The organism is Serratia sp. CoH_134_PS_4 (assembly GCF_058190535.1).
In genome coordinates, this window is record NZ_JBXWKI010000012.1 from 56,146 (window position 1) to 171,488 (window position 115,343).

Annotated in this window: 92 protein-coding genes (2 of these 92 only partly in view); 50 read left to right on the forward strand and 42 right to left on the reverse strand. The window is 53.3% G+C overall.

Annotated elements, in window-relative coordinates; translation table 11 throughout:
• Both AC2FCQ_RS18280 and AC2FCQ_RS18285 read right to left on the reverse strand, forming a co-directional pair.
• A protein-coding gene (locus AC2FCQ_RS18280; protein WP_209632530.1) for a 3-beta-hydroxysteroid dehydrogenase crosses the window boundary here: on the reverse strand, positions 1-27 show its start. It extends 984 nt beyond the left edge of the window; 27 of the gene's 1,011 nt are visible here — the first part of the coding sequence; its start codon is at positions 25-27; its stop codon lies off the left edge, out of view.
• A 153-nt stretch (positions 28-180) separates the two neighbouring features.
• A complete protein-coding gene (locus AC2FCQ_RS18285) occupies positions 181-1,611 on the reverse strand; it encodes a DUF2867 domain-containing protein (protein WP_490308749.1) in 1,431 nt (476 codons plus the stop codon).
• A gap of 145 nt (positions 1,612-1,756) precedes the next feature.
• On the opposite strand from AC2FCQ_RS18285, the gene AC2FCQ_RS18290 reads away from it, so the two are divergent.
• Positions 1,757-2,104, forward strand: a complete 348-nt coding sequence (locus tag AC2FCQ_RS18290; RefSeq protein WP_490308765.1) for a DUF1294 domain-containing protein — start codon at positions 1,757-1,759, stop codon at positions 2,102-2,104.
• Positions 2,105-2,138: 34 nt separating this feature from the next.
• On the opposite strand, the gene ltaE is transcribed toward AC2FCQ_RS18290, so the two are convergent.
• The 5 genes from ltaE to AC2FCQ_RS18315 all read right to left on the reverse strand — a co-directional run bounded on the left by ltaE (position 2,139) and on the right by AC2FCQ_RS18315 (position 8,945).
• Positions 2,139-3,155: a low-specificity L-threonine aldolase gene (ltaE, locus tag AC2FCQ_RS18295; protein WP_209632532.1), complete on the reverse strand. Its 1,017-nt coding sequence runs from the start codon at positions 3,153-3,155 to the stop codon at positions 2,139-2,141.
• 116 nt (positions 3,156-3,271) lie between these two features.
• Complete coding sequence (poxB, locus tag AC2FCQ_RS18300; protein WP_404759959.1) at positions 3,272-4,993, reverse strand: ubiquinone-dependent pyruvate dehydrogenase; 1,722 nt, start codon at positions 4,991-4,993, stop codon at positions 3,272-3,274.
• Positions 4,994-5,171: 178 nt separating this feature from the next.
• Complete coding sequence (gene hcr, locus AC2FCQ_RS18305; RefSeq protein ID WP_490308748.1) at positions 5,172-6,176, reverse strand: NADH oxidoreductase; 1,005 nt, start codon at positions 6,174-6,176, stop codon at positions 5,172-5,174.
• A 50-nt stretch (positions 6,177-6,226) separates the two neighbouring features.
• Complete coding sequence (hcp, locus tag AC2FCQ_RS18310; protein ID WP_209632535.1) at positions 6,227-7,876, reverse strand: hydroxylamine reductase; 1,650 nt, start codon at positions 7,874-7,876, stop codon at positions 6,227-6,229.
• Positions 7,877-8,048: 172 nt separating this feature from the next.
• Positions 8,049-8,945 (reverse strand): LysO family transporter, encoded by an 897-nt coding sequence (locus AC2FCQ_RS18315; protein WP_209632536.1) that lies wholly within the window; start codon positions 8,943-8,945, stop codon positions 8,049-8,051.
• 191 nt (positions 8,946-9,136) lie between these two features.
• On the opposite strand from AC2FCQ_RS18315, the gene AC2FCQ_RS18320 reads away from it, so the two are divergent.
• Positions 9,137-10,801, forward strand: a complete 1,665-nt coding sequence (locus AC2FCQ_RS18320) for an ATP-dependent endonuclease (RefSeq protein WP_209632537.1) — start codon at positions 9,137-9,139, stop codon at positions 10,799-10,801.
• On the opposite strand, the gene AC2FCQ_RS18325 is transcribed toward AC2FCQ_RS18320, so the two are convergent.
• Positions 10,798-11,766: a VirK/YbjX family protein gene (locus tag AC2FCQ_RS18325; protein WP_404759957.1), complete on the reverse strand. Its 969-nt coding sequence runs from the start codon at positions 11,764-11,766 to the stop codon at positions 10,798-10,800. The genes AC2FCQ_RS18320 and AC2FCQ_RS18325 overlap by 4 nt on opposite strands.
• A 191-nt stretch (positions 11,767-11,957) precedes the next feature.
• Between AC2FCQ_RS18325 and macA the strand changes: the two genes are divergently transcribed.
• Together macA and macB are read left to right on the forward strand one after the other, a co-directional pair.
• Positions 11,958-13,073, forward strand: coding sequence for a macrolide transporter subunit MacA (macA, locus tag AC2FCQ_RS18330; protein WP_404759956.1), 1,116 nt, complete (start codon positions 11,958-11,960; stop codon positions 13,071-13,073).
• Complete coding sequence (gene macB, locus AC2FCQ_RS18335; RefSeq protein WP_490308747.1) at positions 13,073-15,019, forward strand: macrolide ABC transporter ATP-binding protein/permease MacB; 1,947 nt, start codon at positions 13,073-13,075, stop codon at positions 15,017-15,019. The genes macA and macB overlap by 1 nt, the downstream gene beginning before the upstream one ends.
• A 77-nt stretch (positions 15,020-15,096) precedes the next feature.
• Here macB and cspD read toward each other — a convergent pair whose 3' ends face one another.
• A complete protein-coding gene (gene cspD / locus AC2FCQ_RS18340) occupies positions 15,097-15,318 on the reverse strand; it encodes a cold shock-like protein CspD (RefSeq protein WP_004942590.1) in 222 nt (73 codons plus the stop codon).
• A 359-nt stretch (positions 15,319-15,677) separates the two neighbouring features.
• Here cspD and clpS point away from each other — a divergent pair, with 359 nt between their 5' ends.
• Together clpS and clpA are read left to right on the forward strand one after the other, a co-directional pair.
• Positions 15,678-15,998 carry an ATP-dependent Clp protease adapter ClpS gene (gene clpS / locus AC2FCQ_RS18345; protein WP_004928347.1) on the forward strand — a complete coding sequence of 107 codons (321 nt, stop codon included), beginning with the start codon at positions 15,678-15,680 and terminating at the stop codon, positions 15,996-15,998.
• 27 nt (positions 15,999-16,025) lie between these two features.
• Positions 16,026-18,305, forward strand: a complete 2,280-nt coding sequence (gene clpA / locus AC2FCQ_RS18350) for an ATP-dependent Clp protease ATP-binding subunit ClpA (protein ID WP_209632541.1) — start codon at positions 16,026-16,028, stop codon at positions 18,303-18,305.
• Positions 18,306-18,509: 204 nt separating this feature from the next.
• On the opposite strand, the gene infA is transcribed toward clpA, so the two are convergent.
• The 7 genes from infA to trxB all read right to left on the reverse strand — a co-directional run bounded on the left by infA (position 18,510) and on the right by trxB (position 25,926).
• Entirely contained in the window at positions 18,510-18,728 is a 219-nt protein-coding gene (infA, locus tag AC2FCQ_RS18355) for a translation initiation factor IF-1 (RefSeq protein WP_002211347.1), read from the reverse strand.
• Between the two features lie 106 nt (positions 18,729-18,834).
• Positions 18,835-19,560 (reverse strand): leucyl/phenylalanyl-tRNA--protein transferase, encoded by a 726-nt coding sequence (gene aat, locus AC2FCQ_RS18360; protein ID WP_209632542.1) that lies wholly within the window; start codon positions 19,558-19,560, stop codon positions 18,835-18,837.
• Between the two features lie 30 nt (positions 19,561-19,590).
• A complete protein-coding gene (cydC, locus tag AC2FCQ_RS18365) occupies positions 19,591-21,327 on the reverse strand; it encodes a heme ABC transporter ATP-binding protein/permease CydC (RefSeq protein WP_490308746.1) in 1,737 nt (578 codons plus the stop codon).
• Positions 21,328-21,329: 2 nt separating this feature from the next.
• The gene (cydD, locus tag AC2FCQ_RS18370) at positions 21,330-23,096 is read right to left on the reverse strand and encodes a heme ABC transporter permease/ATP-binding protein CydD (RefSeq protein ID WP_490308745.1); all 1,767 of its coding nucleotides are present in this window, start codon (positions 23,094-23,096) and stop codon (positions 21,330-21,332) included.
• Between the two features lie 176 nt (positions 23,097-23,272).
• Entirely contained in the window at positions 23,273-23,890 is a 618-nt protein-coding gene (gene gstA / locus AC2FCQ_RS18375) for a glutathione transferase GstA (protein WP_490308744.1), read from the reverse strand.
• A 98-nt stretch (positions 23,891-23,988) separates the two neighbouring features.
• Positions 23,989-24,876 (reverse strand): LysR family transcriptional regulator, encoded by an 888-nt coding sequence (locus AC2FCQ_RS18380; RefSeq protein ID WP_490308743.1) that lies wholly within the window; start codon positions 24,874-24,876, stop codon positions 23,989-23,991.
• Between the two features lie 78 nt (positions 24,877-24,954).
• Positions 24,955-25,926, reverse strand: a complete 972-nt coding sequence (trxB, locus tag AC2FCQ_RS18385; RefSeq protein ID WP_209632547.1) for a thioredoxin-disulfide reductase — start codon at positions 25,924-25,926, stop codon at positions 24,955-24,957.
• Positions 25,927-26,598: 672 nt separating this feature from the next.
• Between trxB and lrp the strand changes: the two genes are divergently transcribed.
• From lrp to dmsD, 9 genes are all read left to right on the forward strand, one after another.
• The gene (gene lrp / locus AC2FCQ_RS18390) at positions 26,599-27,093 is read left to right on the forward strand and encodes a leucine-responsive transcriptional regulator Lrp (RefSeq protein ID WP_004928318.1); all 495 of its coding nucleotides are present in this window, start codon (positions 26,599-26,601) and stop codon (positions 27,091-27,093) included.
• Positions 27,094-27,213: 120 nt separating this feature from the next.
• Positions 27,214-30,801: a DNA translocase FtsK 4TM domain-containing protein gene (locus AC2FCQ_RS18395; protein WP_490308742.1), complete on the forward strand. Its 3,588-nt coding sequence runs from the start codon at positions 27,214-27,216 to the stop codon at positions 30,799-30,801.
• Positions 30,802-30,998: 197 nt separating this feature from the next.
• Positions 30,999-31,610: an outer membrane lipoprotein periplasmic chaperone LolA gene (gene lolA / locus AC2FCQ_RS18400; RefSeq protein ID WP_209632549.1), complete on the forward strand. Its 612-nt coding sequence runs from the start codon at positions 30,999-31,001 to the stop codon at positions 31,608-31,610.
• A 7-nt stretch (positions 31,611-31,617) separates the two neighbouring features.
• A complete protein-coding gene (locus tag AC2FCQ_RS18405; RefSeq protein ID WP_209632550.1) occupies positions 31,618-32,961 on the forward strand; it encodes a replication-associated recombination protein A in 1,344 nt (447 codons plus the stop codon).
• A gap of 109 nt (positions 32,962-33,070) precedes the next feature.
• Positions 33,071-34,363: a serine--tRNA ligase gene (serS, locus tag AC2FCQ_RS18410; protein ID WP_209632551.1), complete on the forward strand. Its 1,293-nt coding sequence runs from the start codon at positions 33,071-33,073 to the stop codon at positions 34,361-34,363.
• Between the two features lie 269 nt (positions 34,364-34,632).
• Entirely contained in the window at positions 34,633-37,086 is a 2,454-nt protein-coding gene (gene ynfE / locus AC2FCQ_RS18415; protein WP_490308741.1) for a selenate/tellurate reductase subunit YnfE, read from the forward strand.
• Between the two features lie 10 nt (positions 37,087-37,096).
• Positions 37,097-37,714, forward strand: coding sequence for a DMSO/selenate family reductase complex B subunit (locus tag AC2FCQ_RS18420; RefSeq protein WP_404759947.1), 618 nt, complete (start codon positions 37,097-37,099; stop codon positions 37,712-37,714).
• 1 nt (position 37,715) lies between these two features.
• A complete protein-coding gene (locus AC2FCQ_RS18425) occupies positions 37,716-38,576 on the forward strand; it encodes a DmsC/YnfH family molybdoenzyme membrane anchor subunit (RefSeq protein WP_490308740.1) in 861 nt (286 codons plus the stop codon).
• A gap of 49 nt (positions 38,577-38,625) precedes the next feature.
• Positions 38,626-39,243 carry a Tat proofreading chaperone DmsD gene (gene dmsD, locus AC2FCQ_RS18430; RefSeq protein WP_209632556.1) on the forward strand — a complete coding sequence of 206 codons (618 nt, stop codon included), beginning with the start codon at positions 38,626-38,628 and terminating at the stop codon, positions 39,241-39,243.
• Positions 39,244-39,315: 72 nt separating this feature from the next.
• Here dmsD and AC2FCQ_RS18435 read toward each other — a convergent pair whose 3' ends face one another.
• On the reverse strand, positions 39,316-39,684 hold the full coding sequence (locus AC2FCQ_RS18435) for a DUF1801 domain-containing protein (protein ID WP_265555350.1): 369 nt from the start codon (positions 39,682-39,684) through the stop codon (positions 39,316-39,318).
• A gap of 179 nt (positions 39,685-39,863) precedes the next feature.
• Here AC2FCQ_RS18435 and AC2FCQ_RS18440 point away from each other — a divergent pair, with 179 nt between their 5' ends.
• Positions 39,864-41,015 carry an MFS transporter gene (locus tag AC2FCQ_RS18440; RefSeq protein ID WP_209632557.1) on the forward strand — a complete coding sequence of 384 codons (1,152 nt, stop codon included), beginning with the start codon at positions 39,864-39,866 and terminating at the stop codon, positions 41,013-41,015.
• A 48-nt stretch (positions 41,016-41,063) separates the two neighbouring features.
• Here the strand turns inward: AC2FCQ_RS18440 and pflA are convergent, their stop codons facing one another.
• From pflA to ycaO, 4 genes are all read right to left on the reverse strand, one after another.
• Positions 41,064-41,804: a pyruvate formate lyase 1-activating protein gene (pflA, locus tag AC2FCQ_RS18445; RefSeq protein WP_209632558.1), complete on the reverse strand. Its 741-nt coding sequence runs from the start codon at positions 41,802-41,804 to the stop codon at positions 41,064-41,066.
• Positions 41,805-42,099: 295 nt separating this feature from the next.
• Positions 42,100-44,382 carry a formate C-acetyltransferase gene (gene pflB, locus AC2FCQ_RS18450; RefSeq protein ID WP_209632559.1) on the reverse strand — a complete coding sequence of 761 codons (2,283 nt, stop codon included), beginning with the start codon at positions 44,380-44,382 and terminating at the stop codon, positions 42,100-42,102.
• A 54-nt stretch (positions 44,383-44,436) separates the two neighbouring features.
• Complete coding sequence (gene focA, locus AC2FCQ_RS18455) at positions 44,437-45,297, reverse strand: formate transporter FocA (RefSeq protein WP_209632560.1); 861 nt, start codon at positions 45,295-45,297, stop codon at positions 44,437-44,439.
• A 483-nt stretch (positions 45,298-45,780) separates the two neighbouring features.
• Positions 45,781-47,544 (reverse strand): 30S ribosomal protein S12 methylthiotransferase accessory factor YcaO, encoded by a 1,764-nt coding sequence (ycaO, locus tag AC2FCQ_RS18460; protein ID WP_490308739.1) that lies wholly within the window; start codon positions 47,542-47,544, stop codon positions 45,781-45,783.
• Between the two features lie 148 nt (positions 47,545-47,692).
• On the opposite strand from ycaO, the gene ansB reads away from it, so the two are divergent.
• The 9 genes from ansB to lpxK all read left to right on the forward strand — a co-directional run bounded on the left by ansB (position 47,693) and on the right by lpxK (position 60,001).
• Positions 47,693-48,739 (forward strand): L-asparaginase 2, encoded by a 1,047-nt coding sequence (gene ansB / locus AC2FCQ_RS18465; protein ID WP_490308738.1) that lies wholly within the window; start codon positions 47,693-47,695, stop codon positions 48,737-48,739.
• Positions 48,740-49,026: 287 nt separating this feature from the next.
• A complete protein-coding gene (gene serC, locus AC2FCQ_RS18470) occupies positions 49,027-50,115 on the forward strand; it encodes a 3-phosphoserine/phosphohydroxythreonine transaminase (RefSeq protein ID WP_209632563.1) in 1,089 nt (362 codons plus the stop codon).
• A gap of 115 nt (positions 50,116-50,230) precedes the next feature.
• On the forward strand, positions 50,231-51,517 hold the full coding sequence (aroA, locus tag AC2FCQ_RS18475) for a 3-phosphoshikimate 1-carboxyvinyltransferase (protein ID WP_209632564.1): 1,287 nt from the start codon (positions 50,231-50,233) through the stop codon (positions 51,515-51,517).
• Positions 51,518-51,795: 278 nt separating this feature from the next.
• Complete coding sequence (cmk, locus tag AC2FCQ_RS18480; protein WP_209632565.1) at positions 51,796-52,485, forward strand: (d)CMP kinase; 690 nt, start codon at positions 51,796-51,798, stop codon at positions 52,483-52,485.
• Between the two features lie 181 nt (positions 52,486-52,666).
• Complete coding sequence (rpsA, locus tag AC2FCQ_RS18485) at positions 52,667-54,340, forward strand: 30S ribosomal protein S1 (RefSeq protein WP_020826130.1); 1,674 nt, start codon at positions 52,667-52,669, stop codon at positions 54,338-54,340.
• A 63-nt stretch (positions 54,341-54,403) separates the two neighbouring features.
• Positions 54,404-54,688: an integration host factor subunit beta gene (ihfB, locus tag AC2FCQ_RS18490; RefSeq protein ID WP_004942652.1), complete on the forward strand. Its 285-nt coding sequence runs from the start codon at positions 54,404-54,406 to the stop codon at positions 54,686-54,688.
• Positions 54,689-54,942: 254 nt separating this feature from the next.
• Positions 54,943-57,237: a ComEC family protein gene (locus tag AC2FCQ_RS18495; RefSeq protein WP_490308764.1), complete on the forward strand. Its 2,295-nt coding sequence runs from the start codon at positions 54,943-54,945 to the stop codon at positions 57,235-57,237.
• Positions 57,238-57,272: 35 nt separating this feature from the next.
• Positions 57,273-59,021, forward strand: a complete 1,749-nt coding sequence (gene msbA, locus AC2FCQ_RS18500) for a lipid A ABC transporter ATP-binding protein/permease MsbA (protein ID WP_209632566.1) — start codon at positions 57,273-57,275, stop codon at positions 59,019-59,021.
• On the forward strand, positions 59,021-60,001 hold the full coding sequence (lpxK, locus tag AC2FCQ_RS18505; RefSeq protein ID WP_265555166.1) for a tetraacyldisaccharide 4'-kinase: 981 nt from the start codon (positions 59,021-59,023) through the stop codon (positions 59,999-60,001). Before msbA ends, lpxK begins: the two co-directional genes overlap by 1 nt.
• Position 60,002: 1 nt before the next feature.
• Here lpxK and hglS read toward each other — a convergent pair whose 3' ends face one another.
• Positions 60,003-61,409 (reverse strand): 2-oxoadipate dioxygenase/decarboxylase HglS, encoded by a 1,407-nt coding sequence (hglS, locus tag AC2FCQ_RS18510; RefSeq protein ID WP_490308737.1) that lies wholly within the window; start codon positions 61,407-61,409, stop codon positions 60,003-60,005.
• Between the two features lie 528 nt (positions 61,410-61,937).
• Between hglS and cspE the strand changes: the two genes are divergently transcribed.
• The 6 genes from cspE (at position 61,938) to AC2FCQ_RS18540 (ending at position 66,188) form a co-directional block, all read left to right on the forward strand.
• The gene (cspE, locus tag AC2FCQ_RS18515; protein ID WP_020826136.1) at positions 61,938-62,147 is read left to right on the forward strand and encodes a transcription antiterminator/RNA stability regulator CspE; all 210 of its coding nucleotides are present in this window, start codon (positions 61,938-61,940) and stop codon (positions 62,145-62,147) included.
• 220 nt (positions 62,148-62,367) lie between these two features.
• Entirely contained in the window at positions 62,368-62,589 is a 222-nt protein-coding gene (locus AC2FCQ_RS18520) for a cold-shock protein (protein WP_006320799.1), read from the forward strand.
• Between the two features lie 110 nt (positions 62,590-62,699).
• Positions 62,700-63,926 (forward strand): winged helix-turn-helix domain-containing protein, encoded by a 1,227-nt coding sequence (locus tag AC2FCQ_RS18525; RefSeq protein WP_490308736.1) that lies wholly within the window; start codon positions 62,700-62,702, stop codon positions 63,924-63,926.
• 289 nt (positions 63,927-64,215) lie between these two features.
• Positions 64,216-64,398, forward strand: a complete 183-nt coding sequence (locus tag AC2FCQ_RS18530; protein ID WP_490308735.1) for a Trm112 family protein — start codon at positions 64,216-64,218, stop codon at positions 64,396-64,398.
• Complete coding sequence (gene kdsB, locus AC2FCQ_RS18535; protein WP_209632572.1) at positions 64,395-65,144, forward strand: 3-deoxy-manno-octulosonate cytidylyltransferase; 750 nt, start codon at positions 64,395-64,397, stop codon at positions 65,142-65,144. Before AC2FCQ_RS18530 ends, kdsB begins: the two co-directional genes overlap by 4 nt.
• A gap of 147 nt (positions 65,145-65,291) precedes the next feature.
• Positions 65,292-66,188 carry a YcbJ family phosphotransferase gene (locus AC2FCQ_RS18540; RefSeq protein ID WP_265555154.1) on the forward strand — a complete coding sequence of 299 codons (897 nt, stop codon included), beginning with the start codon at positions 65,292-65,294 and terminating at the stop codon, positions 66,186-66,188.
• A 6-nt stretch (positions 66,189-66,194) separates the two neighbouring features.
• Here AC2FCQ_RS18540 and elyC read toward each other — a convergent pair whose 3' ends face one another.
• Entirely contained in the window at positions 66,195-66,968 is a 774-nt protein-coding gene (gene elyC, locus AC2FCQ_RS18545; protein WP_490308734.1) for an envelope biogenesis factor ElyC, read from the reverse strand.
• Between the two features lie 151 nt (positions 66,969-67,119).
• Between elyC and cmoM the strand changes: the two genes are divergently transcribed.
• The 7 genes from cmoM to AC2FCQ_RS18580 all read left to right on the forward strand — a co-directional run bounded on the left by cmoM (position 67,120) and on the right by AC2FCQ_RS18580 (position 77,895).
• Positions 67,120-67,905 (forward strand): tRNA uridine 5-oxyacetic acid(34) methyltransferase CmoM, encoded by a 786-nt coding sequence (gene cmoM / locus AC2FCQ_RS18550; RefSeq protein WP_037421971.1) that lies wholly within the window; start codon positions 67,120-67,122, stop codon positions 67,903-67,905.
• Positions 67,902-69,224, forward strand: a complete 1,323-nt coding sequence (mukF, locus tag AC2FCQ_RS18555) for a chromosome partition protein MukF (RefSeq protein WP_209632574.1) — start codon at positions 67,902-67,904, stop codon at positions 69,222-69,224. Before cmoM ends, mukF begins: the two co-directional genes overlap by 4 nt.
• Positions 69,205-69,933 carry a chromosome partition protein MukE gene (gene mukE / locus AC2FCQ_RS18560; RefSeq protein ID WP_209632575.1) on the forward strand — a complete coding sequence of 243 codons (729 nt, stop codon included), beginning with the start codon at positions 69,205-69,207 and terminating at the stop codon, positions 69,931-69,933. Before mukF ends, mukE begins: the two co-directional genes overlap by 20 nt.
• Positions 69,930-74,378, forward strand: a complete 4,449-nt coding sequence (gene mukB / locus AC2FCQ_RS18565) for a chromosome partition protein MukB (protein WP_490308733.1) — start codon at positions 69,930-69,932, stop codon at positions 74,376-74,378. Before mukE ends, mukB begins: the two co-directional genes overlap by 4 nt.
• Before the next feature lie 223 nt (positions 74,379-74,601).
• On the forward strand, positions 74,602-76,449 hold the full coding sequence (ldtD, locus tag AC2FCQ_RS18570; RefSeq protein ID WP_209632577.1) for a L,D-transpeptidase: 1,848 nt from the start codon (positions 74,602-74,604) through the stop codon (positions 76,447-76,449).
• 181 nt (positions 76,450-76,630) lie between these two features.
• Positions 76,631-77,179 (forward strand): peptidoglycan L,D-endopeptidase MepK, encoded by a 549-nt coding sequence (gene mepK / locus AC2FCQ_RS18575; protein ID WP_020826147.1) that lies wholly within the window; start codon positions 76,631-76,633, stop codon positions 77,177-77,179.
• 68 nt (positions 77,180-77,247) lie between these two features.
• Complete coding sequence (locus tag AC2FCQ_RS18580; RefSeq protein WP_490308732.1) at positions 77,248-77,895, forward strand: MBL fold metallo-hydrolase; 648 nt, start codon at positions 77,248-77,250, stop codon at positions 77,893-77,895.
• Positions 77,896-77,965: 70 nt separating this feature from the next.
• Here the strand turns inward: AC2FCQ_RS18580 and AC2FCQ_RS18585 are convergent, their stop codons facing one another.
• From AC2FCQ_RS18585 to AC2FCQ_RS18605, 5 genes are all read right to left on the reverse strand, one after another.
• The gene (locus tag AC2FCQ_RS18585) at positions 77,966-79,156 is read right to left on the reverse strand and encodes an amino acid aminotransferase (RefSeq protein WP_209632580.1); all 1,191 of its coding nucleotides are present in this window, start codon (positions 79,154-79,156) and stop codon (positions 77,966-77,968) included.
• A gap of 247 nt (positions 79,157-79,403) precedes the next feature.
• Positions 79,404-80,528 carry a porin OmpC gene (gene ompC / locus AC2FCQ_RS18590; RefSeq protein WP_404759935.1) on the reverse strand — a complete coding sequence of 375 codons (1,125 nt, stop codon included), beginning with the start codon at positions 80,526-80,528 and terminating at the stop codon, positions 79,404-79,406.
• Positions 80,529-80,830: 302 nt separating this feature from the next.
• Entirely contained in the window at positions 80,831-82,231 is a 1,401-nt protein-coding gene (gene asnS, locus AC2FCQ_RS18595) for an asparagine--tRNA ligase (protein WP_209632581.1), read from the reverse strand.
• 224 nt (positions 82,232-82,455) lie between these two features.
• The gene (gene pncB / locus AC2FCQ_RS18600) at positions 82,456-83,661 is read right to left on the reverse strand and encodes a nicotinate phosphoribosyltransferase (RefSeq protein WP_490308730.1); all 1,206 of its coding nucleotides are present in this window, start codon (positions 83,659-83,661) and stop codon (positions 82,456-82,458) included.
• Between the two features lie 255 nt (positions 83,662-83,916).
• Entirely contained in the window at positions 83,917-85,617 is a 1,701-nt protein-coding gene (locus AC2FCQ_RS18605) for a diguanylate cyclase domain-containing protein (protein WP_404759934.1), read from the reverse strand.
• 445 nt (positions 85,618-86,062) lie between these two features.
• Here AC2FCQ_RS18605 and pepN point away from each other — a divergent pair, with 445 nt between their 5' ends.
• On the forward strand, positions 86,063-88,678 hold the full coding sequence (gene pepN / locus AC2FCQ_RS18610) for an aminopeptidase N (protein WP_209632584.1): 2,616 nt from the start codon (positions 86,063-86,065) through the stop codon (positions 88,676-88,678).
• 45 nt (positions 88,679-88,723) lie between these two features.
• Here pepN and ssuB read toward each other — a convergent pair whose 3' ends face one another.
• From ssuB to ssuE, 5 genes are read right to left on the reverse strand one after another with little or no spacing between them, the layout of a single operon-like run.
• On the reverse strand, positions 88,724-89,500 hold the full coding sequence (gene ssuB / locus AC2FCQ_RS18615) for an aliphatic sulfonates ABC transporter ATP-binding protein (RefSeq protein WP_209632585.1): 777 nt from the start codon (positions 89,498-89,500) through the stop codon (positions 88,724-88,726).
• Positions 89,497-90,291: an aliphatic sulfonate ABC transporter permease SsuC gene (gene ssuC / locus AC2FCQ_RS18620; RefSeq protein WP_209632586.1), complete on the reverse strand. Its 795-nt coding sequence runs from the start codon at positions 90,289-90,291 to the stop codon at positions 89,497-89,499. The genes ssuB and ssuC overlap by 4 nt, the downstream gene beginning before the upstream one ends.
• 11 nt (positions 90,292-90,302) lie before the next feature.
• Entirely contained in the window at positions 90,303-91,451 is a 1,149-nt protein-coding gene (ssuD, locus tag AC2FCQ_RS18625) for an FMNH2-dependent alkanesulfonate monooxygenase (protein WP_404759931.1), read from the reverse strand.
• 16 nt (positions 91,452-91,467) lie between these two features.
• Positions 91,468-92,433 (reverse strand): sulfonate ABC transporter substrate-binding protein, encoded by a 966-nt coding sequence (locus tag AC2FCQ_RS18630; RefSeq protein WP_490308729.1) that lies wholly within the window; start codon positions 92,431-92,433, stop codon positions 91,468-91,470.
• 25 nt (positions 92,434-92,458) lie between these two features.
• Complete coding sequence (gene ssuE / locus AC2FCQ_RS18635) at positions 92,459-93,037, reverse strand: NADPH-dependent FMN reductase (protein WP_490308727.1); 579 nt, start codon at positions 93,035-93,037, stop codon at positions 92,459-92,461.
• 259 nt (positions 93,038-93,296) lie between these two features.
• Here ssuE and pyrD point away from each other — a divergent pair, with 259 nt between their 5' ends.
• Together pyrD and AC2FCQ_RS18645 are read left to right on the forward strand one after the other, a co-directional pair.
• A complete protein-coding gene (gene pyrD / locus AC2FCQ_RS18640; RefSeq protein ID WP_209632590.1) occupies positions 93,297-94,307 on the forward strand; it encodes a quinone-dependent dihydroorotate dehydrogenase in 1,011 nt (336 codons plus the stop codon).
• A 173-nt stretch (positions 94,308-94,480) separates the two neighbouring features.
• Positions 94,481-95,029, forward strand: a complete 549-nt coding sequence (locus tag AC2FCQ_RS18645) for a cell division protein ZapC (protein WP_044549587.1) — start codon at positions 94,481-94,483, stop codon at positions 95,027-95,029.
• Between the two features lie 6 nt (positions 95,030-95,035).
• Here the strand turns inward: AC2FCQ_RS18645 and AC2FCQ_RS18650 are convergent, their stop codons facing one another.
• Positions 95,036-96,139 carry a YcbX family protein gene (locus AC2FCQ_RS18650; protein ID WP_209632591.1) on the reverse strand — a complete coding sequence of 368 codons (1,104 nt, stop codon included), beginning with the start codon at positions 96,137-96,139 and terminating at the stop codon, positions 95,036-95,038.
• A gap of 103 nt (positions 96,140-96,242) precedes the next feature.
• On the opposite strand from AC2FCQ_RS18650, the gene rlmKL reads away from it, so the two are divergent.
• The 6 genes from rlmKL to rmf all read left to right on the forward strand — a co-directional run bounded on the left by rlmKL (position 96,243) and on the right by rmf (position 104,293).
• On the forward strand, positions 96,243-98,363 hold the full coding sequence (gene rlmKL / locus AC2FCQ_RS18655; protein ID WP_404760285.1) for a bifunctional 23S rRNA (guanine(2069)-N(7))-methyltransferase RlmK/23S rRNA (guanine(2445)-N(2))-methyltransferase RlmL: 2,121 nt from the start codon (positions 96,243-96,245) through the stop codon (positions 98,361-98,363).
• A gap of 5 nt (positions 98,364-98,368) precedes the next feature.
• Positions 98,369-100,273 (forward strand): ABC transporter ATP-binding protein, encoded by a 1,905-nt coding sequence (locus AC2FCQ_RS18660; RefSeq protein ID WP_209632592.1) that lies wholly within the window; start codon positions 98,369-98,371, stop codon positions 100,271-100,273.
• A 74-nt stretch (positions 100,274-100,347) separates the two neighbouring features.
• The gene (pqiA, locus tag AC2FCQ_RS18665) at positions 100,348-101,664 is read left to right on the forward strand and encodes a membrane integrity-associated transporter subunit PqiA (RefSeq protein WP_209632593.1); all 1,317 of its coding nucleotides are present in this window, start codon (positions 100,348-100,350) and stop codon (positions 101,662-101,664) included.
• Positions 101,651-103,297, forward strand: coding sequence for an intermembrane transport protein PqiB (gene pqiB, locus AC2FCQ_RS18670; protein WP_490308726.1), 1,647 nt, complete (start codon positions 101,651-101,653; stop codon positions 103,295-103,297). The genes pqiA and pqiB overlap by 14 nt, the downstream gene beginning before the upstream one ends.
• Positions 103,294-103,851, forward strand: coding sequence for a membrane integrity-associated transporter subunit PqiC (pqiC, locus tag AC2FCQ_RS18675; protein WP_265555132.1), 558 nt, complete (start codon positions 103,294-103,296; stop codon positions 103,849-103,851). The genes pqiB and pqiC overlap by 4 nt, the downstream gene beginning before the upstream one ends.
• Before the next feature lie 271 nt (positions 103,852-104,122).
• Positions 104,123-104,293 (forward strand): ribosome modulation factor, encoded by a 171-nt coding sequence (rmf, locus tag AC2FCQ_RS18680; RefSeq protein WP_071827009.1) that lies wholly within the window; start codon positions 104,123-104,125, stop codon positions 104,291-104,293.
• 65 nt (positions 104,294-104,358) lie between these two features.
• Here the strand turns inward: rmf and fabF are convergent, their stop codons facing one another.
• The 4 genes from fabF to AC2FCQ_RS18700 form a co-directional block, all read right to left on the reverse strand.
• Positions 104,359-105,633 carry a beta-ketoacyl-ACP synthase II gene (gene fabF / locus AC2FCQ_RS18685; RefSeq protein WP_490308725.1) on the reverse strand — a complete coding sequence of 425 codons (1,275 nt, stop codon included), beginning with the start codon at positions 105,631-105,633 and terminating at the stop codon, positions 104,359-104,361.
• Complete coding sequence (locus AC2FCQ_RS18690) at positions 105,630-106,157, reverse strand: winged helix-turn-helix transcriptional regulator (protein ID WP_209632597.1); 528 nt, start codon at positions 106,155-106,157, stop codon at positions 105,630-105,632. The genes fabF and AC2FCQ_RS18690 overlap by 4 nt, the downstream gene beginning before the upstream one ends.
• Before the next feature lie 128 nt (positions 106,158-106,285).
• The gene (gene fabA / locus AC2FCQ_RS18695) at positions 106,286-106,804 is read right to left on the reverse strand and encodes a bifunctional 3-hydroxydecanoyl-ACP dehydratase/trans-2-decenoyl-ACP isomerase (protein ID WP_012006178.1); all 519 of its coding nucleotides are present in this window, start codon (positions 106,802-106,804) and stop codon (positions 106,286-106,288) included.
• Positions 106,805-106,872: 68 nt separating this feature from the next.
• Complete coding sequence (locus AC2FCQ_RS18700; protein WP_265555128.1) at positions 106,873-108,624, reverse strand: Lon protease family protein; 1,752 nt, start codon at positions 108,622-108,624, stop codon at positions 106,873-106,875.
• Between the two features lie 209 nt (positions 108,625-108,833).
• On the opposite strand from AC2FCQ_RS18700, the gene matP reads away from it, so the two are divergent.
• A complete protein-coding gene (matP, locus tag AC2FCQ_RS18705) occupies positions 108,834-109,292 on the forward strand; it encodes a macrodomain Ter protein MatP (RefSeq protein ID WP_209632599.1) in 459 nt (152 codons plus the stop codon).
• 95 nt (positions 109,293-109,387) lie between these two features.
• Here matP and ompA read toward each other — a convergent pair whose 3' ends face one another.
• Both ompA and sulA read right to left on the reverse strand, forming a co-directional pair.
• A complete protein-coding gene (ompA, locus tag AC2FCQ_RS18710; RefSeq protein WP_490308724.1) occupies positions 109,388-110,470 on the reverse strand; it encodes a porin OmpA in 1,083 nt (360 codons plus the stop codon).
• 358 nt (positions 110,471-110,828) lie between these two features.
• Complete coding sequence (sulA, locus tag AC2FCQ_RS18715) at positions 110,829-111,335, reverse strand: SOS-induced cell division inhibitor SulA (RefSeq protein ID WP_490308723.1); 507 nt, start codon at positions 111,333-111,335, stop codon at positions 110,829-110,831.
• A gap of 232 nt (positions 111,336-111,567) precedes the next feature.
• On the opposite strand from sulA, the gene AC2FCQ_RS18720 reads away from it, so the two are divergent.
• Complete coding sequence (locus AC2FCQ_RS18720) at positions 111,568-112,227, forward strand: TfoX/Sxy family DNA transformation protein (RefSeq protein ID WP_209632602.1); 660 nt, start codon at positions 111,568-111,570, stop codon at positions 112,225-112,227.
• Here the strand turns inward: AC2FCQ_RS18720 and yccS are convergent, their stop codons facing one another.
• Together yccS and AC2FCQ_RS18730 are read right to left on the reverse strand one after the other, a co-directional pair.
• On the reverse strand, positions 112,228-114,363 hold the full coding sequence (yccS, locus tag AC2FCQ_RS18725) for a YccS family putative transporter (RefSeq protein ID WP_209632603.1): 2,136 nt from the start codon (positions 114,361-114,363) through the stop codon (positions 112,228-112,230). It abuts the gene before it with no gap.
• Positions 114,364-114,389: 26 nt separating this feature from the next.
• Complete coding sequence (locus AC2FCQ_RS18730) at positions 114,390-114,842, reverse strand: YccF domain-containing protein (RefSeq protein ID WP_490308722.1); 453 nt, start codon at positions 114,840-114,842, stop codon at positions 114,390-114,392.
• Positions 114,843-115,008: 166 nt separating this feature from the next.
• Here AC2FCQ_RS18730 and helD point away from each other — a divergent pair, with 166 nt between their 5' ends.
• Positions 115,009-115,343 carry the 5' portion of a DNA helicase IV gene (helD, locus tag AC2FCQ_RS18735; protein ID WP_490308721.1) on the forward strand. It continues 1,720 nt past the right edge of the window, so the window shows 335 of its 2,055 coding nt (coding positions 1-335); its start codon is at positions 115,009-115,011; the stop codon falls past the right edge of the window.

Sequence of the window (115,343 nt, forward strand, 5' to 3'; positions counted from 1 at the left end):
GGTTGCACCGGTGACCAATACCTTCATAACGAACTCTATTCTCACCAAAAATCAGAATGCTGACGGCCTTCAGCGGCGCTACAGCAAATAAGATGCCATTCTTCCGTTATTTCGTGCTCTATGCAATCGGAAAGGGCCTAACCGCAGCAGCAAACTGTGCGGTTGATCGACAATTAAGCATTAACGCTTATCCTCTTCGGCCAGTCTGGCAATTCGGCGCGCCATGCCGCGAAAAATAAACAGATGAGCAGGCATCATGGCGAACCAATACAGCAATCCACTGAACCCTGCCGGGTGCCACCAGGCGCGCACATCCAGAGTACGATGGTCACCGTGGTCTTTGATCGTGAAGGCCAGGCGGCCCAACCCTGGGGCTTTCATGCCGAACAATAACGCCAGTAATCGCTGTGGCTTGATGGTGATGACTTTCCAGCCGTCGACCAGATCGCCAACGGCCAGCGTGTCACGCTCCGGTCGGCCATAAACCACGCGGTTGCCGATCATATCGTCCATGCGGGCGCGGATCTGCCAAAGGATGTTGGCATAGAAATAGCCTTCTTTACCGCCCAGCTGTTGCACCGTATGCCACAGTGCCTGGCTAGATGCCGAGGTTTTCAGCGAATAACCCGCTTGCTTCGGGTAGAAACCATAGCCCGGTCGCCAACGTGCTCGCGCTTCGGGATCGTAGCCCCAATCGGCGGAATCAACCACCTCTTCCTCTCGCTTCAGCGTCGCGGTCACAGCCTGATCAAAGGTTTGCAGCGTTTGCGGTATCAGCGCCTGCAAGGGTTTACCGTCGGCGGGCAGATCGTGGTTCAATCCCTGAATGAGTGCGCGTGCAATAGAGGTCGGCACCGAGGTAATCATGCTGATGAACCACACCGAGATAAAGCGCGTCGGCAGCGGGATAGGGATCAGCCAGCGTTTTTTGCCGCTGATGGTGATGAAGCGCTCAAACAGGGTTTGATAGCTGATGTACTCCGGGCCGGCGACGTCAAAAATACGGTTTTCTTCTGCCGGATGCTCCAGCAGATCGGCCAGATATACCAGCAGGTTTTCTAACGCGACCGGCGACGATTTGGACCGCACCCAGCGCGGTGGCGTCAGTATTGGCAGGTTGTAGACCATGTCACGCATGATTTCGAAGGCGGCGGAGCCGGGGCCGACGATGATACTGGCGCGCAGTTCGGTAATAGGGATGCCACTTTGGCGCAAGATCTCGCCGGTCAGCTTGCGCGCGACCAAGTGCGGTGAGCTGTCACCGTCCGGTTGCAGCGCGCCAAGAAAAATAACCTGTTTAACGCTGGAGCTGCGCAACGCATCACGCAGGTTTTCCGCTGCCTGACGCTCTTTTTCAATAAAGTCATCGCCATCACCCATACCGTGGATCAGGTAATAAACGGCATCGATGTCCCACAGTGCGGCGGCCAGCGTTTCTGGCTGGTAGACGTCGACATACTGGCAGTTAACCTGCGGCCAGTTTTGTTCTTGCAGCCATTCGATACGGCGCGCGGCGGCGGTAATGTCATGCCCCTGTTCAATCAGGTGGGGAATCAGGTTTTGGCCGATGTAGCCGCTGGCTCCAAGAACCAGAATGCGTTGAGGTGTCATTAGCGCCGCCTTATGCGGTGAAGTTCATTGTCACAGGATGCCAAATCCACCGTTTAAATGCACTTTTTGTGTGGTTATGAGGGCGTTGCATCCGTCGTCGAGCGGCGTCACACTACGCACCGTTTGTCTGAGCTAAGCCGGAATGATGAAACTTAATGCCGTTTGTTATGCCTTGTTGGGACTGGTGCTGATCGCCAGTGTGTTTTTCCTGCATCCTGTCTGGATGTGGTGGTTGTTGGTTAACCTGCTGACGTTAGTGGTATACGGTGCGGATAAGCTTGCTGCGCGCAAAGGATGGCAACGGATGCCGGAAAGCACGCTGCTGGTATTCGGTTTGGTGGGGGGCTGGATTGGGGCAATCGTGGCCCAGCAGTGGTTTCGCCACAAAACCCAGAAGCAGCCTTTCAAGAGCGGGTTTATCGTCAGTGTGATTCTGAATGTGGTAGCGACCCTGGCGATTTGGTATTGGGTTTATGGCCGCTGGATATTATGAAGACGGGGCGTTGTCGCCCCGTCCAGGTAAAGGCTTAGGCATGCTGTTTGAGGAATTGTTGCCACAAGTCGACTACGCGCTGCAAATCCTGACGGTTGACGTCGAGGTGCGTCAGAATACGCGTTAGCGGCCCGCTGCTGATCAATACGCCATGCTCGCGCATCCAGGGGCCCAGCTTGGCGGCCAGCTCTGGCGATTGACGTAGGTACAGCACGTTGGTTTGTGCCCCCGGCTCTGCTATCTCCACGCCAATCTCTTGCAGCTGTTGTTCCAGCCATTTGGCGTTGTCATGATCTTCACGCAGCCGTTCAACATTGTGCTCCAGTGCATATAACCCGGCCGCGGCCAAAATACCGGCCTGGCGCAGGCCACCGCCGGTCATTTTACGCCAGCGCAAGGCGTGTTGGATAAACGCCTTGCTGCCACACAGCAGCGAACCCACCGGAGCACCCAGCCCTTTCGACAGGCAAATGGTAAAGGTATCGCAGTACTGCACAATGTCTTTCAATGGCACATTCAGTGCGACGGCGGCGTTAAAGATACGTGCGCCGTCAATGTGCAATGCCAGTTGATGTTCACGGCTGAACTGCCAGGCTTGTTGCAGGTATGCTAGCGGTAATACACGGCCGCTGATGGTGTTTTCCAGGCTCAGCAAACGCGTCTTGGCGAAATGAATGTCATCGGGTTTGATCGCTGCGGCGACCTTATCGAGCGGCAAAGTACCGTCTGGGTTTGCTTCGATAGGCTGTGGCTGGATGCTACCGAGGACTGCCGCGCCGCCGGCTTCATATTTATAGTTATGCGCCTGCTGGCCGACAATGTACTCGTCACCGCGCTGGCAATGGCTGAGTAGCGCCACCAGATTGGCCTGAGTGCCGCTTGGCAAGAATAGCGCCGCTTCTTTACCGGACAGGCGGACCGCTTCCGCCTCAAGTGCGTTAACCGTGGGGTCATCGCCGTAAACGTCATCACCAACTTCGGCACGGGCCATGGCCTCGCGCATGGCGGCACTTGGACGGGTCACGGTGTCACTGCGTAAATCAATAAGCATAGTTAACCTTGGGGATGGCTGATGGGAAAGGGAATATGACCTCCATCATAGCGGGATTCTTTTATGACAAAAGAGAAAAATACCGGGAACAGCAACCGCTGAACCCGGAAGGTGTTTTAACGTAACCAGTTGGTTTTTGCCAGCTCGACCACTTCGTCACCGCGGCCGTTGATAATGGCGCGCAGCATGTACAGGCTAAAGCCCTTGGCCTGTTCGAATTTGATCTGCGGCGGCATCGCCAACTCTTGTTTTGCGGTGACAACGTCCAACAACGCCGGGCCGGGATGCGCCAACATTTCCTGCAGCGCGGCGTCCAGTTCCGACGCTTTTTCCACGCGAATGCCTTTCACACCCGCGGCGTTGGCAATCGCTGCGAAATCGGGGTTGTGCAGATCGGTCCCATCGGTCAGATAGCCGCCGGCTTTCATTTCCATCGCCACAAATCCCAGTACGCTGTTGTTGAATATCACAATCTTGACCGGCAGTTTCAACTGGGCCAATGAAAGGAAATCCCCCATCAGCATGGTGAAGCCGCCGTCGCCGCACATGGCGATCACCTGTTTGTTCGGTTCGGTGGCCTGTGCGCCAATCGCCTGTGGCATGGCGTTAGCCATCGAGCCATGGTTGAACGAACCGAGCAGGCGACGTTTGCCGTTCATCTTCACATAGCGTGCAGCCCACACTGTGGGTGTACCAACGTCACAGGTGAAAATGGCATCGTCGCTGGCGTATTGGCTGAGCTGTTGCGCCAGATACTGCGGGTGAATCGGCTGATCGTCGTTGGCCGTCGCCAGCCCGTCGAGATCCTTGCGTGCAGTGCGATAGTGCTCCAGCGCCTTGTCGAGAAATGCGTGGTCACTCTTGGGCTCCAACTGCGGCAGCAGGGCAGTGAGGGTGGTATGAATATCACCCACCAGTGCCATATTGACCGGGCAGTGTGCGCCGATACTGCCGGGGTTGATATCGATCTGAATGATATTGGCATTGGTTGGGTAGAAGGCGCGGTACGGGAACTGGGTGCCAAGCAACACCAGCGTATCGGCGTTCATCATCGCGTGGTAGCCGGAGGAGAAACCGATCAAACCGGTCATGCCGACGCTGTAAGGGTTATCCCACTCGATATGTTCTTTGCCACGCAGTGCATGTACAACCGGGGCTTGCAGCAATTCTGCCAGTTTAACCACTTCGTCATGCGAACCGGCGCAGCCGCTGCCGCACATTAACGTAATGTTTTTCGCCTTGTTCAGGGTCTCCGCCAGCTTGTTCAATTCGCTCATTGGCGGTTGTACCAGTGGCAGTGCCGGGGTATGCCACACCATGCTGGCATCTTCGGGGGCCATACGCAGCGCCACGTCGCCCGGGAGTACGATCACTGACACACCGCGATTGAGGATCGCCTTGCGCATGGCGATTTCCAGTACCCGCGGTAGCTGTTCCGGGTTGGAAACGAGTTCGCAATAATGGCTGCATTCGCGGAACAGTTCTTGTGGATGAGTTTCTTGAAAATAACCACTGCCGATTTCGCTGGAGGGAATGTGCGCGGCAATCGCCAATACGGGGACGTGGTTACGGTGGCAATCGAACAGACCATTAATCAGATGCAGGTTACCGGGGCCGCAGGAGCCGGCGCAGACCGCCAATTCACCGGTAAGTTGGGCTTCCGCACCGGCAGCGAAGGCGGCGACCTCTTCGTGGCGCGTGCCAAGCCAGTCGATGGTACCCATGCGATGCAGGCTGTCGCTCAGACCGTTGAGCGAATCGCCGGTAACGCCCCAAATACGTTTCACACCTGCCTGTTCCAGTGTTTTGGCGATCAGTGTGGCTACGGTTTGCTTCATAGTTCCCCCAAATATGATAAAAACACCCAAATTTCAATGTATTGAAATTTCCAAGTGTGACTTATTGGATATTGAGCAGATGAACCTGATAAAAGCGCAGAACGGAGAAAGTGTAGAAGGGGAAGGTAAAGCATGCTTGCCGATAAATGCCCCATCGTGGTCGACGGGGCAGCAAGCGTCATGCCAGGACAACGTCACCTTGTAGTTGGCAACTGCAGGCCAGCACGTAACCCTGGGCGATTTCCTCAGGAGTCAGCGTCATATTACTGCTGGTGGTGTAGTTGCCTTCGAGGATACGGGTTTTGCACGAACCGCACACGCCGGCCCGGCAGGCGGCATTGACCGGTAATGCGTTGGCTTCCATCGCGGCCAGCAGCGTACTGCCGACCGGGACGCGGAATTCACGCAGCGGTCTGGCGGCGCGCAGCGTTAATCCTTCACCTTGCCCAGTATCGGCTTCTGTCGGCGTATGGAACTGCTCTTTATGGAAACGGGCCGCTGAAACGCCAAGTTGCAGACACAGTTGTTCCACTTGGGCCATATAAGGGGCGGGACCGCAGGTCATCACCGTGCGATCGATGAGGTCAGGCACGGTTTGGCGCAGTACTTCAGCACTAATTCGCCCGCTGAGATAACCGGGTTGAACATCCTGTTCAGCTATCAGCGTTAACCGCAACTGCGGATGCTTGGCGCACAACGCGTGCCATTGTTTGGCGAAAAGGGTGTCGGCCGGAGTACGCACGTTAAAGATCACTGCGATATCACAGGTTGGGCGGTTTGCCACCAGCCAACGGCACATGGAGATGATTGGCGTAACGCCGCAGCCAGCCGCCAACATCAGATAACGATCGGACGGGTGTTGTTCACAACTGAATTCACCCTGGGCATCGGACAGCCACAGCGTATTGCCGGGTTTGACCTCGCGCGTTAACCAGCGGGAACCGATGCCGTCCGGCAGACAGCGCACGCTGATGCTGAGAAAACGGCTCTGACCGGGCGAAGAAGATAACGTATAGGCACGCAGCGTATCTTCACTATTGCGTATGCTGACCAGCGCAAACTGGCCGGGTTGATAAGGGTAAAAAACGTCGCAGATCAGGTTTAACGTCCAGACGTCGGCGGTTTCTTGCTGGATCGAATGTACCTGCATACGGTTGGGGCAAAGCGGGCTGGGTTGGGTCATAGGGCACCTCAAAAGCAACGGGGCCAGCATGTGTGGCCCCAAAAAGGGTATTAACCAAGCAAGGCGTTCAGATCCTGCTCAACGGTGGTGATCGGGCGCATGCCGAACTTATCGTTGAGGATCGCCATCAAGTTGTCAGTCAAGAAGCCGGGTGCGGTTGGCCCAGTGACAATGTTTTTGACACCCAGTGACAGCAGCGTCAGCAGGATAACGATCGCCTTTTGCTCAAACCACGACAGTACCAGGCTGAGTGGCAACGCGTTGACCGAGCAGCCGAGGGTATCAGCCAGTTTGACTGCCAGCATAATGGCCGAATAGGCATCGTTACATTGACCGACATCCAGCAGACGTGGCAGCCCTTCAAGGGTGCCGAAATCCAGCTTGTTGAAGCGATATTTGCCACAGGCTAACGTCATAATCAGGCAGTCTTGCGGAACGCTGCGCGCAAAGTCGGTGAAGTAGCTGCGTTCGTCGCGGCTACCGTCACAGCCGCCAACCAGAAATACGTGGCGCAGTTTCTTTTGTGCGACTAAATCAATCACCGTATCAGCGGCGTTGAGCAGCGTCTGACGGCCAAAACCGACGGTGATCATATGTTCGATTTCGGTATACGGGAAACCATTCATCCCCTGCGCCTGCGCGATCACTTGGGTGAAGTCGTCCCCTTCCAAATGATTAACGCCCGGCCAGCCGACGATGCTACGCGTCCAAATACGATCGCCGTAGTGACCAACGTTGGGATCGATAATACAGTTAGAGGTCATCACTATCGGACCTGGGAATTTCGCGAACTCGATCTGTTGGTTCTGCCAACCGCTGCCGTAATTGCCCACCAGATGTTTGAATTTTTTCAGTTCCGGGTAACCGTGTGCCGGCAGCATTTCGCCGTGGGTATAGACGTTCACGCCCTGGCCTTCGGTTTGTTCGAGCAGCATGCGCAGATCTTTCAGATCGTGGCCGGAGATCAGAATGGCTTTCCCGGCCACCGGCCGAACGTTTACCGCGCTAGGCAGGGGATCGCCGTAGGCTTGTGTTTCGCCGTGATCGAGGATTGCCATCACATTGAAATTCATTTTGCCAATGCCCATGGCGTTGTTCAGCAGGGTATCGACGTCGCGTGGCTGGGTGCCGAGCCAGGCCATAAAAGCGTGGTAATCGGCGTAGATCTGCTCGTCGAACTGACCCAGTACGTGAGCGTGTTCCATATAGGCTGCTGCACCTTTCAGGCCATACAGGCACAGCATTCGCAGGCCGTGCACGTCGTCACCGACCTCAGCCTTGTCGGTATTCAAGGCAAACTGAGCGGCTTGTTGCAACAGTGTCGCGATGTCGTCACCGGCCAATTGCAGCGTAGCCAGCGGATGGTCGACACGGACGTCAGCGTCCAGTAACCGGCAACGAGTGGCCAGCGATTCGCGCAGGGCGATGGTTTCCCGTGCGTAACCGATGATGCGCTCTGAATCGAAGTTGACATTGGTCAGGGTAGAGAAGAAGGCGCGTGGGGCAAAACTGTCGATATCGTGATCGACGATACCAAGTGCTCTGGCCTGCAACGCCCAGGCGGATAGGCCTTGTAACGCCGCGACCAACAGGTCTTGCAGATCGGAGGTTTCTGCCGTTTTGCCGCACATACCTTGGGCATAGGAGCAGCCGTTGCCCGCAGGGGTACGGATGGTTTGTTCACATTGCACACAGAACATAATCGCTTCCTTTTTAAAGTTGCATTTTTAATGCTTGTTTAAAAGCATAGATCGGCAATCGGGGCTTAAAAAGGCTTTTGTGATGCAACCACGGACAACTTTGATTTAGCGCAATTTTGCTGTGAGGATGGGAATTATTCCGATTTCCGGGGGCGGTGCCCCCGGAGAGATCTCAAGAGAACAGGGCGATAAGTACCGGTGCCAGCAGGCTCAACAGGAAGCCATGCACGATGGCCGGCGGCACTATCTCCAGTCCGCCGCTGCGTTGCAGCACCGGTAGGGTGAAGTCCATCGAGGTTGCGCCACACAGGCCCAGGGCGGAGGAGCGGCTGCGGCGTACCAGCGTTGGGATCAGCATGATGGCTATCAGCTCGCGAGCCAGATCGTTAAAGAAGGCCGCGCTGCCCAGTACTGGACCGTAAGCGTCAGTGATCAAGATACCGGAGAGCGAATACCAGCCAAAACCGGATGCCATGGCTAACCCCGCTTTGATCGGCAGCCCCAGCAGTTGTGCGGCCAATGCGCCGCCCGCCAGTGCGCTAACCACGACAACGACTGCGACTATCATGCCGCGTCGGTTAAGCACGATTTGGCGTAACGTCATGCCGCTGTTACGCAGTTGGATGCCGACCAGCAGCAGCAAGAAAATCAATGCGTACTCGCTGCCTTTATTGGCGAACTGCAACCACTGCCACTGCGTCAGACCAAGCAGGAAACCGCCGAGCACTACGCCACACAGCTTGAGTGATTCCAGCGCCATGTGCAGACGTGAGGGCAGTTTTTCCTGTTTATGGGTGTTGCGCCACGGCATTTTGCGTTCCAACAACGCCAGCATCAGCAAGCTGATGGCGAGAATGCACAGGAAAAAGACGGCAGCATACTGGAATATCAGCACCAAATTGCTGCTCAGATCCTCCAGGAAGGCCAGGCTGATGCCCATGAAAAACAGGATCACGTACACCATCCAGCTCAGCAGACGGTTGATGGTTTGCAGTAGCGTTCGACTGCGCAACGGAACGAGGTAACCGGCAATCAGCGGTAACAGAATAATCAGCAGTCCTGAATACATGGTGAAGCTTGCGTCCTTTGTTCGGAGGGGGCGCCTGGATGAACGGCGAGGCACCACACGCTAACCAAAACAGCGGCTAGAGTAAAGCGGCAGATTTGACGTTGTCCGCTTGACCTGAAAGGGGTTTTTTGACCATGCTCTGAAGAGGTCACCCCATTAAGGACGGTGGCAGTGCGCACGGGAGGCGACAGATGTTCTTAGAGCGTATCGAGATTGTAGGTTTCCGCGGCATTAACCGGCTGTCATTGATGCTGGACGACAACACGCTGCTGATCGGCGAAAATGCCTGGGGCAAATCCAGTCTGCTGGACGCACTGACGCTGCTGCTGGCACCGGAGCCAAAGTTGTACCGTTTTGAAGCGCATGATTTTCACTTTCCGCCTGGAGAAGAAGATGCCAAAGATCGGCATTTACAGGTGGTATTTACCTTCTGTGAAAAAGACATCGGCCATGCGCATTTGCCCCGTTACCGCCATCTGTCACCGCTATGGGTCAAGGGTGACGATAACCTCAACCGCATTTATTACCGTTGCGAAGGCGAACTGGCCGACGACGACACGGTGTGTACCTGGCGCTGTTTTCTGGATGCCGACGGCAACGCGATGCCGTTACATCATATTGAGCAATTGGCTCATGCCATTATTCGTATCCATCCCGTGTTACGCCTACGGGATGCGCGGTTTATCCGTCGCCTGCGGCCCAGCACGCTCAATGATGAGCATCCGGCCGACAACCAGGCGCTGGCTCAGCAATTGGATCAACTGACGCGTGAGCTGGTGCGTAACCCACAAAAATTAACGAATGCCGAACTGCGTCAAGGGCTGGCTGCAATGCAACAGCTGTTGGAACACTACTTTGCCGAACAGGGTTCGCAGGTGACGCGACCGCGCAGACAGCGACCGGGGCAAGATCAGGATCAACAGGCATGGCGCTCGCTGGACAGCATCAACCGCATGGTCGCTGAGCCAAACAGCCGCAGTATGCGGCTTATTCTTCTGGGGATGTTTTCTACGTTGCTGCAGGCCAAAGGCAGCATCAAGCTGGATCCGCACGCTCGACCGCTATTGCTGGTTGAGGATCCGGAAACCCGCTTACATCCGATCATGTTGTCGGTCGCCTGGGGTTTGCTTAACCAATTGCCGCTGCAACGCATCACCACCACCAATTCCAGCGAATTGGTGTCGTTGGTCCCGGTAGAGCACGTTTGCCGGTTGGTGCGTGAATCTGGGAGAGTCGCCACTTACCGCCTTGGGCCGCGCGGGCTGGGCCCGGAGGACGGGCGACGTATTTCTTTCCATATTCGTTTTAACCGGCCCTCATCACTGTTTGCCCGCTGCTGGTTGTTGGTGGAGGGGGAAACGGAAGTGTGGTTGCTGAACGAATTGGCGCGTCAGTGCGGTTACCATTTCGAGGCGGAAGGGGTGCGCGTGATTGAGTTCGCCCAGTGCGGTCTGAAGCCACTGTTGAGGTTTGCCCGACGTATGGGCATTGAGTGGCATGCATTGGTGGACGGTGATGAAGCGGGGCGAAAATACGCCGCCACCGTACGCGGCATGCTGGATAACCATGAAGACAACGAGCGTGATCGGCTCACCGCGTTGCCTGCGCCGGATATGGAACATTTCATGTTCCGCGAGGGCTTCAGTGCAGTTTATTATCGAGTGGCGTCGGTGCCGAGCAATGCCCAAATGCCAATACGCAAGGTGATTCTGAAGGCAGTACATCATTCATCAAAACCGGATTTGGCGATCGAGGTTGCGATGCAAGCCGGTGAGCGCGGCACCGATTCGGTGCCGCCATTGCTCAAGAAAATGTTCTCACGCGTGATTTGGCTGGCGCGCGGCCGGGCCGATTAGACCCCGGCAAAGCGGGATGGGGGGCTGAAGTGTTCCGCCATTCCCTGTTCCAGTTCGTCTAACAGTTGATAGCGTCGGCGGTATTCGGCGCGCTTTTTGCTGACCACTTCATCGATCGGTTTACGGGCGATGTGTTCCGGCAGCAGGAAATAGCCGCTTTCAAGCATTTTACCGCCCATTGATGTCCAGAATTGATCGTAATCGGCATGGAGCTTATCTTTCTTTTTACTGCGATAGCGCCAGTTTTGGTAGATATGCGTAGCATTGCCAACCGCGACAATTTGCTGAATACCCAGATGGCGTGCCAAAGTACAAAGGCCTTCCAGTACCAGCCGTTTTGGGAACAATCCGTGACACTCTTTGGTGGTCAACTGGATTTCAGCGTGCGGTACCTGATGATTGGCCCCCTGCAACCCACCGATAAAGAGCGTGGGCTGTTGCTGGTAGTGCATCAGTGCAAAGGTGATCTCCGCCAGCATAATGCCGCTGGCATTACGCAGCAGCAGGGTCGTTTCCCCTTCCTTATTCAGATTATCGATGGCAGCCAACTCCAATGAAACGGCTGTACCGCTCTTGCCGGTGGCACTGGCCAGTACAAAAGGCTTGTTCAGATGACCGAGCAGCATTTTCCGTGGCATGCGTTGCAGACTGAGATCGTAGTGATCGCGCAGGGCGAACAGGCATTCGATTTTGCTCATGTTCGCCGCCAGATACGGTCGATGCAATTTGCACGGTAGATTGGGCTGCGCGTTCAGAATCTCATTGAGCAGCGGGTTTGATGCCAGCGTGCTGAGCAAACCGCTGGTGGTTCGCCAGCAAAATAAAGAACGGGCGATAAACTTCAGGCGGAATGATGTTTTTTTCCACGCTTTGCTCGGCGCCTTGTCGCCATTGGCCAGCGCCGTCATCAATTGCAAGCCATTAAGCGGGCGTGCAGATGCGAGTGGATAGCTGAGCTGAGACATGATGAAATCCTTGGCTGTATTGAATAACGCTATTTCACCAAGCCTTCACTAAACGGGAGTTCAATGCTGAATGTAACAAAGGATGTCTCCACATTGTGTTGAGCTAAGGTTTAGTTATTCATTACTGTGCGTGATAATTTAGCCTCGCTGCCGCTATTGGCAGTCTGAATTTCAACAGGCAGGAACCTATTTTGACGTGGTTTAAAGGACATAAGCGACGGTTGGTCATGGTGCTGATTGTGGTGGTAGCGATCGCCGCAATGCTGGCCTGGCACTTTGGTCATCCGGCGCCAACGCCGTTTAAAACGGTTAAGGTCGTCAAGGGCGACCTGCAACAAAACGTGCTCGCGACCGGGCAACTTGATGCGGTACGCAAGGTTGACGTTGGTGCGCAGGTTAGCGGGCAATTAGAAAGCCTCTTTGTCGAAATTGGCGACCGGGTGAAAAAAGGCCAGTTACTGGGCGTGATTGATCCGCAACAAGCGCAGAACAGCATCCGCGAGGGTGAGGCGACCCTGCGAGATTTGCATGCCCAGTTACAGCAGGCACAGGCGGAGCAAAAGTTGGCTGCGGTCACGCTGCAGCGCAATCAGGCATTGGCGAAGTTGCAAGCGGTTTCACGCCAGGACTTGGATCAGGCCGCCACGCAGTTGGCGGTGAAGAAAGCGCAGGTAGGTACTATCCATGCGCAAATCGCCAAGAATCAGGCAAGCCTGGACACCGCAAAAATTAATCTGGCATTTACCCGTATTGAAGCACCGATGGACGGTGATGTGGTACAGATCACCACGCTACAGGGCCAGACGGTGATTGCCGCTCAGCAGGCACCGAACATTCTGACCCTGGCGGATCTCAGCACTATGCTGGTAAAGGCGCAGGTGTCGGAGGCGGATATAATCAGCCTCAAGCCAGGCCAAAAAGCCTGGTTTACCGTACTGGGCGATCCTAACCGGCGCTTTGACGGCGTGCTGAAAGACATTCAGCCCACTCCAGAGAAGGTCAATAACGCCATTTTCTATTATGCGCGTTTTGAAGTGCCGAACCCTGAGGGGCTGTTGCGGCTGCAAATGACTGCACAGGTACATATTCAACTGGCGGGCGTTAGCCAGGCTCTGGTGATCCCGTTGGCAGCGTTGGGCGATCAAATCGCCGATAATCGCTACCACGTTTCGATCATGAAGCAGGGCAAGGAAGAAAAGCGCGAGGTTGCCATTGGCCTGCGTAATAACATTGACGTACAAATTCTTAGTGGACTGGATATCGGCGATGAAGTGATTGTCAGCCGTGGCGGCGTGGAGGCCATCTGATGGCGGCGCTGTTGGAGCTGAGCGGCATTTGCCGCAGCTATCAGTCGGGCGATCAGACGGTAGCCGTACTGAAGAACGTGAGCCTTAGCATTGACGCCGGTGAAATGGTGGCCATCATGGGCGCTTCCGGCTCCGGTAAATCAACCCTGATGAATATTCTCGGTTGCCTGGATAAACCCAGTGCTGGCGTGTATCGCGTGGCTGGACAAGATGTGGCGACGCTCAATGGTGATGCGCTGGCTCGGCTGAGGCGTGAGCATTTTGGCTTTATCTTCCAGCGTTATCATCTATTACCCCATTTGAGCGCAGCGCACAACGTCGAGGTGCCGGCGGTGTACGCAGGGTTGGGTAAGGCCGCGCGGCGTGAGAGAGCCGTGGCATTACTGCAACGTCTTGGGCTGAGTGAACGTGTGGGTTATCGACCCAGCCAGCTTTCAGGCGGTCAGCAACAGCGTGTCAGTATCGCTCGAGCGTTGATGAACGGTGGTCAGGTGATCTTGGCGGATGAACCGACCGGTGCCCTTGATAGCCATTCCGGTGAAGAGGTGATGACGATCCTCAAGCAACTGCGCGAGCAGGGGCACACGGTGATTATCGTCACCCACGATCCGGCGGTGGCTCAGCAGGCAGAACGGGTCATTGAAATCCGGGACGGGGAGATCATTGCTGATTCACGTCCGGATCAGCGAGGCAATCCGAACGCCAAGGCATTGGAGATGGTGGCGCCTGAGCCATCCTGGCGGCAAACGGCGGGTCGTTTCCGTGAGGCATTGGTGATGGCCTGGCGAGCGATGGCGGCGAGTAAAATGCGTACGGCGTTGACCATGCTGGGCATTATCATCGGTATTGCTTCTGTGGTGTCGATTCTGGTGATCGGCGACGCCGCCAAACAGATGGTACTGGCGGATATCAAATCGATCGGCACCAATACGATCGATATCTATCCCGGCAAGGATTTTGGGGATGACGACCCTACCTTCCGCCAGGCCCTTAAGTACGACGACCTTGCTGCACTACGTGAACAACCCTACATCAGTGCGCTATCGCCCACCATTGCCAGCAGTATGCGGCTGCGGTTAGGCAACGTCGACGTGGCAGCCAATGTCACCGGGGTCAGTGAACAGTTTTTCCACGTGTATGGCATGACCTTTACCCAAGGTTCCGGTATTGATCAACTGCAGGTGCAATCGCAGTCTCAGACGGTAGTGATTGATGCCAATACCCAGCGCCGGTTGTTCCCGCACCAGAAGGATGTCGTAGGGAAGGTGATTTTGGTCGGTAATATGCCGGCGACGGTAGTCGGGGTGGCGAAAGAAAAGCAGTCAATGTTTGGCAGCAGCAAGACGCTCAATGTCTGGGTACCTTATAGCACCATGGCAAACCGGTTAATGGGCAATGCCTATTTTGATTCGATCACGGTGCGTATCCGCGAAGGCTACAACAGTCAGGAGGCGGAGCAGCAGCTTACCCGTTTGTTAACGCTGCGCCACGGCAAGAAAGACATCTTCACCTATAACATGGACAGTTTGGTGCAGACGGCAGAGAAAACCACGCGTACGTTACAGTTGTTCCTGACGTTAGTGGCGGTAATTTCACTGGTGGTCGGTGGGATCGGCGTGATGAATATCATGCTGGTGTCAGTGACGGAGCGCACGCGTGAAATCGGGATTCGTATGGCCGTGGGGGCGCGTTCCGGCGATGTGTTACAGCAATTCTTGATCGAGGCTGTGCTGGTGTGTTTGGTTGGCGGTGCGCTGGGGATCACGTTGTCCTTCGCCATCGGTTTGCTGGTTCAGGTGGTACTGCCGGGGTGGCAAATCAGTTTCCCACCGGCGGCGTTGCTCAGTGCGTTTGTGTGTTCCACCGCAATTGGCGTGGTATTCGGTTATCTGCCTGCACGCAGCGCTGCGCGGCTTAACCCGATTGACGCGCTGGCCCGCGAATAGCATGATAATAAAAAATGCCAGTCATACGGCGGCTGGCATTTTTAGCGGAGTATTTCGGTATGACTCTGGGGGCGCGTTTAGGCCAGCGCCTCGCTTTCCAACGGCACAATGAGACTCGCATGGTTCCCTTTTGGCCCTTGGTGCACGTCAAAGCTGACCTGCTGGCCAGCCTTCAGCGTCCGGTACCCATCCATTTTAATCGTAGAATAATGGGCGAAAATGTCTTCGCCGCCGCCTTCAGGACAGATAAACCCAAACCCTTTGGCGTTGTTGAACCATTTAACAGTACCCGTCTCCATGCTTTTACATCCCTCGCAACGCTATTTTTAGGTGAGATGAATAACTGAATTCGTACCCGCCAGCAGCAGGTAGCAGATGAGCCTGAAAGTGGTTAAAACACCACCAGGTCACGAATTTACACTCTAGAGCAAATGATCATCACGTCAAGGGATCGGCTTTTGTCGGCAAGGGGCAGTTCATCAAAGTTTGAAGCAGGTAACGATATTGACATTGTTTGGTAACAATTTGTCAGAGATTTTTGCGCACGTTCCAGTGCGGCGGGATGATGGTGAAGATGGTAAAATAGTCATGATACCCCACTTTGAATAACCGGAACCTGTCCCCATATTAAAGGACAGAGCAGAGAAGATGAGCAGCGATGGGCAATAACAACGATTGGCTAAATTTTGAACACTTGGCCGAAGAAAAACAAATCGATGCGGTAAAACCGCCGTCTATGTATAAAGTTATACTTAACAACGACGATTACACACCGATGGAATTTGTGATTGACGTTCTGCAAAAGTTCTTTTCTTATGATATTGAACGCGCAACGCAACTGATGCTCACGGTCCACTATCAAGGCAAGGCGATTTGTGGTGTTTTTACCGCCGAGGTGGCGGAAACCAAAGTCGTACATGTGAACCGTTATGCAAGGGAGAACGAGCATCCGTTGCTTTGTACGCTGGAAAAAGCCTGATTAAGGCAATCTATTGGGGAGGTGCTTATGCTCAATCAAGAACTGGAACTCAGTCTCAACATGGCTTTCGCCAGAGCGCGTGAGCACAGACACGAGTTTATGACCGTGGAGCACCTGTTGCTGGCGTTACTCAGCAACCCTGCCGCGCGGGAAGCGCTTGAGGCATGCACAGTGGACCTGGCTGCACTACGCCAGGAACTGGAAGCCTTTATCGAACAAACTACGCCGACGTTACCTGCCAGTGAAGAAGAGCGCGACACACAGCCGACGCTCAGCTTCCAGCGCGTGTTACAGCGTGCGGTATTCCATGTGCAATCTTCCGGCCGCAGCGAAGTCAGCGGCGCCAACGTGCTGGTGGCAATTTTCAGCGAGCAGGAGTCGCAGGCGGCTTACCTGCTGCGCAAACACGACGTCAGTCGTCTTGACGTAGTGAATTTCATTTCACATGGCACACGTAAAGACGAGCCGGGCCAAGCGCCGAATGCGGAAAACCCGGTGAATGAAGAGCAGTCCGGAGGGGAAGACCGTATGGAAAACTTCACCACCAACCTCAATCAACTGGCCCGTGTGGGCGGCATTGATCCATTGATTGGCCGTGATCCTGAGCTGGAGCGTGCTATTCAGGTGTTGTGCCGTCGTCGCAAGAACAACCCGCTGTTGGTAGGGGAGTCTGGCGTTGGCAAAACCGCGATCGCTGAAGGGCTGGCTTGGCGCATTGTGCAGGGCGACGTCCCGGAAGTGATGGCGGACTGCACGTTGTATTCGCTGGACATCGGTTCGCTGCTGGCGGGTACGAAATACCGCGGTGACTTTGAGAAACGTTTTAAAGCGTTACTGAAGCAACTGGAGCAGGACAAGAACAGCATCCTGTTTATCGATGAGATCCACACCATCATCGGTGCCGGCGCGGCGTCCGGTGGGCAAGTCGATGCCGCCAACCTGATCAAACCGCTGCTGTCCAGCGGCAAGATCCGTGTTATCGGTTCGACCACTTACCAGGAATTCAGCAATATCTTTGAAAAAGATCGTGCCTTGGCCCGTCGCTTCCAGAAAATCGACATTACTGAACCGACGCCGGAAGAAACCATTCAGATCATCAATGGCCTGAAGACCAAGTACGAAGCGCACCACGATGTGCGTTATACCGCGAAAGCGGTGCGTGCTGCGGTTGAGCTGTCGGTAAAATACATCAACGATCGTCATTTGCCGGATAAGGCCATTGACGTGATCGATGAGGCGGGGGCTCGCAGCCGCTTATTGCCGATCAGCAAGCGTAAGAAAACCGTCAACGTTGCTGATATTGAATCGGTGGTAGCGCGTATTGCGCGCATCCCGGAAAAAACCGTATCGGCGAGCGATCGTGATGTATTGAGAAGCCTGGGTGATCGTCTGAAAATGCTGGTGTTCGGGCAGGATCAGGCCATTGAAGCCCTGACCGAAGCGATCAAAATGAGTCGTGCAGGCCTGGGCCACGATCGCAAGCCTGTCGGTTCATTCCTGTTTGCCGGGCCAACCGGCGTCGGGAAAACCGAGGTAACGGTGCAGTTGGCGAAGGCGATGGATATCAAGCTGCTGCGTTTTGATATGTCCGAGTATATGGAACGTCATACGGTGAGCCGCTTGATTGGTGCGCCTCCGGGCTATGTCGGTTACGATCAGGGTGGTTTGCTGACTGATGCGGTGCTCAAGCATCCTCACTCAGTGGTGCTGCTGGATGAAATCGAGAAGGCCCATCCGGATGTCTTCAACCTGCTGTTACAGGTGATGGACAACGGGACGCTGACCGACAATAACGGCCGTAAGGCGGATTTCCGCAACGTGATCCTGGTGATGACCACCAATGCCGGGGTGCGTGAAACAGAGCGTAAATCGATTGGTCTGGTTCAGCAGGACAACAGCACCGACGCGATGGAAGAGATCAAAAAAGTGTTCACGCCGGAATTCCGTAACCGTCTGGACAACATTCTTTGGTTTAACCATCTGTCGACCGAGGTGATTCAGCAGGTTGTCGACAAGTTTATCGTCGAACTGCAAGCGCAACTGGATGCGAAGGGTGTGTCGCTGGAAGTGAGCGACGAAGCGCGTGACTGGTTGTCAGTGAAAGGCTACGACCGTGCGATGGGTGCGCGTCCGATGGCGCGTGTCATGCAGGAAAACCTGAAGAAACCGCTGGCTAACGAACTGCTGTTCGGTTCGCTGGTGGACGGTGGTTCGGTCAAGGTTGAGCTGGACAAGGATAACCAGAAACTGACTTACCACTTCCTCAGCGCATCAATGCGTAAAGCGGATGAAGGTGCAGTGCACTAAGCCTGAGTCAAATAACGAAAAAGCGATGCTTCGGCATCGCTTTTTTTATGGGTGCAATCATCACCACAACAGAAATGATTGAGCCCTCTCAGTTTACCTGCGCTCCTGCAACTCGATGTTGAACGTTGCTACGGGGGTAAACGGAAAGGGCTCCGGAGGCATTACATCCTCGGTGCCGCCATCGGCTGGCGACGAGTGAGCCGATTAACGGCTACGGAAGACAATGCGGCCTTTGCTCAGGTCGTACGGGGTCAGCTCTACAGTGACTTTGTCGCCCGTCAGGATGCGGATGTAGTTCTTACGCATTTTACCGGAGATATGTGCGGTTACCACGTGCCCGTTTTCTAATTCAACGCGGAACATGGTGTTCGGCAGCGTATCAAGAACGGTGCCCTGCATTTCAATATTGTCTTCTTTGGCCATCGAATCCTCTAGGTCTAACTACCTTAGTTTTTAACCGGCAAGATAATGCCGAAAAACCCACATTATGTAAAGAAGTGTCGGTGAACATTGCACCGTTTCCGCAAAATTAGTTTGTTGGGGAGGGTGGTTCAACCTGCTGTGGGGGTAATACTTGCGGTGCCCAGCACTCTGGCGCTAACGGCTTGCGCTGAAGTTGACTGAGCTGCTGCAAAAATTGTCGTCGGGGGATCTCTCTCGCTCCCAGCGTGGCAGTGTGAGCGTTAAGCACCTGACAGTCAATCAATTCTCCGCCATAAGCGGCAAAATGCTGACAAAAAGCCATCAGTGCACATTTGGACGCGTTGGTTGTACGGCTGAACATCGATTCACCGCAAAACAGTGCGCCCTGAGCCACGCCGTACATGCCGCCTACCAGTGCGTCATCCTGCCACACTTCGATCGAATGAGCTAAACCGAGGCGATGCAGGTGCAGATAAGCGCGCTGAACCTCAGGGCCAATCCAGGTGCCTTCCTGCGGACGATCGGCGCAGGCGGCGATGACCGCCGCGAAGTCGTGATTCAGCGTAACGCGGAAAGGATTGCTGCGCAGAAAGCGTTTCAAACTCCGGCTGATATGGCGTTCGGCAGGGAACAACACGGCTCGCGGGTCAGGTGACCACCACAAAATGGCTTCCCCCGGCGAAAACCAGGGGAAGATGCCGCGTTCATAGGCGGCCAGCAAACGCGGTGCGGTCAGATCGCCGCCAATGGCCAGCAGGCCATTAGGATCGCGCAGAGCGCCCTCAGGAGAGGGAAATGCCAGTGACTGCGGTGACAGCTTAACAATGCGCATATAAGGTCTCAGCGTGCTCTACAGGCCATTTTACAGAGGTATATCACTGATACGTTGGCGAAAGCGAGCATAACGCCCCTGCAAGCCCATCAACGTGGCATGATCGCCTTGCTCGACAATTCTGCCGCCGTCCATCACGCAGATGCGGTCAAGGTGTTCTAAGCCGTAGAGACGGTGAGTAACCAGAATCAGCGTTTTACCCTGGCAGTGTTGGCGCAGCAACGCCAGGATCTGCTGTTCGGTCTCTGCGTCCAGGCCTTCGGTGGGTTCATCGAGCAACAGGAGAGGAGCTTGGTGTAACAATGCACGGGCAATGCCCAGGCGGCGCTGTTCACCGCCAGAAAGTTGGCGACCGCCATCCCCAAGCCAGGCATTCAGCCCCTCGTTCTCCAGCAACTTATCCAGGCCCACCTGCTGTAGCACTTCGCGCAACTGTTCATCAGCTGCTGCGGGCGCAGCAATGCGCAGGTTTTCACGCAGCGTATCGCTGAAGATATGAACGCGCTGGCTGACGACGGTTGTCATCTGGCGTAGCGTCGCCTCATCGTAAGAGCCCAATGGGTGTCCGTTGAGCAGCACCTGACCGCTATTGGCATTCCAGGCGCGTGTCAGCAATTGCAGCAAGGTCGATTTACCGCATCCGGTACGCCCAAGTAGCGCAATGTGCTCACCGGCGGCAATCTCCAGCGTGACGTCCTGCAACACCGGTAACGGTTGGTCGGGGTAGGTAAACGTAAGCTGCTGCAAGTTCAAGGTCGCGCCGCTTTCGGCCGCCGGGCCGTGGGCTGGGAATGTGACTTCGGGTTCTCGGTCGATCACTTGCTTTACGCGTGTGGCGGAAGCGATCACCTGCCCCAGATGCTGGAAGGCACCCGCGACCGGCATCAGTGCTTCAAACGAGGCCAGTGCGGCAAAAACAAACAGCGCAATCAAGGCTCCGGGTTGGCTGTCACCACCGACGCCTGCGGCTGTAAGCCACAGCAACAGCGTGACTGTTAAACCGCTGGCCAGGATCATCAACGCCTGTGCCATACCGCCGAGCGAAGCCTGTTGCCATTGGCGACGCTGCCAGTGTTGTTCTGTGGTATTCAGGGCTGTACGGAAGCTATCAACTGCGCCGAACACCACCAGTTCAGCCTGGCCTTGCAGCCACGCGGTCAGATCGGTGCGGTATTGACCACGCAAAGCGGTTAACTGACCGCCAATGGGTTTACCGGCACGGTAAAATACCGGGGGCACCAGTAACAGCAGCAGCAGCAGAATACCGCCCAGCGTCAGCGCCAGGGACGTATCTAACCAGCTCAGGCCGTATGTAACGACGGCAATCACCACGGCGGCACTGACCAGCGGCGAGATGACCCGCAGATATAAATGGTCCAGCGTATCGACATCGGCGACCAACCGGTTAAGCAGATCGGCCTGACGGAAGCGGGCAATGCCGCCCGGTGACAGCGGCAGGATCTTTTCAAAGGTAAACACCCGCAGATGGGACAACACGCGGAAGGTCGCGTCATGGCTGACAACACGTTCGGCATAGCGCCCGGCCGTGCGGAAAATTGCGGCACCACGTACGCCGGCAGCCGGCAGCATGTAGTTGAAGGTGAATAGACCCGCCAACCCAGCCAAGGCTGATGCCGCGAGGAACCAGCCCGATAGCGCCAATAGGCCGATGCTGGCCAATAGGGTGACGATGGCTAAAACAATGCCCAGGCAGATCAATAGGCTGTGACGACGGTACAGTGCCAGGAACGGCAGCAAAACACGCATGATTAGAGATCCCCGCGGCGGTGTGCGATCAGGTTGGCAAACAGGCCCGGCTGTGCGCTCAGCGTGGCGTAATCGCCTTGCTGGACAATTTGCCCGCCTTCCATGACCCAAATCTGATCGTAATCTTCGGTATCTTCCAACTGGTGCGTAACCAGCAGGGTGGTTTGCTGATGCGAAGCGGCATTCAGAGCCTGCATGACTCGACGCTCGCTGTGGGCATCAAGGCTGGCAGCCGGTTCATCCAGCAGCAGCAAACGACGAGGGCTGATGAGCGCCCGGGCCACCGCGACGCGTTGAGCCTGGCCGACGGAAAGACGTGCCGCGTTATCGCCGACTTCGGTATCTAATCCCTGTGGCAGATACGGCAGAATTTCGCCGACGTAGGCTTGCTCTACCGCTTGCTGCAATTGCGCCTCGCTGGCCTGCGGATTCCCTAGCAGGATATTGGCCCGCAGTGTCAGTGCCGGAAGGTGTGGGTTCTGTCCTACCCAGCCAAGCTGCTGGCGCCAGCTTTCGGCGGCCAGGTCGCGCAATTCAATACCGTTGACTGTCAGCGAGCCGCGATAGGGCAGGAAGCCGAGCAGCAGATTCAATAACGAACTTTTACCGGCACCGCTCAACCCTACCAACGCAATGCGCTGGTGTGGAGCAAGCGTAAAGCTCAGTGGGCCAGCCAGCAGGACGCCATTCGGCGACAGGATCTCCAGACTCTGGGCGTGCAGTTCCAGTGGCGCATCGGCGTTTAGCGTTTGCGTACCCTTGCCCATTTGTTCGCCTTCTGCACTGAGGAAGGTTTCAAGGGCTTCAGCAGCGCCCACGGCTTGCGCCTTGGCATGGTAAAAGGCACCGAGGTCACGCAGCGGTTGGAAAAACTCCGGCGCAAGGATCAGCACCAGGAAGCCTGCAAACAAGGTGACACCGGTGCCGTAACTGCCGAAGTTAAGTTCACCAAGGAACGAAAAACCAAAATACACTGCGACCACCGCGATGGAGATGGAGGCAAAGAACTCCAGCACGGCTGAAGACAGGAACGCCAACCGCAGCACTTCCATGGTGCGGCTCCGGAAATCTTCGGACGATTTGGCGATGTGTGCAGTTTCCGCTTCAGCGCGGTTAAATAAACGTAGCGTGTCCAAACCCCGCAGGCGATCAAGGAAATTGCCGCTCAGCCGTGCCAGCGCGACAAAATTGCGGCGATTGGCGTCAGCGGCGCCCATACCGACCAGCGCCATAAACATGGGGATCAGCGGGGCGGTGGTCAGTAGGATCAGGCCCGCGGCCCAGTTAATCGGGAATACGGTAATCAGAATCAGCAATGGGATAAACACCGCCAGATACATCTGCGGCAGATAGCGGGAGTAATAATCCTGCATGTCCTCAATCTGTTCGACGATGATGCTGGCCCAGCTACCCGCGGGCTTGCCCTGGACCCAGGCAGGGCCGAGTTGTTGCAGTTTATCCAGTACCTGACGACGCATCCGCTGGCGGATCACCTGTCCGCAGATAAAACCAACGCGCTCTCGCAGCCAGCTTAATATCGCCCGCAACGCGAAGGTGGCGGCAAGCCAAATAAACGAAGGGATCAACTGTTCACGCGGGGTGTGTTCGATAATCAGGGCGTGGAGCAGGGCGGCCAAGAGCCATGCTTGCGCGACAATCAGCATGCCGCTTATCAGCCCTAATACCATGGAAAGGCGCAGCCAACGCTGCGCCAGGGTGCTCTGCGTTTTGAGCCAACGGGTTAACTGTTGCTGTCTGGTTTTTTTCATCAGATAAGAGTCTGCGTCGCCGGCGCCTGTTGTTACAGACAAGGTTAACGTACTGTTAAAAAAAGTGTTTGCCCCAACCTGAAGCGAACAAGTGAGGGGCAATGTTACCTCTTCACCCGGCAGACTGAAAATAATAAAGCGGTCAAATATCGGTATAACAGACGACAACAGCAGGATTATGGCACCGCTTGACTGGCCGCCTCCGCCGCCAGGGCGGTTTGCACGGATCTGCGCTGGCTAATCAGCGACATATAACGGGTTATCGATGGCCAGTATTTGAGGTCGATGGAAAACTGATCCATCCAGCGCAACACGGTGAACAGATAGGCATCCGCAACGCTGAAAGCTTCTCCCAGTAGAAAAGCCTGTTCGTCCAGCGTCTGAGCAACAAAATCGAGGCGGCGTCGCAGCGTGTCGCGAAACCGTGTTTTAACCTCTTCCGGCAGGGTTGAGTTGAACAGCGGACTTGATCCTGCGTGGATCTCGCTGGTAATGAAGTTCAGCCACTCCTGCAAACGTACCCGTTCGAAGGTCGCGTTTGGCGGGGCCAGCGCGGCCTCAGGGCGCAAATCCGCCAGGTACTGCACGATGGCAGCGCCTTCGGTGATCACCTTTCCGTCGTCCAGCATCAATGCAGCGACGTAACCTTTGGGATTAACCCGATAAAAATCTCCGCCGTCGGCGCTGCGTTTGGTGCGGTTATTAACGCGGATGAGCTCGAACGGCAAATCTAATTCCCGCAGAACGATATGGGGCGAGAGGGAACAGGCATCGGGCGCAAAATAGAGTTTCATGGGGATATTCCTGAGGCAAAAAGCGACATCGCTTGCCCGTCAGAATGCCGTCGGCGCTGTCGACAGAAAAATTAGAATCTCAGAAACCCGATATCAGCTCAGCTACTGACGGGCAGCGGCAGATGATCTTGTAGATAGTGCAACAACGTTTGCACTGGCGCAGAGCTTGTGCCGGTGAATGAGCAAACCAGGCCAAAATGGCGATAAAGTGGCGCGCTGAGCGGCAGGGCGCAAATGCCTGGCGTATCGGCAGGTATTACCGATGCCGGCACCAGCGATACGCCAATTCCTTCACGCACCAGCGTCAGTGCCGTGTTCCAGTCACTGACGGTGACGCGAACATCCGTCAGGGCCAAACCTGCCTGTTGCGCCAGCAACTGGGCATTGAGCTGGCAACCGCCGGTGGCTAATACAAACGGCTGTTTGACCAGTTCGCTGAAATCTACTGGCTGGCGGCTTCTGGCCAGCGGATGAGCCGTGGCCGTCACGGCAAGCCATAGGTCTTTTCCCAGCGGAAAGCTTAGCCGTTCCGTTTTCGGATTCAACACGACGCCAATATCGGCAGCTTCCAACGCCAGCCAATTTTCGACTTCCAGATCGGTGCCTTCCAACTGAATCAGTTCAATGGCGGGAAAGCGGCGGTTAAATTTGCGCAGCAGCGGGGGTAACAACAGAGCAAATGCTGAAGGGAAACTGGCCAGGCGTATTTTGCCGGCGAACGCACTTTGCGCCTGCAGTGCGTAGTGCTGGATAGCAGTGAGTTCGGCCAGCATGGCGCGGGCATGGCTGACGATTTGCTCACCGCTTTGCGTTAGCGTAACGCTATGCGGTAGTCGGACCAACAACGGAGTATTCAATGCCTCTTCCAACTGAGCGATGGCCTGGCTGGCGCCGGACTGAGTCATGCCACATTGATTTGCCGCCAAGGTGATTTTGCCGCTATCGGCCACGGCGACCAACAGACGCCAGTGGAGAAGATTTTGCATCGAACACCCGCCTGATTTTGTTTTAAATACAAAAAAAGCGGCTAAGGTAGCCGCTTTTCAAGCTGACACGCTGTGCCGTTACAGCACTTCTGCGTTGGCGATGCCGTCCAGGTAACGCTCAGCATCCAATGCCGCCATACAACCGGTACCGGCGGAAGTGATCGCCTGGCGGTAGATGTGGTCCATCACGTCGCCAGCGGCGAATACGCCAGGAATGGTTGTCTGGGTAGCATTGCCGTGAATACCGGACTGCACTTTGATATACCCGTTCTCCAACTCCAGCTGACCACCGAAAATGCTGGTGTTCGGGCTGTGACCGATGGCGATAAACACGCCGGCCAACGCCAGTTCCCGTGTTTCGTTCTCTTCTTTGGTGCTGCGGATACGTACACCGGTAACGCCCATTTCATCGCCCAGCACTTCGTCCAGAGTATGGTCGGTATGCAGTACGATATTGCCGCTTTTCACTTTTTCCATCAGTCGGTTGATCAGGATCTTCTCTGAACGGAAGCTGTCACGACGGTGAATCAGGTGAACTTCGGCTGCAATGTTGGACAGATACAGCGCTTCTTCAACGGCGGTGTTACCGCCGCCGACGACCGCGACTTTCTGATTGCGGTAGAAGAAACCGTCGCAGGTTGCGCAGGCGGAAACGCCTTTGCCTTTAAAGGCCTCTTCAGTCGGCAGGCCAAGGTAACGGGCCGATGCGCCAGTGGCGATGATCAGTGCATCACAGGTGTATTCAGCACTGTCACCAAACAGACGGAACGGACGGTTTTGCAGATCAACGCTGTTGATGTGGTCAAACACAATCTCGGTCTGGAATTTTTCTGCATGCTCGCGCATACGCTCCATGAGCGCAGGGCCAGTCAGACCTTCGGCATCACCTGGCCAGTTTTCCACTTCAGTAGTGGTGGTCAGTTGACCGCCTTGTTCCATACCGGTAATCAGTACCGGACTCAGGTTGGCGCGCGCTGCGTAAACTGCGGCGGTGTAGCCAGCCGGGCCGGAGCCCAGAATCAATAATTTGCTGTGTTTAGCCGTGCCCATGAATAACCTCTTTTCCCACAATGGCGGACAATGGATCCGATTGTAGGGAAAATGCCGCATTAAAAAAAGCGTCAGGGGATGTTGTTAACGATTTGTTTGATAGTCATTGCCTATTAATTATTGTTTTGCTGCTAAATCGAGCGTAAAACGCAGCAATTTAACTTATGGAAAGGGCTTACTGCGATATTGGGTGCACATAACGGGAAACAGCACGTTAAGCGGGTTTAGGTGCCTTCTCTGCGGGGTTTTTAAGCCAGCGATTCATAACTAAAAACGGGGTGCTAACTTTTCATGACGGTACGTTCTTCTGATTTTGCTTCTTTTACTTTGACAATCCGCTGCGCATTTGCGAAAACATCATAGGAAGAAGAAATTATCCCCAAACCTGCAGTAAATCGTACGTATTTACGGCGTTGGCGCAGAGTTTTGCGCCGTAGCTGAAACCTTGTACAGCAGGTGAGAGGATATCGCGCAGGCGAATTGCAAATTTCTTCTTGCGATTAACGTCATTTAAACACCCTGTGCAGGGTTTGACAGACAGACTGCACAACGGTGGATGATGGTAGTGAAGCATATGACAGGCATCGGGTCTTCGCTTGGAACGAACCCTTACACATTGACGTTGGCTAGGGTGTGGCAAGTGCAGGGAAGAAAATAAGAGAGACAATAATAATGGCAGACAATAAGAAACGCCCGGGTAAAGATCTCGACCGTATCGACCGCAATATCCTGAACGAGCTGCAGAAGGATGGGCGTATTTCGAACGTTGAGCTTTCGAAGCGCGTGGGGTTATCTCCAACACCATGTTTAGAACGCGTGCGCCGCCTCGAGCGCCAGGGTTTTATTCATGGCTATACCGCTTTGCTCAACCCGCATTATCTGGATGCGTCACTGTTGGTCTTCGTGGAAATCACGTTGAACCGCGGCGCGCCAGATGTGTTTGAGCAATTCAACTCAGCAGTGCAGAAGCTTGAAGAAATTCAGGAGTGTCATCTGGTGTCTGGTGATTTCGACTATCTGTTGAAAACCCGTGTACCTGATATGTCTGCTTACCGTAAATTGCTCGGTGAAACCTTGCTGCGTTTGCCGGGGGTTAACGACACCCGTACCTACGTAGTCATGGAAGAAGTGAAACAGAGTAACCGTCTGGTTATCAAAACACGGTAGGGTGCAGGTGCAAAACCTGATTAAATTGGTTACACTCCTGTTTATTCATACAGTTTCGGCGCCGGGGAAGCTTCTCGGCGCTGTTGCTATGTCAGCTAACAGGAACCTGGAGAGCCTTTCTTGAGCCAGGAATATACAGAAGATAAAGAAGTTACCTTGAGAAAACTCAGCAGCGGTCGCCGTTTGCTCGAAGCTGTGTTGATCGTGGTGGCCATTTTTGCCATTTACCTCATGGCTGCCTTGGTCAGTTTTAATCCATCTGACCCAAGCTGGTCGCAGACCGCGTGGCATGAGCCGATTCATAACCTGGGCGGTGGCGTCGGGGCCTGGATGGCCGACACGCTGTTCTTCACCTTCGGGGTACTCGCCTATGCGATACCACCGATCATGCTCATGTTGTGCTGGGCGGCTTACCGTCAGCGCGGCAACGGCGAATACATCGACTATTTTGCGCTTTCATTGCGCCTGATCGGCACGTTGGCGCTGGTGCTCACCTCGTGTGGCCTGGCGGCATTGAATGTCGACGATCTCTATTACTTCGCTTCCGGCGGCGTTATCGGCAGTTTGCTGAGCAATGCCATGTTGCCGTGGTTCAACGGCATCGGTGCAACCTTAGGGCTGCTGTGCGTCTGGGCTGCGGGGCTTACGTTGTTTACCGGTTGGTCTTGGCTGGTGATCGCCGAAAGAATCGGCGGCGCGGTGCTGGGTACGGCGACCTTTATGACTAACCGATCACGCCGTGAAGACCGTTATCACGACGACGATGATCGTTATGTCGAAGAACATGCCGAACCTGCACAGAAAGAAGCCGCGCTTGCTGTGGGCGCGACTGCGGCGGCGGCCAATGCGGCGGAAGACGACGTGTTGTTCTCTGCGCCTTCCGTAGCGGAAACCGCCAAGTTGGCGGCAGAAGCAGAAGATGCACAGGATCCCTTACTCAGCGGCTTGCGGGCTAATGATGACGATCCTGCTGATGCCGTACCCGTTGCACCAGCGGTAGCCAGTACGCCGGTTACTGCGGCTCCTGTCGTAGCACAGGCACCGTCGGTTACCGTGGCACCGGCTGCACCCGCATCGGTGAATCAACACCCAATGAGCAGGGTAGAGGAAAACGCGCCACCGCCATTGTATTCGTTCGAGATCCCTGAAGAGACACCGGCGCCGACGTTGACGCGTTCGGCGGATCCTTACCAGGACGAGGATAATGAACCGCGCTTGGGCAACTGGGATGTTCCGGCTGCATCACCGGCGCACGAACGTTCCCCGTTCGATTTTTCTGCCGCCCAGCGTGATAGCGCAGACATCAGTGCTCCGGCTGGTTTCAGTGCCGTTGAACCTGCCGTTACGCCGTTTGGTAGCGTGAAACCTCAGGCTCCTGTCGCTGCAACTGCGGTAGCGGGTGCTGTCGCCGCCAATACGTTTATGCCGGCATTTACCGCTACCAGTGAGGCTAACTCGCAGGTGAAACAAGGCCTTGGCCCTGAATTGCCACGCCCGAACCCTGTACGCATTCCTACCCGGCGTGAACTGGCCTCTTACGGTATCAAGCTGCCTTCACAGCGCATTGCCGAACAGGAACAGCGTAGCCGAGGGGATGACGAGCCATTGCAGAACGCCGAGAGTCTTGCGCCAGAGCAGGATGATGAAGCCTTGCAGGAAGCCGCGTTGCGCCAGGCGTTTGCCGAACAGCAAAATCAGCGTTATGGCGAGGAATACGCGCAAGATAACCAGGACGATGAGGCGGCTCTGCAGGAGGCCGCACTGCGTCAGGCCTTTGCTGAACAGCAAAGCCAGCGCTATGGGCAACAAGAAGCTACACCGTCAGCACAGGCAACCACGCCGGTAGACACGCGCAATGCGTTTGGTTTCTCGCCGATGGATGATTTGGTTGATGATGGCCCCGTTGAACCCTTGTTCACCTTGTCGCCACAGCTTGAAGACCGTATTGAGCAGCAAAGCGAACGTGAAGATGATGTGCCGTTCGGCCAGTTTGAGCCTGCAGCGCCGGTTTATCAGCCGCAAGCTCAGCCGCAGACACCGCCGGTACAACCCTACCAACAGGCTTACCAACAACCGCAGCAGCAATCGGCCACTCAGCAACAGCAACCGGCTTATCAGCAACCTGTCGCGCAACCGGCACCAGCCGCACCGCAGCAGCCAGCGATGGATAGCCTGATCCACCCGTTCCTGATGCGTAATGATATGCCGCTGCAAAAACCAACCACGCCGTTGCCGACGTTGGATCTGCTGACGGAAGCCCCGAAAGAGGTTGAGCCGGTAGATACCTTTGCGTTGGAACAAAAAGCGCGCTTGGTCGAAGCCAGCCTCGCCGATTACCGTGTGAAGGCCGACGTGGTTGATATCCTGCCAGGGCCGGTCATTACACGCTTTGAGTTGGATCTGGCTCCGGGTGTCAAGGCTGCACGTATTTCAAATCTGTCTCGCGATTTGGCGCGTTCATTGTCGACCTCAGCGGTGCGTGTGGTTGAGGTGATCCCCGGTAAACCTTACGTTGGGTTGGAACTGCCTAACGTCAAACGCCAAACCGTCTATCTGCGTGAAGTGCTGGATTGCCCCGCGTTCCGTGATAATCCATCGCCGTTGGCCATCGTATTGGGTAAAGACATTTCCGGTGAACCTGTGGTGGCAGATCTTGCGAAAATGCCACACTTACTGGTCGCAGGGACGACGGGTTCCGGTAAATCGGTAGGGGTCAATGCCATGATCCTGAGCATCTTGTATAAAGCCACGCCGAAAGAAGTGCGCTTTATCATGATCGACCCGAAAATGCTGGAACTGTCAGTCTATGAAGGTATTCCACACCTGCTGACAGACGTGGTAACCGACATGAAAGACGCTGCCAACGCATTGCGTTGGTGCGTCGCCGAGATGGAACGCCGTTACAAGCTGATGTCTGCGCTCGGCGTGCGTAATTTGGCCGGTTATAACGAACGTGTCGACCAGGCAGAGGCGATGGGACGCCCAATCCCAGATCCGTTCTGGAAACCAACAGACAGCATGGACATCACCCCACCGGTATTGGAAAAAGAGCCTTATATCGTAGTGATGGTGGACGAGTTTGCTGACTTGATCATGACGGTCGGTAAAAAGGTTGAGGAGTTGATTGCTCGTCTGGCGCAAAAAGCGCGAGCTGCGGGGATCCACCTGGTGCTGGCAACTCAGCGTCCGTCGGTGGATGTGATCACCGGTCTGATCAAGGCCAACATCCCAACCCGTATCGCCTTTACCGTGTCCAGCAAGATTGACTCGCGTACCATCCTCGATCAGGGCGGTGCTGAATCATTGCTGGGTATGGGTGACATGCTCTATCTGGCGCCTAACTCGTCTATTCCTGTCCGTGTACACGGTGCATTTGTGCGCGATCAGGAAGTTCATGCCGTGGTTAAGGATTGGAAAGCGCGTGAGCGACCTCAATATAAAGAGGGTATTCTTAGCAGCAGTGACGACGGTGAGGGCGGTGCTGGTGGCGGTCTGGACGGTGATGAGGAGTTGGATCCGTTGTTTGATCAGGCGGTAGAGTTTGTGGTGGATAAACGCCGCGCCTCTATTTCCGGTGTACAGCGCCAGTTCCGTATCGGCTATAACCGCGCCGCGCGCATTATCGAACAGATGGAAGCGCAGGGCATCGTCAGTGAGCAAGGGCACAATGGCAACCGCGAGGTGCTGGCACCGCCACGGCATGACTGATGACGCTTTAATCGTTGTTATTAAATAATAAAGGGCCGCTTAGCGGCCCTTGTGCAAAGAAGCGTAAACCCCTGGCTTCTCGGAACATTGGCCTATCTGCCTGCCGATAGCTTCGGGTAGAGTAAAGGGGTTAAGGGTTAATTTGACCCGCACGGCAACGCCTTGCGGTTAACGCATTTCATAAGGTATCTGGAATAATGAAAAAACTGTTAGTTGCCTGTTGTCTGCTTTCGGGATTCGCTTCCACCTCTGTGTTGGCCGACGCCGCGCAGGATCTGCAAAGTCGCCTGGCGAAAGTGAACAGTTTCCACGCTAGCTTCTCCCAAACTGTGACCAGCAGCGATGGCGCTGCCGTACAGCAGGGAGAAGGTGAACTTTGGGTGAAGCGCCCAAATCTGTTTAATTGGCACATGACCTCGCCAGACGAGAGCGTGTTGGTATCAGACGGGCAAACCCTGTGGTTCTACAACCCCTTTGTTGAACAAGTGACGGCAACCTGGTTGAAAAACGCCACGGGTAATACGCCGTTTATGCTGATCACCCGCAACAACGCCAATGACTGGAAACAGTACAACGTTAAGCAGAAAGGTGATGATTTTGAACTTACGCCAAAAACCAGCAATGGCAACCTGAAACAGTTCGCTATTACCGTCACGAACAGCGGTACTATTCGCAGTTTTGCTGCGGTTGAGCAGGACGGCCAGCGTAGTTCTTATGCACTGAAAAGCCAGCAGAATGTTGCTGCTGATGCCAGCAAATTTAAATTTACCCCGCCGAAGGGGGTGACGCTGGACGACCAGCGCCAGTGAGGTCAGCGTGAGTAATATGTCGCTCGATTTTTCCCAGAACGAGTTCCAGCCGTTGGCCGCCCGCATGCGGCCGACCACGCTGGCACAGTATATCGGCCAACAGCACCTGTTGGCTGCCGGCAAGCCTTTGCCACGCGCTATCGAGGCAGGGCAACTGCATTCGATGATTCTGTGGGGGCCGCCGGGCACCGGGAAAACGACGCTGGCGGAATTGATTGGTCGTTACGGCCAAGCGGACGTCGAGCGGATTTCGGCCGTGACGTCCGGCATTAAAGAGATCCGTGAGGCGATCGAGCGTGCGCGCCAGAACCGTGACGCCGGTCGTCGCACTATCTTGTTTGTAGATGAAGTGCATCGTTTCAATAAAAGCCAGCAGGATGCCTTCCTGCCGCATATTGAAGACGGCACCATAACCTTTATCGGCGCAACCACCGAAAACCCGTCCTTTGAGCTGAACTCGGCGCTGTTGTCACGTGCTCGTGTGTATCTGTTGAAAGCACTAACTGCCGACGATATCAGCCAGGTGCTGGATCAGGCGATGCAAGACAACGGCCGGGGTTTTGGCGGCCAGAATATCGAACTGCCTGAAGAGACCCGCCGTATGCTGTCCGAGCTGGTGGGGGGGGACGCACGCCGGGCGTTGAACAGCCTGGAAATGATGGCTGATATGGCGGAAATTAACGCCAAAGGTATACGCGTGCTGACGCCGGAATTACTGAAAGAAGTCTCCGGCGAACGCAGTGCGCGTTTCGATAATAAAGGTGACCGTTATTACGATTTGATCTCGGCGCTGCATAAATCGGTACGCGGCTCGGCACCAGATGCTGCGCTGTATTGGTATGCGCGTATTATTACAGCCGGGGGCGATCCGCTGTATGTGGCGCGCCGGCTGCTGGCGATTGCCTCAGAAGATGTCGGCAATGCCGATCCGCGGGGTATGCAGGTGGCGATCGCCGCCTGGGACTGTTTCACCCGCGTCGGGCCGGCAGAAGGCGAGCGCGCTATTGCTCAGGCTATCGTCTATCTGGCTTGTGCACCAAAAAGCAATGCAGTTTATACCGCTTTTAAAGCGGCCATGCGTGACGCCAAAGAGATGGCCGACTACGACGTGCCGGAACATCTGCGCAATGCACCAACCAAATTGATGAAAGAAATGGGGTTGGGCGCGGAGTACCGCTACGCTCACGATGAGCCCAATGCTTATGCGGCGGGTGAAGACTATTTCCCACCCGAAATGGCCAAGACGCGTTACTATCATCCAACCTCACGGGGCCTGGAAGGTAAAATCGGCGAAAAGCTGGCATGGCTGGCTGAGCAGGATCAAAATAGCCAGACAAAACGCTACCGCTAGCGTTGCCGTTGCGGTAAGGTTAGCGGGTATCACTCTCCTTTATACGGCTTCAAATTCAGCCGAATAAAACAACAAATTTTCTTTCAATAACAATAAGCACAGGATTAGCATGCTCGATCCCAATCTGCTGCGTAATGAGCTAGACGCAGTCGCCGTCAAACTGGCTCGCCGAGGCTTTAAACTCGATCTGGATCTGCTGCGTTCTCAAGAAGAGCGCCGCAAAGTTCTGCAGGTAGAAACTGAAACACTGCAGGCCGAACGTAACTCCCGATCGAAATCCATCGGCGCGGCTAAAGCGCGCGGGGAAGACATTGAGCCGCTGCGTCGCGAAGTGAACGAACTGGGTGACAAGCTGGATTCTGCCAAGGCCGCACTGGATCAGCTGCAGGCTGAAATCCGTGACTATGCGTTGGCGATCCCGAACTTGCCGGACGATGCTGTGCCAGTGGGTAAAGACGACAGCGATAACCAGGAAGTCAGCCGCTGGGGCGAACCGCGTCAGTACGATTTCCCGGTGCGCGATCATGTCGATCTTGGCGAAATGGCCGGTGGCCTGGACTTTGCCGCCGCAGTTAAATTGACGGGTTCCCGTTTTGTGGTGATGAAAGGGCAAATCGCCCGCATGCACCGTGCGTTATCCCAATTCATGCTGGATCTGCACACTGAACAGCACGGCTACCTGGAAACTTATGTACCTTACTTGGTGAACCACGCAACCTTGTACGGTACCGGCCAGTTGCCGAAGTTTGGTGAAGACCTGTTCCACACCAAACCCCTGGAAGAAGAATCGGACAGCAGCAACTATGCGTTGATCCCAACAGCAGAAGTGCCGTTGACCAACCTGGTACGTGACGAGATCCTGGAAGAGGAATCTCTGCCGCTGAAGATGACCGCGCATACGCCATGTTTCCGTGCTGAAGCCGGTTCTTATGGCCGTGACACGCGTGGTTTGATCCGTATGCACCAGTTCGATAAGGTCGAGATGGTGCAGATCGTACGTCCAGAAGATTCAATGGCTACGCTGGAAGAACTGACCGGCCATGCAGAGAAAGTGCTGCAGTTGTTGAACCTGCCTTACCGTAAAATGTTGCTGTGTACCGGTGACATGGGCGCAGGTTCATGCAAAACCTACGATCTGGAAGTATGGCTGCCGGCGCAAAATACGTACCGTGAGATCTCCTCCTGCTCCAACATGTGGGATTATCAGGCGCGCCGTATGCAAGCGCGCTGCCGCAGCAAAACCGAGAAAAAGCCGCGTCTGGTGCACACGCTGAACGGTTCTGGTTTGGCTGTGGGTCGCACGCTGGTGGCGGTGCTGGAGAACTACCAGCAAGCTGATGGCCGCATTCAGGTGCCAGAAGTATTACGCCCATACATGGGTGGCCTGGAATATATCGGTTAATTAATTAGCCGCTGCATAAAAAGCGCCTACGGGCGCTTTTTTTATAAGAAAATTATTATCCCTTTGTTCGAAAGTCCTTTTTCTTTCATCTACTTCCCCCGCTTTATTGATAGCAGACAAAGTTCACTAACCACTTCTGAGTAATATCCACTCCTGGAGAAGGGTTTTTATACAAGCCTATTAACAGACATCGGATCTGTCTCCCTGCCCGTTGCCTTGAGTCAAAGGCATGACGTTTATCAATACCTGGGTAAAACGTGGAGTGAGTTATGTTGGAAAACAAAGTAAACGACTCAATGTCCGAAGGTGTCAGCCGTCGTACCTTGGTGAAGTCTGGCGGTATCCTTGGCTTGGCAATGGCAGTCGGGGGCATAGTATTACCTTTTAGCCGCCGTGCAGTCGCCGACTCAATCAGTGAAAGCGTGCAAGAAGCCGCGCGCGACAAAGTGGTATGGGGGGCTTGTTCCGTTAACTGTGGCAGCCGCTGTGCCTTACGTTTGCATGTCCGCGATGATGAGGTGTACTGGGTCGAGACGGATAATACCGGCCTGGATGACTATGGAGACCATCAGGTTCGAGCCTGCTTGCGCGGACGATCTATTCGCCGTCGCATGAACCACCCGGATCGTTTGAATTATCCGATGAAACGCGTCGGAAAGCGTGGTGAAGGCAAGTTCAAACGCATCAGCTGGGACGAGGCGTATGATGCCATCGCTAACAACCTGAAGCGGATCGTCGAGCAATACGGTAACGAAGCGGTATACATCAATTACACCTCAGGCATTGTCGGCGGCAATATTACCCGTTCGTCACCCAATGCTTCGCTGGTTGCCCGCCTGATGAATTGTTATGGCGGTTACCTTGAGCAGTATGGGACTTACAGCACTGCGCAAATCGCCTGTGCGATGCCTTATACCTACGGCAGTAATGAAGGTAACAGCACTTCTGATATCGAAAACAGCAAGCTGGTGGTGATGTTCGGTAATAATCCGGCTGAAACGCGGATGAGCGGCGGCGGCATTACCTATTATCTGGAGCAGGCGCGTGAACGTTCTAATGCGCGAATGATCGTTATCGATCCACGTTATACCGATACGGCCGCCGGGCGTGAGGATGAGTGGATCCCCATCCGGCCAGGTACGGATGCGGCATTGGTGGCTGGGCTGGCGCATGTCTTGATCGGCGAAGACTTGGTCGATCAACCCTTTCTTGATCGGTATTGCATTGGTTACGATGAGAAAACCTTACCCGCTGGCGCGCCAGTGAATGGGCACTATAAAGCCTATATTCTTGGTCAAGGCGAGGATGGCGTTGAAAAAACGCCGCAGTGGGCGGCAAAAATCACCGGTATTCCGGCAGATCGCATTATCAAACTGGCGCGGGAAATAGGCACCGCGAAACCGGCCTATATCTGTCAGGGATGGGGGCCGCAACGTCAGGCCAACGGTGAACTGAGTGCGCGGGCTATCGCGATGCTGCCAATATTGACCGGCAATGTCGGTATTAATGGCGGTAACAGTGGTGCACGTGAGTCGACCTATACCATCACCATTGAACGTATGCCGGTGTTGGCAAACCCGGTCAAAGCAAAAATTTCCTGCTTTAGCTGGACCGATGCCATAGTGCGTGGCCCTGAGATGACAGCCAAACGCGATGGGGTGCGTGGCCAGGACAAGTTGAACGTGCCGATCAAGTTCATCTGGAACTATGCCGGTAATACCATCACCAACCAGCATTCTGACATTAATAAAACCCACGATATTTTGCAGGACGACACCCAATGCGAAATGATTGTGGTGCTGGAAAACTTTATGACCTCGTCGGCCAAATATGCCGACATTCTGCTGCCCGATCTGATGACCGTCGAACAGGAAGACATTATTCCCAACGACTATGCCGGTAACATGGGGTATCTGATCTTTATTCAGCCTGCAACCACCGCCAAATTTGAACGAAAGGGTATTTATGAGGTGCTGAGTGAGGTGGCACGCCGCTTGGGGCCAGAGGTACATCAGGGGTTCACTGAAGGGCGAACTCAGGCGCAATGGCTCCAACATTTGTACGCTAAAATGCAGGACCGGGATCCGCTGCTGCCGGGCTATGAAGCGTTGCGTGGTATGGGGATCTATAAGCGCAAAGATCCTAACGGCCATTTCGTGGCGTATAAAGAGTTCCGCCAGGACCCCGAAGCTAACCCATTAAAAACGCCGTCCGGCAAAATTGAAATCTACTCCGCCAGGCTAGCTGATATCGCCAGTAGCTGGCAGTTGGAAGAAGACGAAACCATCAGCCCATTGCCAATTTACGCTTCTACCTTTGAAGGTTGGGATGACCCTTTGCGTAAAACCTACCCCTTGCAAATGTTTGGCTTCCATTACAAGGCCCGCACCCACTCTTCCTACGGCAATATCGATGTTTTGCAGGCGGCCTGTCGTCAGGAGGTGTGGATCAATCCCCTAGATGCCCGATCGCGCGGGATAGTCGGCGGCGATAAGGTCCGGGTGTTCAACGGGCGTGGCGAAGTGCGTGTTGAAGCCAAAGTCACGCCACGGATCATGCCTGGTTTGGTGGCTATGGGGCAGGGAGCTTGGCATCAGGCCGATATGCTGGGCGATCGTATCGATCATGGCGCCTGCATGAACACGTTGACCACCCACCGGCCTTCACCTTTGGCCAAGGGTAATCCGCAGCATACCAATCTGATTGACATCGAAAAAGTGTAAGGGGTAGCCAATGACTCAGCAATATGGATTCTTTATCGATTCAAGTCGTTGTACTGGCTGCAAAACCTGCGAACTGGCCTGCAAGGACTTTAAAAATCTGACGCCGGACGTCAGTTTCCGCCGCATCTATGAGTACGCCGGAGGGGAATGGCAGCAGGAGGGTGATGGCTGGCACCAGAACGTGTTTGCCTATTATCTGTCGATTGCCTGCAACCATTGTGAAGATCCCGCCTGTACAAAAGTGTGCCCTACGGGGGCAATGCACAAGCGGGAAGACGGTTTTGTGGTAGTGAATGAAGAGGTATGCATTGGTTGTCGTTATTGCCATATGGCCTGTCCGTACGGTGCGCCGCAGTACAATGCCACCAAGGGCCATATGACCAAGTGCGATGGCTGTTATGAGCGGGTGGCCGAAGGCCATAAACCTGTCTGCGTAGAGTCTTGTCCGTTGCGGGCCCTGGATTTTGGCCCGATTGAACAACTCAGGCAACAGCATGGCACCCTGGCCCAGGTGGCACCACTGCCGGCGGCGCATTTTACCCGCCCCTGCCTGGTGTTAAAACCTAATGCCAACAGTCGCCCAAGCGGTGACACCACGGGCTATTTGGCCAATCCAAAGGAGGTTTGATATGGGTATGGGATGGCATGAATGGCCGCTGATGTTGTTTACCGTATTGGGGCAATGTGTGGTGGGGGCGATTATCGTTATGGGGCTTACCGTGATTGGCGGCAATCTGAATGAACAGCAGAGCAGGACGGTTCATCGTTCCCTGTTTTTCTTGTGGTTGCTGATGGGTATCGCTTTTGCCGCTTCCACACTGCATCTTGGTTCGCCGTTACGGGCATTTAACGCATTGAACCGCGTCGGTGCATCGGCGTTGAGTAACGAAATAGCCGCTGGCGCAGTGTTCTTCGCTGTTGGTGGTTGCTATTGGCTGTTGGCGATATTAGGTAAAATGCCGCCAGCATTGGGCAAACTGTGGTTGTGGGTGACCATGGCGCTGGGGGTTGTCTTTGTTTACGCTATGACAAAGGTGTATCAAATCGATACTGTGCCAACCTGGCATAACGGTTACACTACGCTGAACTTTTTCCTGACGTTGCTGATCGGGGGGCCGCTGCTGGGGGGCTTGTTACTGCGTGCGGCTGGGTTAGCGGTATCGGCCCGCTATTCATTGGCTATCCTTAGCGTGGTTGCGCTGCTGGTCAGCCTGAGTGCGGCGATGATGCAAGGCTATGAGCTGGCCAGCATCAATAGCTCGGTGCAACAAGCATCAGCGCTGATCCCCCAATACGGTCAATTAATGGTTGGGCGTTTGGTCTTGGTGGTGCTGGGTTTAGGCTGCTGGATTTGCCCACTGTTACGCCGTGGCAACGCGAGCGTGATGGGAATGGCTATAGGTTTGATTTTGGTTATCGCCGGTGAGCTTCTCGGGCGGGGCGTGTTCTACGGCCTGCATATGACCGTTGGCATGGCGGTAGCCGGTTAATAGTGTAGTGAGGCGCAGTTCGCTGCGCCCTTAAAAGGATCCTTGATTTATGACGCTAGAAAATATCGCTTTAACGGGTCGGGTGCTGGGTGTGTTGTTGTATGCGCCGCCAGAAAGTGAAGACGGCCAACAGTTGTTGGCAACCCTGTCTGAATCTGAGTGGGTCAAAGAATGGCCGTATGGCGACGCTGAGCAGTTACAGAGCGCGGCTGCTCTGATAGCTACCGGGATTGAAGATCAGCAGGACGAGTCTTTGGCAGAGGCTTACCAACGCCTGTTTGTTGGCCCAGACACCTTACCCGCACCTTTATGGGGCTCGGTCTATCTGGACAAAGAAAACGTACTGTTTGGGAATTCAACTTTGCGTCTGCGCCGCTGGTTGCGGTCGAATGGTATTGAAGCACAGCATGATCGTAATGAACCCGAAGATCATATTGGCACCTTGTTGATGATGGTGGCCTGGTTGGCTGAAGAACGGCAGGGTGGTTTGGTCGAGCAGTTGCTGACAAAGCATGTGCTGCCTTGGGCGCCACGCTACCTGGAATTGCTGCAAGCCAATGCAGGACATCCATTCTACTTAGGGTTGGCGCAGTTGGCGCAAATTACCCTGAGTGGCTGGGGTAAAGAATGTTCAGCCGAAGTGGAGCCATTAGAGCTGCATTTCTGATAGAAAATGAACAGCCGGCAGGTGCGCGATGTCGGCTGTTCATCGCAGGATATAGGGTGAGTTCCTGTCAGTTTAGTGTGATAGAGCTAGCTCATAGGCCTGCCTGACATACTCTGCCAGCGGTTTCTCATCGATATCGGCAACCGAGTAAAGCTTGATATGACGGCGATACTTGCCATTGCCTTCGAGCATGCGGTGGGGATCCTCGAGCAGATAGCCATTGCCGAACTCTACCGAGACATGGCTACTATAGGTAAATACGCCGCAGAAAAACGTCGTATTAGAAAACATAATGCCACCGTATTTGACGGATTCGCAGACGTTGTCGCCCATAGCCGTGACAACCTGGCGAACGCGTTCAACAATGGCCAAAAGCTCGCCGTGAGTGCTGCCAATATCACTCAGCAATGCGGTGACGGCCGCTTCTGTTTTACCTTCCATCATAAACCTTCCTTGCAGCGAATTTTATCCGTAACCAGCATAGCGTTTTTTGCACTGTGTTGCGCCTGTCTGTCCGACAAACACAAATTGTGCGGTGGATACATAAGTGCCGATTGACTTTTTTATCGCCAGTGTCATGATGCGCGCACTCTCATTGCGCGTTCGGTTTCAATCTCACTATGTCCGCATATTCTCGCCCAGTGCTCCTGCTGCTCTGTGGTCTGTTGTTGCTTACGGTTTCTATTGCCGTTTTGAATACGTTAGTTCCTCTTTGGTTAACTCATGCTCAATTGTCAACCTGGCAGGTGGGGATGGTGAGTTCCTCTTATTTTACCGGCAACCTGGTTGGCACATTGATTGCGGGTAAACTGATCCAGCGCATTGGTTTTACTCGCAGTTATCATCTTGCCTGTGTGGTGTTCGCTGTGGCGACTGCCGGTATGGCATTATCTCTCGATTTCTGGAGCTGGATGGGCTGGCGTTTCTTCGCGGGTGTCGGCTGCGCCTGGATTTGGGTGATTGTGGAAAGTGCACTGCTGCGCAGCGGTAATCTGTCCAACCGTGGCCAACTGCTGGCGGCCTATATGATGGTTTATTACCTGGGTACGGTGGTAGGCCAATTGCTCTTGAGTATGGTGTCGACGGAATTGCTGAACGTGGTACCGTGGGTGGTTGCGATTGTGATCAGCGCCATGTTGCCGATGTTGTTTGCCCGAGTGAACAGCCAACATGACGAACCGCAGCAGGCAGCGGTATGGCCGATGTTGAAACGCCGTAGTGCGCGGCTGGGCATCAATGGCTGCATTATTTCCGGTATTGTACTTGGTTCGCTGTACGGTTTGATGCCGTTGTATTTATCTCATCAGGGCATGAGCGACGCGAATGTCGGCTATTGGATGGCATTGCTGGTCAGTTCCGGCATCGTCGGTCAATGGCCGGTCGGTCGATTGGCCGATCGCTATGGCCGTCTGCTGGTCCTGCGTATCCAGGTGTTTGTTGTGATCCTCGCAAGTATGGCAATGTTGGGTAACTATGCCATGGCACCGGCATTGTTCATCCTCGGCTGTGCTGGGTTCACTCTGTATCCGGTGGCCATGTCCTGGGCATGTGAGAAAGCGATGCCGCATGAGTTGGTCGCGATGAATCAGGCCTTGTTGATGAGCTACACCATCGGCAGCCTGTTGGGGCCGTCCATGACGGCACTGCTAATGCAGAACTATTCTGATCGGGTGTTGTTCGTGATGATTGCCGCCGTGGCGTTGGTGTATCTGGTGATGCTGTTGAGAAAGCAAAAGCCGGATCGTCATCACACGCCGTTCGCCGCTGCCTGAGGACAAAAAAACCGGCGAGTACGCCGGTTTTTTTCGAGTGAAAGCGGATCAGTAAATGACTTTATGGCCGTAGCTTTCAAGAATGCCTTTCACGCGCTCCATGGTTTCCGCTTTTGGCGGATGGACGCCATCCAGCTTGTACTCTTCACCCATTGCAACCCACTTGTGCTTGCCCAGTTCGTGGTAAGGCAGAAGCTCAATTTTCTCAATATTCGTCATGTCTTTGGTGAATTCACCCAGCAGATGTGAAGACTTATCATCATCTGACCAGCCCGGCACGACCACATAGCGGATCCAGGTGCGTTGATTACGCTTCGCCAGATAGCGGGCGAATTCCAGCGTGCGGTGGTTGGAAACGCCTACCAGATTTTGGTGAATGTCGTCGTTCATTTGTTTGAGATCCAACATCACCAGATCGGTAGCATCCAGCAGTTCGTCAATCACCGGATCATAACGACGTACAAAACCGTTGGTGTCCAGACAGGTATTGATCCCTTCTTTATGGCAGGCACGGAACCAGTCGCGGACGAACTCGGCTTGTAGAATGGCCTCACCGCCGGAAGCCGTGACGCCGCCGCCGGAGGCGTTCATAAAGTGGCGGTAAGAGACGGCATCTTTCATCAGCTCTTCCACTGTCACTTCTTTTCCGCCGTGGGTATCCCAGGTGTCGCGGTTATGGCAATACAGGCAGCGCATCAGGCAGCCCTGGAAGAAAACGATAAAGCGGATCCCTGGACCGTCTACGGTGCCACAGGATTCGAAGGAGTGGATGCGACCTGTCACTGACATTGCGGGGTTTTCTCCAATATTGACTGTCAAACGCAGTCTAAAAATAGGCTCATAACCGCCAGCCAGGGATCAGCGATGCAGCAAGCGGGCAGGGCCCGACGACTGGGGTGGAACGATTCCTGTTGGCCGGTTCTTATGCCGGATAACTGTTTTGCCGGATATCCATTGAGTATAGCTATCTGGCAAAACAGACTCATGCTGAGTCAGGGAAAGGTATTTGCTAAAAAGGCCGGAAAGATCCGGCCCCGGGTTTCAGCTTAACCACCGAGCGGGAAACCCCGCCCGGATGGGGCAATTACATCGACTGTGTGAAAGTACGGGTAATTACGTCTTGCTGTTGTTCTTTGGTCAGCGAGTTGAAGCGAACGGCATAACCGGATACGCGAATGGTCAGCTGAGGATACTTCTCAGGGTTTTCCATTGCGTCCAGCAGCATTTCACGGTTCATCACGTTAACGTTCAGGTGCTGGCCGCCTTCAATAGACGCTTCGTGATGGAAGTAACCGTCCATCAGACCTGCCAGGTTAGCTTTACGTACATCGTCGTCTTTGCCCAGCGCGTTTGGCACGATGGAGAAGGTGTAGGAGATCCCGTCCTTCGCATAGGCAAACGGCAGTTTGGCTACGGAGGTCAAGGAGGCTACGGCACCTTTTTGGTCACGGCCGTGCATTGGGTTAGCACCTGGACCGAATGGAGCGCCAGCGCGGCGACCATCTGGGGTGTTACCGGTTTTCTTGCCGTAAACCACGTTAGACGTGATGGTCAGTACTGACTGAGTCGCTACTGCATTACGGTAGGTGCGCAGTTTCTGAATTTTCTTCATGAAACGTTCCACCAGGTCACAAGCGATGTCATCAACGCGGGCATCGTTGTTACCGAACTGCGGGTATTCACCTTCAATTTTGAAGTCTACGGCCAGGCCGTCTTCATCACGGATGGTAGAGACTTTAGCGTACTTGATAGCAGACAGGGAGTCAGCTGCAACCGACAGACCGGCGATGCCACAGGCCATGGTGCGATAAACGTCACGGTCATGCAGCGCCATCAGTGCAGCTTCATAGCTGTACTTGTCGTGCATGTAGTGAATGATGTTCAGCGCGGTCACGTACTGCTTGGCCAGCCAATCCATAAAGTGGTCCATGCGTTCCATGACTTTGTCATAGTCCAGCACGGTATCCATCATTGGTGCTTCTTTCGGGCCTACCTGCATTTTCAGTTTTTCATCAACGCCGCCGTTGATCGCGTACAACATGGTTTTCGCCAGGTTGGCACGTGCGCCGAAGAACTGCATTTGTTTGCCGACGATCATCGGGCTAACGCAACAGGCGATGGCATAGTCATCGTTGTTGAAGTCAGGACGCATCAGGTCGTCATTTTCATACTGTACGGAAGAGGTGTCGATAGACACTTTCGCCGCGTATTTTTTGAAGTTCAGTGGCAGCTTTTCAGACCACAGGATGGTCATGTTCGGTTCCGGAGACGGCCCCATGGTGTACAGGGTGTTCAGGAAGCGGAAGCTGTTCTTGGTTACCAGAGTACGGCCGTCAACGCCCATACCTGCCAAGGATTCGGTCGCCCAGATTGGGTCGCCAGAGAACAGTTCATCATATTCAGGGGTACGCAGGAAACGCACCATACGCAGTTTCATCACCAGATGGTCAATCAGCTCTTGCGCTTGTTCTTCGTTCAGTTTGCCCGCGTCGATGTCGCGTTGGATGAACACGTCAAGGAAGGTCGACACACGGCCGAAGGACATTGCGGCACCGTTCTGGGATTTTACTGCGGCCAGGTAGCCGAAGTAGGTCCACTGTACGGCTTCTTGTGCGTTGGTCGCAGGGCCTGAGATATCGTAGCCATATTTAGCAGCCATTTCTTTAATCTGGCCCAGAGCGCGGTGCTGTTCAGCAATTTCTTCACGCAACTGGATGGTCATTTCCAGATCTTCGCCGTTTTCCAGTTTAGCCTGCAGTGACTTGAACTGGTTCAGCTTGTCGGCCATCAGGAAATCGATGCCATACAGCGCTACGCGGCGATAGTCACCGATGATACGGCCACGGCCGTAAGCATCTGGCAGACCGGTCAGAACGCCAGATTTACGGCAGTTCAGAATGTCTTTGGTGTAAACGTCGAACACACCCTGATTATGGGTTTTACGGTATTCGGTAAAGACTTTTTTCAGCTGTGGGTCCAGTTCGCGGCCATAAACCTTACAAGAACCTTCCACCATTTTGATGCCGCCAAATGGGATCAGCGCGCGTTTCAGAGGGGCGTCAGTCTGCAAACCTACGATGGTTTCCAGTTCTTTCGCGATGTAGCCAGCGTCGTGGGAAGTGATTGTCGCTGCAACATTGGTGTCGAAATCAACTGGCGCATGGGTGCGGTTTTCCAGTTTGATCCCTTCCATAACCTTTTCCCACAAGGTGGAGGTGGCCTGAGTTGCGCCAGCCAGGAAGGATTCATCACCCTCGTAAGGAGTGTAGTTTTTCTGGATGAAGTCACGCACGTTGACTTCATTCTGCCAGTCACCTTTGCTGAAACCTTCCCAAGCTTTGGCTAACTTCTCGTTAAGTTCGGTCATTATACACCTACCTTTAATTGTGGATTTCTAACTCGGCACGCGGTAACTAACAGCTTAGTGCTGTTGTTCACCACCGCGCAGATAAATTACCCAGTAAGTCAACCCAACCAGTAAGCCGCCGCCAATGATGTTGCCTATGGTGACAGGGATCAGATTGTCGATGATAAAGTTGCTTACGGTCAGATGAGCGAATTGCTCGGGTGTTGCCCCTACGGCTTGCCAGAACTCTGGCGTGGCGAAGTTTTTAACCACGATACCCATAGGGATCATAAACATGTTTGCGATGCTGTGTTCGAAGCCGCTGGCGACAAACATACCCACCGGCAGGATCATGGCGAACATTTTGTCCATCAGGCTGCGGCCGGAGTAGCTCATCCACACCGCCAGGCAGACCATCAGGTTAGCCAGAATGCCCAGGCAAACGGCTTCAACAAAGGTGTGATGCAGCTTGTGATCGGCGGTTTGCAGGACGTTCAGGCCCCATTGACCATTGGCGACCATGTGTTCGCCAGAGAACCAGATGAGTGCGACAAAGAACAGTGCGCCAATCAGGTTGCCGATATAGACATTCAGCCAATTTGCACCCAGTTGGTACCAGTTGATGCGGCCGCTGGCCTTGGCGATAACAATCAGCACGGTGGACGTGAACAGGTCTGCGCCTGAAACCACCACCAGCATTAACCCCAGAGAGAAACAGATGCCGCCGACCAGTTTTGCCAAGCCGAAAGGCACACCGGCAGTGCCGGTAGTCGCAGTGATATAAAATACGAATGCGATAGAAATAAAGACACCGGCAGTGATCGCCAAATAAAATGTTTTCAGCGGATGTTTGGTGGCTTTATACACACCTGCATCCTCAGCGATTTTCGCTGTTGCTGCAGGTAATATCAGATCGAAGGGGTTGTCAGCTTTCACACTAACTCTCGCTTTTAAGGGTTAAAACAACGCAATGAGATACTAGCAAAGCAGTATAGGGTAAAAATTGATTTGGATCATAAGGCGAGAAACTAAAGCGGTCAAAAACCGGATAATTCGCAGGGTTTATTTGGTTATGTAATTGATTTTAAATAAAAAACATTTTTTTAATGTTTATAAAAAATTTTGAATTATAGGTTGGAACAGCACCGTTGAGGTTAAATTTTCATGCGTTTTGTCACTTTATGGCGGCGAAGGTTTAATTATCGGTTAATTATTATTTCACCGACGCGTAACAATTGCCGTTTTATTTATCTTGTTTGCCGATAAGTGCGTAATGGGTTGAAAAAAATAAAAGGAAAAGCCGGCTATTTAACCGTCAAAATAAGGTTTTACTCTTTTTTGAAAGGGCATCGATAGAGTGGGAAAGAACGCGGTTTTGTGTCGCGCCGGCAAGGGAGTGCCGGCGCGCAGAAACTGAGATTATGCCTGAGCCCAATAACGGCGTTTGGCGTTCTGCAGTTTTTCGTAGGCCGCCAACAGCGCCTGATGAGCAGGTAAGGCTTTCAAATCGCTGTCGACAGCGAACAGACCGTTAAAGCGCTCTTCGCCGCTGATAGCTGCTGAGGCAGCATCTACCGCCTCCTGACCATACATCTTCACGAAGGCCGTGTAATACTGTGCAGGATCGCGGTCGGGTTCTTGCGTCAGTAGCAGCAAGGTTTGCAGGCAACGGTAGTAGTTGCTGCGTTCCGGGCTCAATACAGAAGCGTTGAAATCCTGCGTCCACTCGGCCCAAATCAGTGCCTGGTCCATGTCGCCGCCCGCCAGAGCCAGCATTGACTTCAGCTCGCCAACGCGCAGGGTATACCAGGCGTTATCTTTGCCAGAGGCAATCCCAAGCAACTCGCGCACGCGCGTGAAGTCGTCCAAACCTTCATCGTCCAGGCGCTCAATCAGCGCCAGGTATTCCTGTGGCTCCCACTCACTGCCTGGCAGTGCCAGTAGGGTATCGCGCAGGTGTGCCCCCATGCTGTTGTTGGCCAGCAGAAGGTCTTCCGCAGGATAGATGTCGGACATGCCCGGCACGATGATACGGCAGGCGTAAACATCCAGGTGCTCGTAGTCTGCGATGTACACTTCAGCACCTTCTTTGTCGAAGATACTCATCAGGGTTGCGAACTCTTCCTGCGTGCTGCCGCTGAAGCTCCAGTCGACAAACGGATAATCTGCATCCTGTTTGAACATGTCCCAAGAGATTAAACCGCTGGAATCGATAAAGTGGGTTTCCAGATTGGTGTGTTCTGCCACTTCTTCGTCGTCGAAGGTTGGCGCGGTGAACACGTCCAGATCTTTCAGGCTGCGGCCTTGCAGCAGTTCCGTGACGGTACGTTCAAGTGCCACGCCAAAATCAGGGTGGGCACCGAATGACGCAAAACAGGTACCGTTAGCTGGGTTGAACAGCACGACGCAAATTACCGGGTAGTTACCGCCCAGAGAGGCATCATAAGACAGGATCGGGAATCCTTCTTCTTCCAGCTTGGCAATGGCTTCCACCACGCCCGGATAGCGGTTCAGGACCTCGGCCGGGATCTCCGGCAGGCTGATGGATTCGGCAATAATGCGGTTTTTCACATAGCGTTCGAACACTTCAGACAAGCCCTGTACCCGGGCTTCGTTAGCGGTGTTGCCGGCTGACATGCCATTGGACACGTACAGGTTACCGATGATGTTCATCGGGATATAAACGGTTTGCTGATCTGATTGACGTGCGAAAGGCAGCGCACAGATGCCGCGATCACCGTTGCCAGATTGCAGATCGATCAGATCGCTGGCGTTAACATCTTGATCCGGGTTATAGAAAGCATGCAGGCGCTCGTCGAGAATGCCGGCTGGCAGCGAGTCATCGGCTGGGATCGGGAACCATTTCTCGTTCGGGTAATGCACGAAATCGCCTTCGGCAATCTGTTTGCCCAAGTAGAAGTCGGCGAAGAAGTAATTGGTAGAGAGGCGTTCAAAGTATTCGCCCAAAGCCGAAGCCAACGCCGCTTTTTTGCTGGCGCCTTTACCGTTGGTGAAGCACAACGGGCAATCACGATCGCGGATGTGAACGGACCATACGTGTGGAACCGGGTTCAGCCATGAGGCTTCTTCGATGTTAAAACCCAGATCGCTTAATTTTTGTTGGAAACGGGCGATAGAGTCTTCCAGCGCAGCGTCTTTGCCAGGGATAAAAGTTTGCGTCATTGTCTTCACTTTTTGAGCGTACTAAAAACGCGCAATGATACGGGGTTTTGCGCTCAAGCTCCATGTATTCCTAAATCGATGGCAAAGTCACAGTTTTTTTGTGGATAAAGACCATAATTCAGCGGGTTATCTATCATGGAGAAACCCAATGAAATCAGTGAAACTCAGTGTTGTGGCGCTACTGTTGGCAGGCGCAAGCGGTTCTGCGCTGGCATTGCCAAATATCACCCTGCTGGCGACCGGCGGTACCATTGCCGGCGGTGGCGACTCTGCCACCAAATCGAATTACACGGCGGGTAAGCTGGGTGTGGATGCTTTGGTGAATGCCGTACCGGAGCTGAAAAACCTCGCCAATGTACAGGGGGAGCAGGTAGTGAACATCGGTTCACAGGACATGAATGATGAGGTGTGGTTGACGCTGGCGAAGAAAATCAACGCCGACTGTGCCAAGACCGATGGTTTTGTCATTACTCATGGCACAGACACGCTGGAAGAAACCGCCTATTTTCTGGATCTGACCGTCAAATGCGATAAGCCCGTCGTGATTGTTGGCGCAATGCGCCCTGCAACGGCAATGAGTGCCGACGGCCCGTTCAATTTGTATAACGCAGTAGTCACAGCGGCAGATCCGCAATCTGCTAAACGTGGGGTTCTGGTAGCGATGAACGACAGCGTGCTGGATGCCCGCGATGTGACCAAAACCAATACCACTTCGGTACAGACTTTCCAGTCACCTAACTATGGTCCGCTTGGCTATATCCATAACGGCAAGGTCGACTACCAGCGTTCACCGCAGCGTAAGCACACGACAGAAACCCCGTTTGACGTCTCCAGCCTGACCACTCTGCCTAAAGTCGGCATTATCTATAATTACGCCAATGCTTCTGATGCACCCGCCAAGGCGTTGATTGCCGAAGGCTATCAGGGGATCGTCAGCGCAGGGGTGGGCAACGGTAACCTGTACAAGACGGTGTTCGACACGTTGGCAACGGCTGCACATAACGGCGTTGCGGTGGTACGTTCTTCGAGAGTGCTTACGGGCTCCACGACGGAAGACGCCGAAGTGGATGACACCAAGTTTGGCTTTGTCGCCGCTGGCACGTTGAATCCGCAGAAAGCGCGGATCCTGCTGCAATTGGCACTGACGCAGACGAAAGACCCAAAACAGATCCAGCAGATGTTCAATCAATATTGAGTTGAATGCATTTTCTTCATTCGGGGGCCTGTGTGCCCCCTAGCTATGTCGGCTGAATACAGCATAAAAAACCGCGTTAACCCACTGAATTAGCCACTGTCGCAGCGTTTTATTGCAGAAAACGCCGGTCATTTGGCAGAGCCTGTTATTGCCGAGGGGGAGGGTTTCCCCGCGTAGGGCGAATAACCATTGCAGGCGGGGGGCGCGAGTGATAAAACCGATGGGATAGTTCGGGCGTATTTCGGTAGGCCAGTATCATTGGCGAATAGTGAATGTGGTGAGGGGAAATGACTCAGGTTTATAATTTTAGCTCTGGTCCGGCCATGCTGCCGGTTGAAGTATTGCGTCGTGCGGAACAGGAATTGTGCAACTGGCATGGTCTTGGCACCTCCGTGATGGAAATCAGCCATCGCAGCAAAGAGTTTATCGAAGTTGCCCAGCAGTCCGAGCAGGACCTGCGCGATCTGCTGAAAATCCCCTCCAACTATAAAGTGCTGTTCTGCCACGGCGGTGCCCGTGCGCAATTTGCCGCGCTGCCGATGAACCTGTTGGGTGATAAAACCACTGCCGATTATATTGACGGTGGCTACTGGGCACACAGTGCCATTACCGAAGCGCAAAAATACTGCACACCAAACACCATTGACGTAAAAACGTCTGTTGACGGCCTGCTCGGTATCAAACCGATGAAAGAGTGGCAGTTAAGCGACGATGCGGCCTACGTGCACTATTGCCCGAATGAAACCATCGACGGCGTGGCGATCGATGAGGTTCCTGACTTCGGTGCTGATAAAGTGGTGATCGGTGATTACTCATCCACCATTTTATCTGGTCCACTGGACGTTAGCCGTTTTGGCGTGATTTACGCCGGCGCGCAAAAAAATATCGGCCCAGCAGGCCTGACGCTGGTGATCGTGCGTGAAGATCTACTGGGTAAGGCGCGCCGTGAAGTGCCATCGATTCTCGACTACACCGTGCTGGCCGAGAACGACTCCATGTTTAATACTCCGCCGACCTTTGCCTGGTACCTGTCTGGCTTGGTGTTCAAATGGCTAAAAGAGCAGGGCGGTTTGGTGGAAATGCACAAACGCAACCAGGCCAAAGCCGAGTTGCTGTATGCAACCATTGATAACTCCGATTTCTACCGCAGTCGCGTGGCTCTCGCCAACCGTTCCTGGATGAACGTGCCGTTCCAGTTGGCTGACTCTGCGTTGGATAAAGTGTTCCTCAGTGAAGCTGAGGCCATTGGCCTGCAGGCGCTGAAAGGGCACCGAGTGGTTGGCGGTATGCGTGCTTCCATTTACAATGCAATGCCGCTGGCCGGCGTGCAGACATTAACCGACTTTATGGCTGACTTCGAACGTCGTCACGGTTAAGCTCGGTTGCCTGCTATGAGCGGGTAGCCTTCGCTGTTGTCCTTTTGCGTTAAAGCGGCTCCGGCATTATTCCCGGGGCCGTTTCGTTTATCAGATTTTGGAGATTTTTGTTCACATGGTGGATTCCCTGACGTTACAACCGGTCGCCCTGGTCAATGGCACCGTCAACTTACCCGGCTCCAAGAGCGTATCCAATCGTGCTCTGCTGCTGGCTGCACTGGCTGAGGGGACGACGACGTTGACCAACTTGCTGGACAGCGACGACGTGCGCCATATGTTGAATGCGCTACAGGCGCTGGGCGTGAGCTATCAGCTGTCTGACAATCGCACCACCTGTAAAGTTGAGGGTGTTGCCGGCCCGCTGGTGGCCAGTCAGCCGCTTGAACTCTTCCTTGGCAATGCGGGTACGGCAATGCGCCCATTGGCGGCAGCACTGTGCCTGGGCAACAATGATGTGGTGTTGACCGGCGAACCACGCATGAAAGAACGCCCAATCGGTCATCTGGTTGATGCCCTGCGCCAGGGCGGCGCACAGATTGATTATTTAGAGCAAACGGATTATCCCCCATTGCGTCTGCGCGGCGGTTTCCACGGTGGCGATGTGACCGTGGACGGCAGCGTATCCAGCCAGTTCTTGACCGCATTGCTAATGACAGCGCCACTGGCTGAACAAGATACCCACATCCATATCAAAGGTGAGTTGGTTTCCAAGCCTTATATTGATATCACGCTGCACCTGATGCGTACTTTCGGTGTTGAGGTCAGCCACGACAACTATCGCGTATTCCACATTAATGGCCGCCAAAACTACCGTTCACCTGGCGACTATCTGGTGGAAGGTGATGCCTCTTCTGCTTCCTACTTCCTGGCGGCGGCGGCAATTAAGGGCGGAACCGTGCGCGTAACGGGCATTGGCAAAAAAAGCGTGCAAGGGGACACCAAGTTTGCCGACGTGCTGGAGAAAATGGGCGCGCGTATTACCTGGGGGGATGACTATATCGAATGTACCCGCGGTGAACTGCAGGGTATCGACATGGATATGAATCATATCCCGGATGCAGCGATGACCATCGCAACTGCGGCTTTATTTGCCAAAGGCCCGACGACTATCCGTAATATCTATAACTGGCGAGTGAAAGAGACCGACCGCTTGGCAGCAATGGCGACAGAGCTGCGTAAAGTGGGTGCCGAAGTGGATGAAGGGGAAGATTACATTCACGTGGTACCGCCAGCTAAGCTGACGTTTGCCGATATCGGTACCTACAATGATCACCGTATGGCTATGTGTTTCTCACTGGTGGCCCTATCGGATACGCCAGTCACCATTCTGGATCCGAAATGCACCGCGAAAACGTTCCCGGATTATTTCGAACAGCTGGCGCGCATCAGTCAATTAGCCTAACTGCAGTCAGATGCTTTCTTTTAAGGCCCTTCATTGGGCCTTTGTCGTTTTTTAATCCTCGTTGCCTGGGGCGTCCGCTATACTTTTGCGCGGTCATACGCTTATTTTCAACAACCAGACAGTTCCAGGGTAACAGTTCGCCGCTTGGCAGCGTATAATGCGCCACCGTGACTGACTGCCCGACTGGGCGGACGGCAGGGACGCGTTTAATTATGCTTTCGCATTGTGCTGATGGCAGGTTATGTCCCTGCGAGGTTTTCTACCTGAAGGAGAGAGAAATGACGGCTACAGCTCCGGTGATAACCGTTGATGGACCAAGTGGCGCAGGCAAAGGCACGTTGTGTAAAGCGTTGGCCGAGTCTCTTGGTTGGCGTTTGCTTGATTCCGGCGCGATCTATCGCGTGCTGGCGTTAGCGGCGCTGCATCATCAGGTCGATATCACGTCTGAGGAGGCGCTGGTTCCACTGGCCGCACATCTCGATGTTCGCTTTATTGCCCAGGACGGCAAACTGCAGGTTATTTTGGAAGGTGAGGATGTCAGCAATGAAATTCGCACTGAAACTGTCGGCAATACCGCTTCGCAGGCCGCTGCTTTCCCACGTGTACGTGAAGCGTTATTACGTCGTCAGCGGGCTTTCCGTGAGTTCCCGGGCCTGATTGCCGATGGTCGCGACATGGGCACCGTGGTGTTCCCTGATGCGCCAGTCAAGATTTTCCTGGACGCCAGCTCTGAGGAGCGTGCGCACCGCCGCATGCTACAGTTGCAGGAAAAGGGCTTTAATGTTAACTTTGAACGTCTTTTAGCCGAGATAAAGGAACGGGATGACCGTGACCGTAATCGGCCTATCGCGCCTCTGGTGCCGGCTTCTGACGCCCTCGTGCTGGATTCAACCAGCATGTCGATCGACGAAGTCATCCAGCGTGCGCTGACTTATGCACATGAAGTTTTAGCGTTGCCGCAGCAGTAAGCGCGGCGGCGTTATTGGCTTTTTGTCATATTTGTCATGGTAGTATCGAACTATATCGGGTAAAATTTTACCCCTGTAACCTAAACCCTGTCGGCATGGAGCCAATGGCGGGGTATGTGAAACAACCCCATTCGGCGGGATGCTAAATGGACGTTAAACTATAGAACCCTGAAGATTAAACATGACTGAATCTTTCGCTCAACTCTTTGAAGAATCCCTGAAAACAATCGAAACCCGTCCGGGTTCCATCGTTCGTGGCGTTGTAGTTGCTATCGACAAAGACGTAGTACTGGTTGACGCCGGTCTGAAATCTGAGTCTGCCATCCCGGCTGAGCAATTCAAAAACGCACAGGGCGAGCTGGAAATCCAGGTAGGCGACGAAGTTGATGTTGCGCTGGACGCTGTTGAAGATGGCTTCGGTGAAACTCTGCTGTCCCGTGAGAAAGCTAAGCGTCACGAAGCTTGGATCACGCTGGAAAAAGCTTACGAAGAAGCTGAAACTGTCGTCGGTGTTATCAACGGCAAAGTTAAGGGTGGCTTCACTGTAGAGCTGAACGGTATTCGTGCGTTCCTGCCAGGCTCCCTGGTAGACGTGCGTCCAGTACGTGACACTCTGCACCTGGAAGGCAAAGAGCTTGAGTTCAAAGTCATCAAGCTGGACCAGAAACGCAACAACGTTGTAGTTTCTCGCCGTGCGGTTATCGAATCAGAGAACAGCGCAGAACGTGATCAACTGCTGGAAAACCTGCAGGAAGGCATGGAAGTTAAAGGTATCGTTAAGAACCTGACTGACTACGGTGCATTCGTTGATCTGGGCGGCGTTGATGGCCTGCTGCACATCACTGATATGGCTTGGAAACGCGTTAAGCATCCGAGCGAAATCGTCAATGTTGGCGACGAAATCACTGTTAAAGTGCTGAAGTTCGACCGCGAGCGTACTCGTGTATCCCTGGGCCTGAAGCAACTGGGCGAAGATCCATGGGTTGCTATCGCGAAACGTTACCCAGAAGGCACCAAGCTGACTGGTCGTGTAACCAACCTGACTGATTACGGCTGCTTCGTAGAAATCGAAGAAGGCGTTGAAGGTCTGGTACACGTTTCTGAAATGGATTGGACCAACAAAAACATCCATCCGTCCAAAGTTGTCAACGTGGGCGATGTAGTGGAAGTTATGGTTCTGGACATCGATGAAGAACGTCGTCGTATCTCCCTGGGTCTGAAGCAGTGCAAAAACAACCCATGGCAGCAGTTTGCAGAAACCCACAACAAGGGCGACCGCGTTGAAGGTAAAATCAAGTCTATCACTGACTTCGGTATCTTCATCGGCCTGGACGGCGGCATCGACGGCCTGGTTCACCTGTCTGACATCTCCTGGAACGTTGCAGGCGAAGAAGCAGTACGTGAATACAAGAAAGGCGACGAAATCGCAGCGGTTGTTCTGCAAGTTGACGCAGAGCGCGAGCGTATCTCCCTGGGCGTGAAGCAACTGGCTGAAGACCCGTTCAATAACTACCTGTCTATGAACAAGAAAGGTACTATTGTTACTGGTAAAGTCACTGCAGTTGACGCCAAAGGTGCTACAGTTGAATTAGCAGGCGGCGTAGAAGGTTACCTGCGTGCTTCTGAAGCCTCTCGCGACCGCATTGAAGATGCAACTCTGGTTCTGAATGTGGGTGACGACGTTGAAGCTAAATTCACCGGCGTTGACCGTAAGAACCGCGTAGTAAGCCTGTCCGTACGTGCTAAGGACGAAGCTGACGAGAAAGATGCAATCGCTACTGTTAACAACAAACAGGAAGAAAGCAACTTCTCTAACGCTATGGCTGAAGCTTTCAAAGCGGCTAAAGGCGAGTAATGACGGGGGGCGGTTTGTTAACCGCCCCGATACGGTAGTTTAGCTGCAAAGCTTGGAGGAACTATGACCAAGTCTGAACTTATTGAAAGACTTGCTGGCCAGCAATCTCATGTACCGGCGAAAGCCGTTGAGGATGCAGTGAAAGAGATGCTAGAACATATGGCTGCTACGCTAGCCGATGGTGAGCGCATCGAGATCCGCGGATTCGGCAGTTTTTCTCTTCACTACCGTGCTCCGCGTGTGGGTCGCAACCCGAAAACTGGTGATAAGGTTGAGCTGGACGGCAAGTACGTTCCTCACTTTAAGCCAGGTAAAGAGCTGCGTGACCGTGCCAATATCTATGGTTAGTCGCTGACTACCATAGAGTTGTTGCTTGTGAAAAAATATAAAACGGTGCCTTTGGGCGCCGTTTTTTTTTGACTATCAGTTGGCGAACCCGCTGCTTTTTGTATTTTCTTGCGCGTGATGCCGCAAGTTTCAGGCTGGAGCAGCAACAGCGACGGTTATTGTGCGGCATTAGCCGTGAATCCTTTGATTACAACTGTTACACATTGATCTATATGTGAACAATCCCGTGATACCGGCGGCTGGATTGCCGCCTTATTTCGGGAGAAAGACCTATCAAGACTTCGCTGGATCTGGCAGCTATCGCTGTTGTCTGTGGCATTCTGCCGTTATTGGTATTGCCACAATTGCCCGATGGATTAACAACTCTGGGGGCTGTTTTACCTGCCAGCCTGATGCTGCGTTTCCGCTGGACGATATGTCAATTTATTGGCTGGTGGGCCCTGAGCTTTCTGTGGGCGGTCTTCTGCGCCGGGCAGTTGGTGGCGCAAGTGGAATGGCTGAGTCGTGGGTCGGAAGTGACGGCGGTGGTACAGGTTGGCAATGTAACTTTGGTACCTGCAGCAAGTAAACAAACGGTGATGAACATCGAACAGGTTAATGGACGCTGGCTAATGCCATCTATTGCCTTTACTACCCTCTGGCAGCCTGAAGAGCCAACACTGTGCGCCGGACAACGTTGGGAACTTCAGCTGCGTCTGAGGCCTATGCACGGCACGCTCAATGAGGGGGGATTCGATAGTCAACGCTGGGCGATGGCGCAACGTCAACCGCTGACAGCGAAGGTAAGACGCGCGAGACTGCTTGAGGGAAGTTGCAACTGGCGGCAGCGTATTATCAGCCATGCCGAGAGCAACATCGGTGACCTGCGCTATAAATCGGTGTTGCTGGCTCTGGCTTTTGGCGAAAGAACCTCGCTGGACCCGGCATTACGCACTCTGATGCTGAAAACCGGCATTGCACACCTCATGGCCATTTCAGGCCTTCATGTGGCCATGGCGGCGATATTGATCTGGGCGACGCTACGAGCGGTTCAACGGCTATTACCTGCACATCTCATCGGCTACCGTTTCCCACTGTTAGCAGGTTGGCTAGGCACCTTGATGTATGTTTGGTTGGCTGGTGCACAACCTCCGGCGGTGCGAACTGCCCTGGCGCTGACGTTATGGATGCTGCTGCGTTTACGCGGTGTCCACTGTAGTTCCTGGCAGGTGTGGCTGTGGTGCGTGGCCCTTATTCTGATTTGCGATCCGCTATCGGTGTTGTCAGACAGTTTCTGGCTCTCGGTGCTGGCGGTTGCCTGCCTCATTTTCTGGTTCGAATGGGTGCCGTTAAGTGCCCGTTTTCGTTCCGCCTGGTACTGGGCGCCTGTGCGCTGGCTGCATATCCAGTTCGGTATCACCTTATTACTGGTGCCTATGCAGGCCGCTTTGTTTCTCGGCCTGACGTTAACTTCTATGCCAGCCAATCTGTGGGCGGTACCCGTGGTTTCACTGGTGACGGTTCCTGTTATTTTGGTCGCGGTTCTTTGCGGCACCTGGCCGATATTGAGCGGTGGGTTATGGTGGTTAGCGGATTTGACGCTGCTTGCGGTATTTATGCCGTTGCATTATTTGCAGCGGGGTTGGGTTGATCTCGGTTCGGCATCCTTGGCTGTCAGTATCGCCGGTTGGCTACTGGTGGTTTTTTGGCGTTTTCACTGGTGGTTGCGCTATGCATCGGGGCTGGCAACGTTGGCGGTGTGTTGCCTGCTGTGGCGTGAAAGAGAACCGCCATACCGCTGGCGTGTCGATATGCTTGATGTTGGACATGGATTAGCGACAGTGATTGAAAAAAACGGGCAGGCAATCGTGTATGATACCGGACCCCGTTGGGGGGCAGGCAGTGCCGCAGGACGGAATATCTTGCCATTTCTTAACTGGCGAGGACTGTCTGTGGAGCAAATCATTCTTAGTCATGATCATCTGGATCACACAGGTGGTCTTGACGAGATACAACGTGCATTTCCACAAGCGACGGTAAGGAGCCCAGGGTTTGGTGCGGGGCATTTACCTTGCGTCGCGGGTGAGCGCTGGGAGTGGCAAGCGCTTCAGTTTCACGTATTGTGGCCGCCGAAGGCGGTAAAAATGGCGGGAAATGACGATTCATGTGTTATCCGCATCGATGATGGGAAATACAGCCTATTGTTGACGGGAGATGCAGAAAAAAGGGCAGAGACACAGTTGGTTCGAGAGCAACGCCATTCGTTGCCCGCTACGGTGCTGCAGGTGCCGCACCATGGCAGCAAAACGTCATCCACAGCGCCGTTTTTACGTGCGGTGGCACCGGTGGCGGCAATCGCGTCGGCATCTCGCTACAATAAATGGCGATTACCTGCTGCTAAGGTCGTCACCCGATATCGGGAAAATGGCATCGCATGGCACGATACTTCACGCTCAGGTCAGTTATCCGTACTTTTTTTCGACAACAATTGGCAAATTAAAGGCTTTCGTGAACAATTAATGCCCCGTTGGTACCATCAGCGGTTTGGCGTAGAGGGTGATAATGAGTAAAATAGGCCGCTATTTCTTCCGATGCTGGTATTTGCATGATGAATGATAAAGATCTCTCCACCTGGCAGACTTTCCGTCGCCTCTGGCCGATGATCACACCTTTTAAGACCGGGCTGATTGTGGCCGCCATTGCGTTAGTACTGAACGCGGCTAGCGACGCCTTTATGTTGTCTTTGCTTAAACCTTTATTGGATGACGGTTTTGGGAAAACAGAAAGCAGCATCCTGCTGTGGATGCCGCTGGCTGTTATTGGTTTGATGGTTTTGCGCGGGGCAACGGGCTTTGTCTCCAGCTACTGTATTTCGTGGGTTTCCGGCATGGTGGTGATGCACATGCGTCGCCGATTGTTCGGTCACATGATGCGGATGCCGGTTTCCTTCTTTGATCAGCAGTCTACGGGGACCTTGTTGTCGCGAATCACCTATGATTCCGAGCAGGTGGCGTCATCATCTTCGAGTGCGTTGGTGACCGTGGTGCGTGAAGGGGCGTCGATCATCGCGCTGTTCACCATGATGTTCTACTACAGCTGGCAACTGTCGGTGATCCTGATCGTACTGGCGCCGATTGTTTCTATTGCAATCCGCATCGTTTCCAAACGCTTCCGTAATATCAGCAAAAACATGCAGAATACGATGGGGCAGGTAACGACCAGTGCCGAGCAGATGCTTAAGGGGCATAAAGAAGTCCTGATCTTTGGCGGCCAGCAGGTTGAAACCGACCGCTTTAACTCCGTCAGTAACCGCATGCGCCAACAGGGCATGAAGCTGGTTTCCGCTTCCTCGATTTCTGACCCGATTATTCAGCTTATCGCCTCATTGGCATTGGCCTTTGTGCTGTATGCCGCCAGCTTCCCAAGCGTGATGGAAACCCTGACGGCCGGTACTATCACTGTGGTGTTTTCTTCAATGATCGCCCTGATGCGCCCGTTGAAATCACTGACTAACGTCAATGCCCAGTTCCAGCGTGGGATGGCAGCCTGCCAAACGCTCTTCTCTATTCTGGATATGGAGCAGGAAAAAGATACCGGTACCCGAGAAGTTGCGCGGGCGAAAGGCGATATCGAATTCCGTAACGTGACTTTCTTCTACCCAGGTAAAGAAACACCGGCGCTGCGTGATATCAATCTGAGCATTTCAGAAGGTAAAACAGTGGCGTTGGTCGGCCGTTCTGGTTCGGGTAAATCGACCATTGCCAATCTGTTGACGCGTTTTTATGACGTGCAGGAAGGCGAGATCCTGATGGATGGCCACGATCTGCGTGAGTATACATTGGCATCGCTGCGCGACCAGGTTGCACTGGTTTCGCAAAACGTACATTTGTTTAATGACACTATCGCCAACAACATCGCTTACGCGCGTGAAGATCGCTATAGCCGCGAAGAGATTGAAAAGGCCGCCCGCATGGCCTACGCCATGGATTTCATTGAGAAAATGGAAAATGGTCTGGATACGGTTATCGGCGAGAATGGCGTGATGCTGTCTGGCGGCCAACGCCAGCGTATTGCTATCGCCCGTGCTTTACTGCGTGACTGCCCGATCCTGATTCTTGATGAAGCCACCTCGGCACTGGATACCGAATCGGAACGTGCTATTCAGGCTGCGTTGGATGAATTACAGAAGAACCGCACTTCGTTGGTCATTGCCCACCGCCTGTCAACCATTGAGAAGGCCGATGAAATCCTGGTCGTAGAGGATGGTCGTATCGTGGAGCGTGGTGAGCATGCCGCATTGCTCGAAAAGCAGGGTGCTTATGCCCAGCTTCATCGCATGCAGTTTGGTCAATAATGATTGAGCGCATCTGGTCAGGAAGTTCACTGATCTATCTGCTGCTGTTGCCGCTGTCTTGGTTGTATGGCTTGGTCAGTAGCCTGATTCGACTCAGTTACCGGTGTGGCCTGCGTAAAAGTTGGCGCGCACCGGTGCCGGTCGTGGTGGTGGGGAATCTCACCGCCGGTGGCAATGGCAAAACGCCAATGGTGATCTGGCTGGTGGAGCAATTGCAGCAGCGTGGATACCGGGCGGGTGTGGTTTCGCGCGGCTACGGCGGTAAAGCAGAGGCTTATCCGCTGTTACTTAATGCAGATACCACCACTCAACAGGCAGGTGATGAACCGGTGTTGATTTATCAACGTACCGGTGCGCCAGTCGCTATCTCACCTAAGCGTGCTGAAGCGGTGCAGGCACTCCTTGAGCAGCAACCGCTTGATGTGATCATTACCGATGACGGTTTACAGCATTATGCGTTGCAGCGTGACTTTGAATTGGTTGTCATTGACGGTGTGCGTCGTTTTGGCAACGGTTGGTGGTTGCCTGCGGGCCCGATGCGAGAACGTGCTTCACGCTTGAACAGCGTGGATGCGTTGATTGCCAACGGCGGTGTAGCGCAGCCGGGCGAAATTGCTATGCAGTTGCAGGCGCGTGATGCGGTGAACATCGCCAGCGGTGAGCGCAGGCCAGCCGTTGAACTACCGCATGTGGTGGCAATGGCAGGTATTGGTCATCCACCGCGCTTCTTTGCCACGTTGGAAAAGCTGGGCGTAGATGTCGAAAAAGAAGTGGCGTTTGCCGATCATCAGGAATATCAGCACGCGCCATTGGCGGCACTGGTCTCCTCTGGGCAAACATTATTGATGACTGAAAAAGACGCGGTCAAATGCCGTGCTTTTGCCCAGCCCAACTGGTGGTATTTACCGGTCGACGCGGTACTTCCCCCCGAGCAGGCTGAGCAACTGCTGCATAGCGTTGAAAAACTGCTGAAAAAGTAAATCAAACGGCCAGCGCGTGAAGCCCCAGAGCTTGCGCGCAGGTTTCTATCGAGCGCTGCTGCGTTTGTTCATACAACGATAACTCATCGATCACCGCTGCACCCAACGCCGACTCAAACGCCGCTCGGCTTGAGCTCGCGTTGTATTGTGCGTGCCGACTGTCGCCCAGGTTCGACTGGAAAATACCCGCCGCACTGACAGGCAGAAAATCCTCATAGACCAAGGGTTGGAAACGAATGTATTCCTGTGCGATCAGTTGTTCTAACGTGCTGTGGGGATCCAGCGCGTCTTTTGCCGCCAGCCCGCACTCTGTCGGGAAGTAGCGGAACCAAGCCAGCTGTTGTTCACGCAAGGTTGCATAGTCATCGGGAAATGCCTTGAAGTGTTCCGCCAGTAACTGATTGTAGCGGTCCGCATTTTTTTCACTGGGGGGTGCCTGTAAAGCATCATTGGTTGCTTGTAACAGGCGATCGTACAGCGCACGGCCTTTCGTTGTCAGTGCTACACCGCGCTGTTCAATTTCACCGAACCGTGCAGTGTGGTGTCCTGAAACGGCGCGACCGTCATGTTCAACAAAGTCGACGTTTTCCTCTAGGGCTTTAAAACTGGTCTGACGCAGAAGAATGGGGCGACGGCGCGGTGGTGGGCCTTCAATGACGGCTTTAGGGGTAATGCCCCGGCTTGGCATAGACTGTTGAACAAGGTCTATATCGAGTGTGCGTGGCGTCAAATGGTTAATGTGCGGGCCTTTGAACGCCACTACATCAGCAATCAGGCGGTGCTGGTCGTGCAACTGCTGATATTCGGCTGCGCTGACCGTTGCGCGGCTGTGCCAGCGGAAGGTTTCCAGTGCCTGCTCGACAAATTCATCTGCCTGACTGTTGTCCAATCCGCCCTGAGCTTCTTGTAATACGATCAGTTCCAGTGCCCGTTCAGTAAAGATGCGGCGACGTGCCAACAGCTGTTGCGCCAGTTCGCGCAGCTCTGGGTTTTCAATCAGCTCAAGGCGTAATAATGAGGTGAAAACACGAAAGGGGCTTATCTGCAACGCGTCTTCATGTACCGCACGAAACGCGGTGGAGTGTACCGGGACACCGGCCACGGCCAGATCGTAGTAACCGACAGGTGACATACCCATAACGTTGAACAGCCGCCGCAAGGTGGCTAATTCCTCTGCGGTGCCCACTCGAATAGCACCATGGCGTTCCATAGCCAACCGTTCGATTTCGCCGGTAATTTGTAATTGGTGAGCCAGTGCGGCATCTTCGCGCAGAACCTGTCGGTTAGTTTCCGCCACCAGTTCGAGCAAATCACCATACAGAGGCACCTCTTTCTGGTACATATCTGACATGGCATGTGAGAATCTGGCGCGGATTTCATTCGGTGAGACGAACTGCTGGGCGGTCATGCGCATAGCTCCTTCATTCAGTATAATCTGAAAAATATTATTTTTGACGGTAAAAGTACTGGCTAAACGGCCATCCGCCTTGTTTTCACCTCAAGTTTAGCTATGTGAATTAGCTTTTGTTATAGCTTGGGCAAGCATATTAGATTTTTATGCGTTAGCTCTCATTTGAACAAAGAATAGCGGGCGAAATAGACATCCAGAAGGCAATGAGGCCACGAGTTTTACGTAAAAAAAGATAAATTAATCCATGCACAATCATAGACATAAAAAATTAACCGCAGGAATGATTAAAATAGGGCAATAAACCTCTTGTGCAAATGACGGATTTGTGAGTAAATGCAAGTCGGCCTGTGATGCAGACCTATTTATGTTCGAGTATAGAGTTAAGTAGTTCCTCCCAAAACGTTATCATCTGATTCCGCTTCAAAGACGAACCTTCTAAGTACCTCCCATAAGTAATGTTTCTAAAAACGGCCTAAATTGCCTTATGGCAGGTTTTGTATATATATATTTAAAAGGTAAATGTTAATGTCTAAGAAGACTGGTCAGGTTAAGTGGTTCAACGAAAGTAAAGGTTTTGGTTTTATTGAACAGAACGACGGTGGTAAAGATGTATTCGTACACTTCTCCGCAATCGCGACCGACGGTTTCAAAACTCTGGCTGAAGGCCAGCGTGTTGAGTACACCATCCAGGACAGCCCGCGCGGGCCGGCTGCCGCTAACGTTGTTGCTCTGTAAGTAAACAGGGAATAACGTAAAGAGATCTTAATACAACCATGATGAGGCGTTTAGCTGATTCATTGCGGAAGATATTAAGTTCAACAAGCCCGCCATTGTGCGGGTTTTTTAATTTTTGCTCACGAGAGGTTTCTTACGAAAAACTTTAGGATGGGCTGGTAGCGTCCAACAATAATAAAAATGACGTTGTTAAGGATGCTCAAGTAAAAGGATATAAGTTATGTTTAAAAATACTGTGTTACAAATGGGCCGTGTGAAATGGTTTGATCAGGCTGCAGGCTATGGCTTTATTTCACCGGTAGATGGCAGCGACGAAATTTATGTAAGCCGTCGTTCTATCGCCAATACTAAAAATAAATCACTAAACGAAGGTCAGAACGTCGAGTTCTCGATCTATCGCAGCTCTCATGGGCTGTCTGCGGCAGACGTTATCGCGTTCTGACCCATCCCCTTCCTCGCCAGTGCCGGTGCCGCCACCCCAAGCACTGGCGAAGATAAATTTCCCGATATCCACTATTATCAAACGATTGTTTAATCGTTTCGGATTTCAGGATGATTACCCCGGTTATTTCTCTGACTGCCGCCCGTGCACTCCATCTTGCTGCGCAAGGGCTGTTATCCCCAATGAAACGCAAAGCCAAACCCGACGATGTGGTTGCCGCTATTGAGCGTATGGGACTCCTGCAAATTGATACCATCAGTGTGGTCGCGCGTAGCCCTTACCTAGTACTCTTCAGTCGCCTGGGCGACTATCAGCCAGAATGGTTGGAGCAGGCCCTGGCGGGCCGCCGCTTGTTTGAGTATTGGGCGCATGAAGCCTGTTTCTTACCCATTGAAGATTTTGGCCTGTTGCGCCACCGCATGTTGCAGCCGCAGGAGATGGGGTGGAAGTATTCCGAAGAATGGATGCAGGAACACCAGTCGGCAATTGCGTCGCTCTTACGGCATATTGAAACCGGTGGCCCGGTTCGTTCGGCGGATTTCAGTGCAGAGAAAAAAGGAAATAGCGGCTGGTGGGACTGGAAACCGGAAAAGCGCCACCTCGAAATTTTATTCACTGCGGGTAAGTTGATGGTTGCTGAACGGCGCAACTTCCACCGTGTTTACGATTTGACGGAAAGGCTATTGCCGCATTGGGATGATAGCCGACACACGTTATCCACCGAGCATGCGCGGCATGAGATGCTCAGCCGCACCTGTCGTTTCTTGGGGCTCTTCAAAGCCGAATGGTTGGCAGATTACTACCGTTTGAAACGTGTTGCCCCGAAAGCACTGCTGGCGTCGTTACAACAAAAGGGCGATGTGTTACCCGTGTTGATCGACGGCTTGGACGGCGAGTTTTACGTGCACCATTCACTGGCGAAGGAGCTACAACAGGCGGAGCAGGGAACCTTAAAATCCAGCGTGACCACATTACTTTCCCCTTTTGATCCCGTGGTCTGGGACCGTCGCCGTGCGCTGGAACTGTTCAATTTTGACTATCGGCTGGAATGTTATACACCCAAAGAAAAGCGGCAATATGGTTACTTCACGCTGCCTGTATTGCAGCGGGGTGAGTTGATAGGCCGTATTGATGCAAAAATGCATCGTCGGCAAGGTGTCTTTGAAATTATCAGTTTCCATCCGCAGGCCAAGGTTCGTTTTGGTAAACAGCGTGCGCAGGATATCCGACAGGCGATAACGCGCAGTGCAAAATGGCACGGGGCGAAACAGGTTCTGGTGGGTAATATTCCGGCGCAACTGGCCGTTGAGTGGGGTGAAGGCTGGGAGGTGGTATAACGAACGGCACTTTGGGCGTGGGTAAAACGAATTCCAGCACCGCTCGTTACAATGGGGTGCCTCAGTTGCTGAAGTTGGCAAACAGGGCGATGATCTTATGAATACGTTTGATCATGATAAATTTATTTTTGTGACTCAAGTCACAAAATTCTACGCCTGCGTTGAAGGCAATTCAATCCCCTTTGCAGATTAAAAGTGCCCTGGTAAACAGCCGATGATTAACCTGGCGCATAGCGTTATGCTATCCTCACCCACTTTCCGTACGTTAGATCTCCACCCTGGAGGAAGCATGGACCACCGTTTACTCGAAATCGTTGCCTGCCCGGTCTGCAACGGTAAGCTCTATTTCAATAAAGAAAACCAGGAATTGGTGTGTAAAGTGGATGGCCTGGCCTATCCGCTGCACGATGGCATTCCCGTCCTGCTGGAAAATGAAGCGCGGGCGCTGTCATTGGATGAGAAACACGCATGAGTTTTATCGCTATTATTCCAGCACGTTATGCATCAACCCGTTTGCCGGGGAAACCTTTGGCCGACATTCACGGTAAGCCAATGGTGGTGCACGTAATGGAACGTGCACGTGAGTCAGGGGCTAGCCGCGTGATTGTTGCGACCGATCACCCAGCGGTAGCTGATGCGGTTAAAGCGGCAGGTGGTGAAGTTTGCATGACCCGGCCCGACCATAATTCCGGTACCGAGCGTCTTGCGGAAGTGATTGAGCACTATGGTTTTAGCGATGACGAAATCATTGTTAATGTCCAGGGTGACGAGCCGCTGATTCCACCGGTCATTGTACGTCAGGTCGCTGAAAACCTGGCGGGTAGCCAAGCGGGTATGGCGACCCTTGCGGTGCCAATCGACAGCGCAGAAGAAGCGTTTAACCCCAATGCAGTCAAAGTGGTTATGGATGCGCAGGGTTATGCACTCTATTTTTCACGTGCCACTATTCCTTGGGATCGTGAGCGTTTTGCGCAATCCAAAGAAAGCATTGGTGACAGCCTGTTACGCCATATCGGCATTTACGCTTATCGTGCCGGTTTTGTGCGCCGTTATGTCACCTGGGCACCAAGCCAACTTGAGCAGATAGAGTTGCTGGAACAGTTGCGGGTGCTTTGGTATGGTGAAAAAATCCACGTAGCGGTTGCCAAAGCAGTGCCGACAGTGGGTGTTGATACGCCGGAAGATCTGCAGCGCGTGCGCGACAGTATCAAAGGCTGAGCATTGAACGTCGGCGCGTCACACAGCGCGTCGGCGGTATAATTTCCCTTCTTATATCCCCATTTTGTTGATCTGCGTTGAAGAATTTTTCTGCTCACCGTTCGATGATATCAGCGTCTCTTCTTTTCCTCTTGAGGCCATTTTCATATGGAGCAGTTACGCGCCGAACTGAGTATTGTGCTGGGTGAACCGATCAGCCGACTGGAACGCGTTAGCGAACAGCCTTATGCACACATGTATTCGCTGTATGACCAACAAGGCCATGCGATCCCGCTAATGGCAAAAAGCTTTGTCTGTCAGGGTATCGCCCAACAAGAGTCTTACAAGTTATCGATGCTGTCCCGGGAAGGGGATATTCGCCTGCCGACGGTGTATGGCGTGGTCTATACCCATCAAGCGCCCTATAAAGAAATCTTGTTGATCGAACGGTTACGTGGCGTATCTGCAGAAGCACCAACGCGTACGCCGAACCGGTGGAATACGCTAATGGAACAGATTGTCGATGGTGTGTTGGCCTGGCACCGTATCGACAGCCATGGCTGCGTCGGTACGGTTGACAGCACCCAGGAAAATGATTGGTTTTGTTGGTATCAACAGCGGATAGAGGTGTTGTGGTCGACAGTCTGCAATCTTAACTCGCCACAGTTGACCATGGCCGATCGCCGTTTGTTGTACCGTACGCGCGAAGCACTGACCCATTTTTTTGTCGGATTCGACGATCCCTGCGTGCTGGTGCACGGTAACCTGTCGTTGCGCAGCATGCTGAAAGATCCGAAAAGTGACCAGCTGTTGGCAATGCTGAACCCGGGAATGATGCTGTGGGCTCCACGTGAATATGAGTTATTCCGGCTGTGTGAGGCGGGGATGCCAAGTCAGCTCTTGTTCTATTATTTGCAACGGGCACCGGTTGCGGAGTCCTTCCTGGCACGGCGTTGGTTGTATGTCGTGTGGGAAGCGATTGGGCGGTTAGTCCATACCGGCAAGCTTGAGCGACAACCCTTCGATTATGCCTCAAAACAGCTGTTGCCCTGGCTTGCCGGTTAAGGCCCGTTAGTCGACAGAAACCTCATCGGCTCCTTTCAGCCACTGCCACAGGCTGCCCAGCGTTTCATACCAGGCGCGCTCGCTGTGGCCGAGGAACATCGCCGACGGCACGACGCGATCCCAAATGTTCAAACGCGAGCTGATGGCCAACTGATTGGCCGGTGCCGGAATCGGGTAAAGCCCCTTGGCTTCAAAGAACCGCATGGCCCTTGGCAAATGGTTAGCCGATGTCACTAAAATAAACGGCTGCTGACCCACCAGTTTAGACACCTGTGATGCCTCCTGCTCTGTATCCATCGGACGATCCAACAACACAATGTCGCTGTTCGGCACACCCAGACTTTCCGCGACGCGCGCTGCCGTCGCCGCGTTGCTCAAGGTATGCGGGCCACCGGCCCCGGTGAACACCATTTTCGCTCCAGGGTGCGCGAGGTATAAACGCACACCTTCTGTTACCCTCGGCAGGCTATTGCCGATCAGATTGGAGCTTGGTGCCCAGTCCGGGTTAAAGGTATAGCCACCCCCCAGTACCACGATATAGTTTACCGGGTCAGTGCCGCGATAGGTGACATACTCTGACTCTATGGGCCGTAACAGCCTATCGGCCACGGGCTGCAGGCTGAAAAGCAATAAAAACAGCCAGCTCAGCGTCAAAATGACCCTGCCGCTTTTTTGCCAACGAGTGAACCAGAGCAGTAACAGCGCCAGTCCCATGAGCAGCAGCAGCGCAGGTAACGGCATTAAAATGGCGCCAATGAACTTTTTCAGGTTAAAGAGCATCAAAAATCAGGTCCTTTTGGGCGAAAAAACGACATCTGGGCACAATCAGGCCGCAAGAAGATTCATTCTAAGCCAGTCTGTGCCAAAATAGCAGGTTTGAATGGGCTGGCACTTTGCCCCCAGAAGAATAAGATCAGCGGAGCCGTAGTCCATGCAGGATCGCAATTTTGACGATATTGCTGAAAAGTTTGCGCGTAATATTTACGGCACCACTAAAGGTAAAATCCGCCAGGCCGTGGTCTGGCAGGATCTGACCACGCTGCTGGCCCAGTTGCCGCAGCGGCCGCTGCGCATTCTGGATGCCGGCGGTGGCGAAGGCCATATGGCCTGCCAACTGGCAGAATTAGGACATCAGGTGTTGTTGTGCGATCTTTCTGGTGAGATGATCCAACGCGCCGCGTCGCTGGCTGAGCAGAAAGGTGTGAGCCAGAACATGCAATTCATACAAAGTTCTGCGCAGGACATTGGCCAACACTTGGAACAGCCGGTTGATCTGATATTGTTTCATGCGGTGCTTGAATGGATCGCTGAACCTGAGGCAGCTTTACAGGCATTGTCTGACTGCTTGTTACCAGGCGGTGCGCTGTCATTGATGTTCTTTAATGCTAATGGCCTCTTGATGCGTAACGTGGTGTTGGGTAATTTCCAACTGGTGAACCCAGAGGTCAGAAGGCGCAGAAAGCGTTCGTTGTCACCACAGTATCCGCATAGCCCGCCACAGGTGTATGGCTGGCTGGAACAGTTGGGCATGCGCATCAGCGGCAAAACCGGGGTGCGGGTGTTCCACGATTATCTGCAGAGTAGGCAGCTTCAGACACAAAAATTTGAAGAGCTATTGGCGCTTGAACAGCACTATTGCCGGCAGGAGCCGTACGTGAGTTTGGGGCGCTATATTCACGTCATGGCGCATAAACCAAACCTGAAGGACGAACTATGAGTGAATTTTCCCAGACAGTACCCGAACTGGTCGCCTGGGCACGGAAAAATGATTTCTCTATTTCGCTCCCTACGGAGCGTCTCGCGTTTTTGCTCGCTATTGCCACATTAAATGGCGAGCGGCTGGACGGCGAGATGAGCGAAGGTGAGCTGGTTGATGCATTTCGCCATGTCAGCAAAGGTTTCGAACAGACGCATGAAACGGTGGCAGTCCGTGCCAACAATGCGATTAACGACATGGTGCGCCAGCGCCTGTTAAACCGCTTTACCAGCGAACTGGCAGACGGCAATGCGATTTACCGTCTGACGCCGCTGGGCATAGGTATTACTGATTACTATATCCGTCAGCGCGAATTCTCTACGCTGCGTTTGTCGATGCAGCTATCGATCGTCGCGCAGGAACTGAAACGTGCTGCCGATGCCGCCGAAGAGGGTGGCGATGATTTCCACTGGCACCGCAACGTGTTTGCACCGTTAAAATATTCAGTGGCAGAAATATTCGACAGCATCGACATGACCCAGCGGGTGATGGATGAGCAACAGCAAGGCGTGAAAGAGGATATCGCAGCCTTGCTGAATCAGGATTGGCGTGCAGCGATCTCCAGCTGTGAAATGCTACTATCCGAGACCTCGGGCACCTTACGTGAACTGCAAGATACGCTGGAAGCGGCGGGCGACAAGCTGCAAGCCAACCTGCTGCGCATTCAGGATGCAACGCTCGGTGGGGCTGAGCTAGGTTTTGTCGACAAACTGGTGTTTGATCTGCAAAGCAAGCTCGACCGCATTATCAGCTGGGGGCAACAGGCAATCGACCTGTGGATCGGCTACGACCGCCACGTGCATAAATTTATCCGTACCGCTATCGATATGGATAAAAACCGTGTGTTCGCACAGCGCCTGCGTCAGTCGGTACAAAATTATTTCGATAATCCATGGACGCTGACCCATGCCAACGCCGATCGCCTGCTGGATATGCGTGACGAAGAACTGGCGTTGCGCAGTGAGGAAGTGACCGGGGAATTGCCGCCGGATCTGGAATTTGAAGAATTCAGCGAAATCCGCGAACAGCTGGCGGCGATGATCGAACAAGCGTTGAAAATTTATCAGGAACAACAGATGCCGCTCAATTTAGGAGCGGTAATGCGCGATTATCTGGCGCAATATCCGCGAGCTCGTCACTTTGACGTGGCTCGTTTAGTGGTCGACCAGGCAGTGCGCCTTGGTGTGGCTGAAGCAGATTTTTCAGGGTTGCCGGCGCAATGGCAGGCAATCAATGATTACGGAGCCAAGGTCCAGGCCCATGTCATCGACAAATATTGAACAAGTAATGCCAGTTAAGCTGGCCAAGGCATTGTCTAACTCGCTGTTCCCGGCGCTGGACAGCCAACTGCGTGCGGGTCGTCACATCGGTATCGATGAACTGGACAACCACGCTTTCTTAATGGATTTCCAGGATGAACTGGAAGAGTTTTATGCCCGCTACAGCGTGGAGTTGATCCGGGCACCGGAAGGGTTCTTCTACCTACGCCCACGTTCCACGACGTTGATCCCGCGTTCGGTGTTGTCTGAGCTGGATATGATGGTGGGTAAAATCCTGTGCTATCTCTACCTCAGCCCGGAACGTTTGGCGCATGAAGGGATATTCAGCCATCAGGAACTGTACGACGAGTTATTGAGCCTGGCCGACGAAACCAAATTGCTGAAATTCGTTAACCAACGTTCCACGGGGTCGGATCTCGATCGTCAGAAACTGCACGAGAAAGTGCGAACGTCACTGAACCGCCTGCGTCGCCTGGGCATGATCTATTTTATGGGCAGCGACAGCAACAAGTTCCGCATCACGGAGGCGGTATTCCGCTTTGGTGCAGACGTGCGTAGTGGTGACGATCCGCGTGAAGCGCAGTTGCGTATGATTCGTGACGGCGAAGCTATGCCGGTTGAGAACAGCCTGTCGCTGAATGATGAAAGCGATGCTGAAGACTCGCAGCTGGATAACACTCCGGACAGTGCAGAGGATGAACAGGAATGATTGAACGCGGTAAATTTCGCTCGCTGACGCTGGTCAACTGGAACGGTTTTTTCGCCCGCACCTTTGATCTCGATGAGTTGGTGACCACGCTGTCTGGCGGTAACGGGGCAGGGAAATCCACCACCATGGCGGCTTTCGTCACTGCGTTGATTCCTGATTTGACGCTGTTGCACTTCCGTAATACCACCGAAGCCGGTGCTACCAGCGGCTCACGCGATAAAGGCTTGCACGGTAAGCTACGCGCCGGGGTGTGTTATTCCACCCTCGATGTGATCAACTCGCGTCATCAACGCGTTGTGGTTGGTGTGCGTCTGCAGCAGGTAGCAGGGCGCGATCGCAAGGTGGATATCAAGCCGTTCACCATCCAGGGGCTGCCAACGGCGGTACAGCCTACGGAGCTGCTGACCCAAACGGTTGGCGAACGCCAGGCTCGTGTGTTGACGCTGCAGGAACTGAAAGAGCGCGTTGAAGAGATGGAAGGCGTGCAGTTCAAGCAGTTCAACTCCATTACCGACTATCACTCATTAATGTTCGATTTGGGCGTGATCCCCAAACGTCTGCGTTCATCGTCAGATCGCAGTAAGTTTTATCGCCTGATCGAGGCCTCGCTGTATGGCGGTATTTCCAGCGCCATCACCCGCTCGTTACGTGACTATTTGTTGCCGGAAAACAGCGGCGTGCGCAAGGCATTCCAGGACATGGAAGCGGCGTTGCGTGAAAACCGCATGACGCTGGAAGCAATCCGCGTTACCCAGACTGACCGTGATCTGTTCAAACACCTGATTTCCGAAGCCACATCCTATGTGGCGGCTGACTATATGCGTCATGCCAATGAACGCCGCATCCATTTGGACGGCGCGTTGGCGTTGCGCAGCGATCTGCTGGGCAGCCGCAAACAGCTGGCAGCCGAGCAATATCGCCATGTGGAAATGGCGCGTGAACTGGCGGAGCAGAGCGGTGCGGAATCCGATCTGGAAACCGATTACCAGGCCGCCAGCGATCACTTGAATCTGGTGCAGACGGCGATGCGTCAGCAGGAAAAGATCGAGCGCTATGAAGGCGATCTGGAAGAGCTGACCTACCGACTGGAAGAACAGAACGAAGTGGTGGCAGAGGCCAGTGAACAGCAGGCCGAAAACGAAGCGCGTGCCGAGGCAGCCGAACTGGAGGTGGATGAGCTGAAAAGCCAGCTCGCTGACTACCAGCAGGCGTTGGACGTGCAGCAGACCCGCGCCATTCAATACCAGCAGGCGTTGCAGGCGCTGGAACGTGCTCGTGCCCTGTGCCAACTGCCGGAACTGAGTGCCGAGAATGCGGAAGAGTGGCTCGATACTTTCCAGGCTCGTGAGCAGGAAGCGACGGAAGCGTTGCTGATGCTGGAGCAGAAACTGAGCGTAGCCGACGCCGCACACGGCCAGTTTGAACAAGCCTATCAGCTGGTAGGCAAAATTGCCGGTCAGGTCAGCCGTAGCGAAGCCTGGCAGTGTGCACGTGAGTTACTGCGCGACTGGCCTTCACAGCAACACCTTGCCGAGCGCGTGCAGCCGTTGCGCATGCGTTTGAGTGAGCTGGAACAGCGTTTACGTTCTCAGCAGGACGCCGAGCGTCTGTTGCAAGAATTCTGCAAACGTCATGGCCAACAGTATCAACCGGACGATCTTGAGGCACTGCAGCAAGAACTGGAAGAGCGTCTGGAATCCTTGTCGCAAAGCGTCAGTGATGCTGGCGAACGCCGGATGGAAATGCGCCAGGAACTGGAGCAAATCCAACAGCGTATCCGCGAACTCACTGCCCGTGCCCCAATCTGGTTGGCAGCGCAGGATTCACTGAGTCAACTCAGTGAGCAAAGTGGCGAAGCGTTTGAAAACAGCCAGCAAGTCACCGAGTACATGCAGCAATTGCTGGAGCGCGAGCGTGAAACCACGGTAGAGCGTGACGAGGTCGCGGCAGGCAAGCGTGCCGTTGAAGCGCAGATCGAACGTCTCAGCCAGCCAGGCGGTGCCGAAGATCAGCGTCTGGTTACGTTGGCCGAACGTTTTGGCGGCGTATTGCTCTCTGAAATCTATGACGATGTCACCATCGATGATGCACCTTACTTCTCCGCGCTGTATGGTCCGTCACGCCATGCGATCGTGGTGCCGGATTTGTCGCTGGTGCGCGAGATGTTGGAAGGTCTGGAAGACTGCCCGGAAGATCTCTACTTGATCGAAGGGGATCCGCAGTCATTTGATGACAGCGTCTTTGCGGTCGAAGAGCAAGACAGGGCGGTGTTGGTGAAAACCGCTGAGCGCCAGTGGCGCTACTCGCGTTATCCGGACGTGCCGTTGTTTGGCCGCGCCGCACGTGAGAACCGCTTGGAAGTGCTGCATGGTGAACGGGAAAAACTGGCAGAGTGTTACGCGACGTTGTCTTTCGACGTGCAGAAGACCCAGCGTTCGCATCAGGCCTTCAGCCGTTTCATTGGTTCCCATCTGGCAGTGGCATTTGACGCCGATCCAGAGGCGGAAATCCGTGGCCTCACGACACGCCGTGGGGAAATCGAACGCGCTCTGAATAACCATGAGGCACAGAATCAACAACAACGTCAGCAATATGATCAGGCGAAAGAGGGCATCTCTGCGCTGAATCGCCTGATGCCGCTGGTTTCATTGTTAAACGATGAAACCTTGCAGGATCGCGTTGAGGAAATCCGTGAAGAATTGGAAGAGGCGCAGGATGCTGCACGCCATATCCAGCAGCACAGTGTTTCACTGACCAAGCTGGAACCGCTGTTGTCGGTGTTGCAGAGCGATCCGCAACAGCACGAACAGTTGCAGCAGGATTACACTCAGGCACAGAGCGTACAGCGCCAGGCCAAGCAGCAGGCGTTTGCCCTGACTGAAGTAGTACAGCGTCGTGCACACTTCAGCTATACCGATTCTGCCGGTATGCAAAATGCCAACAACGATTTGAATGACAAGCTGCGCCAACGTTTGGAACACGCGGAAGCGGAACGTACCCGCGCCCGTGAACAGCTGCGTCAGTATCAGACTCAATTTACCCAGTACAGCCAGGTGTTGGCGTCGCTTAAAAGCTCGTATGACGCTAAGCGCGATATGCTCAAAGAATTGAGCCAGGAGCTGGTGGACATTGGCGTGCAGGCGGATGCCAATGCCGAGGCGCGCGCACGTGCGCGTCGTGATGAATTACATGCCGGGCTGAGCAACAACCGTGCGCGGCGTAATCAGTTGGAAAAGCAACTGACCTTCTGCGAAGCGGAAATGGACAGCCTGCAGAAGAAACTGCGCAAGCTTGAGCGGGATTATTATCAGCTGCGTGAGCAGGTCGTCACTGCCAAAGCCGGCTGGTGCGCGGTCATGCGCATGGTGAAAGACAACGGGGTTGAACGTCGTCTGCATCGTCGTGAACTGGCCTATATGGACGGTGACGAGCTGCGTTCAATGTCGGATAAGGCTCTTGGTGCATTGCGTCTGGCGGTGTCGGATAACGAACACCTGCGTGATGTACTGCGTCTTTCTGAAGATCCTAAGCGCCCAGAACGCAAGATTCAGTTCTATATCGCGGTATACCAACATCTGCGTGAGCGTATTCGTCAGGACATCATCCGTACCGACGACCCGGTTGAAGCCATCGAACAGATGGAGATTGAACTGGGCCGCCTGACGGAAGAATTGACGGCACGTGAGCAGAAGCTGGCGATCAGTTCCAAGAGCGTGGCGAACATCATTCGCAAAACGATCCAGCGTGAACAAAACCGTATCCGCATGCTCAACCAGGGTTTGCAGGCGGTTTCCTTCGGGCAGGTGAAAAGCGTACGACTGAACGTCAACGTGCGTGAAGCACATGCGACTCTTTTGGATGTGCTTTCCGAACAGCAGGAACAACATCAGGATCTGTTCAACAGCAACCGCCTGACCTTCTCCGAAGCGCTGGCCAAGCTCTATCAACGCCTGAATCCCCAGATTGATATGGGGCAACGCACGCCGCAAACTATTGGCGAAGAGTTGCTGGATTACCGTAACTACCTGGAACTGGAAGTGGAAGTCTTCCGCGGCTCCGATGGTTGGTTGCGTGCTGAGAGTGGTGCGCTGTCAACCGGGGAAGCGATCGGTACCGGGATGTCGATTTTGGTGATGGTCGTGCAGAGCTGGGAAGAAGAGTCCCGTCGCCTGCGCGGTAAAGATATTTCCCCATGTCGCCTGCTGTTCCTCGACGAAGCTGCGCGACTGGATGCCAAATCCATCGCGACGTTGTTTGAGTTGTGCGATCGTCTGGAAATGCAGCTGATCATCGCGGCACCGGAAAACATCAGCCCGGAAAAAGGCACGACGTATAAGTTGGTGCGTAAGGTGTTCCAGAACCATGAACACGTACATGTCGTGGGGTTGCGCGGTTTCGCTAACGAGCCGCCTGCGTTAGGCGTCACTGCGGCAGAAACGCCGTAAACGGAGAAAAGCCCACTAATAATCTGAAAATAGCCGCCTTGGGGTGGCTATTTTTTTGTGCGCATGGATGATGGTCCTGCTTTTTTATCCGTTTAAAACCGGGTAGCTTAATGAAATAACAGTTATTCATAAGCGCCCAAGGGCAAAATGGCTTTTCTGTTCGTATACTGAAACTAATAAGCTGTCTTGGTTGTATTTTTTGTGAGCATACAGGGGGCAATGGATGTTGCTTAGAAATGGAAACACGGTACGGCGTCTGGCGTTGAGTTGCGCAATTGCATGTGGTCTGGCGTCGTCATTACCCGTATGGGCAACCGTTCCTGCCTTTCCGGTAGCGTCATCTGGCATGTCAGTCGCGCAAAGTCGTTCGGAATTGCTTGCTGCTTTGCCAAAAGGTATTACACCACATTATCTCTCAACGCTTGCTCCTCTGTACGCGGCGAACCGGATGCAATTGATGTGGCAGGATCGCGAAGCGGTTCAGCAGTTCCAGCAACAGCTTGCCGAATTGGCGATGTCCGGTGTGCAGCCGCAGTTTACCCAATGGGTAAAACAGTTGACCGATCCAGCCATTACCGATGTGGCGCGCGACGTCGTACTGTCTGACGCGATGTTGGGTTATTTGCAGTTTGTTTCGTCGATCGGTGCCAATGGCAATAGCTGGTTGTACAGCAATATTCCTTACAAACTCGGTCTGCCGCCTAATACGGTGATAAACCAATGGCAACTGGCGGTGCGCCAGGGCAAGACCCTGGCGTATGTGACTTCGCTCGCACCTCAGCACCCGCAATACGCCAAGATGCATCAGGCATTACGCGATATGCTGGCCGACAATCGTCCCTGGCCGCAAATGGCGAATGGGCCGAGCTTACGCCCAGATCAACTGAGCAATGATATTCCCGCCCTGCGTGAGATATTGGCGCGCAACGGCATGTTAACCACGACGGCCACTGCTGCGCCGGATGAAACACAGGATCCGCCTGCGGTATTAACGGGTTCGCGTAATGAACCCGATGACGGTGGTCTCTCTGTCGATGAAGAGAAAAATCGCGAGGCCAAGATTGCTGTCGTAAGTCCAGCGGCTGCACCGGTAAAAGATATCGTACCTACACCACAATCTCCGTTTTCACAGCAGTCTGAAAGCCCGGTGACGGTCACGGATAATCGCTATACCAACGATCTGGTTGAGGGCGTTAAACGCTTCCAGAAATGGCAAGGCTTGAGTGCGGATGGCGTGATAGGCCCGCGTACGCGTGAATGGCTTAATGTGACGCCACAAATGCGTGCCTCACTGTTGGCGCTGAATATCCAACGTTTACGCATTCTTCCCGGCCATGTGGGCACCGGGATCATGGTGAATATTCCAAACTACTCATTGACGTATTATCAGAACGGCAATGAAGTGCTTTCTTCGCGAGTGATCGTCGGCAGACCAAGCCGCAAGACGCCGTTGATGAACAGTGCGCTGAATAACGTGGTGGTTAACCCACCTTGGAACGTGCCGACTACGCTGGTGCGCGAGGATATCGTGCCGAAGGCGATGCGTGACGGCAGCTACTTCCAGAAACACGGTTATACCGTGCTTTCCGGCTGGAGCAACGATGCTGAGGTGATTAACCCCGCAATGATCGACTGGAACATGGTTTCTGCCCGCAACTTCCCGTACCGGATTCGTCAGGCGCCAGGTGCCACCAACTCGTTGGGTCGCTTTAAATTCAACATGCCAAGCTCGGATGCCATCTACCTGCACGATACGCCTAACCATAACCTGTTCCAGAAAGACATTCGCGCTTTGAGCTCAGGCTGTGTGCGGGTCAATAAGGCATCGGATTTGGCAAACATGTTGTTGCAGGATGCGGGTTGGAATAACACACGTGTGTCGTCCACCTTGAAAGAGGGGAATACCACCTACGTGAATATCCGTCAGCATATCCCGGTTAAATTGTATTATTTAACCGCCTGGGTTTCTGATGATGGAAAACCACAATTCCGCACAGATATTTACAATTATGATGATACGGTGAGATCGGGTGCACAAATTTTGGCTCAGGCCGAAAAATTAATGCAATAAATGCAGTAATTATAAATAAATAACGGTCAGAATATCGGGCCATGATGCAGGCACTCATCACGTGAGTGCCTGCAAGCCGCGGGACATCACGGGTTGACTCAGCCAGTGTGGGCGGTTATGGTTCAGGCAGTGCGCTGTTTTGTGCATATATTTTGATATTCTTGCCGGGTTTAACAGAAACATGGACAAAATTGATCATCATCGCCGTAAATGGCTGGCGCTAGGTAGCGCTGCCGTGGGCATAGCGCTGCTCCCTGGGCAAGCCTTTGCCAGTCTTTCTACTTCGCGCCCGCGTATTCTGGTTGTAAATAACATGCATACGGGCGAATCTCTGAAAGCCGAATTCTTTGACGGCAAGGGATATAATAAAGATGAATTAGTTCGTCTTAATCATCTCTTCCGTGACTATCGCGCAAATAAGGTTAAATCGATCGATCCCCGTTTGTTTGATCATCTCTATCGTCTGCAAGGTCTGTTGGGCACCAACAAACCGGTACAGTTGGTTTCAGGTTATCGTTCGTTGGACACCAACAATGAGCTGCGCGAGCGCAGCCGCGGTGTGGCCAAACACAGCTACCACACCAAGGGACAGGCGATGGACTTCCATATCGAAGGCATCCAGTTGAGTAATATCCGCAAAGCGGCGTTAAAAATGAGCGCCGGTGGTGTAGGATATTACCCACGTAGCAACTTTGTACACATCGATACCGGCCCGGTGCGGACCTGGTAATCGCTGTGTACCATAATTATAAATAGCGCCAGCCCGTCAGGGTATGGCGATGTTGTGGTTGGAGCCTTATGAAATACCAAATTATCCCCGTAACTGCTTTTAGTCAGAACTGCAGCCTGATCTGGTGTGAGATCACTCAGCAGGCGGCGCTGGTCGATCCAGGCGGCGAGCCGGAAAAGTTAAAGGCCGAAATTGCCAAACAGGGCGTGACAATCACGCAGATTCTGCTGACGCATGGTCATCTTGATCATGTAGGCGCAGCGGCGGAGCTGGCTGAACACTATCAGGTGCCGATCTATGGCCCGGATAAGGAAGACGCATTCTGGTTAGACGGCCTGCCTGCACAGAGCCAAATGTTTGGACTGGAAGAATGTGCGCCACTGACGCCAACCCAATGGCTGGAAGAAGGGGACAACGTGCAGGTGGGCGAAATGACGCTTAATGTGCTGCATTGCCCGGGGCATACTCCAGGCCATATCGTTTTTATTAACGAGCAGGCGCGGTTAGCGCTGGTGGGGGATGTACTGTTTAACGGCGGTGTCGGCCGCAGCGACTTCCCACGTGGCGACCATCAGGCATTGATCAACTCCATCCGCACCAAGCTATTGCCCCAGGGCGATGACATGGCGTTTATTCCAGGGCATGGCCCTATGTCTACTTTCGGCCAGGAGCGTGAAACCAATCCGTTCCTGCGAGAGGAACCGGCCATCTGGTAAGATTATTTCCCGGCAGAAATAACAAAGGGGCGCTTTTAGCGCCCCTTTTGCTTATGAGATCCCGCAATCTTTAGAGTACGGCAACGATGGCTTCGCACAGCGGTGCCATATTGTCCGGCGTCATGCCGGCAACGTTAACACGGCCGGAGTTAACGGCGTAAACGCCAAACTCGTCACGCAGGCGCAGAACCTGTTCTTTCGTCAATCCACTGAACGAGAACATGCCGTTCTGATTGATGATAAAGCTGAAGTCCTGCTCCGCGCCTTTCTCCTGCAGGGTATTGACGAACAGCTGACGCATGCGGTGAATACGTTGACGCATATCGGTCAGCTCTTGCTCCCACAGCGCACGCAGCGCATCATCACCCAAAATGGTCGCAACAATAGCAGCGCCGTGTGACGGTGGGTTGGAGTAGTTGGCGCGAATGGCGGCTTTCACCTGGCTGAAGGCACGATCGGCGGTATCCGTGTCAGCGGCAACGACGGTGCAAGCACCAACGCGTTCGTTGTAAAGGCCGAAATTCTTGGAATAAGAACTGGCGACGATCAGTTCCTGATGCTTGGCAGCAAAAATACGCAGGCCCTGGGCATCTTCTTCCAGACCTTTGGCAAAGCCTTGATAAGCGAAGTCGAACAGCGGCAGCCAGCCGTTAGCGGCAGACAGTTCTGCCAACTGGGACCACTGTTCTGGCGTTGGATCTATGCCGGTCGGGTTATGGCAGCAGCCATGGAACAGGACGACATCACCGGCCTGAGCCTGTTTCAGGCTATTGAGCAGGCCATCAAAGTCCAGCGCATGATTAGCGGCATCGTAGTAGGCGTATTCCAATACTTCCAGACCGACGGCACCAAACACGTTTTTATGGTTTGGCCAGCTTGGGTTACTGATCCAGATACGCTTCGCGCTGGTTTGGTTGGCGATGAAGTCAGCTGCCACACGCAGGCCGCCGGTGCCACCTGGCGTTTGCGCAGTGCGTGCACGCTTGTCGGCAATGATTGGGCTTTGCTTGCCGAACAGCAGTTCTTGCGTGCAGTTGGCGAACGCAGGGATGCCTTCAATACCGAGATAGTTTTTGGTGGTTTCATTTTCCAGCAGATACTGCTCAGCTTTTTTAACGCTGGTCAGCACCGGGGTTTTACCGGTTTCATCTTTGTATACACCAATCCCCAGGTTGATTTTGTTAGGGCGGGCATCAGCGCGGAAAATGTCGGTCAGACCCAGGATAGGATCGGCAGGTGCAGCAGTGATTTTTTCAAACATGTCAGGTGCTTCCATGGCTCGGAGTTAAGCAGACAGAAGCATCAGGGTAACGCCAGTTATACGCTTTGCCAACCGTTTGCGAGAAAAACACCGCGATCTTGTGAAGGAGGCAAATTCGGCATAAAAAATGAGGGGGAAAGGGGCGTTGGCAGGATAAAAAATTAGCTGCGATACACAAAACAAAAACAGGGCCGAAGCCCTGTTTTTTTAACTTATTCGACGGTGAACCGCCGCTAAGTGAGACAACTTAGAACTGGTAAACCAGACCAACAGCTACGATATCGTCGGTAGCGGTGCCAGTGGCTTTAGTGAACTCGTTGTCGTCCAGCAGGTTGATTTTGTAATCAACGTAGGTGGACATGTTTTTGTTGAAGTAGTAAGTGGTACCAACAGAAACATATTTAACCAGATCTTGGTCAGTACCTGCGCCTGGGACGTTCAGGTTTTTACCTTTAGATTGCAGGTAAGAAACTTCTGGACGCAGACCGAAGTCGAACTGGTACTGTGCAGTCACTTCGAAGTTCTGAGTTTTGCTAGCGAAACCGCCACAGCTTTCAGAAGCAGCACAGGTTGTGCTGAAGCTGCTGCCACCGAACGGAGTCATGTTGCGGGTTTCGGAGTACATGGTTGCCAGGTAAACGTTGTTCGCGTCGTATTTAGCACCAACAGTCCATGCATCAGCCTTGTCGCCACGTTCGTTAGAACGCAGTTTCTGATCATCGGTACGGTTAGAAGAAGCATATGCAGCACCTACGCTGATGCCTTCGCCGATGTCATAAGTAGATGACAGGCCCCAACCGTCGCCGTTTTGTTTCTTAACGTCACGACCGTCGTTCTGGTTTTTACCTTGGTACTGAACAGCGAAGTTCAGGCCGTCAACCAGACCGAAGAAGTTGTTGTTACGGTAAGTAGCAACGCCGTTGGTACGGCCGGTCATGAAGTTGTCGGTAACGGTGTAAGTATCGCCACCGAACTCTGGCAGCATATCTGTCCAGCCTTCTACGTCGTACAGTACGCCGTAGTTACGGCCGTAGTCGAATGAACCGTAGTCAGCAAATTTCAGACCTGCGAAGCCCAGACGAGTCTTGGTGCCTTCGGTGCCTTGAGATTCAGAGTGGTTAGCTTGAACGTTGTATTCCCACTGGCCGTAACCGGTCAGTTGGTCAGTAATCTGGGTTTCACCTTTGAAGCCAAAACGAACATAGGTCTGATCGCCATCATTACCTTTGTCTTTGGAGAAGTAGTGCAGACCGTCAACTTTGCCGTACAGATCCAGCTTGTTGCCGTCTTTGTTGTAGATTTCCGCTGCGTTTGCTGCACCAGCAGCCAACAGAGCCGGGATAACCACTGCAAGAATGTTGCGCTTCATCATTATATTACCCTCATTGGTGTTATTCGGACACCTTTGCCACTGCCGCCAATAATTCTTTTGAACTATTGTTGATAGATTGGTGTCGTCCTGTGTCTGCACGCAGTGTTCCATTCACAGCCGGGTTAATCTAGAACGAAAATGCTACCAATGTCCCAATGAGGTTTCAAAAAGAAAGTATTTGTAACTAAATGTAATATTCAGGGAACTTTGTGACGTGGGTCAATATTAAAAAATGCGAAAGGCCAGCAAAGCTGGCCTTGGTTTTGTAACTAAATTAATTAAAAAATGGATTATCTGATTAATTAAAAGCTTGCATTACGTGGCGTACGTGGGAATGGAATAACATCACGCACGTTTTGTACACCGGTCACATAGGCGATTAAACGTTCAAAGCCCAAACCGAAGCCAGCATGCGGTACGGTGCCGTAACGACGCAGGTCACGATACCACCAGTAATCTTCTTTATTCAGGCCCATAGCTTCCAGACGTTGATCCAGCACGTCCAAACGTTCTTCACGCTGTGCGCCGCCAATGATTTCACCAATGCCTGGGGCCAGCACGTCCATTGCTGCAACGGTTTTGCCATCTTCGTTCATGCGCATGTAGAACGCTTTGATGTCTTTCGGGTAGTTTTTCACCACAACCGGTGCTTTGAAGTGTTTTTCTGCCAGGTAACGTTCATGCTCGGAAGACAGGTCGATACCCCAGGAAACCGGGTTTTCGAACGTCTGACCTGATGCGATCAGGATTTCCACGGCTTCGGTGTAATCTACCTGAGCGAAATCGGAAGAAACAAAACGCTGCAGGCGATCAATTGCATCTTTGTCTACGCGCTCGGCGAAGAACTGCATGTCATCCATGCGTTCGTTTAACACCGCTTGGAACACATACTTCAGCATTTTTTCTGCCAGCTCGGCGATGTCTTCCAGGTCTGCAAACGCCACTTCTGGTTCGATCATCCAAAACTCTGCCAGATGGCGGCTGGTGTTGGAGTTCTCAGCGCGGAAGGTTGGGCCGAACGTGTAAATCTTGGACAGCGCACAGGCGTAGGTTTCGCCGTTCAACTGGCCGGACACGGTCAGGAACGCTTCTTTACCGAAAAAGTCCTGGCTGAAATCGACAGCCCCTTTGTCAGTACGCGGCAGGTTTTCCAGATCCAACGTTGAAACGCGGAACATTTCGCCGGCGCCTTCGGTATCGGACGCGGTGATCAGCGGTGTGGAAACCCAGAAAAAGCCATTCTCATGATAGAAACGGTGAATGGCCTGTGCCAGTGTGTGGCGCACACGGGCAACGGCACCAATCAGGTTGGTACGTGGACGAAGGTGAGCGACCTCGCGCAGGTATTCGATGCTGTGGCGTTTAGCCGCCATCGGATAGGTGTCCGGATCGTCAACCCAGCCAACGACGTTAATCGCGGTGGCCTGCAGCTCGAAACTCTGGCCTTCACCCGGAGAGGCCACCACTTTACCTGTGACTTCAATCGAACAGCCCGTGGTCAGATGCAGCACTTCATCCTGATAATTCGGCAGAGAATTATTAACGACGGCCTGTAACGGATCAAAGCAGGAACCGTCATAGACGGCCAGGAAGGAGATACCAGCTTTAGAATCTCTCCGGGTACGCACCCAACCGCGCACGGTGACTTCACTGTCAACCGCAGCACGGCCTTGCAGTACGTCGACTACAGGCACTACGCTCATAGATTTCTCTCTTTAATTATTTGGTTTAGAAATAGCTTACAACCCAAGAATATGGGGATGTTGCTATGTTACTTGCCGCGGTGCAGAGCACAAGCAGAAATCGCCGGATTGGTGCAACATTTCTTGGGGAAGCGCGAAAAGGGAGCAAGGAAAAGTGTCTTATAAAGAAGAAAAAGCCGGCGAAGGAAATTCAGCCGGCTTTTTAGCGTTCGCAGGAGGGGCGCTTAGCTCGCTTTTTTCACCAGCGGCAGGTCGAACGCCTTACGTAAGGCTTTCACAAAGGCTTGATCCTGGCAGATGGTTTTGCCTGGGCTATCGGAAAGTTTCGCCACCGGCTTGCCTTTGCATTCAACGAGCTTAATCACGATGTTCAGCGGTTTTACGCCGGGAATATCGCAGGTCAGGCGCGTGCCGATGCCGAACACCAGGTTGACGCGTTGGTAAAAATGCCGGTAGAGCGCCAATGCTTTCTCCAAATCCAGGTTATCAGAGAACACCAGCGTTTTGCTCATCGGATCAATACCCAGTGTCTGGTAATGCGCGATGGCTTTCTCGCCCCATTCGAACGGGTCACCTGAGTCGTGACGCAGTCCCTGATAGCGTTGGGCGAATTGCAGACCGAAATCGCGCAGGAAGGCATCCATAGTAATACAGTCGGTCAGTGCGATGCCGAGCTGGTCCGGATATTCATCCAACCAGGCTTGCAATGCTGCTCGCTGGCTGTTCGCCAACACCGGGCTGATCTGCTGGTGCGCCTGGAACCACTCATGGGCTTGAGTACCCACAGGTGCCAGATCAAGCTGATGTGCAAGATCGTAATTGCTGGTGCCGACCAGATACGGGAATTCGTCTTTCAGTGTACTGACGATGGATTGCTGAACGGCCTGCGAGAAGCGGCGGCGGGTACCGAAGTCCATCAGTTTGAAGCGTGAAATATCCACGTCAGCACTCATGGCTTTAAACTGCGCCAGTTTGCTGCGCAAATGGGCGACCGCCATGTCCGGTGTGACATCTGGCGAGCGATGACGGTGCACCACTTCGCTGATGACGGCCAGTAACGGAACTTCCCACATGATCACTTCGCGCCAAGGACCGGCAATGCGAATATGCAGCTTTCCGGCGCGATTCTCGATCTGAACCTGTTGCGGATCGTAACGAAACTCGCGCAACCAGCTCAGGTAATCCTCACGGAAGAACGGGAGCCCTGATAGATAGGTGAATTCAGCGTCTGTCAGTGCCAACTGGCTCATCAGTGCGACCTGCGCACGGATTTCGTCGGCATATTCGCCAAGCAGCTCATCACCACGGCAGCGGAATTCCGCCGCCACGCTGATAGCGGGATAGCGGTGAAACACTGCTTGCTGCATATGAAGCTTGTAGGCATCAGTATCAAGCAGTGATGTCAAAATCGGGGAGGCGTATTGAGTCATAGCGCGTTACTGCATCCTCGTCAGGCGCGTGTCCAAATCCGGATAATCATAAAAAAGTGGGGGGAGTATACCCGGATTATCCTGTTATTGAAGCTGCATCACACCACAATTCATTGGAGCGGGTCGAGGATTAAACGTGCCTTTATGCTGGCTTGCCGTCAGGACACAGGCAGAAAAGCCAGATTCACCTGTAAGGTGAATGACTTAGCCTAATTAGTCATAAAAATTATAATGTTAATTATTTTAAACAACAATTCAGATAAAACCGGTTGGTGTATGAATGCCAACCCGGTCTTTGCCGTTATTCTTGCAGAAATAGAGGGCTTCATCTGCCTGTTTGATCGCCGTCGGCAACAGCCGAATGTCACACACCTGCGCAATGCCGCAACTGGTGGTGAAACGGACTTCTTGCCCATTGGCTAATGTCAGGGTGAGTTGGTGAGTCAGCTCGCGTAGCGTTGACATGACTTCACGCGCATTTTCCAGCGTACAATTACTCAAGATTACGGCGAATTCTTCACCGCCATAACGGCAGAAAATGTCGCTGGAGCGGAAAGTCTTTTGTAATAACTTGCCGAACGCCACCAGTACAAGGTCGCCAACGTGATGACCAAAATTGTCGTTGAGGTTTTTGAAGTTATCAATATCAATCAGACAGAAGGCCAGTGGGTAACTATTGGCCGCCAGAGATTCACACTCGAGAAAAAACTTACGGCGATTATAAATATTGGTTAACGGATCAAGATATGAGGAAGCTTCCAGCTCCTTGATCAGCAGGTGCTTTTCATTTTCCAGTGTCACCTTTTCCATCTGATACTGTTTAAGCTGTTTAATGGCATCGCTGATGGCCATCAGCTCTTGACCGTAAAACACTTCATTGCGATCGATATTCATATTACCGCGTGATAAGCGCAAAATATTGTTATGTGTTTTCGTCAGCCAGCGGCTGATATTTGAACAATAAACCAGCGTCGGTAGAAAAATAAACAGGGTGATCAGCCCACCTAAGGAAATCATGCCGTAAATCGCCGTCTGGCTGTCATAGATCTTATGCTGTGATGCGGCGATTTCCATTTCGAAACTACGCTGATAAAGCTGTTGTGAGAGATCGCTCAAGTTATTAACGTACTGGTAGATATCATCGGCGGGGTAGTTCGTGTTCGTATCCACGGCGGTATACAGCCCTTCGGTGATACGGCTGATTCGTTTTACTGACAATTGTTCAAGGATCGCATTCACTAAAAATGTGGTTTGCAGGTCGTTATAGGTCAGCTTGACAAAAATTAGCCGGGTACTTAACGCATTCAATACCCCGGTGAGCTGAATGGCTTTCAGATAAGCGTCTTTACGTGCGAGTTGGTTGGTATTGACGTCAATAACCTGGTCGATCAATTCAGTCACGGACATATTTAGCCGATTATTCAGGCGTACGGCTTCCAGAAAGAGGAAGGCGTCGGCATCAACCATGCGGGTGTCGTAGGTGTAGCGGTAATAGCTCTTACTGGCTTGGGAAATATAGTAGGCGCTATTGATGTTGAACAGATTGGCGTTGGCATCGGTAACCTGCGAAAGCTGCAGGTTGTCATTATTCAACAATTGCTCCATCAGATTGAGCATGGAAAGTGCCGCGATTTTCTGCCGTATACCAAGCTGCTGTGATATCTCGCTGTTCAGGTGTGGTTGAAAACGGGCGATTTTTTCACGCGCCACGCGATCGGCGTTCATCCACTGCGCTGGGGTAATGTGCGGGTTTATCAGACTTAAACGCTTTAAACGGTGCGCTAACAGCGTGGCCTGAAAAGCCTCTGAAATCTCTTTGGTGCGGGTAATCTTGTACAGGTTCAGTTGGTTGTCGTGATAACCGGTCTCAGCCTCAACCAGTTCATCGGAAATAAACAGGGCGAATGAGGACATCAGGGCAAAGGTAAAAAAATAGATCAGATATTTTACTTTCATGTGCGCCGCGCGTCCTTGAGCCAGTTGGGGCAATTATACCATTGTGGCTCGCAGGCTGTCTTATCTATACCCGGCGGGAATGGCTGTCGAGTAGGGGCCACAGGGGAGTGGCTGGTTGCCCTACTCGCTGAGACAAATGAACTTTTTAATCAAAGAACAGAACCTGAGCGCGTGATGAACACCACACGGGCTTTTAGCATTAAATGCTGATTTTGATGTTCCATTAGGTGCAGGAGCCTGACTGGCAGGGGGATTCGTCGATAATACCAGGATCCACCTCCGATTTCTCTGCTCTGGTGCCTTGGCATGTCTGGGTTTTTTTTGTAGCTGTGATACAGTTTATTTACAATCAGGCTCATCGAAATTTCTGCTTTTTCCCCATGGCGAAATAAACGCATGATGAAAGCCTGGCACCTGTAACTCACTGAGACGTCAAAGGGTTTTTATGACACAACAGCCACAGGCGAAGTATCGCCACGATTATCGCGCGCCAGATTATACCATCACTGATATTGACCTGGATTTTGAGCTGGATGCAGAGACAACTCGCGTAACCGCAGTCAGCAAGATTAAGCGCCAAGGTGCTGCTGACGCGCCATTGGCACTCAACGGTGAAGATCTGACGCTGGTGAGTATTGAGATCGACGGTCAGCCGTGGACTGCCTATCAGTTACAGGATAACAAACTGGTTATCGAGAATCTGCCAGCACAATTTACCATGACCATCGTCAACGATATCCACCCGGCGAAAAACACCGCGCTGGAAGGGCTGTATCTGTCTGGTGACGCGCTGTGTACGCAATGCGAGGCAGAAGGTTTCCGCCACATTACGTATTACCTCGATCGCCCAGACGTGCTTGCCCGCTTTACCACGCGTATCGTGGCCGACAAGGCGCGTTATCCGTTCCTGTTGTCAAACGGTAACCGCGTTGGGCAGGGTGAACTGGAAGATGGCCGTCACTGGGTGCAGTGGCAAGATCCGTTCCCAAAACCTTGTTATCTGTTTGCATTGGTTGCCGGTGATTTTGACGTACTGCGGGACAGCTTCACGACCCGTTCGGGACGTGAAGTTGCGTTGGAGCTGTTTGTTGATCGTGGCAACCTGGATCGCGCCGATTGGGCGATGACCTCCTTGAAGAACTCGATGAAATGGGATGAAACCCGTTTTGGGCTGGAATACGATCTCGACATTTATATGATCGTTGCCGTCGACTTCTTCAACATGGGGGCGATGGAGAACAAAGGGTTAAATATTTTTAACTCCAAATATGTGCTGGCGAAAGCGGAAACCGCGACCGACAAAGATTACTTGAATATCGAAGCGGTGATTGGCCACGAATACTTCCATAACTGGACTGGCAACCGCGTGACCTGCCGCGATTGGTTCCAGCTCAGCTTGAAAGAAGGGCTGACGGTATTCCGCGATCAGGAGTTCAGTTCAGATTTGGGGTCACGTCCGGTAAACCGTATCGATAACGTGCGTGTTATGCGCGGCGCGCAATTTGCGGAAGACGCCAGTCCGATGGCGCACGCCATTCGCCCGGACAAAGTTATCGAAATGAACAACTTCTACACCTTAACCGTGTATGAGAAAGGATCTGAAGTGATCCGCATGATGCATACGCTGTTGGGTGAAGAGCAATTCCAGAAAGGCATCCAGCTGTATTTCGAACGTCATGATGGCAGTGCGGCTACCTGTGATGATTTTGTTCAGGCAATGGAAGACGCGTCCAACGTTGATCTGTCGTTGTTCCGACGTTGGTACAGCCAGTCCGGTACGCCGCAGCTGACCGTGCGCGACGAATACGATGCCGAACATCAGCAGTACCGCCTGCATGTCAGCCAAAAAACGGAACCGACTGCGGATCAACCAGAGAAGTTGCCGCTGCATATTCCACTGGATATCGAATTGTACGATGCAGAAGGCAATGTCATTGCTCTGCAGAAAGACGGTTCGGCGATCAATAACGTATTGAACATCACCGAAGCCGAACAAACCTTTGTGTTTGACGGTGTCGCACACCAACCTGTACCGTCTTTATTGCGTGAGTTCTCGGCGCCGGTGAAGCTGGATTACCCGTACAGCGATCAGCAACTGACCTTCCTGATGCAGCACGCCCGTAATGACTTTGCGCGTTGGGATGCGGCACAGAGCTTGCTGGCTACCTACATCAAGCTGAATGTGGCGAGACACCAGCAGAAACAGCCGTTGTCGCTGCCGCTGCACGTTGCTGATGCTTTCCGCGCGGTGTTGCTGGATGAGGCTCTGGATCCGGCGCTGGCCGCGCAGATCCTGACATTGCCTTCTGAAAGCGAAATGGCCGAACTGTTCGCTACTATCGATCCTGAAGCCATTGCCGCGGTACATGAAGCGATCGTCCGTTGCCTGGCGAAGGAAATGGCCGATGAGTGGCTGGCGGTGTATAACGCCAACAAAACCGACGGTTATCGGGTGGAACACGCGGATATTGCCAAACGCTCCCTGCGCAATGTGTGCCTGGGGTACCTGGCCTTTGGCGACGAAGTGCTAGCCGATCGTTTGGTGTCGGAGCAATACCGTCAGGCGGACAACATGACCGATTCTCTGGCGGCGTTGGCTGCCGCGGTGGCCGCGCAGTTGCCGTGCCGTGATGCGTTGTTAACGGCATTTGATGAGCGTTGGCACCAGGATGGTCTGGTGATGGACAAATGGTTTGTTCTGCAGGCAACCAGCCCTGCGGCAGACGTGCTGTCCAACGTGCGCAGCTTGCTGAAACACCGCTCATTTAGCCTGAGCAACCCAAACCGCACTCGCTCGTTGATCGGCGGATTTGCATCAGCGAATCCGGCGGCATTCCATGCCGCAGACGGCAGCGGTTATCAGTTCCTGGCCGAGATCCTCAGTGATTTGAACCAGCGTAACCCACAAATTGCTGCCCGCTTGATCGAGCCGCTGATCCGTCTGAAGCGCTATGATGCTTCGCGTCAGGCGCTGATGCGTAAAGCGCTTGAACAGTTGAAAGGGCTCGAGAACCTGTCCGGCGACCTGTTCGAGAAGATCAGTAAGGCACTCGACGCGTAACGGTAAAAGGACAAAGGGACGGCATGATCTAATGCCGTCCCTTGTCTAATTCGCGATACGTCGTGAAGTTTCAGCCAGCGGTGAGGGCGGAGACAGCACTCTGTCCAACACTTCGGCCTCCAGTTCTGCCAATTTACGCGATCCTTTTCGGCGTGGTCGCGGCAGATCAATGGTCAAATCCAACCCGATGCGTCCTTCCTCAATTAAAATCACCCGATCTGCCAGCGCAATGGCCTCACTGACATCATGCGTCACCAATAACACGGTGAAACCATGCTGTTGCCATAGCCCTTCGAGCAGCCCCTGCATTTCAATCCGCGTTAACGCATCCAAGGCCCCCAAAGGTTCATCCAACAGCAACAGGCGTGGACGGTGGATCAGCGCACGTGCTAAAGCCACCCGCTGTTTTTGGCCGCCGGACAGTGCCGCGGGCCACTCATTGGCGCGATCGGCTAATCCCACTGCGTTCAATGCGTGTAACGCGTCTTCTCGCCACTGGCCCCGTAACCCGAGTCCGACGTTGTCGATCACTTTTTTCCAAGGCAGCAGGCGCGCATCCTGAAACATCAGACGTGTATCCTCTCTGGCGCTGGCGAGCGGTGCATTACCGCTCAGCAATGCGCCGCTGGTGGCTTTCTCCAGCCCGGCCATCAGACGTAGCAGCGTGCTTTTTCCGCAGCCACTGCGACCGACGACGGCGACAAACTGGCCAGCGCTGATGCGCAACTGAATATTCTCTAGCACCGTGCGGTTACCGTAGCGCTTGGCAATGGACTCCAGCGTGACTGGGGTACCTTGGGGAATACGGGCGGGAGCCGTCATAGCGCTTCTCCTTGTTTCAGTTGGTAGGCCGGATGCCAGCGTAACCAGATGCGTTCCAGCAGTTGTGCACTGACGTCAGCCAACTTGCCGAGTAAGGCATACAGCACAATGGCGACCACCACGACATCTGTCTGTAAGAATTCACGGGCATTCATCGCCAGATAGCCGATCCCCGAGTTGGCTGAAATGGTTTCCGCCACGATCAGCGTGAGCCACATAAAACCTAAGGCGAAACGAACGCCGACCATGATCGAAGGCAGAGCACCCGGTAAAACCACCTGGGTAAATAACTGGAAACCGCTCAGGCCATAGCTGCGCGCCATTTCAAGCAGGCCGCGATCGATATTCTTGATGCCGTGATAAGTGTTGAGATAGATAGGGAAGAGGGTGCCCAACGCGACCAGAAAGATCTTGGCTGACTCATCGATGCCAAACCACAAAATCACCAGCGGGATCAGCGCCAAATGCGGCACGTTGCGGATCATCTGCACGGAACTGTCTAGCAGGCGTTCGCCCCAGCGTGACAGGCCGGTAATAAAACCCAGCACAAGCCCAATGCTGCCACCGATGCTAAAGCCGATCAGTGCACGCCAGCTGCTGATTGTCAGGTGTTGCCACAGCTCACCGCTTTTGGTCAGCGTCCAAAAGGCGGTAACGACGGCGCTTGGTGCCGGCAGAATGCGGTTCGACAGCCAGCCCGCCTCAACGGAGATTTGCCAGATAACCACCAGCGCTATCGGCAATGCCCAAGGGGCGAGACGATGCAAGATACGTTGTGTGCCGTTTGCCATAGTGCGGCTCCTCAGCTTTGCGACGCTTTTTGCGGAATATAGATATTGGCCACCACTTCTCCCTGCGCTTTGACCGGTCGGCGTTGAGTGGGCGCTTCGTTTTCAACCAGGTCAAGATGGGGGAACAGCAGTTCACCTACGCGGTAGGCTTCTTCCAAATGTGGATAACCGGACAAGATAAAGGTATCGATACCCAGGTCAGCATATTCCTGCATACGTGCCGCCACCGTCGGACCATCACCAACCAGTGCGGTACCGGCTCCGCCGCGCACCAGGCCAACACCGGCCCACAGATTGGGACTGATCTCCAGATGGTCTTTCTTGCCGCCGTGCAATGCCGCCATGCGTTGTTGTCCAACGGAGTCAAATCGGGCAAAAGCCTTCTGTGCGTCGGCAATCGTCTTCTCATCGAGATTGGCGATTAACCGATCGGCGGCCCGCCAGGCTTCTTCTGTGGTTTCACGTACGATCACGTGCAGACGTATACCAAAACGGACCTTGCGGCCTTTGGCTGCCGCTTTGGCACGTACCTCGGCGATCTTTTCTTTAACCTGCGCCGGAGGCTCACCCCAGGTGAGGTACATTTCAACCTGCTCGGCTGCCAGATCCTGCGCGGCGGCGGAAGAACCGCCAAAATAGAGCGGTGGGCGTGGCTGTTGTACAGGTGGGTACAGCAGTTTTGCGCCCTTTACCTGAATATGTTTGCCGTTGAAATCGACGGTTTCGCCTTCCAGCACCTTGCGCCAGACGTGGGTGAACTCTGCGGAGGCCTCATAACGCTCTTCGTGATTTAAATGCAGGCCCTCCGCCGCCAATTCCTCAGGATCGCCGCCGGTAACCAGGTTAAAGAGTGCACGGCCATTGGAAAGGCGATCCAGCGTCGCAGCCTGACGCGCTGCCAGCGTGGGTGAAATGATGCCGGGTCGTAACGCCACCAGGAACTTCAACCGTTGAGTGACCGGGATCAGTGACGCTGCCACCAGCCAAGAGTCCTCGCATGAACGGCCGGTCGGGATCAATACACCGCCGAAACCCAGTCGGTCAGCTGCTTGGGCGATTTGCTGTAAATAGCCGTAATCGACACTGCGGGCACCTTCAGTACTGCCCAGATAGTGGCCGTCACCATGAGTGGGTAAAAACCAGAATACGTTCAGGCTCATTGTAGGTTCTCCTAAATTATTGTGCGTTTGGGTGCCAGATGCGCTGAGAAATGTCGACTTTCACGGGCACCAAATGATTGGCATAAAACAGATCGGCAGTTTGCTGCTGAGCGGCAATGGTGTGTGCGTCCAAAGGCTTAATCGACGTCGGCGGGCGGTGATCCAGATAGGCGGAGATCACTTTCTCCGGCAGGCCCATCGCGTTTGCCAACAGTGTGACGCTTTGCGCCCGATCGCTGCGGGTCAGTGCATCGGCCTGTGTCAGTACATCGAGCACGTGTTGAATGAACGGCCCGTTAGCTTCGGCATAAGGGCGCACGGCAAGGTAGAACGAGCCGGTTTGATTAAGGTCGGTACCGTCACCCAGTACTCGCACGCCACCCTGCAACAAGGCAGCGGAATAGTACGGGTCCCAAATGGTCCAGGCATCGACGTTACCTTGTTGGAAGGCGGCGCGGGCATCTGCGGGAGTCAGATAGATAGGCTGAATATCGGTGAATTTCAGCCCTGCTTTTTGTAGTGAGCGCAACAGCAAATTGTGGGAGCTGGAACCCTTCTGAAAAGCGACTTTACGGCCCTTCAGATCCGCGACGGTTTTGATTGGGCTGTTTTCCGGCACCAGGATCACTTCCGCCTTGGGCTTTGGTGGTTCCACACCGACATACAGCAGGTCTGCACCGGCGGCCTGGGCGAATATCGGTGGAATATCCCCCGTACTGCCTAAATCGATGCTGCCCACGTTCAGCGCTTCGAGCATTTGCGGACCGGCGGGGAATTCGATCCAACTGATTTTGGTATGGGGAAACCGTTGTTCCAACAGGTTGTGGGACTTAGCCAATACCAGGCTAATCGATCCTTTTTGGTAGCCGATGCGGAATTGTGCCGGATCCTGAGCGTTGGCCGTATTGATCCACGCCAGTGAGATAATGCCTGCCAATGCGCTGGTACCCAGCCAACGTCCCAGAGAAGAAAGTCGTTTCATGCGTATTTCCTTATATGCTGTGCTGTCAGGCGGTTTGGCGTGCAAGCAGGGTCGGGGAGATCTTTACCCTTGGGGGTTTACGGCGACCGAGGGCCAGATAAAAGCTTTCCAAGGCCTCCTCCAATCGGGCTGCCAGGTTCTCGGACAGGGTGACCTTTTCACCGTCCAGCACGATCTGGCTGTCATCGGCAAACACCCCGTGCAACACCTCCTGAGCTTTCAATGCCGCCAGCACGGGTTTTAAGGCGTAATCCACTGCCAACATATGGCCAATGGAACCGCCGGTGGCTAGGGGCAATACCACCTTATGGTCCAGCGCGCGTTCGGGCAGCAGGTCCAGCAGTGTTTTCAGTGCACCGGAAAATGATGCTTTATACACTGGCGTAGAGACCAGCAGGCCATCAGCCTGCGCCAGTTGCTCAGTGAAGGCTTTGATTGCGGGGCTGTTAAAGTTGGCATACAGCAAATCTTCGGCATCAAAGTCGTGCAGGGTGTAGGGGATCACTTCCACGCCTTGCTGTTGTAACCAACTTTTACTCAGGGAAAGCAGTGCCGCTGATCGTGATGGGATACGAGGACTGCCGGCCAGTGATATAACGCGCATTGCCACTCCTTATAACTAAAAGTTAGGTTTAATGAGTAAATTATCGAGAAGTGTTTTAAACCTATCAGCAAAAGGGCGGGTTACTTAAATCTCATTTTTTGATTTTGATATGCGCAAATACGGATTGGCGGTGATTTGAACCCTGGCGAGGGAAAACGGTTGCGTAAAAAACGCTTTTTTTGCTTTTAATCAATTCCAATTGGGCAGGGGATACCGGATAATACGCCCCCGGTTTGCAACCGGGAAATCAGGAGAGTACATGTACTACCCCCTCATCAGAAAAGCGCTGTTCCAGCTCGATCCCGAGCGTGCGCATGAATTGACTTTTCAACAGCTTCGCCGTGTTACCGGCACCCCGTTAGAATTCCTTATTCGTCAGGCAGTGCCGACCAAGCCGGTAAGCTGCATGGGGCTCTCTTTTAAAAACCCATTGGGTTTGGCCGCCGGTCTGGATAAAGACGGTGAATGTATCGATGCCTTCGGTGCTATGGGTTTTGGCTTTGTCGAAGTCGGGACTGTGACGCCGCGCCCGCAGTCGGGGAATGATAAACCGCGTCTGTTCCGCGTTGTGGAAGCTGAAGGGTTGATCAACCGCATGGGCTTTAATAACCAGGGTGTTGATAATCTGGTTGAAAACGTTAAGAAATCTCATTTCGGCGGTATTCTGGGGATTAATATTGGCAAGAATAAAGATACCCCGGTTGAGCAAGGAAAAGACGATTATCTGATCTGTATGGATAAAGTGTATCCGTATGCCGGTTATATCGCGATCAACATTTCGTCACCCAATACTCCGGGATTACGTTCTTTACAGTACGGAGACGCGTTGGACGATCTTCTGGCCGCGATTAAAAATAAGCAGCAGGAATTGCATGCGCGCCATCACAAATATGTGCCAGTCGCTGTTAAGATCGCACCGGATCTTTCTGAAGAAGAATTGATCCAAATAGCCGACAGTTTGGTTCGCCATAATATCGATGGTGTGATCGCGACCAATACCACCTTGGATCGAAAATTGATCCAGGGGCTGAATTATTGCGAGCAAATGGGGGGCCTAAGTGGTCGTCCATTACAAGCGAGCAGCACCGACGTGATCCGCCGTTTGTCACACGAATTGCAAGGGCGTTTGCCGATCATTGGTGTTGGCGGAATTGATTCCCTGATGGCGGCACGTGAAAAAATGGCAGCTGGGGCTTCCTTGGTGCAAATTTATTCCGGATTTATCTTCAAAGGTCCGCGCCTGATTAAAGATATCGTTAACTACATCTAATATTTTTCCTTTCATTTTCGGCCGGGGGTTTATTTCTTCTCCCGGCTCGTCTATATTTTGTCCACTAGCATAAATATCGTTCGCGGAATTATCCGATGTTTAAGCGATTTTAGCGGTGATAAAATCACCTTTTAGGTAAATACAGCGTGGCATGGGCAGCAGAAGGATAAGAGATGAAGATAAAACCTGACGATAATTGGCGTTGGTATTTTGACGCCGAGCACGATCGGCTAATGCTGGATTTAGCTAATGGTATGATCTTTCGTTCGCGTTTCCCTGCCAAAATGTTAACGCCTGATGCTTTCGATGAATGCTCTTTTTGCGTGGATGATGCGGCGCTTTATTTTAATTATGAAGAGCAGTGTAAACAGATAAAACTCAGCCACGAGCAACGTGCAGAACTGGTATTAAATGCCCTGGTGGCTTATCGGTTCTTGAAACCCTTGATGCCGAAAAGCTGGCATTTTTCTCAGCAACATTATCCGTTGCAACCCAAGAATGGTGAGCTTGCGGCGGTGAAGGTGATGGAAAGCGGCGTTGAAGCCCGCCTGCTGGTGGTAGAAGCCGGCGATAACGCCAGCCTGTGCTTGCTGGCACAAAACCAACTTTCAGTTGCAGGTCGCACCATGGTCCTGGGCGATGCCATCAAAGTCATGCACGATAGACTTAAACCCTGTGCGCAGGATGAGGCCTCAGCCCCGGCTTACGACAGGGCTGTATAAGGCCGATTACGCCAGCGTCAGATCGCTTTTTGGAATACAGCTGCAGCAGAGAATGGTGCCATTGTTGGCTACTGCGCTTTTCTTCAGCGGTGCCACTTCGCCACTTACCAAGGTGATGCGACAGCTCCCGCAAATGCCCGCACGGCATGAATAAGGCACGCGGAGCCCTTGCTGTTCCAACTGCTCCAACAAAATCTGCTGATTATTGCCGGTAAACACCTTTCCTTCGTATTCAATGGTAACGCTGTGCGCACTGTCCTGCGGTGCCTGAAGGCTTTCAACGACTTTACCCGCGCCATAAGGGCGTGCAGGTTTAGTGGACAAGACTTCCACCGTATCGCCAACGCGGATAATACCGCTGTTGCGCGCCACCATATTTTGGCCAAAATCGACATCGCCGTTGTCAGCAGTGCGGAATTTCTGCAGGGTGCTGAGTGGTTCACCGCTCGGATGCTTACGGCCGCGTTCGGTGCTAACGGTAGTCAGTACACAGCGGCTGCAGGGTTTTACCAGATCAAACATGACGTCACCGACGCGGATCACCTGCCAACCATCTTCTGCCCACGCACTGGCACCCGTCACCACGAGATTGGGGCGGAATTGCTCCAGTTTGATACTACCTGGGCAGCGCTGTTGCAAATCGTTGAATGAGGCTTCGTTAATCAGCAGATAAGGGTAACCGTCGGCGAAGGAAAGGGGGATTTCCGGGTGCTTTTTAACGCGACGGGTGAGTTCTGGGCCGAGCCAGCGCAGCTGCACGTCGCGCTGAAAGTAACCGCTTAGCCAATCGTTAATGGGCTGCGGTGCAATCAAGGCGGTGAAATGGTTGCCCCAGACCTCTGTCGGCTGTGCCTCGGGGGCGAAATCACTGAAGCGGATGGCGGCGCTTTCGCCGTCCGGCGCGGTCAGGAACAGCCCATCGGGGAGCAGTGCTGGAGTGAACATCACCATCTGCGGATATTGGCGCGCCGTAATAAAGGTGCCATCCGGTTCGGTGATCATAAAAGTGCGATCAAAAGCCAGACCGCTACTGGAAACTTGCGCGTGAGAAAGCTGCAAACCACGAAGCGATTTCACCGGATGAACGTAGAGTTTCGAAAGCGTAATCACCCTTATCCCCGTGCGATTATTAAATAGAAGGGAGCAACTTTATGACAAGCGGTCTGGATTAGCTATAATGCGCAACAATTTTCTTTTTGGTGATAAGTACGATATGAACTCTCTGTTTGCCAGCACGGCGCGTGGACTGGAAGAACTGTTAAAAAGCGAACTGGAAGCGCTGGGCGCTCACGCCTGTAAAGTAGTGCAGGGTGGGGTACATTTTCAGGGTGACGATCGTCTTCTGTACCAAAGCTTGCTGTGGAGCCGTCTGGCCTCACGTATTTTGCTGCCGCTGAATGAATTCCGTGTGCACAGCGATCTGGATCTGTATCTGGGCGTACAGGCGATTGACTGGACGAACATTTTTGGCGTGGATAAAACCTTTGCCGTTCACTTCAGTGGCGTTAACGAAGAGATCCGCAACAGTCAGTACGGCGCGTTGAAAGTTAAAGACGCCATTGTCGACAGCTTTACCCGCAAGATGGATCAGCGTCCAACGGTTGCCAAGCAACAGCCGGACATTCGCGTCAACGTGTTCCTGCAGCGCGATATGGCCAGCGTAGCGCTCGATCTGAGTGGTGAGGGCCTGCATCAGCGTGGTTACCGCGACCTTACCGGCCAGGCACCGCTAAAAGAAAGCCTGGCGGCGGCGATTGTCCAGCGTTCCGGCTGGCAGCCAGGTACCCCGATGCTGGATCCCATGTGCGGTTCAGGCACGTTGTTGATCGAAGCGGCCATGATAGCTTCGGATCGTGCACCAGGCCTACACCGCCAGCACTGGGGCTTTACCGCTTGGAATGGCCACAACGCCGATCTGTGGCGTGAAGTGATCACCGAAGCGCAGGTGCGTGCACGTCGCGGTTTGCAGGAAACCACTTCGCGTTTCTTTGGTTCTGACATTGATCGCCGGGTGATAGAAATGGCCCGCGGAAATGCCCGTCGTGCCGGCGTTGCTGAACTGATCACCTTTAACGTCAACGACGTTGCCAAACTGACCAACCCGTTGCCGGAAGGCCCGACGGGCACCGTGATTTGCAACCCGCCTTACGGTGAGCGCCTGGAAAGCGAACCGGCACTGATCGCCTTGCATAATATGCTGGGTCGGATCATGAAGAGCGCGTTCGGTGGCTGGCAGTTATCGCTGTTCAGCGCTTCGCCAGAGCTGCTGAGCTGTTTGCAGTTGCGTGCTGAGCGCCAGTTCAAGGCTAAAAACGGCCCGTTGGACTGCGTACAGAAAAATTACCAACTGGCGGAAAATCCACAGGGTACTGGTGGTGTGCAGGTAGCGGAAGATTTTGCTAACCGTCTGCGCAAGAACTTGAAGAAGCTCGATAAGTGGGCCAAACAGCAGGGTATTGAGTGTTATCGCTTGTATGATGCTGACTTGCCGGACTATAACGTGGCCGTGGATCGCTACGGCAGCAAGGTCGTGGTGCAGGAGTACGCACCGCCAAAAACGATCGATGCGCAGAAAGCTCGTCAGCGTCTGTTCGATGTGATCAACGCCACGCTGGCAGTGCTGGAGCTGCCTTCCAATCAGCTGATCCTCAAAACTCGCGAACGTCAGAAGGGCAAGAATCAGTACGAAAAACTGGCGCAGAAGGGCGAGTTCCTGCTGGTGGAAGAGTTTAACGCCAAACTGTGGGTTAATTTGACTGACTATCTCGATACCGGGTTGTTCCTTGACCACCGCATCGCCCGCCGCATGCTGGGTGAAATGAGCAAAGGCAAAGACTTCCTCAACCTGTTTGCTTATACCGGCACCGCCAGTGTGCATGCCGGTCTGGGCGGTGCGCGCAGCACCACCACGGTGGATATGTCGCGTACCTATCTGGAATGGGCCGAGAAAAACCTGCGGGTTAACGGTCTGACTGGCAAACAGCACAGATTGATCCATGCAGACTGCCTGTCATGGCTACAAAATGCCGACGAACAATTCGACGTGATCTTTATCGATCCGCCGACCTTCTCCAACTCCAAGCGGATGGAGAATACCTTTGACGTTCAGCGCGACCACCTGGTGCTGATGCAAGATTTGAAACGGTTACTGCGTCGTAACGGGACCATTATGTTCTCGAATAACAAACGCGGTTTCCAGATGGATATGGCCGGCCTGAGCGCATTGGGTCTGGAGGCGAAAGAAATTACCGCCCAGACTCAGTCACAGGATTTTGCCCGTAACCGTCAAATTCATAACTGCTGGCTGGTTACCCATGCCGGCGAAGGAAAATAATTACTATGTCGTTAATTAGCATGTCCGGTGCCTGGTTGTCCTTCAGCGATGCACCGCTTTTAGATAACACCGAAATTCATATTGAAGACAACGAACGCGTTTGTCTGGTTGGGCGCAATGGCGCCGGTAAGTCCACGCTGCTGAAGATCCTCGGTAAAGAAATTCCGTTGGATGACGGCCGGGTGATTTATGAGCAAGATCTGATTGTGGCGCGTCTGCAGCAGGATCCACCGCGCAATATCGGTGGCACAGTCTTCGACTTTGTGGCGGAAGGCGTGGCCGAACAGGCGGAACACCTGAAAGCGTATCATGCGATCTCGCATTTGGTGGAAACCGATCCAAGCGAAAAGAACCTGACGCGCATGGCGCAGATTATGGAGATCCTCGATCACCAGGGTCTGTGGCAGCTCGACAGCCGTATCAGCGAAGTGCTGTTGCAGTTGGGTCTGAACGGCGATGCAGAGCTTTCTTCTCTCTCCGGCGGTTGGTTGCGTAAAGCGGCGCTGGGCCGCGCACTGGTGAGCTCCCCGCGCGTGCTGTTGCTTGATGAACCGACCAACCACCTGGATATTACAACGATTGACTGGCTGGAAGGGTTCTTGAAGGAATTCCAGGGCAGCATCGTGTTCATTTCCCACGACCGTTCCTTTATCCGTAATATGGCAACGCGCATTGTCGATCTCGATCGCGGCAAGCTGGTGTCCTGGCCGGGTAACTACGATTTATACCTGCTGAGCAAAGAAGAAGCGCTGCGAGTGGAAGAGCTGCAAAACGCAGAATTCGACCGTAAGCTGGCGCAGGAAGAGGTGTGGATTCGTCAAGGCATCAAAGCGCGCCGCACCCGTAACGAAGGCCGTGTACGTGCACTGAAGGCATTGCGTAACGAGCGTTCGGAACGCCGTGAAGTCATGGGCACCGCCAAGATGCAGGTGGAAGAGGCTGTACGCTCTGGCAAGATCGTGTTTGAGATGGAAAACGTTAACTATCAGGTTGGCGGTAAAGTGCTGGTGCGTGATTTCTCAGCGCAGGTACAGCGTGGTGACAAAATTGCGTTAGTCGGCCCAAATGGCTGCGGTAAAACGACGCTGCTGAAACTGATGCTGGGGCAGTTGAAAGCCGACAGTGGTCGCGTGCATTGCGGGACCAAGCTGGAAGTCGCTTACTTCGACCAACACCGTGCCGAACTGGATCCGGAACGTACGGTGATGGACAACCTGGCAGAAGGCAAGCAGGAAGTGATGGTCAACGGCCGTTCCCGTCACGTGCTGGGCTATTTACAGGACTTCTTGTTCCACCCAAAACGCGCGATGACACCGGTGAAAGCCTTGTCAGGTGGGGAGCGTAATCGCCTGTTGCTGGCCAAGTTGTTCCTGAAACCAAGTAACTTATTGATTCTCGATGAACCAACCAACGATCTTGACGTCGAAACGCTGGAGTTGCTGGAAGAGCTGATCGACGGTTATCAAGGCACCGTGCTGTTGGTGAGCCACGATCGTCAATTCGTTGATAACTCCGTGACCGAGTGCTGGATCTTTGAAGGTAACGGTGTGATCAGCACCTTTGTCGGCGGTTACTACGACGCACACCACCAACGTGCGACGGCAAAACCGATCCGTCAGGTAGCGGCCGAGCAGAACAAGCCGGCGGCGGAAAAAAAGGCTGAACAGTCGAAGAAACCTGCCGTTAAACTGAGCTATAACTTGTTACGTGAGCTGGAACAGTTACCGCAGCGTCTTGAACAATTGGAAACGGAAATTACAGCGTTGCAAGCGCAAATGAGCGATGCGGACTTCTTCACGCGTCCCCACAGTGAAACACAGCAGGTACTGACGGCACTGGCCGCAGCCGAAGGGGCGCTGGAAGAGGCGTTTGCCCGCTGGGAAGAGCTGGAAGCGATGAAAAACGGCTAACCGCTGAGAATACCGCCCGCGCGCTGCTGCGGGCGGTATTGCCGTACCGGTGAGCTACGTTGTTAAGGAGGATTATGGTGTGTTCCCACGAGAATCACGAGCAGCACAGCCACGCAACGCACGTACAACAGCAACAGGACAACCTGATGCTGTGTCCGCAGTGCGACATGCTGGTGGCATTGCCGCCGCTGGCCTATGGTTCAAAAGCGGTATGCCCGCGTTGTAAAACGACGCTCAGCTCCCGCTGGGATGAACCGCGTAAGCGGCCGATCGGCTACGCCCTCAGTGCATTGTTCATGCTGTTGCTGGCGAATATTTTCCCTTTTATTAATATGCGTGTTGCCGGTCTCGGTAACGAAATCAAACTGATCCAGATCCCGCAGGTGATGGTGGCGGAAGACTACGCCAGCATGGCCACGCTGTTTATGGTGTTCGTTCAACTGATCCCGGCATTTTGCATGGTGGCGATCATTCTTTTGTGCGCCAGGGTACCTATTCCTATCGGCCTGAAAGAGTGGATGGCCAAACTGCTGTTCCAGTTTAAAACCTGGTGCATGGTGGAGATTTTTCTGGCCGGGGTGCTGGTCAGCTTCGTTAAGCTGATGGCTTACGGTGATATTGGCGTAGGCAGCAGCTTTGTGCCTTATTGCCTGTTTTGCCTGTTGCAGGTGCGAGCTTTCCAGTGCGTCGACCGCCGCTGGTTATGGAATGATATTGAACCGGCGCCGCGACACGATCGTCCCATGACGGTAGGCCGTATCGGATTGCGCCAGGGCTTGCGTTCGTGCCAATGCTGCACGGCGATCTTGCCGGCTGAACTGACCCGCTGCCCACGGTGCCATACCAAGGGCTACGTTCGCCGTCGTCACAGCCTGCAATGGACGTTGGCACTGCTTGTCACCTCGATCATGCTGTATCTTCCGGCGAATTTGCTGCCTATCATGGTCACTGAGGCACTGGGTAATAAAATTACCTCAACCATCATGGCTGGGGTGATCCTGCTGTGGGGAGAAGGGTCTTATCCGGTGGCGATGGTGATCTTCATTGCCAGCATCATGGTACCCTCATTGAAAATGTTGGCGATTGGCTGGCTGTGTTGGGATGCCAACGGCAGGCATAAGCCCCGGGCCGATAGCGAACGGATGCACCTGATTTATGAAGTGGTTGAATTCGTTGGCCGCTGGTCAATGATCGACGTGTTTGTGATTGCCGTACTCTCGGCATTGGTACGGATGGGACAATTGATGAGTATTTACCCGGCTACTGGCGCGCTGCTGTTCGCCATGGTGGTGATCCTCACTATGTTTGCTGCCATGACGTTTGATCCCCGCCTGACGTGGGATCGCGTAAATGAAACGATAAAAAAGGAGCCGCAAGGTGACGGAAAATAATCATAACGTCGCGGACGTTGAAAAGATCAAGCGCTGGTCGCCGGTGTGGATTATCCCCATCGTCACTGCGCTGATTGGCGCCTGGATCCTGTTCTACCATTTTAGCCACCAAGGCCCGGTCGTGACATTGGTCACCACCACCGCAGAAGGGCTGGAGGCAGGGAAAACGAAAATAAAAAGCCGCAGTGTCGACGTCGGTATTGTGGAGACGGTCACGCTGAGTGAAGACTTGAGCAAGGTTGTGGTCGAGGCGCGCCTTAATTCCGGTATGGGAAAACTGTTGCGTCAGGACTCGGCTTTCTGGGTCGTGAAGCCACAGATTGGCCGCGGGGGGGTTTCCGGTCTGGGCACGTTGCTTTCCGGTGCCTATATCGAGCTGCAACCGGGCAATAAAGGCAAAGCAGGCAAGAGTGACTATCAACTGTTGGATGCACCGCCATTGGCGTCTCCAGATGCCAAAGGGCTGCGCATCATACTGGACAGCGAAAAATCGGGTCAGTTGAATGCCGGTGACCCCGTGCTGTTCCGCGGTTACCGTGTCGGCTCGGTAGAGACCAGCTATTTTGATCCGAAAATGCGTGCCATGCGTTATCAGCTGTTTGTCTCCGCACCTTATGATCAACTTGTGACCAGCAATGTTCGCTTCTGGAAAGACAGCGGCGTGGCCTTTGACATGTCCGCGCAGGGCATGCGAGTAGAAATGGGCTCATTGGCGACCTTGTTCAGCGGCGGCGTCAGCTTTGACGTGCCGGACGGCTGGGATCGCGGTGAGCAGGCGAAAGAGAAGACGGAATATCAGCTGTTCGATAACCAACGCAGCATCCAGGATTCGCTGTACACCGTACACAAAGATTACCTGATGTTCTTCTCCGATTCGATTCGCGGCCTGCAGCCGGGTGCGCCAGTCGAGTTCCGCGGCATCCGTTTGGGTACTGTGGCGCAGGTGCCATTCTATAAAGAAGGCATGATGCAACGACTGGATAACGATTACCGTATTCCGGTCCTGATCAGGATCGAACCGGATCGCTTCCAGAAACAGCTGGGTGGCAATTTCGATATTGAAGGGCATCTGAAAGATGCTGAAGCTCGTGGGATGCGCGCCGCGTTGAAGTCAGCCAACCTGCTGACCGGTTCACTGTATATCGATCTTGATTTCTACCCGCAAGAAAAAGCCTGGAAAGGGCCGCGCGAGCTGTTCGGTTACCCACTGATGCCGACCACCAGCGGCGGTCTGGCGCAGATCCAACAGAAACTGATGCAGACGTTGGATAAGATCAACGCGATGCCGTTAAATCCGATGATCAATGAGGCGACCAAAACGCTGGCGGAAAGCCAGAAGACCATGAAGTCGACACAGCAGACCATGCAATCGCTGAACGACATCATTGCCAGCAAAGAAATGAAGGCGCTGCCGCAGGATATGCAGAAAACGCTGCAGGAACTGAATCGCAGCATGAAAGGCTTCCAGCCAGGTTCACCGGCCTACAACAAGATGGTCGGCGATATGCAGCGTCTCGATCAGGTGTTGCGCGAACTGCAACCCGTGCTGCGTACCCTGAACGAAAAGAGCAACGCGCTGGTATTTGAAGCCGCGGGCAGTAATGATCCTCAGCCGAAGAAGGCCAATAAATGATGAAATGGATTCCGGTAGCCCTGGCGCTGTTGCTCAGCGCCTGTAGCAGTACGCCACAGAAAACCTACTATCAACTGCCGGCATTGGGTACGCCGGCGCAGGTCAGCGGGGGAGCGACGTCGCGCCAACTGTGGCTGGAGCATGTAAGCGTAGCGGACTATTTGGCACAAAGTGGTGTGGTTTACCAAACCAATGATGTGCAGTACGTGATCGCCCAGAACAACCTCTGGGCCAGTCCGCTTGACCAACAGTTGCAGCAGACATTGGTGACTAACTTGAGCAGCGCGATGCCAGGCTGGGTCGTATCTTCTCAGCCGATGAGCAGCGATCAGGACGTACTTAACGTCAACGTTAGCGGTTTCCATGGGCGTTTTGATGGCAAGGCGATTATTCGCGGCGAGTGGGTGCTGAACCATCAAGGTCAACTGACCAAACGACCGTTCAACCTGGAACTGAAGCAGGGTGAAGACGGCTACGATGCACTTGTGCGAACGCTGGCACAAGGGTGGCAGCAAGAAGCACAGGACATTGCTGCCCAGGCCGGTCGTTTTTAGTCATAATTTGTACTAAAAGAGTCTAATCCCTCCCAACGTGAAATTTTACATTTACAAGTTGGGAGGGATTTTTGTTTTATTTCAATACATTAACTTATTTTTGGCATATCAGCCACTTAGCAAATTCTACGTGTGTAGTTCACAAATATGACATTGGCGTGAATTTTGCGCATTGATCTTCCCGTCATTTAGCGCTATTGGTTAAACGTGGCTGCGCAAAAAGCAGCCATTGTTTTCTTTCCACCAGACCAAAAAATGAGGGAAACGAGGCATGAAGAGACAGAAACGCGATCGTCTGGAAAGGGCGCATTCGAGAGGTTATCAAGCAGGTATTTTAGGGCGTTCCAGGGAATATTGTCCCTACCAATCATCGGTGGACGCCCGGTCTCAGTGGCTGGGAGGTTGGCGAGAAGCCATGGAAGACAGGGCTGTGACCGCTTAAGCGGCTCCCTGTCAAAAAAAGGAACAACCTCCGCCAAGCGCGGAGGTTTTTGTTTACAGGTACTATTACCCTTGCCAACGTTTCAGCAAAATACTGGCATTCACACCGCCAAAACCAAAGCCGTTCGACAGCGCGTAGGTCATGGCCATTGGTTCCGCTTTCTTCGCTACCAGATGCAACCCCGCAGCAGCCGGGTCTGGGTTGTCCAAATTCAGCGTGGCTGGTGCAATCTGATCGCGGAGTGCCAGCGCGGTAAAAATAGTCTCTAATCCACCAGCAGCACCCAATAAATGACCCGTTGCAGATTTGGTCGAGGTGACGGCTATACCACCATCTGTACCGAACAGATGTTTAATGGCGTTAATTTCCCCTAAATCCCCCACCGGCGTGGATGTTGCGTGCGCGTTCAGGTGTTGTACCTGTTGTGGCGTTACGCCTGCTTGCTTGAGGGCAATCTTCATTGCGCGGTAGGCACCGTCGCCATCTTCGGCTCCAGAGGTCATGTGATAGGCGTCTGCACTGGTGCCGTAGCCAACAATTTCCGCCAACGGGGTCGCTCCCCGAGCCAGCGCATGTTCCAATGTTTCAATCACCAGCATGCCGGCACCTTCCCCCATAACAAAACCGTTACGTTCGCTATCAAAAGGTCGTGAAGCCGCCACTGCAGTATCTGCCGGCGCTGTAGACATGGCACGCGCTGCCGCAAAGCCACCCAGACTTACCGTGTCGATTGCGGCTTCTGTACCGCCACATAGGGCGATATCGGCTTCATCGTTACGAATCATACGGACAGCATCGCCAATGGCTTGTACGCCCGCTGCACAGGCTGTCACAGGGGCGCCGATCGGGCCTTTAAACTGGTGTTTAATTGAAACGTGACCCGCTGCCAGGTTCACCAGGAAAGAAGGAATGGTGAAAGGCGACAAGCGTTTGGCACCTCGGCTGTCGGTGGTGCGTACCGCCTGGGCGATGGCTGGGAAACCACCAATGCCGGAGGCGATCACCGTTGCAGTGCGTTCCTGCTTATCTTCGGTGTCTGCTACCCAGCTTGCTTGTTGAATAGCCTCATCTGCGGCTGCCATGGCGAGGAGAATGAAGCGATCCATTTTCTTTTGATCTTTTGGCGCAACAGAACGATCGGGATCGAAGCCAGCCTCGGCATCTTGTTGTAACGAAGGTACCTGGCCACCGACTTTCACTTGCAGGTCAGCAACGATTTCTTCCGGTAATGGGCGAATGCCAGACTGACCCTTCAGCAGACGCTGCCAGATAGCCTCTACGCCGCATCCCAATGGCGAAACGGCACCCATGCCGGTAATGACTATACGACGAGTGTTCATAGTGACTCCTTGGATGATTCTGGGGGGAATGCAGAAAGGTTCTGCTGCATCAGGGCTGCGCGTTGGCGCATACCTTCTGTCGCCGCAGGCCCTGGTGCCAAAGTAATATTATGCAGCGCAACAGGCTGCTGGGTGATGCTGTCGATCAGTTGTACACGTATCGGTTGTCCTGTACGGCGATCGACCAATTCTGCGCTAATACCGTCTTCGGCCAAGTGGGTGTTACCCCAGTGAAACAGCGCAGCAAGCACGGGAAAAAAATCGTTGCCACGCTCGGTGAGCAGATACTCATAGCGAACGGGCCGTGTTTGATAGCGCTGTTTATACAAAATACCGCTTTCCACCAGGCCCTTTAGACGGCGAGTCAATATCGTGGGCGAAAGCCCAAGGCTTTGTTGGAATTCATCAAAGCGGGATAAGCCATGAAACGCATCGCGAAGTATCAGGATACTCCACCATTCGCCGACACGATCCAGAGAGCGGGCTACCGGGCATGGCATGTTATCAAAACGGGTCTTTTGCATGGCACACCTCTCAGTAACTACAATAATTGTAGTCACTATTTGGCCGTTATAAATGTGCGTATATGAAGGCACAACATAATCACGGCGGGAAAATAAACGGCGACCGGGAAGGGCCGCCGTGACTGCGGTTAGAACGCAGCAGTGTCCTTGAACAGGCCCACTTTCAGATCGCTTGCGGTGTAAATGACCTGGCCGTCGACCAGAACTTCACCATCAGCGACACCCATAATCAGTTTACGGATGATCACGCGTTTGAAGTTAATGCGGTAGGTCACTTTCTTCGCGGTTGGCAGCACCTGGCCGGTGAATTTAACTTCACCCACGCCCAGTGCACGGCCTTTACCTTCACCACCCAACCAGCCGAGGTAGAAGCCGACCAATTGCCACATGGCATCCAGACCCAGGCAGCCCGGCATCACCGGATCGCCGATAAAGTGGCAACCAAAGAACCATAGGTCCGGATTGATATCCAGTTCCGCTTCCACATAACCCTTGTTGTGCGTACCACCGTCTTCGGTCATTTTGACCACGCGGTCCATCATCAACATGTTACCTGCCGGCAACGGTGGGCCACCAGCGCCAAACAGCTCGCCACGGCCGGATGCTTCGAGGTCTTCTTTCGTATAGGAGTCGCGTTTTTCTACCATGTTCTCAGTAAACCTTATTTTATTGAAGGGCGCAGATTAGCTTACACGTGTACGCTGAACAAGTCCGATCAGCCGTGGTTGAACCAGTTAAGCCAGCGAAGCGGCCATGGCCAGCGCCGACGCTCCTGCGGATTCACCTGTGCAATCCGTTCCTGAATGGCAGCTAATAGATTCGGCTGCTGTTCATCAGAGTAGGGGTAACCGGTGAGTAATGGCAAGGCCTCCGCGGCGCTATCGACAGCCCACAGATGGAATTGGCCTTCGCGTACCGCATCGACCACATCCTGGCGTAGACACAGATGGCGCACGTTGGTTGCGGGCAGGATTATGCCCTGTTTACCCGTCAAACCACGACGTTGGCAAACTTCAAAAAAGCCTTCGATCTTCTCGTTGACGCCGCCGATGGGCTGTACATTACCGAATTGGTCTACAGAACCGGTAACCGCAATTTGCTGTGTGATCGGCTGCAGTGACAGTGCGCTGATCAGTGCACTCAATTCAGCGAGTGATGCGCTGTCGCCATCGACTTCACCGTAAGATTGCTCAAAGACTATTGACGCGGAGAAGGGCAGAGGTTGGTCTAGTTCAAGTTCTGAAATCAGAAACGCCTGCATAATCATCATGCCTTTGGCATGAAGATTACCGCCAAGCTCAGCCTTACGCTCGACGTCGGTGAATTCGCCATCGCCAAGGTGGACGACACAGCTGATGCGAGAGGGCTCACCGAAACTGCGTGGATGACCTGGATACTCTAATACCGACAGGCCATTGATCTGACCGATGACTTCGCCTTCCGTCTCAATCAGGATTTGGCCCAGCTCAATTTCATCCTGCATGCGTTCGGCAAGGTAGCTTTCACGCCACTCACGCGCATTTAACGCGGCTTCAAACGCTTTGGCGGTGATGCTTTCTTCTTCGGCATACAGTGCCGCTTCAGAAAGCTGCTGGACGAGCCACAGCGGGGATAGTGGCAAGTTACCCTGATCGCCACTGTAACGTACCGCCTGTATCATCAGAGGGTACCAGGCATCGGCTGCCAAAGGCGGTAGTTGCTTTTCATCAATCAGTGCATTGACGTAGCCACACCATTGAACCATGTCATCAACTTCGGTGAGTTGCAGATCTTCTTCGTATTCACCGTAGACTGCCTGTTCGCTCAGTTCCGGCTCAATATCATGGAAATCGGCAAGACCGTGACGATCTCCGACCACGATCAACCGCAACTCCAGCGGCATCGCTGGAATAGTGATTGGTAAAGGACGCGTTTCATCTGGGGAAACCCAGTGGAACTGACGTTGGGTGATCATCTGCTTCAAACGCAACCACAGCAGCGGCTGGGCTAGCAGGGCACGTGCCGACAGGATTAGCACACCGCCATTGGCCTGATGCACCAGACCGGGTTGCAGGCTGATTTCGCCATTGTGGATCCTGACGCAGCCAAACAACTGTTCTGGTTCAACCCACTCCTGAAATACGCAGGCGCCCCCGGCGGAAAATGGCTCATCACCGCGGCTGGCAGGTTCTACACTTACCTTGCCACCTTGGATCACATAGTGACTGCCCTTGAACGCCATATTGTTAGGTTGCAGTTGCTCAACCGCATGGGCGATCAGCGCCAAATACTCACGCGTCTCCTGCGCTTTCAACAGCATGAAACGCGGTGGCGATTGTGGATGGCAAAACAGCGTCAGTGCATTTTCCAGACGTGGCTGAATAGAGGCAAAGGACACGGGAGCCAACTGCGCGGCGGTATCAAATATCGCTTGATAAGGCGTAACGTCCGGCAACAGTGATTGCCATTCAAGTCGGTTATTGGTCAAAGTGTTAGATGCAATCGTCAAAAAGGGAAAGGGCGATTATACAAGAATAACGGCAGCTTGATACATGCAGAGTAGAAGTTGGTGTCAGGGAGTTTGACATCACGAGGCGACTGTGCAAAAAACAGTCTAAAAGAGGGCGCAATTGCCAGGGAAATTCGGCGCAAAGCTGTTATGCTTAATAAAGTTACGCGGTCACTGAAGAGTTCACGATGAAATATCAGCAACTGGAAAATCTGGAGAGCGGTTGGAAATGGAAGTACCTGGTGAAAAAGCACCGGGAAGGGGAAGCTATTACCCGTCACATTGAAAACAGCGTTGCCCAGGAAGCCATTGACGAGCTGCTTAAACTGGAAAATGAGCCGGTAAAAGTGCTTACGTGGATTAGCCGCCACATGAATCCGGAATTGGATAACCGGATGAAGCAAACAATCCGCGCACGACGTAAACGTCATTTTAACGCAGAACATCAACACACGCGTAAAAAATCCATCGATCTGGAATTTTTAGTTTGGCAACGTCTTGCCGCACTTGCCCGTCGCAGAGGGGTAACATTGTCAGAGACAGTGGTACAGCTGATTGAAGATGCGGAACGTAAAGAGAAATATGCGAGCCAGATGTCGCTTTTGAAGCAGGATCTAAAAGCGATTCTTGGTAAAGACGACGAATAACTTGATAACCTGCGAGAGCATTGTTATTGCTAATCTCACATGTTCTGGACGAAAAAAAACCCCGCAATGCGGGGTTTTTTACTAAGAGCGGTAGCTTAGCCTTGTGGCTGAGTTACAACGTCTTTGATACCTTTAACTTCGATCTCTACGCGACGATCTGGTGCCAGGCAATCGATCTGTGCTTTAGTAGCACGGCCAGATTTGTAGCCACAGGTGTTACCAGTGACGGAATCAGCTTTGCCCATACCACGTGCAGAGATTTTGTCTGAAGGAATACCTTTAGATACCAGGTAATCAACAACGCTTTGTGCGCGTTTTTCAGACAGTTTCTGGTTGTATTGCTCTGAACCAACTGCGTCGGTGTAACCCAGAACTACAACAGAGCCATCTTTAGGATCCATAGAGCTCAGCTGAGTGTACAGCTGGTCCAGAGCCTGTTGGCCTTGTGCTTTCAGAGTAGATTTGTTGAAGTTGAACAGCACGTCAGACTTCAGAGTGAAACGCTTGGTTTCAACAACTGGAGCTGGAGCTGGTGCTGGAGCAACTGGAGCAACAACATCATCCTGACCGAAACGGTAAGAAACACCCAGGCTCAGCATGGTGTTGTCTGGACGAGCGCCGACAGTACCTGCATCACCGATGTTGCTAACGAATTGGTAGTCCAGGCGGGTAGCCCAGTTTTTGGTCAGTGCGTATTCAACACCAACAGCTGCCAACGGAGAAACGCCAGTGTCGTGATCGCTCAGACGTTGGCCAGTTGCACCGTAGTTAGCTTTGGAGTCTGCACGCCATACCATGCCGCCCAGACGAGTGTAGATGTCCAGATCGTCCATGATTGGGTAGCTCAGTTTAGCGGCCAGTTGAACGCCCTGCGCTTTGAAAGCACCGTTGTTCACGCTGCCTTTGTAAGGCATACGGCCAAGCCAGTCATAGCCCAGCTCGAAGCCCAGGTATTGGTTCGCCTGGTAACCCAGGAACGCACCAGCACCCAGTTGATCTTTATGGGTAGGGCCATTACCAATGCGGTTATCATAGCCGTTGCCGTAGAAACCAGTGTCATGGTACTGGGACCAGCCCAGTTTAGCACCAGTGTACCAGGTATTATCTTTTGGGGCGGCTTGCGCTACGGTAGCGAAACCAGCCAGTGCCACTGCTAATGCGATAGCTGTCTTTTTCATTTTGCGCCTCGTTATCATCCAAATAGGCAATGAGCTTTAAAGCTGTTTTAAGCCCTTGGTTAAATTCCTTCGCCAAGGTTTGAGCCCTCGTTTGTTACTCGGCCAGTTTATCTGGCGTTATAGAGCAACCTTGGCGATGTAAAGTCTACAACGTGGCGCGAAAGTTACAAGTGTGATGTGATAAAGCTCTAAAAAAAAACGCAGAATTGTACATATTTGCTAACATTAACCGACCAAAAAACGAGCAAATCTACGCTCGTTTTTTGGTGCGGAACCGCAGCCGCACTCGCTTTGTCCCTGATCCCTGAAAGGTTCCCTTAGAGGGTGATGAAAATGATGGGAAAAATCCTAAATTTACTTAATGATACAAAGAAGAGTGAATTTTTAGGGTAGAACAGTGTCCGTGAACCGGGTTTATGTCACGTTGAGGACGCATAATGAACCCGTAAGCGTTACCTAATTCTGCCGCACGCCTTAATTTTAGACGATCTTCTTCTGTAAGGTCGGGTAGCCATCCAAGTACGACACTATAGTTACCTGTCAGCAACGCCTTTTCCATTGCTTCAACCGTATCTAGCGAACTGATTTGGCTAAGCTGCACCACTTTTTCGACCGGCAGCCCAGACTGCTGTAACCATAATTTGCTCAGCTTTTGTTGCGGAGTCAGCCATAACAGCCAGCGAGATTGCAGACCTAGTTGCTGCAACAGGGGCAATAACAATTGTGCCACAGCGGGCTGATGCTCGTTGTAAACAAGTTCACTGATAAGGCCATTCTTTTTGCCGGCATCTGTGTTTTCTGCAGCATTGTTCACCGCAAAAGAGGTGTGGCTGAAATGGGGTTTGTAGAGTGATTGAGTACGCATAAAGTATCCCGCCCGTAGTGTCACTGTATGTTTATACAGTACATCCTGTTGTGAATAAGATCAACCCAAATATTCGTAGTAGGTCTCATAATTGCGATTGTTTTTTAGACGATGAACTTTAGTGATTGGCATCGCTGCGGATAGTGCGTATTTTTCTAATTACTTGTTCACGTTACCTTTATTTCATTGATGAGGGGAATGATAGGACGGTAACTCACACCAGGAGAACATTATGAAAGGGACATCATCGGGAATGGTCGCACAGGCCAAAGCCTGTTTTTACGCATTAGGGGTTATCACTACACGCTCGCAATTCGGTGGTTACGGGCTACTGGCCGACGGCGTCATGTTCGCCTTGATCGCTGAAGGAGAACTGTACCTTCGGGCGACGGATTCCTTGGAACCCGCCTTTCGTGCACGCGGGATGGTCAATATGGTTTACTCCAAGCGAGGGGTGCCAATTACCATGCGTTATTACTGGGTGGATGAGGCTTTGTGGCGGGATCGCGATGAACTCGTTGGGCTCGCCTGGCAGGCTATTCGCGAAGCTCGCAGAGAGCTCCAAGTCAAAACAGATAACCAGAGTCGGCTTAAAACCTTGCCAAACATCGATATCAATATGGAGCGTTTACTCTGGCGAGCGGGTATTCGTAATGTCTATGACTTGCGGTTGAACGGTGCTAAACGTAGTTATCTTCGCTTATTGCAGCAGCAACATAACCTGGGTCTACGGGTGCTGCTTTCCTTGGGTGGGGCTATTGCCGGTTATCACCATGCGGCTTTACCTTCTGAATTGCGTAGCGAGTTGACCTGTTGGTTTGAGCGAACCGTGTCGTTGCTTCGTCATGGGCATCATCCAGACGTTAGGGGCCTCATAAAAGACCCCGAATAATCATGCCGATTTGCCTATTTGTGCATTAAGCATCGTGAGTTCTGGCAACAGTTCAATTACCAGCCCAATTTGCTGCAATACCAATTGATCTTTGCTTTCCGGTTCTGGTGCCGCGTGTTGGATACGTTCAGCCAGGCTTTCCAAAGCCTGGGTAATGCGCAGATTGTCTTGTTCTTCCAGATGCAGCGCACCGTCGACATAACATACTGCGTCGTTCAGCAGATCCAGCGTTGCGGAATTATTCAGTCGTTCACGGTGTGCACCCAGCGCAGAGATATAGCTCAGTAATGTGTGGTTCAAACACAGCAGCCGGAAGGCTGCATCCTGAACCTCTTTATTGGCTTTGGGATCGGCAGACATATTCGAAATCACCGAGGCCAACTCTGCGTCACTGTTGTGCGCATCCCGGCGGGCGATCCGGTATGGAAGGCCGTTATCTTTACCCTGATGGTACTGCACCAAAATTGCGTCCAGATAACGGCAGTTTGCGTTCATTGTTTTACTGACGATTGCCGGTAATTGGCGGAATTTCCAGTCTGGCCAAATGAAACTGACCGCTGCCCAAGCGATAGCACACCCCAAAATGGTGTCGTAAACGCGGGGGGCGGCCACTTCAAAGCCTTCACCCAGCAGGTTAAAGCACAGCAACACCAGTAAGGTAATAAACATGGTGGCATGCGCATACTGCACGGTTCGAAAAGCGAAAAACAGGACGCCGCTAATAACAATCAGCACCATTTGTCCTTCAATCGAAGGCACGAAATAGAGAATTGGCAGGCCGATAAGAATACCGGCTAGCGTGCCGATAATACGCAGAGCAAGCCTGCGACGCGTGGCATTGTAATTGGGTTGGCAGACAAACAGGCTGGTGAGCAGGATCCAATAACCGTGCTGCATACCGGTAAACTGAATAAAGGCGTAACCGATGCACAGCACCACTGACATGCGAATGGCGTGGCGGAACAGGGCCGACTGAGGTGTCAAATGGCGACTAATACGTAAGCGAATATCGCTCCAGCCGGTGAGACGATCATCTGACAAGCTGTTTTCTTCCGCCTGGCCGTTGGCCAGTGCTTGTTCAGACTCGATATTCGCCAACTGCGCGTCAATCGCACGTAAATTTTTCAACAGGTGCGTCAATGCTTTCGTTAACTCACGGTTCTCTGGGGTAACGGTAATCTGCGCTAACGCTTCATCGATACGCCCAAATGCCGGTTCAAAACGTGGGTTATGTTGGTACTTTTGCCGCAGCAAAATCGATTGTGCCAACTGTTGGCATGCGCGCGCCTGCATACTGAGCAAACGCTGAAAACGAAACAGGATATCGCTATGACGGAATTGTCGACTGAGCTCCCGATACTGAACGTGGGCGGAACTGGCACGCTCATGTATGTCTTGTGCAACAAAATAGTAGTGCAATGTGCGGCGGGTCCCACGCTGGCCGCGGTCGCCTTTTAATCGGGTCAGTAATGAAACCTTGGCCTGGTTAAGCGTCGTCATCAGCGCACTGTTGGCCATGGCAACGTCCATCCACGGCAAGTCTGCATCATGTTCGACGTCGGGATCAAACAGGTTGGCCTTGGCATCCAGATAATTCGCCAACTGATTATAACAACGCGCCAAATTTTCCTGCAAAGGGCGGATGGGGAAAATCAGGTGACCAATCAATGTCAGCAGGTTGTACCAAAGAGCGCCAAGGATCAGCAACGTCGGTTGTTGATACCACGCGTCATACATCGAGGCGCCGAGCATGGTATACACTGCGATCAGTAAAGCTCCAAACGCAATGGTGGCGTAACGTTGCCCCAACGCGCCCAGCAATATAAAGCCGCAGGTTGACGTGGTCAGGCCAAGAGCAAACAACCAGGGATAAGGGAACAGCAGTTCAATGGAGGCGGACGCAACAAAGAAGCAGACCAGCGTGATCACCAGATTACGCAGTCTGCCAGTCAAACGGTCATCCAGATCGGTCAATGCCGCTGCCACGACACCCAGCGTCAGCGGAATGGTGAGCTTGGGGATGGCGAGCCACCAAGGTACGGCGGCTGCGCCGGCCAGCGCGATAAAAATGCGCAGGTCATAAAGCAGGTTGCTGTTGTAGGCATAACGGCGTATTGCTGGTGCAAAAGAAAGCACGAAAAACTCCTCAGACGGAGAAAAAATTAACGCTGTTGATACTGACGCCGTGCATTTTCAGTTCTGGCTTGTTGTGCCATTTCAACTGATACCACGCGACGACCCACTGGCCACAGGGCAATAGCGGCAATTTTGAAATTGGCAATTCCCACCGGAATACCAATAATTGTCACGCACTGCACAATACCTGCGGCGATATGTGACAGGCACAACCACCAGCCGAACAGGATCAGCCAGATGATATTAAGTAGCGAACCGCTGGCGGAAAGTAGCACGTTGCTTTTTTCCGGATACAGTTCATTTACGTGAATGGCTTCGTTGCCGAAAGGCACTAAAGACAGCTTGGTGATTTCCCAGCAGGAACGGGTCAGTGGCAGGGTGATGATCAGCACAACGCTAAATATCGTTGCGACCAGCCAGCCAAGGGTGGTGAAAAAACCGCCCAACACAAAATTAAGAATATTCAGTACAGTACGCATAGTCGTCATTCTGCTCTAATGATGGCCAAACCGCGATGCGGTTGCGCTTGGTATCAAAACGCAAATTCTATTCTACCCTTTTTTTAGCGCTAGAGTGCCACTGCTTATCACAGGTAAACTGGCAGGTATCCGTTATTTAAACTCAACATGGTTATGGCGCGACGATATGGAACTTAAAGCGACATCGCTGGGGAAACACCTGGCTCAGCATCCTTACAATCGTGTGCGGTTGTTGCACGCCGGTGTTGAGGTGAGCGGTGAAAAGCATGAATACCTTATTCCTTTCAATCAATTAATTCAGGTCAGATGCAAACGCGGTATCGTCTGGGGCGAGCTGGAGTTTGAGCTGCCAGATGAGAAAGTCGTGCGCTTGCATGGTACTGAATGGCAGGAAACTCAGCGCTTCTATCATTACTTGCAACAGGCCTGGCAGCAGTGGAGCGCGGAGATGAGCGAGGTCAGCTCGGGGGTGTTGCAAGAACAGGTTGAGCATATCCAACG

Bases quoted from the DNA above. Each gene is read 5' to 3' on its own strand.
- lolA (WP_209632549.1), top strand. From the start codon at position 30,999: ATGAAAAAACTGTTAGTTGCCTGTTGTCTGCTTTCGGGATTCGCTTCC.
- rpsA (WP_020826130.1), top strand. From the start codon at position 52,667: ATGACTGAATCTTTCGCTCAACTCTTTGAAGAATCCCTGAAAACAATC.
- infA (WP_002211347.1), bottom strand. From the start codon at position 18,728: ATGGCCAAAGAAGACAATATTGAAATGCAGGGCACCGTTCTTGATACG.
- AC2FCQ_RS18585 (WP_209632580.1), bottom strand. From the start codon at position 79,156: ATGTTTGAAAAAATCACTGCTGCACCTGCCGATCCTATCCTGGGTCTG.
- ltaE (WP_209632532.1), bottom strand. From the start codon at position 3,155: ATGCTTATTGATTTACGCAGTGACACCGTGACCCGTCCAAGTGCCGCC.
- AC2FCQ_RS18690 (WP_209632597.1), bottom strand. From the start codon at position 106,157: ATGCAAAAGACCCGTTTTGATAACATGCCATGCCCGGTAGCCCGCTCT.
- cydC (WP_490308746.1), bottom strand. From the start codon at position 21,327: ATGCGTGTTTTGCTGCCGTTCCTGGCACTGTACCGTCGTCACAGCCTA.
- AC2FCQ_RS18580 (WP_490308732.1), top strand. From the start codon at position 77,248: ATGAAATACCAAATTATCCCCGTAACTGCTTTTAGTCAGAACTGCAGC.
- mukF (WP_209632574.1), top strand. From the start codon at position 67,902: ATGAGTGAATTTTCCCAGACAGTACCCGAACTGGTCGCCTGGGCACGG.
- kdsB (WP_209632572.1), top strand. From the start codon at position 64,395: ATGAGTTTTATCGCTATTATTCCAGCACGTTATGCATCAACCCGTTTG.
- msbA (WP_209632566.1), top strand. From the start codon at position 57,273: ATGATGAATGATAAAGATCTCTCCACCTGGCAGACTTTCCGTCGCCTC.
- sulA (WP_490308723.1), bottom strand. From the start codon at position 111,335: ATGCGTACTCAATCACTCTACAAACCCCATTTCAGCCACACCTCTTTT.
- aat (WP_209632542.1), bottom strand. From the start codon at position 19,560: ATGCGCATTGTTAAGCTGTCACCGCAGTCACTGGCATTTCCCTCTCCT.
- ldtD (WP_209632577.1), top strand. From the start codon at position 74,602: ATGTTGCTTAGAAATGGAAACACGGTACGGCGTCTGGCGTTGAGTTGC.
- AC2FCQ_RS18645 (WP_044549587.1), top strand. From the start codon at position 94,481: ATGAAGATAAAACCTGACGATAATTGGCGTTGGTATTTTGACGCCGAG.
- lrp (WP_004928318.1), top strand. From the start codon at position 26,599: ATGGCAGACAATAAGAAACGCCCGGGTAAAGATCTCGACCGTATCGAC.
- pflA (WP_209632558.1), bottom strand. From the start codon at position 41,804: ATGTCAGTGACAGGTCGCATCCACTCCTTCGAATCCTGTGGCACCGTA.
- ynfE (WP_490308741.1), top strand. From the start codon at position 34,633: ATGTTGGAAAACAAAGTAAACGACTCAATGTCCGAAGGTGTCAGCCGT.
- mukB (WP_490308733.1), top strand. From the start codon at position 69,930: ATGATTGAACGCGGTAAATTTCGCTCGCTGACGCTGGTCAACTGGAAC.
- AC2FCQ_RS18325 (WP_404759957.1), bottom strand. From the start codon at position 11,766: ATGTCTCAGCTCAGCTATCCACTCGCATCTGCACGCCCGCTTAATGGC.
- fabF (WP_490308725.1), bottom strand. From the start codon at position 105,633: ATGAACACTCGTCGTATAGTCATTACCGGCATGGGTGCCGTTTCGCCA.
- AC2FCQ_RS18520 (WP_006320799.1), top strand. From the start codon at position 62,368: ATGTTTAAAAATACTGTGTTACAAATGGGCCGTGTGAAATGGTTTGAT.
- AC2FCQ_RS18730 (WP_490308722.1), bottom strand. From the start codon at position 114,842: ATGCGTACTGTACTGAATATTCTTAATTTTGTGTTGGGCGGTTTTTTC.
- AC2FCQ_RS18630 (WP_490308729.1), bottom strand. From the start codon at position 92,433: ATGAAACGACTTTCTTCTCTGGGACGTTGGCTGGGTACCAGCGCATTG.
- cmk (WP_209632565.1), top strand. From the start codon at position 51,796: ATGACGGCTACAGCTCCGGTGATAACCGTTGATGGACCAAGTGGCGCA.
- pyrD (WP_209632590.1), top strand. From the start codon at position 93,297: ATGTACTACCCCCTCATCAGAAAAGCGCTGTTCCAGCTCGATCCCGAG.
- pncB (WP_490308730.1), bottom strand. From the start codon at position 83,661: ATGACTCAATACGCCTCCCCGATTTTGACATCACTGCTTGATACTGAT.
- fabA (WP_012006178.1), bottom strand. From the start codon at position 106,804: ATGGTAGAAAAACGCGACTCCTATACGAAAGAAGACCTCGAAGCATCC.
- lpxK (WP_265555166.1), top strand. From the start codon at position 59,021: ATGATTGAGCGCATCTGGTCAGGAAGTTCACTGATCTATCTGCTGCTG.
- ssuB (WP_209632585.1), bottom strand. From the start codon at position 89,500: ATGACGGCTCCCGCCCGTATTCCCCAAGGTACCCCAGTCACGCTGGAG.
- ompA (WP_490308724.1), bottom strand. From the start codon at position 110,470: ATGAAAAAGACAGCTATCGCATTAGCAGTGGCACTGGCTGGTTTCGCT.
- macB (WP_490308747.1), top strand. From the start codon at position 13,073: ATGGCGGCGCTGTTGGAGCTGAGCGGCATTTGCCGCAGCTATCAGTCG.
- clpS (WP_004928347.1), top strand. From the start codon at position 15,678: ATGGGCAATAACAACGATTGGCTAAATTTTGAACACTTGGCCGAAGAA.
- AC2FCQ_RS18605 (WP_404759934.1), bottom strand. From the start codon at position 85,617: ATGAAAGTAAAATATCTGATCTATTTTTTTACCTTTGCCCTGATGTCC.
- AC2FCQ_RS18540 (WP_265555154.1), top strand. From the start codon at position 65,292: ATGGAGCAGTTACGCGCCGAACTGAGTATTGTGCTGGGTGAACCGATC.
- asnS (WP_209632581.1), bottom strand. From the start codon at position 82,231: ATGAGCGTAGTGCCTGTAGTCGACGTACTGCAAGGCCGTGCTGCGGTT.
- gstA (WP_490308744.1), bottom strand. From the start codon at position 23,890: ATGAAACTCTATTTTGCGCCCGATGCCTGTTCCCTCTCGCCCCATATC.
- pepN (WP_209632584.1), top strand. From the start codon at position 86,063: ATGACACAACAGCCACAGGCGAAGTATCGCCACGATTATCGCGCGCCA.
- AC2FCQ_RS18720 (WP_209632602.1), top strand. From the start codon at position 111,568: ATGAAAGGGACATCATCGGGAATGGTCGCACAGGCCAAAGCCTGTTTT.
- AC2FCQ_RS18660 (WP_209632592.1), top strand. From the start codon at position 98,369: ATGTCGTTAATTAGCATGTCCGGTGCCTGGTTGTCCTTCAGCGATGCA.
- hcp (WP_209632535.1), bottom strand. From the start codon at position 7,876: ATGTTCTGTGTGCAATGTGAACAAACCATCCGTACCCCTGCGGGCAAC.
- serS (WP_209632551.1), top strand. From the start codon at position 33,071: ATGCTCGATCCCAATCTGCTGCGTAATGAGCTAGACGCAGTCGCCGTC.
- AC2FCQ_RS18290 (WP_490308765.1), top strand. From the start codon at position 1,757: ATGAAACTTAATGCCGTTTGTTATGCCTTGTTGGGACTGGTGCTGATC.
- AC2FCQ_RS18420 (WP_404759947.1), top strand. From the start codon at position 37,097: ATGACTCAGCAATATGGATTCTTTATCGATTCAAGTCGTTGTACTGGC.
- ihfB (WP_004942652.1), top strand. From the start codon at position 54,404: ATGACCAAGTCTGAACTTATTGAAAGACTTGCTGGCCAGCAATCTCAT.
- mukE (WP_209632575.1), top strand. From the start codon at position 69,205: ATGTCATCGACAAATATTGAACAAGTAATGCCAGTTAAGCTGGCCAAG.
- ssuD (WP_404759931.1), bottom strand. From the start codon at position 91,451: ATGAGCCTGAACGTATTCTGGTTTTTACCCACTCATGGTGACGGCCAC.
- ycaO (WP_490308739.1), bottom strand. From the start codon at position 47,544: ATGACGCAAACTTTTATCCCTGGCAAAGACGCTGCGCTGGAAGACTCT.
- rmf (WP_071827009.1), top strand. From the start codon at position 104,123: ATGAAGAGACAGAAACGCGATCGTCTGGAAAGGGCGCATTCGAGAGGT.
- cspD (WP_004942590.1), bottom strand. From the start codon at position 15,318: ATGGAGACGGGTACTGTTAAATGGTTCAACAACGCCAAAGGGTTTGGG.
- poxB (WP_404759959.1), bottom strand. From the start codon at position 4,993: ATGAAGCAAACCGTAGCCACACTGATCGCCAAAACACTGGAACAGGCA.
- aroA (WP_209632564.1), top strand. From the start codon at position 50,231: ATGGTGGATTCCCTGACGTTACAACCGGTCGCCCTGGTCAATGGCACC.
- AC2FCQ_RS18435 (WP_265555350.1), bottom strand. From the start codon at position 39,684: ATGGAAGGTAAAACAGAAGCGGCCGTCACCGCATTGCTGAGTGATATT.
- ansB (WP_490308738.1), top strand. From the start codon at position 47,693: ATGAAATCAGTGAAACTCAGTGTTGTGGCGCTACTGTTGGCAGGCGCA.
- pqiC (WP_265555132.1), top strand. From the start codon at position 103,294: ATGATGAAATGGATTCCGGTAGCCCTGGCGCTGTTGCTCAGCGCCTGT.
- hglS (WP_490308737.1), bottom strand. From the start codon at position 61,409: ATGACCGCCCAGCAGTTCGTCTCACCGAATGAAATCCGCGCCAGATTC.
- AC2FCQ_RS18380 (WP_490308743.1), bottom strand. From the start codon at position 24,876: ATGCAAAATCTTCTCCACTGGCGTCTGTTGGTCGCCGTGGCCGATAGC.
- AC2FCQ_RS18315 (WP_209632536.1), bottom strand. From the start codon at position 8,945: ATGTATTCAGGACTGCTGATTATTCTGTTACCGCTGATTGCCGGTTAC.
- trxB (WP_209632547.1), bottom strand. From the start codon at position 25,926: ATGGGCACGGCTAAACACAGCAAATTATTGATTCTGGGCTCCGGCCCG.
- ssuE (WP_490308727.1), bottom strand. From the start codon at position 93,037: ATGCGCGTTATATCACTGGCCGGCAGTCCTCGTATCCCATCACGATCA.
- ompC (WP_404759935.1), bottom strand. From the start codon at position 80,528: ATGATGAAGCGCAACATTCTTGCAGTGGTTATCCCGGCTCTGTTGGCT.
- AC2FCQ_RS18440 (WP_209632557.1), top strand. From the start codon at position 39,864: ATGTCCGCATATTCTCGCCCAGTGCTCCTGCTGCTCTGTGGTCTGTTG.
- pflB (WP_209632559.1), bottom strand. From the start codon at position 44,382: ATGACCGAACTTAACGAGAAGTTAGCCAAAGCTTGGGAAGGTTTCAGC.
- dmsD (WP_209632556.1), top strand. From the start codon at position 38,626: ATGACGCTAGAAAATATCGCTTTAACGGGTCGGGTGCTGGGTGTGTTG.
- AC2FCQ_RS18425 (WP_490308740.1), top strand. From the start codon at position 37,716: ATGGGTATGGGATGGCATGAATGGCCGCTGATGTTGTTTACCGTATTG.
- AC2FCQ_RS18530 (WP_490308735.1), top strand. From the start codon at position 64,216: ATGGACCACCGTTTACTCGAAATCGTTGCCTGCCCGGTCTGCAACGGT.
- AC2FCQ_RS18285 (WP_490308749.1), bottom strand. From the start codon at position 1,611: ATGACACCTCAACGCATTCTGGTTCTTGGAGCCAGCGGCTACATCGGC.
- hcr (WP_490308748.1), bottom strand. From the start codon at position 6,176: ATGACCCAACCCAGCCCGCTTTGCCCCAACCGTATGCAGGTACATTCG.
- elyC (WP_490308734.1), bottom strand. From the start codon at position 66,968: ATGCTCTTTAACCTGAAAAAGTTCATTGGCGCCATTTTAATGCCGTTA.
- cspE (WP_020826136.1), top strand. From the start codon at position 61,938: ATGTCTAAGAAGACTGGTCAGGTTAAGTGGTTCAACGAAAGTAAAGGT.
- cmoM (WP_037421971.1), top strand. From the start codon at position 67,120: ATGCAGGATCGCAATTTTGACGATATTGCTGAAAAGTTTGCGCGTAAT.
- matP (WP_209632599.1), top strand. From the start codon at position 108,834: ATGAAATATCAGCAACTGGAAAATCTGGAGAGCGGTTGGAAATGGAAG.
- pqiA (WP_209632593.1), top strand. From the start codon at position 100,348: ATGGTGTGTTCCCACGAGAATCACGAGCAGCACAGCCACGCAACGCAC.
- ssuC (WP_209632586.1), bottom strand. From the start codon at position 90,291: ATGGCAAACGGCACACAACGTATCTTGCATCGTCTCGCCCCTTGGGCA.
- mepK (WP_020826147.1), top strand. From the start codon at position 76,631: ATGGACAAAATTGATCATCATCGCCGTAAATGGCTGGCGCTAGGTAGC.
- clpA (WP_209632541.1), top strand. From the start codon at position 16,026: ATGCTCAATCAAGAACTGGAACTCAGTCTCAACATGGCTTTCGCCAGA.
- cydD (WP_490308745.1), bottom strand. From the start codon at position 23,096: ATGAAAAAAACCAGACAGCAACAGTTAACCCGTTGGCTCAAAACGCAG.
- AC2FCQ_RS18525 (WP_490308736.1), top strand. From the start codon at position 62,700: ATGATTACCCCGGTTATTTCTCTGACTGCCGCCCGTGCACTCCATCTT.
- AC2FCQ_RS18320 (WP_209632537.1), top strand. From the start codon at position 9,137: ATGTTCTTAGAGCGTATCGAGATTGTAGGTTTCCGCGGCATTAACCGG.
- serC (WP_209632563.1), top strand. From the start codon at position 49,027: ATGACTCAGGTTTATAATTTTAGCTCTGGTCCGGCCATGCTGCCGGTT.
- rlmKL (WP_404760285.1), top strand. From the start codon at position 96,243: ATGAACTCTCTGTTTGCCAGCACGGCGCGTGGACTGGAAGAACTGTTA.